Origin of the sequence: Bacillus sp. FSL R7-0646, from assembly GCF_037969865.1 — a bacterium.
Taxonomy (GTDB): Bacteria; Bacillota; Bacilli; order Bacillales; family Bacillaceae; genus Bacillus; species Bacillus licheniformis.
The window spans coordinates 384,512-499,854 of record NZ_CP150217.1 but is presented as its reverse complement, the minus strand read 5'-3'; the positions used below and the strand labels follow the sequence as shown (position 1 = coordinate 499,854).

Sequence of the window (115,343 nt, the reverse complement as noted above, 5' to 3'; positions counted from 1 at the left end):
TTTTTGAACAAATGCAATATTTTTCAATGATTCTCTTAGTCCTTTTTCGTCTATGATACTGGCATGCTTCTTGAGGATGTGAAGAAATTCGTCTGTCAAAAGCTCCCTTTGCTTCACACCGAACATTTCCTGATACACTTCATTGACAAGCCTGCTTTTTTCAGCGGGCGTCATCAGCGGCCTGACCATGTAGTATCGCTTTTTGGTTTTCAGCTCAACGGTGGAAAACACGGCATCATAATGATCAAAGACGTCAGGTGTGAATTCCTGCAAAGACATCGCTTTCTCAACGACAATCTCTGAAAATAGCGATTCAAGCTGGCGCCTGACCATTAAGGATGAGCTGACACCGCTCGGACAGACGACGACTGCCGTCTTTTTGGATGACCCGGACTGCACCGGCTGCTCAAGCAATGCACCAAAATGAATTGTGATAAAGCCGATTTCTTCCTCTGGAACCGGTTTGTTCAACAGCGCTTCAAGGTGCCGCATCAGCTTTTGAACGATGGTAAACAGTTCTTTATGCTCTTTCTTAATTTTGCTGAGCAAGGGATTGTGAATCGGAATGCGGTATTTCATTCTGAAATATGCCGGCTTCAAGTGCCGGTAAAGAGATTCCGCCACCTCGCGCCTCCTGGGAAATGTGATGCATGCTCTTGATTCAAATTCAAATACAAGTTTTTCACACAGCTGATAAAGCGGATCATGTGCCGGCTGCTGTCCGAATGAAAGACCGAGCAGCTGGATCAAAATGTAGCAAAGTTCCGTTTCATGAACGGGAATCCGAAGCTCATTCACAAGCCTTACGGCTGCGTTTTTCAGCGGACTTTGCTTTAAAAGCTCACCCTCCTCCTGGTGAAAACGGACAATTTTTCCTTCGGCCACTCTGATCGAATACATCATCAGAAAGTAGATAAATTCATTAAGCCTTTCTTCGACGAGTTGAAGCCCGTATTCTTTTGAGACAAGTTCAACCGCTCTTTTAAATTCTTGTTGTTTGTGATCGCGCGAGCCGGAAATTTTTAAAATATAATGAAGGATTTCTTTGCCGTAAGGCTTTTGCAGGAAAGAAGAAAGGTGGTGCATGACGGGAACTCTTTTATCAAACTCGCTTCCTATTAAATGATAGCCGCGCTGTCTTGTATATTTGATCGCCACTAAAAACGGAGTCAGCGCCTCATTCGCTTTTTTCACATCATTCATGACCGTATTTTTGCTGACCTGCAATAGCTGTGTCAGATGAGCGGATGAAATCGGCTCCCTGCGGACAAACAGAAACATGTACAAGGCCTTGATCCGCTCTTCCTGCGTAAAAATAAACGAGCGGCCGATGTCTGAACAGGCTTCGGAGAACCGCAATTCAAGCAATGTTTCCGGAACGGCCAGCCTGTTCTTTCTTTTATATTCGATTTCAGGCAGCTGCTTGCCGGTCAGCCAATGATTGATTTTGTCCAGGTCATAGCAGATTTGCCGTTTCGATAATTGAAAATGATCAATCAGCTGATGCATTGTCGCCTCTCTGACACGCAGCAAATATTGGAGCAATTGAGCAGGACGTTTCTCGTTGATCATTTTTGCGACCCCCTTATTGACATCATATAATAAAGCGCTTTCATTTTGTTTGCCGATTGGGCACAATTCATGGGACTTCCGATCTTCAAGATTGGTCTGATATCCTTCTTTTTTATCGTATAAGCATGAAAAAACCTCTCAGAAGGTGTTGAGAGGTTTTTTCTATCAATCAGCTGCATGCCAATATACTTTCATCAAATCTTCCGACCATTTCGGCTGTATGATTTGTCCTTTCGGGAGAAACTCTTTCATCACCGGTTTGATATCGATTACAGGTGTTCCGTCAATCGCATCCAACCCTTTCACTACAAGCTTGCTCCCGGATTTTTCAAGGAGGGTGACAACGGTCGCGCCGAGCCTGTTCGGCCTGTTTTTTCCCCGTTGGGCGAAAATGCCTGTCTCAGGATAGTTTTTATTGTTTCTCGGGCGCCTCACCTTATATTGAATGTGTTCCTCTTTTACTTGATGAAAGTAAAAGATAATGTCCAAATGGGAAAATTCTTCGATCCCTTTTAAAGCGTCCGGATGGATGCCTTCAGCCAACTTAATTTCAGAAATCACATCGCCCCAATGATCATCCTTCGGGAAAGTCCGCAAGTTTTCCACAAACGCGACAGGCTTTATTTCTATCAATCTTCTCCCCCGCTTTCACTTTGCTCCATAAAAATTCCGATCTCTGCTTTCACTGCAGGTTTTCCGTTTACTGAGGCGGTTCCTTTGCCGAATAAAAACCCCCGTTTATAGCGGGAAACTTCAAAGTATAGATCAAGTTTGTCTCCCACAACGGCCTTGCCGGTGCATTCGGCTTTTTTCACCGAAGACAGAAAGCCGATTTCAGCCGGTTCTTTCAACGCAGTAAATGCTGCGGTCTGAGCCAGCGCTTCTATTAAGATGAAAATGGCATTTCCTTTTGATTTTCGGTGATGAACCAGTCGTTTTCCGTTATGAATTTATAGCCTTTCACCCATTTTCCCGGCTCACTCTCTACAACACAATCTATGAATAGAAATGGGTATCGATGCGGCAGTACAGGGTTGTTCATGCTGATCATCTTTTTTTTCAGCAGTTTCATTTTTTTCTCTTTTTAAATGGCTGCTGAACGATCAATTGCAAGCTTCACCATGACCAAAAGCCGGGGCTTAAGCTCCGGCTTCGCTTCATCAATTCGATTTCAGATTGTCGGGGAAGACGGTCAGATCTACTCCCCATAAATGCGGAAGAATGTAGAACACAGCTCCGACGATTAAAATTAGTGTGAAAATATTAATGACAAAGCCGGTTCGAACCATTTCGCTGATCTTCAATTTGCCCGATGCGAAAATAATTGCATTCGGCGGCGTGCCGACCGGCAGCATGAAGGCGCAGTTTGCCGCCATTGCAGCAGGCACCATTAATGCGTACGGATGAACATTCAGCGCTAAAGCGAGCGAGGCCAGTACAGGCAGAATCATGGTCGCCGTAGCCGTATTCGACGTAATCTCCGTCAAAAACAGCACCAATGCCGTTGAGATGATGACAATAACCACAAAGTTAAATCCATCCAATACCGTCAGCCTTCCGCCGATCCACTCCGCCAGACCCGTTTCTTTAAAACCTGTTGCGAGCGCCAAGCCTCCTCCGAATAAAAGGAGAATCCCCCACGGCAAGTCCTTCGATACCGACCAGTCCAATACCCTGCCCCCTTTATTGAGCGAAGGGATCAAGAAGAGCAATGAAGCGGCGAATATCGCAATCATTGTATCGTCAATACCCGGTATTTTGTCATCCCATAAAAACGTTCTCGTCACCCACATAAACGCGGCAAACCCGAAGACGAGCAGAACCATTGTTTCTTCAAAACTCATCTTTCCAAGCTTTCTTTTTTCTTCGAGAATCAATTCTTTTCCGCCCGGAAGCTCCTTCATCTTGATCGGATGCGCCACTTTCGTCAAGTACAGCCATACCGCTACAAGCAAAATGACGACGACCGGAACGGCAAAAGCCATCCATCCGCCGAAAGACACTTCAACTCCGTACAGCTTCTTAATATTGGCCGCCAAAATAATGTTCGGCGGCGTGCCGATCAGCGTACCGAGTCCGCCGATTGTCCCCGCATACCCGATGCTGAAGATCAGCGCTTTTGAAAATTTCGCCTCTTCTGCGGCTAAATCTTTTCTTTCAGACTTTATGACAGCTGATACCTGATGAATGATAGCGGTTCCAATTGGAAGCATCATCATCACCGCGGCCGTATTTGAGACCCACATAGACAAAAATCCTGTGGCCGCCATAAAACCGAGGACGATCCTCGAGGTGCTCGTGCCCACTACAGAAATAATATTGAGCGCAATCCGTTTATGGAGATTCCAACGTTCCATCGCAAGTGCAATCAAGAAGCCCCCTAAGAATAAAAAGACGATCGGATCGCCGTAGCTCGACGTGACAGCTGCCCCTTCCAGCGCCCCCGTCAGCGGAAGCAGCACGATCGGCAGCAATGATGCAGCCGGAATCGGAACAGCCTCCGTAATCCACCAAACCGCAACCCACAAAGTAGTCGCCAATACCATTCTACCTTCATAGCTCAGACCCTCGGGAAAAAAGAACAAAAGGACAGCGAAAAACAATGCAGGACCAAGCAGCAGCCCGATTTTTTGAGGCGTTTTATAGCTCGGCGGCTTCTCTTCCTTCATGGTTTGTTCCGAATTTATCTTTAAACCGGCATCTTTTCCCGCCCTGACAGGCATGGCGAACAAAAGCAGCCTCTTTGCTTCCCGGTGTGATCTCCAAAGCATATCCCATGCTGACACAACGCTTGATTTCATAAAAAACTCCCCCTTCCCCTCTATCTATAAAGCGCTTACAATAATAATCAAAAAGTAATCTGCCGACTGTCGACAGTTATAACTTAATTATAACGGACAGCTAATGGCAGTCAACACTTTTTTTGTCACAAAATACTCAATATTATGGTAATTTTAGATTGATGGTATTTCTCTCTTTTTGCTAGACTATTAGTGATTTCCGCAGTGAAAAATAAACGAGGTGAACAGCGTGAAGTTTTCGATCCAACGTGCAGTCTCTTATCATGATCAAGTCCATCATTATTTAAAAGATATGATTATTAAAGGAGGATATCAGCCCGGCGAACGGATCTATGAATCCAAAATCGCCAAGGAGCTGCAAGTGAGCCGCAGCCCCGTCAGAGAGGCGATTCGGACACTTGAACAAGAAGGCCTGTTATTGATAGATGATAAATCAAAAATTACAGTTTATGAACCGACAATCAAAGATCTTGAAGAAATATACCAATGCCGTCAGGCGCTCGAATCCCTGGCCGTTTCTTTGGCGACTCGCCTTGCCTCTAATGAAACACTGGAGCTCATTTCCGAAACGCTCTCTGAGGCGCATAAGCACCAGAAAAGCCAAGGTCCGGAGTCGGCTAATGCTCTGCTTCGCCTAAATACGCAATTTCATGATGCCATCATCGAAGCGAGCGAAAACGAACGCCTGCAAAAACAGCTGCTTGATTTACGGTCGCTGACCTTTTTCTACCGGAGCAAAAACCTTGAAAAACCGGAGCGCACTCTTGAAATCATCAATCAGCACGAGGAGATTCTGCGTCACATGCAGGACAGAAATGACGCAAAAGCAGCCGAATCAATGAGGAAGCATATAGAGGCAGACCTTTGCTACTTAAAAGAGGTGTTGTTCAGAAGCAGTGCCGCACGCTAAAAAAGCAGGGTTCCCCCTGCTTTTTTCAGCTCTGACAGACAAATTCGGCTGTTCGGTTGATCTCTTTGATGACATCCGGCAGGCGATCGCGATCATTCACTGCATGAACGCGCTGAAACCCTACGGCTGCAGCTCTCTCCCCCGCTTCTTCAGTGAGGCAGAACGCCTGAAGACGGGCAGCCGTTTTTTCCGGATGGAGGCCGACTGTCTCCGCCTCGTTTACGAACAGCTCGACGCATGTTCGATTTGAAAACAACACTATATCAATAGGAAACTCATCAATTTCCCGTTTGATGATCGAGGTAAAGCGGCTGTCGATCACCCTGTCATGTGTAATCAATACCTCGCACCCGGAGTGCGGGTAATTTTGCACGGCTTCCCGGCTGCCGATCAGCAAACAGCTGCCCGAGACCGGCATTTCCGTTTGCAGAAAGGCTTCAAATCCCCGTTCTTCAAGAGCTGCTTTTACATGCTGATCTGAAGCGTAAAGCCTTCCGCGCATTTCCCTGACATCGATCTTCAAAGCAGCAAGCCGGCTGAAAAATCTGCGCAGTGACGCACTTGAGGTGAACAGCAGGCTGTCAAAACAAGCGATTCGACCTAAAAGTGCATCGTCAGGCACCGTTTCGGCCGATTTCCATTTCGGCCATTCCACAACTTCAGCGCCTTGTTCACGAAGCGCCTCCACTGGAATTTGTTCTTCTTCACAGCTTTTGACTGCCATGATGTTCAGCCCGATCAAAGGCTTTTCTTCAAACCAGCTGTTCTGCCTGAATGATACGATGTCGCCGATGACGATAATCGCGGGATTTTTGATCTGATGCTCGGTTATTTTCTCCCTGATATTCTGCAATGTCCCTTTAACACTCCGCTGCCGGCCCCATGTGCCCCATTGGATGGCCATTGCGGGAACAAGGGGGGACTTGCCGTGTTTCATCAGCTGCTCGCATATATAACCAAGGTTTTTGATCCCCATGTAAAAGACGAGGGTTTGGACGCCCTTGGCCAGCCCTTCCCAATTCATCTCCGGTTTGCCCGATTTATCATGGGCGGTGACAACGGCAAAGGATGAAGCGAAATCGCGGTGGGTCACAGGCAGTCCGGCATAAAGAGGAGCGGCGATTCCCGATGTAATGCCTGGCACCATCTCGTACGGGATGCCGTGTTCGCTGACGGCGGCCGCTTCTTCCCCGACTCTGCCAAACACGCTCGGGTCTCCTCCTTTCAGCCGGACCACTTTGAGGCCTTTCAGCCCCTTTTCAATGAGCAGTGCATTGATTTCACTTTGCCTCATATAATGGCGGTCCGGGAGCTTGCCGCAGTAGACAAATTCGCATGATGCTTTTGCATGCTCAAGCAGCCGGGAATTGACGAGCCTGTCATACAATATGACATCCGCCGCCTCGATCAGCGTTCTTCCTTTTAATGTGATCAATCCTGAATCGCCCGGTCCGGCCCCGACAAAATAAACTTTCCCATTCCCCATCAACTGTCATCCTTCCATCTGCCGATTATGTGAACGCGTTTGTTTTTTTAATAAAGAGGGGTCACGTTCTGCGACCCTTAAGGCTTTTGAAATATTGCGTTTCGCTTGTTGCGCCGTTTAATAAACGATATACAAATCTTCGCCTTCAACGACCGTTTCGTATGTCTGCACACACCCCGTGTCAGGCTCTTGGACTTTGCCGTCTTCAAGGCTGATCTTCCAGTCGTGCATCGGACAGAAGACGAATTCGCCGCTTACCATTCCTTCGGCAAGCACGCCCCCTTTGTGGGGGCAGCGGTTTTCAATCGCGCGGACGCTGCCGTTTGAAAGCTTGAATACCGCGATTTCCTTGTCCTTGATGAACACTGTCTTCCCAAGCTGATTCGGCAAATCCCCGATCTTCGAAACAAACACCTTTGTTAAGTTCTTGTTCACCATGTGAATTCCTCCTCAAGTTGGTTTTTCATTTTAGGAAGTGACAACATTTTCGAATAGCTGTCTTGTTGTCTTTCCGTCTTCCAAAAAGTCTTTCCACGGGTCTTTATGGACAGACAGCGCTTGATTAATGCGGTCATTCAGCTCTTTGCGTTTTTCTTTATCATTCAATACGGATTGGACGTGGGACAAGCCGACACGTTCGATCCATGCAGATGTCCGCTCTAAATAGTTGGCTGTTTCACGATAGTATTGGAGATATGCGCCTGTGATTTCGATGACTTCTTCAGCCGTTTTGACTTTCATTAACAGATCGCCTGCACGCAGATGTGTGCCTCCGTTTCCGCCGACGTAAATTTCCCAGCCGCCGTCGATGCCGACAACGCCGATATCTTTAATGCCGGATTCAGCACAGTTTCTCGGACAAGCGGAAACCGCCATTTTAATTTTGTGAGGCGTGTAGAGCCCTTCAAATTTTTTCTCAAGGTCAATTCCGAGAGCCATTGAATCTTGCGTTCCGAAGCGGCAGAACTGTTCGCCTACGCACGTTTTTACGGTTCTGAGCGTTTTTCCGTAAGCAAATCCAGAAGGCATGTCAAGATCAGCCCATACTTTCGGAAGATCCTCTTTTTTGACGCCGATCAGATCGATCCGCTGGCCGCCGGTCATTTTCACTAGAGGAATTTCATATTTGTCGACGACATCGGCGATGCGCCGCAAGTCATTCGAATTGGTGACCCCGCCGTACATCCGCGGTACGACTGAATATGTGCCGTCTTTTTGAATGTTGGCGTGCATCCGTTCATTGACGAAGCGGGATTCTCTTTCATCTTCATATTCCTTCGGATTGATCATGCCGAGGTAGTAGTTAAGCGCAGGGCGGCATTTGGAACAGCCTTCCGCCGTTTTCCAGCCGAGCACGTTCATGACTTCTTTTGTATGGGTCAGCCCTTTTTCTCTGATTTCGGCCACGAGTTCGTCTCTTGAAAGGTCCGTACATCCGCAAATCGCTTCTTTTTGTGCTGAAGCATCAAATTCTGAGCCGAGCGTATGCTGGAGAATCTCTGCGACAAGCGGCTTACATCCTCCGCAAGAGCGCGATGCGCCTGTGCATGCTTTAATTTCATCCGTCGATGTGCATCCCTGCTCTTTGATCGCCTGAATGATCATTCCTTTCGAAACGCCGTTGCAGCCGCACACGATCTCATCGTCGCTCATCGCAGCGGTCAAGCTCATGCCTTCTTCCTGATTCAAAGGCTGCAAGATTGAAATTTTTGAAGTATCAGAAATATCCGCTCCTTTTTGAATCATGGAAAACAGCCTGTTTCCTTCGCTGCTGTCTCCGAACAGTACGGCGCCGATCACCTGATTGCCGCGCAGAACGATTTTTTTGTAGATTCCGTCCTGTTCGTCAAACACTTTGAGCGCTTTTTTGTCTTCTCCGTCATCCTCATTAAAGTCACCGGCAGAAAAGACCTCAACACCGGAAACCTTCAGCTGGGTAGATAAAACAGATCCTTCATACGGAGCCGTTTCAACGCCGCAGATTTTTTTGGCAAGCACTTTTGCCTGTTCATAAAGAGGCGCGACAAGTCCGTAGGCAATGCCCCTATGCTCCGCGCATTCTCCGACAGCGTAAATGTTGGGAACTTCGGTCTCCATGTAATCATTGACGACGATTCCTCTGTTTACCGGAAGGCCGCAGTCTTTGCCGAGCTGAACGTTCGGCTTGATTCCGACCGCCATGACGACCAAATCGGCCTCAAGCGTTGAGCCGTCTTTGAATTTTAAGCCTTCGACACGTGTTTCTCCGTAAATTTCTTCGGTCTGCTTTTCCAGTAAAAATTTCATGCCCTGCTTTTCCAGCTCTTTTTGCAAAAGCCGTCCTGCGGCTGCATCAAGCTGACGCTCCATCAAATATGGCGCGAGGTGGACAACGGTAACATCCATGCCAAGGTTGAGAAGTCCGCGCGCTGCTTCCAGTCCCAGCAGCCCGCCGCCGATAACTGCTGCTTTTTTGTACGTTTTGGAAGCTTCGAGCATGATATCCGTATCCTTGATATCACGGAAAGCTGTTACACCTTCTTTATCCGCTCCGGGCAATGGCAGAATAAAAGGGAGAGAACCTGTCGCCAAAATCAGTTCATCATACGGCTGGACTCTTCCCGTATCCGTGATGACGGTTTTGGACTCCGGATCAACTTTAACGACTTCTTCACCTGTATACAGCTGAATGCCGTTTTCTTCATACCAATCCCAATCATTCAGTGTAATGTCCTTAACATCCGTATCTCCTTGAAGCACTTTGGAAAGAAGAATCCGGTTATAGTTTGGGTGCGGTTCGCTGCCGAAAATCGTGATCTGAAACTCTTCGTTTGAAATTTTAAGAATTTCTTCAATGGCCCTGACCCCGGCCATACCGTTCCCTACAAGGACAAGCTGCTTTTTTTTCACTATGATCCTCCCCTTTTTCAAAACAATTCACTATACGCCCTAAACAAGTATTCTATTTACATCTTTAAAACTATCACAAATTATAGTTAATTTTGTAAACTTTTTATGACTTTTTATGACAATTTATTCACAAAATTGTCAACTGACGGACGAATTTTCACGGAGCAAACCTTAAATCCCGGCATGCTGCAGGACGGATCGAGCGTTTCCGCTATCAAATCGTTCACATTTTGCGAATCCGCCCAATGCATCGGTACAAAAACGGTATCCGGCCTGATGGCTTCCGACCATTTGCTCCTGACGATGATGCTGCCTCTTTTTGATTCCACCCTGACCAGCACCCGGTCGCCAATATTGTACTTTTCCGCCGTTTTCGGATGGATTTCCATAAATGATTCAAAGTGTCTCGCCTTGAGCGCGGCGCTCCTTCTCGTCTGTACCCCGGTTAAATAGTGAGACATCACCCTTCCGGTCGTCAGAATAAGGGGATACTCCTCAGTCGGTACATCTTTTTTGACCTTTGGTTCGTTCGGGACGACGCACATTCTTGCTTTTTTGTCCGGGTGGGAGAAGGATGATTCAAACAGGCGCTGTGTTCCAGGGTGCCCCTCTTCTGGACAGGGCCATAAAATGCCGCCTTCCTTTCTCAGACGTTCATAGGTGATGCCCGAATAGTCGGCAATTCCGCCGCGGCTCGCTTTTCTCAATTCATTAAAAACATCCTCTGCCGATCGATATGAAAAATAGCGGCCTTTTCCAAGCGCTTTAGCGATATCGCAAATAATTTGCCAGTCATGCCTCGCTTCACCGGGACACGGCTTTGAGGCTTCCCTTAATGTCACTCTGCCTTCCAGATTGGTCATCGTTCCTTCGTCCTCGAGATAGGATGATGCTGGGAGAACGACATCCGCGAGTATTGCCGTTTCAGAAAGAAACAAATCAACGGCGGCAAAAAACTTTAATTTACCCAAAGCGGATTTGACAAAGCCGGCGTTCGGGCTGGATACAACAGGGTTTGAACACATTAAAAACATTCCTGTAATTTCGCCTTCATGAACTTTCTTCATCATTTCATAAGCGGATACGCCTTTTCCCGGAAGATCTTCAGCTTTTATGCCCCAAACATCCGCAATATAGGCGCGGTCGGCTTCATTTTCAATCGAACGGTAACCTGGCAGCTGGTCTGCTTTCTGCCCGTGCTCCCGCGCCCCCTGCCCATTTCCTTGCCCGGTGACGGCGCCGTAGCCGCAAGCAAATTTGCCGATTTTCCCCGTTGATATTAGAATATTCAGTAAATTTCTTACAGCAGCCGTTCCGTCAGTCTGCTGTTCAACCCCTCTTGCCGTGAACAGCATTCCCGTCTCCTCGCGGGCGAATTTTACCGCGGCTTTTTTGATCTGCTCGATTTGTATCCCGGTTTTGGCCGAAATGTCTTCAAGCGATAAAGATGCTACATGGCGCTTGACCTCTTCAAACCCTTCAGCTCTATCTCTGATAAACGCTCCGTCTGTCAGCTGTTCTTCAATGATGATTTTCAGCATTCCGTTTGCGAGCGCGGCGTCTGTTCCCGGCTTGATTTTCAAATGCAGGTCGGCGATCTTGGCCGTTGCCGTTTCGCGGGGATCAATGACGATGATGTACGCCCCGTTTTGCTTCGCTTCTTCAAAATACGGCATGATCGTCGGCTGGCACTCGGCGATATTCGTACCTGCGAGGATGATGACCCTTGCATGGGGGATCTCGGAAAGGGCATTTGTCAGTCCCCGGTCCATTCCGAAGGTTTGATTTGCAGCTGTTGCGGCCGCCGACATGCAAAGCCTGCCGTTGTAGTCAATATGCTTCGTCTTCAAGGCGACGCGGGCGAACTTCCCGAGCAGGTACGCTTCCTCGTTTGTAATGGACGCGCTGCCGTATACACTCAAAGCATCGCGGCCGTCTTCATGCTGGATCGCTGTTACTTGTTCTTTGATGTACTGAAGCGCTTCTTCCCATGACACACGGACGAATTCACTGTTTTTTTTGATCAGCGGATGGGTGATCCTCTCTGAATGAAACGCGTGCTGATGGGCGTTCATCCCCTTCATGCACAGCCGCCCCTTTGTCGTCGGATTGTCTTTTCCGACCGCCGTGTACTTTTTTCTTGTCACAATCGTCTGTTCAATGAGCTGCATTTTGCACTGCATGCTGCAAAATGGACATTGGGTGTCATACGTTTTTTCGGATTGCACTTCTTTTTGCTTTGTGCGAAAGTACTTTAGCAATCGTTCTGTCAATTCACATCAGCCCTTTTATCGTTTCTTGCTGAGCCAGCCGCTTTTCTTTTTCAAGCCGTTCGATCAGCTGGCCGCGAAGTCCGTTGTCAAATAAAACTTCCCGGATATGAATGATGCCGGCGCGTTCAATCCAATGCCCGATCTTCTCAAGATAGTTTGCTGTTTCGCGGTAATATTGAAGCAGGCCTTTCATGAGTTCACCCGCTTCCTGTGCCGAGTCGGCTACTGAAAGCAGCTCTCCAGGGGAAGCATGCTGTCCTCCTTGGCCGCCCGCATAAAACTCCCATCCTCCGTTTACTTTGAGAAGTCCGATGTCATGAACTGAAGCGTACACGCAATCGTCCAAACAGCCCGACACCCCAATGGAGACCTTGGCCGGAATGAGGAGGGATTCTGCTGCTTTTTCCAAGTCTGCTGCCAATGTTTGAATCTGCGGTGATCCGCATGGGCACGTTTTAACCGCGGCGATCCGCTGCTGTTGCGGCGGGCAATACGGCATGCCGAGTTCTTCTTTTACACGCTCTATAAGCTCCGGCTTAATGCCGGCAAGCTTTAATCTCTGATGGTGTGTCATGTACACCTCTTGAATTTGATATTTTTCAATCACTCCTGCAATGCGCTTCAGCTCTTCGGCATTCGTCCGGCCTCCGTACATTTGCGGGATGATGGCATCCGTCTCCTCTTCGTGCTCCTCATAGGCGATGTCCGGACGGATCATTTTTAAATAGTAGTGAAGCGCGGGCACGCAAATCCGGCATCCGCTGCTATTTTTCCAGCCGAGCGCCGAGATGACTTCGTGAACGGAAGAAAGATTTCTCATCTGTATTTCGTTCACGACTTCATCTTCCGTGAATGAAGTGCAGGCGCACATCGGTTGTTCCGCCGCAGATATGTGACCATCATGTTCGGCGGTATGGAGGAGCAGTTCCTCGACCAACGGCCTGCAGCCGCCGCATGACCCGGAAGCTTTTGTACAGCGTTTGACCTCCTCGGCCGTCTTTAAACCGTGCGTCTGTATCGCTTCCATGATCATGCCTTTTGAAACCGCGTTGCATTGGCAGATCGTTTCACGAACCGCCATAGAAGCGACTGAACTGTCTTCCTCCGATTGAAACAGCTCTTTTTTGACAACGGTAATATCCCTTTGTTTGATGATGCTTTCCAACAGCCTTTGACTGCCGCTGGTGTCTCCGTATAAAATGACGCCGGCCATTTTATCCCCTTGAAAGACCGCTTTTTTATAGACTCCGGCCGCTTCGTCTAAAAGTTTAATAGCCGTCGTCGAGTCGTCCTCTGTGATTTTCCCTGCCGAAAAGACGTCGATTCCGGACATTTTTAAAGCCGCGGACTGAACGGAGCCCTGATAACCGGAACATTCGAGGCCGCAAATATGTTTGGCCAGCACTTTCCCCTGCTCATACAGTGGCTTGACTAAGCCGTAGACCGTTCCGTTATGCTCCGCGCATTCACCGACGGCGTAGACATTTGGAACATTTGTCTCCATATAGTCGCTGACGATGATCGCCCTGTTGGTTGAAATACCGCTCGCCTTGGCCAGTTCGATATTCGGTCTGACACCGGCAGCCATGACGACGAGATCGGCGCTGATCTTCGTCCCGTCTTTAAACCGCACACCCTCGGCGCGCGATGTTCCTAAAATCGCCTCTGTATCTTTCTCCAAAAGAAAATGGATCCCTTGACGCTCCAGCTCTTTCTGGAGCATGGCAGAAGCCGGCGGATCAAGCTGAGTCTGCATGATTGAGGAAGAGTGGTGAACCACATCAACCTTCATCCCGAGGTTTGCCAATCCCCGCGCCGCCTCAAGGCCCAATATTCCCCCGCCGATGACGGCCGCTTTTTTAAATCGCTTTGATGCGTTTATGAATGCCCGGCAATCGTCTATTGTTCTAAAACCATATACCCCTTCTTTGTCTGCACCATGAACCGGGAGGATAAACGGGGAAGAGCCCGTCGCAATGATCAGTTTGTCATAAGCGATTTCGCGGTTTTGATCTGTCGCCACCGTTTGATTAACCGTATCGATTGCGACAGCCGTTTCCCCTGTATAAAGGGTAATCCCGTTTTCTTCATACCAGCTCCGGCTTTTTGTCATCACATCGTTCCAATCCGTTTCTCCCTGAAGGACAGAAGACAGCAGAATCCGGTTATAGCCCGGGTGTGGTTCGCTGCCGATGATGACGATCTCAAACCGGCTCCCGCCGTGTAGTGAAATCTCTTCGGCCGTGCGAACCCCTGCCATGCCGTTTCCTATTAAAACAAGCCTTTGTTTCCCCATTTTCTCCCCTCCCCTCTGCAGCTTTGCTCCGGATTATTATTTCACATTGCATCGCTAAAGCGTGCAAACCTGTTACATTTCCTGACAAAAAATTTTAGAAACAGGACGGTTTGACCAGTACCCATTGACGACGATTCAACGGCTTTGGCCGCGATGTTAAAGTTCAACATTTCATCACATTTTTTATCACGTTCCGCTTGTTTCTTTTCCTTCAATCTACTAGGCTTATAAGTACAGAACATAAAGAACGGGGGAGGAGAATGCTACCGATTAAAAGAAGGGAGCAGATTTTGGCTTGGATCAAAGAAGAAGAATCTCTGCGCATTTCGGAAATTTCGAAAAGGCTGAACGTCTCTGAAATGACCGTTTACCGCGACATTAAACCGCTCGTTGAAAACGGGCAGGTCATCAAGACCGCAGGCGGAATTACGCTAAACAAGCCGAAGCAGCAGCTTGGGCAGCTTTGCGTCGTTTGCGGAAAAGGGGCAGGTTCGAGGCTTGCCGTGCAAATTGTCAAAAACGACAGCCAAATTGAACAGTTTTGCTGCGTGCATTGCGCAATGCTCCGCTATGAGAAAGTGAAAGATGATGTATCACAGATTATCTGCAGGGATTTTTTGCTGGATACGACGATCAGCGCCAAAGCTGCCGTCTTTTTGCTGGATACAGATCTTCATTTGAACTGCTGCGAGCCGCATGCGCTCCCTTTCGCTTCTGAAGCAGAAGCGCGGAAATTCAAAAAAGGCTTTGGCGGACAGCTGTTATCGTTTGACGATGCCGCGCTTCTGGTCCAGAAAACGATGAAGAACAGCTGCTGCAGCCTGAAGACATGAAATTTTGTTAAGAGATTGGATGAATGTGATGAAAAGAGCAACACTCTGGGCAGTTCTGGCTGTTCTTTGTACCATTCTGCTGCCAAAAGCCGCTTTTGCTCACGCTTATATCGTACAATCAACTCCTGCTGAAAATCAGGAGCTGAAAAAAGCGCCTGAAGAAATTAAGATCGAATTCAATGAAGCGATTCAGAACGGGTTTCATTCGATAACGGTCAGAAATTCGTCGGGTGAACGGGTAGATTCCGGCAAAACGGAAATCGACCCCCAAAACGCAAAGATCATGACCGTCAAGCTGAAACCGAAGTTAAAGGATGATATCTACTCGGCCGAATGGAGAGCCGTATCCGCAGACGGTCATCCTGTATCAGGCACGATCCCTTTTAGTATCGGAAACATTCAAGGCGGGCTGCCGAAAGATCAGCAAAATCAAGCATCAGGCCTGCCGGCAGCCGATATCGTCATTGAACGCGTCCTTTTGTATACCGGTTTCTCCCTGTTCATGGGAGCCGCTCTTTTTCAGCTCGTCTGGCACCGACCTGAAAACGGCTGGCCGGGTGACAAAAAGCGCCGTCTGAAGCGGATCACGAATGTGGCGCTCTTATTGACAGGGGCTGCCATCATCATTCAGCTGCCACTGCAAACAAAAACAAACGCAGGCGTTTCCTGGATCGGGGCTTTTCAGCCTTCGCTTTTAAAAGAAACGCTTCTGAATACGACGGGCGGAACGCTGTGGCTGATCAACATCGCCATCATCGCCTTGCTTGTTTTCTCTTCGAATAGAAAAGGCCTGAAGAGCGCGATCTTGAGCCTGTTCCTTTTTGCCGGACTATTGTTCGTCAAATCGCTCGACGGCCATGCCGCTTCGACGAGCGCAGGCTATATGACAATCGCGATGAACTTCATCCATCTGAATGCCGCTTCCATTTGGACTGGCGGACTCGCGATGTTTGTGCTGTTTTTCGGAAAAGACTGGCTGAAGCCTGACAAAAGTTTGATATGGGAAACCATTCGGCGCTTCTCGCCATGGGCGCTCGCTTCAGCAGGGCTACTCATATTCTCGGGCCTTTTCAACAGCTTTTTCATTGTTCATACACTGGATAACCTGTTCGGGACGGCTTACGGAAAAGCGCTCCTTGTGAAATCGGCGCTCGTCCTTCTCATGATCGGACTCGGGGCATTTCACTATTTTCGTTTTAGAAAAGCGCCGAAACAGCAGGGCGGCCGTTCGATGAAAGCTGAATGGGCGGTCGGGCTTCTCATTCTGCTGACCACGGCGGTTTTCACCAATATTCCAAGTCCGCCCGCGCCGCTGCCGCAGCCTTTCAGTGAGACGAAGCAGCTGACGGAAGGAAATACGCTGTCACTCCGAATCAGCCCAAACATGCCGGGCTCAAATACGTTTGAAGTCACCGTCAGAAACAGAAAAGGAGACGTCGTCAAAGATATCCAAAAAATTGAATTAACCGTTGAGAAAACCGGGCTTTTCGGGGATGACAAAGAAAGCACGTTCAGCCTCAGCAAAAATAAAGACGGTGTTTTCCAAACGAAAAATTTAAATTTAAGCGAAGACGGCATCTGGAAGATCCGCGTTCACGGATTAACGGCGTCATTTGAGGAAATCAGAACAGTTTTCAATGCAAAAATTAATAAAAAGGAGTTTTGATTATGTTGAAAAAGACATTATGGATGGGTGCAATCCTAGCATCATTTTTGCTTTTCTCCGTGCCGGTCAGCGCACATGTCACGGTAAAACCGACCGAATCAGCAGCAGGCTCATGGGAAACATACACTGTCAAAGTACCGGTTGAAAAAGACAACGCCACGATCAAGGTCGTTCTCAGCATGCCGGACGGTGTTGAATTTCAGCAGTATGAACCGGTGCCGGGGTGGAAAACAAGCACTGAAACCGGCAAAAACGAAAAAGTAACAAGGGTGACGTGGGAAGCCGAAAACGGCGGCATTCAGCCTGGTGAATTCCAGCAGTTTACCTTCACCGCCAAAAACCCTGACAAAGAACAAAAGGCCGCCTGGAACGCATACCAATATTATAAGGACGGCACAATTGTCGAGTGGACCGGTGATGATGACGCCGATACCCCGCATGCAATCACAAGCATTGTCGACGCTGCAAAACTCGGACACGAAACGGTTGATGCACACGGCGCTTCAACGAAACAAAACGCTGCCGCAGAAAATGAAGACAGTCAAGGAGGACAAGGGATTCAAACCGCTTCCCTGATCCTGTCGATCCTCGCCGTGCTTCTTGGAGGTGCTGCGCTGCTCTTGACAGTGCGGAAAAAGAAATCGTAAAAAATGAAATGCTGTCGGGAACAACCCGACAGCATTTTTGTTTCATTTCAGTCCGAATCCTGCACGATCTGATAATACATGCCCGTTTTTTGATCGACCACCGGCTCCAAATGAAGCCCGTCATCAGTCTCAAATGTACCATTCAGGCGATCTGCATCCCCTGTATATAACGTGTACTTTCTTCCCTTAGGGGTTGTGAACGGCGCGGAAGCTTCCGCATTCTCCGTTTTCGGGTGGTCCGATTTTACAATTGCGTAATTTAAGTCGCGGTACCATTGATAGTTGCCGTTTTCCCTTTTGATGTGTGCGAGGCCAATCCCCTCTCCCTCCGAATCGCCGAATCGAAAAACGACGACTTGTTCACCGTTTAAATCGATTTTGTCTATAATATCGTCTTTTGTAATGCTTTCATAACGAATGCCGTTCTCAATCGCTTTCTGTTCGCTGTTCACCCATTTGGTTTGTTCCTCAGCCTCTTGGGCGCTCGCACATCCGGCGAGCCAGATCAACAAGAAGAATAAAACTGTTCGTTTTTTCATCCGCTTCCTCCGACTTTAATTGTTTTTTGGCCATTATATGAATTCGGCCAGCGTTGAATATTTCCTCTTTTCAGGGAAATTTCCGAAGCGGCGATTCAAAAATCCGCAAACTTATCTTACAATAGAAAAAGTTCTGAATGATCGAGTAGGGAGAGATCGTTAGTATGAAAGTATCGGTTCTGTTTGTCTTGCTTGCGGCAATTTTATGGGGAACGACGGGAACAACCCAGGCATTTGCGCCGAAAGAGGCGGCACCTCTTGTGTTCGGCGCTGTCAGAATGGCTGTCGGCGGCATCACCCTGCTCTTGTTCGCGGCTTTCCGCGGTCAATTGAAACGAAGCGGCTGGCCCGTTAAAACGCTGATCATCGCAGCATTGAGCATGGCATTTTACCAGCCTTTCTTTTTTTCAGCCGTCAGCCTGTCAGGAATCGCCGTCGGAACGGTCGTCGCCATCGGCAGCGCTCCGATTATTGCCGGCTGCCTCGAATGGCTGGTGTTCAAAAAGGTTCCGCAGACGAAATGGTGGATCGCAACTGCTGCAGCGATAGCAGGCGTAGCCTTATTATTCATTCCCTCCGCCTCATCGGGGGGGAGCTTTCTCGGCATACTGCTCGCACTTGGCGCCGGTCTTTCCTTTGCCGTCTACACGCTGACAAGCAAGAAACTCCTGCAAAAGCAAAAGCCGGAGGCTGTCACAGGCACCGTATTCTTTTTAAGCGCTGTATTGCTTGCCCCGTTGTTGTTTCTGTACGATCTCGGCTGGATCTCATCGGTTCAGGGAATGGCTGTCAGCCTCTATATCGGGGTCATTGCAACCGGAGCCGCGTACCTGTTATTTACGACAGGATTGGCAAAAGTGCCCGCCTCAACGGCGGTGACGCTGTCGCTTGCTGAACCGCTTACAGCGTCGCTGTTGGGAACCGTGCTTGTCAGGGAATCGCTGCCTCTTGTTTCCTGGGCCGGGATCGCCCTGCTTCTTTTAGGCATTTTTTATATTTCCTATCAGCCCAAAAAGGATAAAATAAACGCTGAACAGATGAAAGCGTAAAAAAAACCCGCCCGGGGATATACGGGCGGGTTTTCATGTTGTCTTGTTATTCATCCAAACCGATGGACAAATATTTTGTTTCCAAATACGGCTCGATGCCTTCCAGTCCGCCTTCGCGTCCGATACCGCTTTCCTTCATGCCGCCGAAAGGCGCCTGAACGGTTGACGGTCCGCCGTCATTCCAGCCGAGAATGCCGTAATCAAGGTTTTCGGATAAATAGATGCCGCGGCGGTAGTTTTCCGTAAAGAAGTATGCCGCTAAACCGTAAGGCGTATCATTGGCGAGCTTGACCGCTTCGTCCAGCGTTTTAAAAGACGTAATCGGCGCAACGGGGCCGAATGTTTCCTCATGCATGATCGTCATTGAAGGATCAACATCCGTCAGCACTGTCGGATGGACAAAGTAGCATGATTTCTCATCATCGCTTTCGTATTCGGCGCCGATGAGAACTTTCGCCCCTTTATTCACCGCGTCATTGATTTGATCGACGATTTTTTGGAAGCCGTTTTTATTGATGATCGGCCCGATTGATACACCTTCTTCGAGTCCGTTCCCGACTTTCAGCTTGGCGACTTCCGCGCGGAGTTTTTCTGCAAATTCATCCTTAACCGATTCATGAACGATCAGACGGTTTGCACAGACGCACGTTTGTCCGGCATTCCTGTATTTCGAAAGCATCGTCTGCTTAACGGCGAGGTCAATGTTGGCATCTTCATCAACGATCAGCGGGGCATGGCCGCCGAGCTCCATTGACACATGCTTCACCGTCTCGGCGCTGTTTTTCATTAAATGTTTGCCGACAGGTGTTGACCCGGTGAACGTAATCTTGCGGATCAGCGGATGGCTTGTAAAAATAGAGCCGATCTCTTGTCCGTCGCCGATTACACATTGAAGGACGTCTTTCGGAATGCCCGCTTCGTGCCCGAGACGGACGAGCTCAAGCGCCGTTAAAGGCGTATCAGGCGCCGGCTTGATGATAAAGGTACAGCCCGCCGCCAAAGCCGGCGCCGCTTTTCTCGTGATCATCGCCGCCGGAAAATTCCACGGGGTAATCGCCGCAACAGGTCCGACTCCCTGGCGTGTGACGATGATGCGCTTGTTCGTCACAGAGGCGGGAACCGTTCTTCCGTAGATGCGCTTCGCTTCCTCCGCATACCATTCGATATAGCCTGCGCTATATAAGACTTCGCCCTGCGCTTCAGCGTACGGCTTGCCGTTTTCAAGCGTAATCAATTTTGCCAGCTCGTCCTTCTGCTCCACAATTAAATCAAACCATTTTTTCAGCAAGCCCGCTCGTTCTGCAGCCGATGTTTTCGACCATTTTTGAAATGCCTCATGCGAGCGTACGACAGCTTCTTCGACTTCCTTTGCGGATTGCTGGGGAACCGATTTGATTTTTTCTCCAGTCGCAGGATTATATACTTCTAGCATGCTGGTCATGTTGAATCTCCTCCCCTTTACGTTTTGAACTGCTGTTGTATAAAAGAAAACCGATCAATGTCCATCCCGCCAAGATCAGCCACTCATACGGCCATGTGAGCGCGGCCGGCATGCCTGGCAAATAAAAGGCAAGGAAGATAACACTTAAGAGGATAGCAGATATACCCGTTGTTTTCCACTTATTGATTTTATACGGCCTGTGTAAATCCGGCTCTGTTTTTCTCAGCTTCATGAATGCAATCGAGACGATCAAATATCCGACTATAATACCTGTTCCCCCTGCATTGACGATCCAAACAAGGGCAGGGCGTCCGAGCAGCGGGGCAAAAAACGCCAGCGCACCCAGAAATAAAATTGCATTAGTCGGCGTTTTATACTTCGGATGGATGAAGCCGAACCATTTCGGCACCATGCCCTTTTCCGACATTGCAAACAGAATCCGGCTCGCGCCGATGATAAATGCGTTCCAGCTCGTAATGATTCCGGCGACGCCGCCGAGGACAAGCACCGTGCCGAACAGCTGGTTCCCGAGCAGATTGACCATTGCATCCGCGGTTGCCAAAGAAGTCGTCGCAAGCTCGCTTTCTGACAGACCCATCGTTACGCCGAATACAATCAGCAAATAAAACACGACCGCACTGATAATCGAAATAATCAAAATTTTGCCGATGATTTTTTTCGGGGCATTAATTTCAGCCGCAACCTGAGGGATGACGTCAAATCCGACAAATAGAAACGGAATCATGACAAGGACGGACATCATACCGGAAAACCCGTCTTTAAAAAGGGGCTGTACATGTTCGAAATCACCGTTTACCAAGGCGCCGCCCAAAAGGAGAAAGCCCGTGGCGATAATCGCAATCGTAAAGACAGACTGAAAAATCGCGGCCGGCTTGACGCCGAAGTAATTGAGCGCTGTCAGGACGACCGCACCTCCCGAACCGATCAACACCCAAGTGACATACACGTCCCAGCCGCTTAGCGACCAGAGAAACCCCTGATGTTCGACAGGCAGGACGTAATCGATGACGGTCGGCAATGCGACCGCCTCAAATGTAATCACCGAAACATAGCCGAACAGCACACCCCAAGCGGCGACAAAAGCCGTTTTTCGTCCGAACGCCCTGTAGACGAAAATCAAGCCGCCACCCGTTTCAGGGATGGCAGAAGACAGCTCCGCGTACGTTAACCCGATTAAGATGACGAGTATGCCGCCGATGATAAACGCGATCGTGCTGCCCAAAAAGCCGGCTGTCGAAATCCAGTCGCCGGAAAGGACGACCCAGCCCCAGCCGAGCATAGCTCCGATCGCTAAAAATAGCACATCCGTCTGCGACATCGTTTTTTTCATTTGCTGTTTACCCATCAAAATCCGCTCCTTCTTTTAGAAGATGTCAAACTAGAGCTGTTCCAGCGCTTCTTCAATGATGCCGAACCCTTCCTCAAGTAATTCATCAGTAATGACGAGCGGAGACAGAAAACGGATAATGTTGCCGTTGATCCCTGCCGTCAACAAGAGCAGACCGTGTTCATTGGCGTACTTGGCAATCTTGGCCGCAGCTGCTTTGTCCGGCTCCCGCGTCTTTTCGTCCCGGACAATTTCAATCGCAGCCATTGCGCCAAGTCGGCGGACTTCCCCAATCTGCGGATATTTCATCTTCCATTCAAGCGCCCGCTCTTCGATGGCTTTGCCGATTTCTTCAGAGCGCTTGTTGAGCTGTTCCGATTCGATAATATCGAGCACTGCCAAAGCGGCTACGCATCCAAGCGGACTTCCGGCGTAGGTGCCCCCGAGTTCACCCGGATCCGCCGCATCGAGCATTTCCGCCCGGCCGATGACGCCGCTGAGCGGAACGCCGGCAGCCAGCGATTTTGACACTGTCACAAGATCAGGAACGACATCAAAATGCTCAATCGCAAAATATTTGCCCGTTCTGGCAAAGCCTGTTTGAATCTCATCAGCGACAAAAACGATGCCGTGTTTTTGGCAGAAGGCTGCGACATGCTGCACAAACCGTTTTGAAGGAATGATAAAACCGCCTTCTCCCTGTACCGGCTCCATGACGACGCAAGCAACCGTCTCCGGAGCAACAGACGAGACGAAGAAATCGTCAAACGCCTGAATAACCATGTCATCATAGCTTTCATCAGTCATCCCTTCAGGCTTTCTATAGTAGTAAGGAAACGGCGCCTGATATACCTCGGGTGCAAAAGGACCGAATCCGAATTTGTACGGTTTCACCTTGCTCGTCATGCTCATCGTCATGTTTGTGCGTCCGTGGAATCCGCGGGTAAAAGAAACGACGGCTTGACGCTTCGTATATTTTCTGGCGATTTTCACGGCGTTTTCTACGGCTTCCGCACCCGAGTTCAGGAAAATCGCTTTTTTCTCATGGGCGCCCGGCGCAAGCCGGCAAAGCTTTTCCGCCAATTCCAAATAGGCCGGATACATCATGACGTTAAAACCGGGATGGATGAGCTGTTCGGCCTGCCGCTTGACAGCTTCTACAACTTTCGGATGTGAATGCCCGACATTTAATGTGCCGATCGCCCCGGCAAAATCGATAAAACGGCGTCCGTCAATATCATATAAAACGGCACCTTCCCCTTTAGCGGCCAGATGACGATTTCCGTTGGAGACACCCCTTGCCACGAATTGATCCCGTTTGGCCTGCCAATCTTCCGTTGTGAATGCTTTTGTGTTCCGACTCATAAAAAATCTCTCCCCCACTTTTATTTCTTATAATTCTGAATATTTTTTGGTATGATGAAAAGTACCAATCATTAATTTTTGATGGTACCAGAGGGAGGCGCTATGATCACAATACCGATTGACCGCTCCAAGGGCGCGGAATATATTTATCACCAAATCTATCAACGGATTAAAGAAGAAATTTTCAGCCGCAACCTTTTGCCGGGGAAAAAGCTCCCATCCAAGCGAGAGCTCGCCGAAACATTGAACGTCAGCATCAATTCGGTCAACGCCGCCTACCAGCAGCTTCTGGCAGAAGGTTATCTTTATTCGCGTGAAAGAAAAGGCTTTTTTGTAGAGCAGATCGAAACGTTCCACGCCAGCCGTCACCCCGGTCCCCTTCAATTGGAAAAAGAACTGGTTGAAGAGCCTGAAAGCAAAGACGGCTGGATCTCGTTTTCCCATATGAGCGTCGATACGGCGCATTTTCCGTTTAAAACATGGCTTCGCTGCGAACAGAAAGCGGTTTCTTCACATGTTGACGAACTCGGAGAAATGACGCACCCGCAAGGCGTCTACGAAGTGCGCCAAACGATCGCACGCTTTATCGCTTTAACGAGAGGCGTCAAATGTCTCCCCGAACAAATCGTGATCAGCGCAGGGACGCAGTCCTTAATTCACACGCTCCAGGACCTTCTCCCCGCCTCAGCCGTCTATGCGATGGAGGAGCCGGGATACAGCCGCATTTATCGACTGCTGAAAAATGAAGGAAAAGAAGTCGCCACGATTCAGCTCGACCATAAAGGAATGCGGATCAGCGAGATTCACCGTCTGAATCCGGACGTTTTATTTGTCACGCCTTCACACCAGTTTCCAACAGGAATCATTATGCCGGTATCGAGGAGGATTCAGCTTTTAAACTGGGTTTCCGACGGGGCAAACCGCTATATTGTGGAAGATGATTATGACAGCGAATTTAAATACGGGAGCGATACGATCCCCGCCCTGCAAAGCCTTGACCGCTCTGAAAAAGTCATCTACATCGGCACTTTTTCAAAATCGCTTCTTCCGGGCCTGAGAATCAGCTATATGGTACTGCCGCAAAAGCTGCTGAAGCGATACAGAAAAAGGCACCATTTCTCGATTCAATCGAGCAGCGTCTTAACGCAGCTCGCCCTGCAGGAACTGATCGAATCGGGGGAGTACCAAAAGCACATTAAGAAAATGAACCAGATTTACGAAAAAAAGCGGACAAGGCTGATCGGAAGCCTTGTCAAACACTTTAACGGCCGGGTCAAAATTAAAGGCGAGAGCGCAGGCCTTCACTTTGTGGCCGATTTTGAAACGGATAGAAGTGAAGAAGAGGTTTTATTAAGAGCAAAGGAAAGGCGGGTCGAGGTTTACGGCATGAGTCGGTTTACGTTAAAGAAAGAGCAGACAAAACATGAAGGAACGGTATCGCTCGTGCTCGGATTCGCCAAAATCGCTGCCGATCAGATCGACGAAGGGACTGCCAAGCTTTATGAAGCGGTATGCGGTGATGAGAAGCTTTAAAAATACCGGCAGGTTCTTTCCTGCCGGTATCAGCCTGGCTTTAAAAAGCCGACATCTGGTCCGTTTACCACCGTTCCTTTTCTACCTTGAGAACCGCCTCGATCAGTCCCGGAAACTGCTCCTCCAATTCCCGTTTGCAGAGGGAGTAATAATGATGCTTCCCTTCGATGCGGACTTTGAGCAGACCCGCTTCCCTCAGCACCTTGAAGTGGTGGGACAGCGTAGACTTTGCAATATTGAGATTTGTGCACGTACCGCACGTTTTCTCGGCTGTGTCAGCCAATGCTTTGACAATCTCAAGCCTGTAAGGATCACTCAAGGCTTGGAGAACGGCTGTTAACTTCATTTCATTTGTTTTCATGGGTTAAATGTATCATATTCCTAACTTCAAGACAATTCATCAAGGAGGCAAATGGGTTGCCGGCAATGCAAGGACATGTTACGATTCAATTGTTCGAAGATTTTCGAACAATCAATTCCCTGTGTATACAACGCACACGAAAAGGAATTCTAAATGACATAATGGAGGTTTGATCCAATGATCGTATTGCAAGCCTATATGAAAGTAAAACCAGAAAAACGAGACGCCTTTCTCGAAAGCGTACAACCGCTTCTTAAACATTCAAGAGCTGAAGCCGGCAATGCCCAGTACCAGCTGTTTGAAGATACCGAACATGCCAATACATTTGTCATGCTTGAGCAATGGAAGGATCAAGACGCGCTTGACGCCCATAATCAGACAGAGCATTTTCAAGCTTTCGTTCAAGCCGCGGGCGACCTTTTATCAGAACCCCTGAATGTGGTTAAAACGCACACAACGGATTAAAGAAAGGATGAGTTTCTAATGAATGAAGTATTGAAAACATTGAAAGACCATAGATCAATCCGCAGCTATACAGATGAGCCCGTGAGCCCTGAACAGCTGGACGACATTATTCAAGCCGTTCAAGCCGCGCCGAATTCCATTAACGGCCAGCAGGTCACCGTGATTACGGTTCAGGATGAGGAACGGAAAAAGAAAATTGCCGAACTGGCCGGCGGACAGGTCTGGATCGAGCAGGCCCCTGTTTTCCTTTTGTTCTGCGCGGACTTCAACCGTGCGAAAATCGCCCTTGAGAAAAACGGCGAAACGCTTGCGATCACAGACGGAATGGAATCCGTGCTTGTCGGAGCTGTCGACGCAGGCATCGCCCTCGGGACGGCCACAGCAGCCGCTGAATCGATGGGACTTGGCACTGTGCCGATCGGCGCGGTCCGCGGCCGTGCAGAAGAGTTGATCAAACTGCTCAATATTCCTGAATACGTCTTCCCTGTCGCAGGACTTGTCGTCGGCCATCCGGCGGACCGCTCCGCCAAAAAGCCGCGCCTCCCGGAACAAGCGGTAAGGCACAGCGAAACGTATCAACCGGATTTAAAACCGCTGATCGACGCGTACGATGAAGAAATATCCGAATACATGACAAAACGGACTAACGGACAGGAAACAAGAAACTGGTCTCAGGGCATATCCGCTTATTACAATAAAGTGTACTATCCTCACATCCGTGAAATGCTTGAGAAACAAGGATTTAAACTCGAATAGATGCTTTAGGCTATCGGTGATCGATAGCCTTTTTCCATGCGTTCCATTCCACATTTCGATGAGCATCGAAGGTCTTTACATTTACACTATGTAAAAAAGGAGTGGAATACATGAAATCATTTGCAAAGTATCAAACATTTCTGGATCTCCATCATCAGTCAGACCCATTCGTTCTGCCAAATGCATGGGATGCAGCCAGCGCCAAAGCATTTCAAAACTGCGGTTTTAAAGCAGTCGGGACAACCAGCGCCGGAATTGCCATGTCCCTCGGCTATCCCGACGGCGAACATCTCCCCTTTGAAACATTGCTTTCCGTACTGAAAACCATCACGGATGCCGTCGATATTCCCGTCAGTGCAGATCTTGAAGCGGGTTACGGCCAAACACCGGAAACAGTCGCTGAAAACGCAAAAAAAGCCGCAGCTGCCGGGGTTGTCGGTATTAATATTGAAGACGGAACGAAAGAACCCTGTCGGCCGCTGTGTGATGAAACATTAATGGAAGAAAAAATAACGGCTGTTAAAAAACTGAACCTTCCTGTTTTAATCAATGCCCGTACGGATGTGTACTGGCTCAATGCTGACGCCCCCGGCTCCCGTCTTCAAGCAGCAGTCCGGCGGGCAAATCGGTACAGTCAAGCAGGCGCGGACTGCATTTTTATCCCCGGAGCCGATGATGCAGGCACCATTGCCGGGCTGAGAAAAGGTATATCCGGGCCGATCAACGTGCTGGCCGGCTCACACACCCCCTCTTTACAGATTCTTTCCGAACTGGGGATTGAAAGGATCAGCTGCGGATCCGCCCCTTTCAGAGCTGCACTGTCACTGGTGAAAAAGATCGGTGAAGACATCATCCGCCGCGGCGCCTTCAATCGTATGACGGACGGCGTGCTTTCATACGGAGAAGCGGCTGATTGGATCAGCCTTCATCGTGACCCAAAACAAAATCGTTGACCGAAACTGTTCGGTCTGTTAATATTTCATTTATGAAAACTCATGGGTTTTTTAGTGACCCATGAGTTTTATCATTGCGAAAGAAGGAGCCGGAATGAACGAAAAAAAAGCAGCAGTCTTAAGGGCCGCCAAAAAGCTGTTTGCCCAAAAAGGCTATCACAATGTTGCAATGCAAGCGATCGCTGAAGAATGCAAAATGTCAAAAGCATCTATTTATAAACTGTTTCAATCTAAAGAAGATCTTCTGCTGGCATTGATCAAGTTCAGAAAGCATGAAATGCTGAACAAAAGCGCCGTCATCAATACGGAAACCTCGCTGACGCCGAAAGAAAGATTCGCTAAAAAAATCGCTTTGGAGATTACGGAATTCAGGGAAAACCGCCAATTTATCAATTTCATCTCCAATGAGGGATCATCTCCGGATACCGCAGTATTTAAAAAGCATCTGAAAGAAACAAAATCAATGATTATCAGCTGGCATAAAGACTCTATCATTCAAGCGTACGGCGAAGAGGTCGAGCCGTTTATATGGGATATCGTCATCATTTTCCACGGGCTGATGAGGGAATTCCTGTTTTTAGTCGGCACTGGAAAAGCGCAGCCTGACGTTAAAACGATTCCGCCATTCATTATGTCAGTTCTGGACCTCTTCATAGAGAAAAAGCTGAACGAAGATCAGAAAAGTTCATTAAATGAAGACATTATTGCCTCCTATTCGAATTTCTCATCATGCTGGGCACCGCCCAAAAAAGAGGAATTGCTTGAAGACCTTTTGCAAAAACTGAAAACCAAGATTTCTTCGCTGTCACAAGACGACTTTGCCGTGACAGAACTGCTGTCAGCGGCAGATTTGCTGAGCGAAGAGCTTTTCAGCAAAGAGCCCCGCACGTATTTAATTAAGGCTCTCCTTGATTACCTTGGAAAAATCGAGGCCATCCAATACGATGTTTCACAAATACAAACGATTAGTATAAAAGAATAAGAGGGATTGATATGAGTACAGGAACTGAACAACAGACATACAACAGAAATATCATCGTAGGTTTGCTTATTGCCGGGGCGTTTATCGCGATCTTGAACCAAACGCTCCTGGTTACCGCACTGCCGCATATTATGGCAGACTTGAACATAGACGCTACAAAAGCTCAATGGCTGACAACGGCGTTCATGCTGACAAACGGGATTCTCATTCCGATTACCGCCTTTTTGATCGAAAAATTCTCGAGCCGCGCGCTCGTCATCGCGGCGATGAGCATCTTTGCGGCGGGAACAGTCGTCGGTGCGGTGGCGCCTAACTTTCCGGTTCTTCTGGCGGCGCGGATCATTCAGGCCGCAGGCGCCGGAATTATGATGCCGCTCATGCAGACGATCTTTTTAACGATTTTCCCGGTTGAAAAACGCGGGGCTGCAATGGGCATGGTCGGCTTGGTGATCGCATTTGCACCGGCCATCGGACCGACATTGTCAGGCTGGATCGTCGACAGCTTTACATGGAGATACTTATTTTATATTATTCTGCCAATTGCACTGATTGATCTTGTGCTTGTCATCTTGCTGATGAAAAACGTCACGAAATTGAGAGAAACATCAGTGGACATCATATCTATTATCCTGTCCAGCCTGGGTTTCGGCGGTTTATTGTACGGCTTCAGCAACGCCGGATCAGAAGGCTGGGGGAGCAATACTGTTTTAATTTCCTTTGCAGTCGGTGCGGTCGCCCTGTTCTTCTTTATCTCTAGACAATTGAAAATCAAAAGGCCGATACTCGAGTTTCGCGTTTTCCAATCGTGGACTTTTACGATAACAACGCTACTTGGTATGATCGTTTTTGCATTAATGATCGGTACTGAGACCATTTTGCCGCTGTACACGCAAAACGTCAGAGACGTGACAGCTTTCGATTCGGGTTTGATGCTTCTGCCGGGCGCGATAGCAATGGGCATCATGTCGCCGATCATCGGCCGGATTTTTGACAAGATCGGCGGAAAAGGCCTTGCGATTATCGGGTTTGCCGTCTTGCTGCTGACGTCCATCCCGTTTGCGGACCTGCAAATGGATACTTCGCTGACATTTATTATCGTCATTTATACGCTGCGGATGATGGGAACTTCCATGATTATGATGCCTCTCACAACGGCGGGCATCAATGCCCTTCCGGCGCACCTCATTCCGCACGGAACAGCGATGAACAATACGATGCGCCAGATCGGCGGTTCGATCGGCACGGCTGTTCTGATTTCCGTCATGAGTAATTCAGCCAAAAACGCCGCGACATCTCATCCGTTAAATGCGCTCATTCACGGCATGAATTCCGCCTTTATCGTGGCCGCTGTCTTGGCGCTGATCGGATTTATCCTTTCGTTTACATTGAAAAAGAAGCCGCAGGCCGACAAACAAGGCCAGCCGGCCCGCTGATCATGTCACGCCAGTTCAATCGAACTGGCGTGTTTTTTTATATTCGCTTAACTGAGTCTGGGGCCCTTGCGGCGTTATGAGCATGAAAACCCGCTTTGCATCTCTCTGCCCTCTTCTCCTTGAACAGACAAAAAAGGCTGCCGGATAAGAACCGGCAGCCTCGCTCTTTTATTTCAATCCATTTTCGACTTCTTTCACCATTTCAGATACGGATTCAAGGCCTCCGCCTGACAGGTACCAGTAGCCTGGATCAAGGTATGTGATATGGCCGTTTTTATAGGCCTTTGTTGATTTTACAATTTCATTTTCGATGACTTCTTTTGCTGTTCCTTTTTCGCCGATGGCAGCGCTTCGGTCGATGACAAACAGGTAATCAGGATTCTTTTCAGAGATATATTCTGAAGAGACGCTTTGGCCGTGAAGGGAAACCTCGATGTTTTTATCGACAGGTTCAACGCCGAGCACATCGTGGATCAAGCCGAATCTTGAGCCGCTTCCATACGCGCTGATTTGCTTATCGCTCGTTAAGACGACCAATCCTTTGCCGCCTTTTTCTTTCGCCAGCTTGTTGGCTTTCTCTACTTTTTCATCGATTTTCGCAAGGGCTTCTTTGACAGCATCTTCTTTACCGAAGATTTTTCCAATGTTTTCGGTATTTTCTTTAAAACTGTTCATGTAGTTCTTCTGGTCAAGCTCAATGTCGATCGTCGGAGCGATCTTTTTAAACTCGTCATACTGTTCAGACTGTCTGCCTTCGATGATGATCAAATCAGGCTCAAGCTCAGCAATTTTTTCAAAATCTGGCTCTTTTAGTCCGCCGACGCTTTCAAATTTGCTGTCTTTATATTTTTTCAAGTAAGACGGAAGGGTTTGTTTCGGAAGGCCGACAACGCGGTCGCTTAAGCCAAGCTCATCAAGCGTGTCAAGCATTCCAAAGTTGAAGACAACGACTTTTTTCGGGTTTTTCGGTACATCTGTTGTGTCGCTGTTGTGTTTAATTGTGACGGTTTCTTTTTTAGAGGAAGATTTTGCATCTGTGTCAGCAGCTTTGTTTCCGCAGGCGGCTACGACAAGAACGGTTATCAATGCCATAATCAATAAAGATAGTTTTTTCAATTCAGGTCACCTCATCATTTAAAATATACACAGATTTTTTGATCTCCGATTTGTTGGATCGGAATGTCCATATCATAGATGTCTTTCAGCACCGGCGTTTGGATAATGTCTTCCGCCGGCCCCTCTTTTACAATCCGCCCGTTTTTCAGGGCTGCGATTCTGTCGGAATAAACCGAGGCGAAATTAATGTCATGAATGACAATAACGATCGTTTTTCCGCGATTTTCGACAAGGTCTTTCAAGAGCTTCATAATCTCTACTGAGTGTTTCATATCGAGATTATTCAATGGTTCGTCAAGCAATATATAGTCGGTATCCTGAGCAATGACCATCGCGATGAAAGCGCGCTGGCACTGGCCGCCGCTTAACTGATCAAGGTGTTTATGCTCAATGTCTCTCAGCTTCATGTAATCAATCGCTTCATCGACATATGCCCAGTCCTCTTTCGAGAGCCTTCCCTGTGAATAAGGAAACCTGCCGAAGCTGACGAGCTCCCTGACAGTCAGCCTGATGTTGATCTGGTTGGACTGCTTTAAAATGCTGATTTTTTTTGCTAAATCATTGCTTTTGTAAGCCCCGATTTCTTTGCCGTCAATCAGCACTTTTCCGGCGTCCATGCCGATCAGCCTGCTGATGATGGACAAAAGCGTGCTTTTTCCCGCTCCGTTCGGTCCGATGAAGGACGTGATCATTCCTTTTTGTATCGTTAAAGTCGTGGGATGAACAACGGTCTGCTCTCCGAATTGTTTCATGATATCTCGTACTTCTATCATTATTTACGCTCCTTCAGCAACAGGTAAATAAAATAAATCCCGCCGATAAAATCAATGATCACCACGAGCGTCACCGTTAAACCAAACAGCTTTTCAACAATGAACTGGCCTCCGACAAGCGCAATGATGCTGAACAAAACCGCTCCGGGAATCAGGACGCTGTGCTTATACGTTTTAAATACCTCCCGGGCCACATTGACGACGAGAAGCCCCAAAAATGTGATCGGACCCACGAGGGCAGTAGACACGGAAACGAGAACGGCGACGACGATCAGCATTTTCTTCACCGTCCGGTCGTAATCGATTCCGAGGTTGACGGCTTGATCCCTGCCGAGCGAAATCACGTCAAAGTACGGATTAAACCGCCAAGCGTAAACGAGAATCGCCAGAATGACGAGCGAAGCAAGCACTAAAATGTCCGTATTCAAATTGTTGAAGCTGGCAAACATCTTGTTTTGAACGACTTGGAACTCGTTCGGATCGATCAGCATCTGCATAAAGGATGACAGGCTTCTGAACAATGTGCCGAACACGATTCCAACGAGCAGCAGCAGGAAGATGTGCCTTCCCCCGCGGCGGAACATCAGGAAAAACAGCACAAATGAAAAGCAGACCATCAAACCGGTAGACAATAGAAAATTGCCGTTTTTGCCAAGGTCAGCGAGTTTGGCTGCACCGAAAAAGAAAATAATCCCGGTTTGCAGCAGAACATAGAGAGAATCGAGTCCGAGGATGCTCGGCGTCAAAATTCTGTTGTTTGTGATCGTTTGGAAAATCATCGACGAATACGCAATCGCTGTACCGACAATGATGATCGCAAAAACCTTGGCAAACCTCCGCGGAAGCGCATATTCCCATACAGACGGCAAACCGTAGAACAGAAACAGCCCGATGCAGACTGCTGCTATCACGATGAGTACAAGCATTTTCTGTTTATGACGCATAGGCTTTTCTCCTTAAAAGCAAGTAAAGAAAAACGCCGCTCCCGATGATGCCGACCATCAAACCAACCGAAATTTCGTACGGGTAAATGACGAGACGTCCCGCTATATCGCAAAACAAGACGAAAACGGCTCCGAGAACCGCCGTGTGAGGCAGGCTGTTTTTCAAATGATCTCCCCTGTAAATGGACACGATGTTCGGGATGATCAATCCCAAAAAGGGAAGCGTGCCGATCGTCAGGATGACGACGGACGAAATAATAGATACGATGATCAGCCCGATATTGACCACCCGCTTGTATTTCAAACCAAGATTGATGGAAAATGACTCCCCCATCCCGGCCAACGTGAATTTATTGGCGAACAGATAGGCAATGATAACGAGCGGTATACTCAGAAATAAGAGCTCATACCTCCCCTTCATGACGAGCGAAAAATTCCCTTCAAACCATGCATTGACGTTTTGAATAATATTGTACTGATAAGCCATGAAAGTAGAGATGGCGCTGACAACGCTCCCGAGCATCATTCCGACGAGAGGGATGAAAATCGCATCTTTGAACTTGATTCTGTCCAAAATTTTGACGAACAAAAAGCTGCCAAACAGTGCAAAAACAAAGGCAAACAGTATTTTGACTACTATCCCTGCAGACGAAAAAAGCACGATCGCAATGATCACGCCGAGCCGAGCCCAATCCATCGTTCCAGCGGTGGTTGGTGAAACAAATTTATTGCGCGTCAGCTGCTGCATGATCAGCCCGCAGATGCTCAAGCTCATTCCCGCAAGCACGATGCTGATCAAGCGCGGGATTCTGCTTATGTAAAGCGTTTGAATTTCGTCCTCATTAAAGCGGAAAAGGTCAAGAGGCGAAAGCTCCTTAACGCCGATGAATATCGAGCTGAATGAAAGAATGATGAGCATTAGCAATAAGTATCGTAATTTCATGCTGCAGTAGCCTCCTTGCACAACAAAGCAACCCCTCCGCCGACGTTAATGATTATCATTATCAATAAGGGCCTTTATATATCTTACCATTTTTTCTGACATAGTCAATAAGATTAATAGATACAAAGGTTGAAGTCATGCGATTTCCCTATGATGAGTCCTCCTCAAAAACACATTTGTTCTTTCCTGAAAGAAAAACCTTGATTCTTCTTGTAAAAAGCGCAATAATTAAAATTAAATTTATTTCGAAAATTTAAACTTTAGGAGATGTAACAAATGAAAGTCGTTAAATTTGGAGGCAGCTCGCTCGCATCAGGAGCCCAGCTAGAGAAAGTATTTCAAATCGTCACTTCCGATCCGGAAAGGAGGGCCGTCGTCGTATCGGCACCCGGAAAACGGCATCCCGAGGATACGAAAGTAACTGACCTGTTAATCGAATGCGCCCAACAGTACCTATTATCGAAAGAAGCGACCGGCCTGGTTGAGGCGATTGTCGGACGGTATGCCGATATCGCGCTAGAGCTCGGGCTTGCCGATGACGTGATCAACCGGATCCGGGCAGACCTGCTTCAGCTGCTCGAAGGTGATAAAACAAATCCGGAACGGTTTATTGATGCGATCAAAGCTAGCGGCGAAGATAACAATGCCAAACTGGTAGCGGCCTACTTCAGGCACCGTGGAGTTGAAGCACATTATGTCAGTCCAAAAGACGCCGGGCTGTTCGTGACGAGCGAACCCGGCAACGCACAAGTGCTGCCCGAGTCCTACGACAATCTGTTTCAGCTGAGACAGCAAAAGGGCATCATTATCTTTCCCGGCTTCTTCGGATTCAGCCAGGAAGGAGAAGTGATGACGTTTTCGCGCAGCGGCTCTGACATTACGGGCTCCATTTTAGCGAATGGATTGAAAGCCGAGTTGTATGAAAACTTCACTGACGTTGACGCCGTTTATTCTGTCAACCCGGCGATCGTATCCAACCCGAAAGAAATCCGCGAGCTGACATACCGGGAAATGAGAGAGCTGTCGTATGCCGGCTTTTCCGTCTTTCATGATGAAGCATTGATCCCTGCTTTCCGGGCGCGCATACCGGTTCAGATCAAAAATACAAACAACCCGGACGCAGAAGGGACAAGAGTTGTCGCCACACGCGACAACACGAACGGACCTGTCGTCGGGATCGCCGGCGACAGCGGATTTTGCAGCATTTACATCAGCAAATATTTGATGAACCGAGAAATCGGCTTCGGCCGCCGCGTCCTGCAAATCCTTGAAGATGAAGGGCTGACATATGAACACATTCCGTCCGGCATTGACGATATTACGATCATTTTAAGGCAGAATCAAATGGATCAAGCAGCAGAAAAACGGATGATCAAACGGATCAAGGAAGAGTTGGATGCTGATGAAGTAGCGATTGAACACAATATTGCCCTGATCATGGTCGTCGGCGAAGCCATGCGCCATAACGTCGGAACGACGGCAAGAGCGTCAAAAGCATTGTCTGAAGCCGGCGTCAACATCGAAATGATCAACCAGGGCTCCTCGGAAGTCAGCATGATGTTCGGCGTTAAGGAAGCTCAGGAAAAACAAGCGGTCCGCGCATTATACCAGGAGTTTTTCGCAAAAGTTCTCGTTTAAAAAAGCCCCTTTTTTATGGGGTTTTTTTGTTGTCAGAAAATGTCCCCTTCCCTTAAATTGCCTGCCCTAAATTGATTCACAAAACCGTTTTGAAAGCCGATATGTAAAGTAAATAAATTGATGGGAGAACACCATATGAATCTGTTGAGAAATATAAAAATCAGAAGCAAACTGTTTGTCATCATTATCATTTCGGCGCTGGCTTTGTCAATTGTAGGCATCCAGGGGGTAGGCGGGCTGAGCAAGCTTTCCAAAGGTTCCGAGATGATCTATCAAGATCAATTGATTCCCAACCAGTTGTTTGCAAGATTAAAAGCGAACAACCTCGATCTTGATACGTACAAATTCGAGTTAATGGTGACGAAAGACAGCGATCGAAATGAAACTTTGCAAAAAAACATCAAGGAAAAAAACGAAGAAAACAACACCTTAATGGAAAAGATCGATCAGCTGAAATTAATGGACAACGTCTCTGAAAAATACGAGAGCTTCAAAAGCGAATACAAGAAATTGCAAGATATCAGCAGCCAGATGCTCAGCTTGGCGGTGAAGAACGAAAATGACAAAGCTTATGATGTCTATCTAAAAGAGATGGAGCCTCAAAGAGAAACGGTCAACCAGCTGATTGAAGACATTCAAACGCTAAATGCTGACAACGCCAAAACGATCTATCAGCGGGATTCTAAAGAAGCCGGTTCCATCATCACGCTTCTCATCATTGTGATCGCAGCATCGCTTGTTTTATCCATCTCGATCGGACTCTTAATGACAAGGCTGATCACAAAGCCGATCAAAGACATTCAGGCGCTGTTCGCAGAAACAGAGCAAGGCGATTTTACTGTCAAAGGAACATATCAATCGAAGGATGAATTGGGATTGCTGACCGCATCGTTTAACAAAATGGTAGCAGGCGTCCGTTCGATCATTGAAACGGTCGGCGAAACGTCCCACCAAGTTGCTTCATCATCACAAGAATTGAGCGCCAGCGCTGATGAAAGCACAAAGGCTCAACGACGATCCAGGAGCTTGCGGTAGGCTCTGATCAGCAGGTGGAAAGCGTTGAAAACAGCAGAACCGTTATTAAGGGAATGACCGAGTTTGCCGGAAGAATTTCTTCTAGCGCCGAAAAGGCAGCCGCCACCGCAGACCAGACGGCGCTGATGTCGCTTGAAGGCACGAAAGCCATTGATAAAGTGAGCGCACAAATGCAGTCTATTAATGAAACGGTCGTTTCTCTTTCAGAAGCATTTAAACATTTAACAGAACGTTCAAATGAGATCGGGAATATTACCGAAGTGATTACGAGCATCGCTGAACAAACGAACCTGCTAGCTTTAAACGCGGCCATTGAAGCGGCCAGGGCTGGAGAACAAGGAAAAGGCTTTGCCGTCGTCGCGGATGAAGTCAGAAAATTAGCCGAGCAATCGGCCCAGTCAGCAGAACAGATTACAAGGTTGATTACGATCATTCAAAACGATACAAAGCAGACGATGAACTCGGTCATTTCGGCAACCGGCGAAGTCAAAGAAGGACTTGTCGTCGTTCATGAAGCCGGAGGCGCTTTCCAAAAAATCGAAAACTCGATAACTGAGGTTGTCACACAGATCAATGATGTGACAAACTTGGTGAAAAACCTGACAGCCGGCACAAGCGAAATCGAAACCGCGATTTCCGGCGTCAAAGAAGTAGCCGAGACTGCAGCGGGAAGCACGCAAACGGTTAGTGCGGCAACCCAGGAGCAGCTTGCTTCAATGGAAGAAATCGCCGCCGCATCACAGATCCTCGCGCAAAACGCCGAAGAGCTGCAGCACCTGATTCAGAAATTCAAAAATTAAAGATTAACAAAAACCCGCCAGACGCTGTCTGGCGGGTTTCTATTCATCATCATCTCTCGCCGTCAGCGGCAGGCGGATGATAAATTTTGTTCCTTTGTTTTTCTCGCTTTCAATCTCTACCGTGCCGTTGTGAAGGGAGACGAGCTGTCTGACGATCGACAGCCCCAGCCCGTATTCTCCGTAAGGTGTGTTTGTCCGTGATAAATCCGCTTTATAAAAACGATCCCAAATGTTTTCGATATCATTTTCATCAATGCCGATTCCGGTATCCTCTACTTCGATCACCGTCTCCTTGTAGTCTTCCCGGCCTCTCAGCCAAACGGTTCCGTTCGTTGTGAATTGAATGCTGTTCTTCGTAATATTGACGAGAATCTGGATGAGCCGGTCGTAATCGGCATTGACCATTACATGATCTTCCACATCGAGGATCAGCTGATTCTGTCTCTCCTCCGCCTGAAGCGCCAGCTGCTCTTTAATGATTTCAAACACTTCGATCAGCGGATAATGCAGCTTTTGCAATGTAATCTGGTTGGAGCGGATTTTTTCATAATCAAGGTTTTCGTTGACGAGGCGAATCAGCCTTTTTGTCTCCTCCGTGATCAGCTTCATACATTTATCCTGCTGGTCTTCGGGTATCGTCTGGCTGTTCATCCCTTCCACTAAACCGCTGATCGTCGTCAGCGGCGTCTTCAGCTCATGTGAAACGTCAGTGATAAACTGCCTTCTCCGCTTTTCGAGCCGGTCGATTTCCTCGCTTGAGCTTTTTAGCTTGCGGGCCATAATGTTAAAGTCGTCGCCCAAATCACCGATTTCATCCTTATTGCGGTTTTCGATATGGATGTCATAATCCCCGGCCGCGACTTTTTTCGTGGCGTCGCGGAGCTTCTGAATGCGGGCGACATGGAATTTCGACGTCAGCCAGCTTAAGAGAATAGCGACTAAGATGACACCCGCCGCCGTAAAGAGCATAAAGCGGTTCATGTCGCTGATCATTTCTTCGGTCCCGCTGATCGGAGCGGTCAGCAGAATGCCTCCCTGAAATTCATTGTTGACGATGTTGGGCAGAGCGACGACCGATACTTCCTCATTAAAACGGTTAAAGTCGGTTTTGACGACAACGGCCTTTCCATCTTTAAGCTCTTTCCATTCTTCATCACTGAGCAGCAGTTTTCGCGGCCGCAAATCGGCCGGCGTCATCAAGATCTCTTTCTTTTCATTAAACAGAAAAAAGCTGATCTTCCTGCTTCGCAAAATTTCCTCAAACGGCTTCATAATGGCCGGCGCTCCTTTCGGCCGCATCTCCATTTCGCCCATGATGCGGTAGCCGTAGGAAGACAGCTCATCGACTTTGCTCTCGTATGCAAAGTCTTTGGCAAAGTGTGAAAACAGCGCCCCCGTGATGAGAAAAGCCAAGACTAATATACTGATGTGACTGGCCAGCAGCTGATAGAGATACTTAATCTTCATCGAACTTGTACCCTACTCCCCATACGGTGTAAAGAAACGGCCGCGAGTCGCTGCCAAGCTTTTTTCTCAGCCGTTTAATATGAACATCCACAGTCCGCTCGTCTCCGTAGAATTGGTATCCCCAAACCTGCTCAAGCAGCTGCTCCCTTGAAAAAACCTGTTTCGGGCTTTGCACCAAGTAATACAATAAATCGAACTCCTTAGGCGTCAAATTTTGAATTTGAACGCCGTCCAAAAACACTTCTCTCGTTTTTTTATTGATTTTAAAATGTTCCGTTTCAAGCGTGTCGCTGTCAGCGGAATCCTGCCGGCCGGCGTTTTGATATCTCCGGCTCACCGCTTTGATTCTCGCCACAAGCGCCAAAGGGCTGAACGGCTTGGTCACATAATCATCAGCCCCGAGCTCAAAACCGAGCACCTGGTCTGATTCCGTATCCTTTGCCGTCAGCATAATAATCGGAACCGTGCTCTCTTCTCTGACCTTTTTGCAGATCGTGACCCCATCCATCGACGGCAGCATGATATCGATGATCAGCAAATCCCAATCACCTGATTTAAAACGGTTATATCCTTCGAGTCCGTCATGGACGAACTCTGTTTCAAATCCTTCTTTTGCAAAAAACATCTCTGTCATAGTACATACGCTTAAATTATCTTCAATCATTAATATTTTCATCGTAAAAGTGCCTCCGCTAGACAAACGTTAGATTCATTTTACATAGGGCCCAGCCATTTCTCAATTCCATTCTGAACATTTAAAGGTCTGGCAACAGTTTGGTCATAATTTATTCATAAGTAGCGGCTAAGATGAAATCAAGCATAAGGCAAAAGTCCTGCTGCCGTTAGATTTGGCAGCAATAATAAATGAAATAGATACGGAGGAATCACGCGTTATGAATTTTTTCAAACGAGCCTTTTGGAGCATGAAAGCGAAAAAAGGAAAAACACTTTTACAATTGTTTGTTTTCACGATGATTTGCGTGCTCGTGCTGACAGGAATTACGATCCAGTCGGCAGCCGTGAAATCGAGCGAACTGGCGAGGGAACAGCTCGGAGGCAGCGTCACGCTCAAAGTTGACAGGGAAAAAATGATGAAAGAACAGCAGGACTCAGGAGACCGGAAAAGGTTTGAATCGACCCCCGTTTCTCTCAAATCAGCCGAGAAACTTGCGAGCCTTTACCATGTCAAAAGCTATAACTTCATCTCCTCAACATCTGCTTTAGCGGACAACTTCGATCCGATCGAAAGCGGTGACGAGGATTCAACGGACTCAAACAGCGATCAGCCGGCCGGATCGGGCGGCAATGAACAGGGCGGCCGGCAAATGATGCAGGCTGACGTATCAATCGAAGGTGTGACAAGCACAGCCCTCGTCGACGAATTTGCCGACGGGACGTCCAAGATCACGGAAGGCCGTGCTTTAACAAAGGATGATGTGAATGAAAAAGTCGCCGTGATTGAAGAAACGCTTGCCGAAGAAAACGAGCTGAAGGTCGGCGATACGATCAAAGTCAAAGCGAGCAGCGATGAAGATGCAACGATCAATTTAAAAATCGTCGGAATCTATAAAACGACTTCATCCGGAGACAATCAAGCGCAAAACTTCGCCTTTTTAAACCCTTATAACAAAATCTATACACCATATACGGCGGCATCGGCCTTAAAAGGCGACGATTATCAAAACGCGATAGATGAAGCGGTCTACAATATGGACGACGCCTCCAACATCGACGCTTTCATTGCGGCTGCCAAGAAAACAGGCATTGATTTGGATACATTCACATTGGACGCCAATGACCAGTTGTACCAGCAGATGGTCGGCCCGATTGAAAATGTCGCCTCCTTCTCGAAAAATGTCGTCTATCTTGTCACGGTCGCCGGGGCGGTGATTCTCGGACTGATCGTCATGATGTCAATCAGGGAGAGAAAATACGAAATGGGTGTTCTGATGGCGATCGGCGAAAAACGCCGGAAACTCATCGGACAGTTTTTAACCGAAATCTTAATGATCGCAGTGCTTGCCATCGGGATCTCAGCATTAACCGGCAGCCTGATTGCAAAGCAAATCGGGAACCAGCTCTTGAGCCAGCAAATCGAACAAACGTCAGCTAGCCAGTCTGCAGGCGGAATGATGGGCCCAGGCGGCGGAGGCTTCTTCGGACAAAGTACTGCTCAAGTCTCAGCCATTGATCAGCTCGACATTCAAGTATCCTTCGGGAACTTAATGGCACTTGGCGGAATCGGCCTTTTAATTGCGATGTTCGCGACACTCCTTCCGTCCATATCTGTTTTAAGGCTCCATCCGAAAACGATTTTAACAAAACAAGAATAGAAAGAAGTGAAGATTATGGGCAGTATTTTAGAATTTCAGAATGTCGGCTATTGGTATAAAAATCAGGATCAGCCTCTATTCGAGGATATCAGCATTCAATTCAGCCAAGGACTCTTATATACGATTGTCGGGACTTCCGGTTCCGGCAAAACCACCTTTTTATCGTTGGCGGGCGGACTTGACGCGCCAAAAGAGGGGAACATCCTCTACAAAGGAGAAAACATTTCAAAAATCGGACTGACCAGCTTCCGCAATCAATATGTATCGATCGTTTTTCAGTCCTATAACCTGCTGCCGTATATGACGGCTCTCCAAAATATCACGTCGGCCATGGAAATCACCGGATCTCAGGTCAAAAACAAGGAACAATACGCTTTGGAGATGCTCGAAAAGGTCGGCATCGGCGAAAAGCAGGCCAGACAGAAAGTATTGACATTAAGCGGCGGCCAGCAGCAGCGTGTCTCCATCATCAGAGCGTTCTGCTGTGACACGGATTTAATCGTCGCCGATGAACCGACAGGCAACTTGGATGAAGATACATCAAAAGACATCGTCCGGCTCTTTCAAAACCTTGCCCACCAAGAAAACAAATGCGTCATCATGGTCACCCATGATGAACAGATCGCAAAGGTATCCGATGTCAACATCACGCTTTCAAGGGGCGGCTTTACCGTCAAAAAACGCATATCAGCAGGATAAGGGGAGCGGCATGAGCCGTTCCCCTTCTTTTATTATGAAGCAAATGCTTCTGCAGCAGCAGCCAAATAATACGAGAGGCCTGTTTGCTGATTTTCAAGCATTCCGCGATGAAAATCGTCTTCGATAAAGAAGCGTGTCTGGGACTGAAAATCGTCGGGCGTAATTCCCAAAAACTTGAGGTGCCGTTTAATTGCAGTCTTCACTTGTTCATGGTCGTGTTTGACTCCGTCTCTGAGCGCTTCGGCCATTCCATTCATAAAACGGGCCGCCTCTTCAGCTTTTTCATTCATTTCTTCCGCTATGACTGGTTCTCCTTTCAGCAAATCGACATCATACGCCTCCTTCAAATAGCGGTTTTGTTCAGCGAGCGCATCCTCCCATTCCCTGCTGCTTGAAAACCCTTTGAACATGCTTGATTGATCCATTGCTTCTCCTTTCCCGGCCTGCTGAATCGAGAGATCGATCGTAGAAATAAGCTGTTTAATTCTGTCCAAACGGGCAGTGAAAAGACGTTTCTGCTCAGACAAAATCGTCAGTCGATCAGCTTTGCCGTCCAGTATTTGCTTAATTGCCTTGAGCGGAAATTCGAGCTCCCGATAAAACAAGATGTGCTGCAGCCGTTCCAGCTCTTTTACCCCGTAAAGGCGATAGCCGGCATCCGTCACCTCCGCGGGGCATAAAAGTCCGATTTTATGATAGTGTTACAGCGTTTTGATCGTGATATTCGCCAAGCGAGCCACTTCTTTTACCGTATAGAGCATCAAACCTCACCTCGTCTGTCATGTTAAAGGGTGCCCTAAGGGCGGGGTCAATCCATTACATGGCCTTTTTTTTATTTTTTTTCATTTTCACATAAGTGACTATGCAAATAAAAGCGGGAAGGATCACCTGCATCGGCAAATGGACATATAATGGAACAAACTCGATTCCTTCTTTAACATGCTCTGAAATATTGCTGGCAATGGAGACGGACAAAATCAAAATAATAATGCCGATGACATGAACAACTTTGGAGGGGTTTTTAAGCTTGAATAAAACGGTCACGCCTTCGGTTACGGCATACATGAAAATGCTCATCTTAAAAAAACCGCCTATCACCAGCACGAGCATGAAAAATACATCAAGCCTGTCCAAGAATTCGGCGACTTGAATCGTCTGGATCGTACTCAGCAATGGGAAGCGCGACCGCATATTGAGATCGACGCCAAGCACGCTGATGTTCAATGCGACATTAAAAGCCAGGATGAGGCCGCTGATGGCAATTCCCAACAACCCGGCTTTTTTCGCTAGTTTCTTTTCCTTTAAATACGGCAGGATCAATGTAAAGGCGATAATTTCTCCAAACGGAAAATACAGCGTTTGCGTGAACACGGCATGAAACATCGGACCGGGTCCGTTTCCAAGAATGGGCAAAAGCTCTTTCGGTTTGATCAAGCCTGACGAAACTATCAGGATTAGGCCTGTGACAGCAAGCCAAAACATGATGCCAAACAACAGCTCGCCTGAACGGGCAAGGACCTCGATTCCCTTCCTCACAGTAAAAATACAAACTGCAATCAACAATCCATTAGCGAAGATAATCGGCGTGTTCGGATAAGCCGATGTCAGCAGCATTTCTCCAAAATCGCGCAAAACCCTTGCCGCAATGTAACAATAATAAACAATGTAGATAAATGTCATGCTCCAGCCAACCGGTTTTCCAAAAATATTCATCAGCGTTTCATAGGGAGAGGCGTCGGGATTCACCTGGTAGAAAAAGTGATGCATCATAAACAAAGCCAGCCCTCCGACTGTTCCGAACAAGATCGCGATCCAGGCGTCCTGTTCGGCAGATTGTCCTGGAAAAATCAGCAGAGAGCTGCTGAGTTCAAACAGAACAATAAGCACGAACAGCTGTGCAGCACTGATTTTTGCTTTCTCCATTTAAAGCCCTCCTCTCTCTTTCATTCAAGAACGCCCTTCATGATGATTCAAAATGTTCGGATTGTTTCTTAAACCTGTTCTTCGTACGTATGCATTAACCGTAATGTCGACGTCTGTGTCAGGAAAATACCGATTGCTCCATTCACCCTCCATCTTTTTCCACACTTCGGGGTGGGTGCGATACACAACATCACCGAATTGCAGAACATCCGTCTTGTTCCGCTTAACAATGTCAATCGTATTCTGCAATTCATTTTTCAGTTCCTTTGCCACCTTCCTTTCGATATCGCTCAGCACTTTTGGATCATCCAGGTGAATCGGCACAGTTGTTTCGCCGATGTCCCCTTCCATAGCCACGTCAACCGAAATCGCCGGTTTGTCGTTTTTCAGGTGAGATCCGATTTTTGTTTTTTGGCGGATGACGTCAAATGTGACGGCATCTCTCTCATGATTCATTGGAATTGTCAAATACGTTCTGCTGATTTTATTGCGCAGCCATAAAACGCCTCTCGCCGTTTTGCCTTCAAGCCAATTGACGAGCTTTCCCTCTTTAATGACCGCCAAGCCGTCCGCTTCGACTATTGCCTCAGGAGATGTAGACTGCACGTTTTCCATTTTTTCACCCTTTTCCTTGTTTCCGGTTACTTTAAAGGAAGAAATAATCGGGTGCTTTGCCTTCGATGTTAAGCACTTGATGACATCCTGGACGCTCGTTTTCATATGTTCTCCCAAATGCTCTTCGGTAAATTGCAGCGTTTTGTTTACTTTATTTGACGGGATCTTATCGATCGGCGTCAGCGTCCGGATGAATGTTTTCGCTTTTTGGCCGCGGGAAATAATAATCGTCGCCGTTGTACGAAAATCGGTGTCCCGGTCAAGAACATCCAGAATTTTGATCAAGCCTTCCTCCTTGGCGAGTTTTTCATCGACAACCACGAGGTTGGTGTGGGAGTAATAAATTTCCCGCGACATTTTTGCTGACGCATGTCTGCTCATTTCCGTCAGATTGTTGCCCGTCACAGAATAGCTTGAAATCGGCGGCCTGTCTCCTCCCTGTCCGCCTTGAAGGCCGCCTGTCACATTGATCGGATTGACGATCTGATAGCTTAATTCGTAATCTGTATCTTTACCTTTATCAATACCGATGGCAGTGATCAGCAGCAAATCTGTCAGCTCTCTTTTATCCCAGCACCCTTGAAGAAGGACAATGGCGGCAAGTAGGAGCACAATTTTAACGATTCGTTTCATTTGGATCACCATCTTCTTGTTTTGTCTTCATATCGCCTGAATCCGGGGGCTCGGGTTTCTGGTATTCTCCTTGGCGCACCTTATTGTCGTTGCCGATCAGTTCAGGCCGCTTCTCATGTGTCCACCAAGGCAGACGAACGATGGCGTCGCCCCAGTTTTTCAAAATAAACGGCGCAAAAGGAGTCATATATGGAACACCGAAGGAACGCAGGCTGCATAAATGGACAAACATGATGATCAGTCCAAGAATAATGCCGTAAAAACCCGTCGTCGCCGCGGCTAATATGAAGAAAAACCGGACGAGCCGGGCGGAAATCGCCATGGAGAAAGAAGGTGTAGCAAAACTTGAAATCGCTGTGATCGCTACGATGATGACCATCGCCGGCGACACAATCCCGGCCTGAACCGCCGCCTGCCCAATGACAATGGCTCCCACAATCGAAACGGCTGAACCTATCGCTTTCGGAAGCCGGATGCCCGCCTCCCGCAAAATTTCAAACGAAATTTCCATGATCATGGCTTCGACCACAGCCGGGAACGGCACGATTTCACGCTGCGCGGCAATTACGATTAAAAGCTCCGTCGGGATCATTTCCTTGTGAAAAGTCGTCGCACCGACGTAGACGGCAGGCGCAATCAGCGAAATAAAAAAGATCAATACGCGTAAAAAGCGGATAAACGTCGCAATGTCAAAGCGTGAATAGTAATCTTCAACAGATTGAAAAAATTGAATAAAAACGGCAGGGACAAGCAGAACAAACGGTGTACCGTCAACAAAAATGGCGATTCTTCCTTCAAGCAGGTTTCCTGCGACCATATCCGGCCTTTCAGTATGATATACCGTCGGAAAAGTCGTAAATACGGCGTCTTCAATAAACTGTTCAATGTAGCCCGATTCAAGGATGCTGTCGATCTCAATGCTTTCCATCCTTTTTTTGACTTCTTTCACCGTTTTCGGGTCGCATACCCCATTGATATACATGATCGCTACATCGGTTTTTGTGACGCTTCCCATCGTCGTTTTTTCAACCCATAGATTCGGGTTTTTAATAATTCTGCGCACCAAAGAAATATTCGTGTCGAGCGATTCGATAAATCCTTCACGTGAACCGCGGAATGCCTGCTGATTCTCAGGCTCCTTGATCGAGCGTTTTTCACCGCCTTTCGTGGTCGTAATAACCGCTTTTGCCGTCCCCTCGGCCAAAATGATCGTATTTCCTGCCATCAAAGATTCGAGCACTTTGTCCAATCGCTTTTCTTTTTCGACACCGCCCAGGGCAACGGCATCACTTGCAATCGTCTCAAGAACCTCCCTGCCGTACTCCTTTTTCGCCAATTCTTCGGAGTTCATGATCGATTCCAGCAAAAAATCGTGAATCGCTTTATCATCTGTAATGCCGCCGACATAAACGACGGCTATTTCAATTTTTTCGCCAGCGCCCGTTTTTAACTTGCGGATGACAATATCGGAGCTGTTTCCGGTCATTTCTTTAATCAGGCTCAGGTTTTCGGCAAGCAAGGGACGCACAAACCCAGACAACTTTACGGTTTCCGGGTTCTTATCTCCGCTCATTAGAGATTCTTGTTTGTTATCTTTTTGATGACGACCTTTAAAAAAGAATGGCATGGCTGTCAGAATCCCCTTTTCGTTTTTCATATTTTTCCTTGCGCAAGCACATTTATACTATTCCCGGGTGAATAGTGCTTTATGAAAGGAGAAAAAATAACGGGGAACGGAGAGTGGTGCAAAGTTGAAATTAATCGGAATCGGGCTTTTATTATTAGCTTCCTTAGAGGCTTTTGCCGTCATGCTGGATGTATTTCAAGGCATGACCTTGCAAAGAGCCATTGTAAACTCCCTGACGTTTGCCATCCTGGAAGTGGGCGAGTGGATCATCATCCTTTTATTTTTGTTTATCATTTTTCTCGAAGCCTCGGAAAGCTTTCGCAAAAAGAGAAAAAGGACATAAAAGGCTCCCTGTCCAAAGGGAGCTTAAACTTCGATATTTCCATTGACTGTATCTGTTTGGTGGGAATGGATCATTCCTTTGACAATCGTATTGCCGATGATGAGCGTTTGCCTTGACGTATTGGTTTGAATGGCCGTTACTCTTGCTTCCGTATTGCTTCGAAGCGTGTTGTTGAGGATCGCCGAGTCCGACGATTGGTCAAGATAAATGAGGACAGCCGGCAAGGACGGCCTGCTGAGCGTTATCGTATTGCCGATAACCTCGTGTGTTCCGCGGGTGAGAAACACCGTGACGATCAGCGGTGAATCTTCAATATAGTTTCCGATAATTTTTGTATGCTGATTTGTCGAGCAGTATATTGGAAAGTTTCTGAAGCGTGTGATGGTGTTTTGTTGAATAACTGCCGAAGCTGTGTTTGTGACGGATACAGCATATGACTCCGGCACCGTTTGAAAGCCGTTCGGCGAAATAAAGTTTCCTTCTATTACAGCATTTCCTTGAGATATCCATATGCCTCTGGAAAATTGCTTAATGACGTTATGCTTGATTTGGACGTCGTTCCCTGTGCTCCTGACAGCAAGAACGACATTTGCAATATGATTGCCGGAACATGTTACATTGTCTGATTGCGTGATGCTGAAAGCGGTGCCGGACCTTTGTTCAGGTACGTCGTTTTCAATATAATTTCCTTCAATGAAGACTTGCGACGCTTGATAAGCAAGAATTCCGGCATTTACAAAATCACGGATTTTATTCCCCGTAGCAAAAACGCTTTTTCCGCGGATATCTATGCCTGTCGTAAAACCGGAAATCAAATTTCCCTTTATTACGGCATCGCTTCTTTCTTCCAAAGCCCCTACACCGAGGCCGTTAATTCCAGTGCTCTGCCCGGTGAATTCGGGATTTTTCTTGATGATATTGTTTGCAATCGTCGTCCCCGTTCCATAGCCGTATGAAATGGTACCGTCTGCAACATTGCCTTCGATGATGACAGAAGTACCGTTGAAGTTGGAAACGGCATGATTGACATTGCCTTTTAACACGTTGTTTCTGATGATGACATTGACGGGTTCTTCATAGACGATGCTTCCTTCACTATAGCCTTCTATATCAATGCCAAAGCAAGGAGCGGTTCCGTTTCCTGTTCCCGCATCTGCAATTTCGCATCCTTCTACAAGAACATTGTCGCACCCTGTGATGGACAAGTTATTTCTTCTGGAGCGCCTGATATCGCAATTGGTTACCTGAATACGCTCTGACGGTCTATACCCTTCTCCTCCGTTGCTGATAATGATTCCGTCTCCTGTAAAATCGGCTATTCTCACGTGTTCAATGACGACATTTGACGCCCCTTCGATGCAAATTCCGAATCCCCATTCATGGGTCGGCCTCGGGGCCGGTGTATATGTGTGTTCATCTCTTTCACCAATGATGCTGCCTCCGGATATTTTTATATCGGATGTTCCGCCTATATAAAAAGCAGCGTATCCCCATGAACTGTTCGGCTTTACCTTGATGACAGCCTCCGCGTCCATCAAAATTTCAATATTGCCGGGAACATTGATGCCGGCGCCGCGAAACGGAGCCCGCGGGTCGCCGTTTTTCGTCCCGTCAATCATGTACGTGCCGTTCGGTATCCATACCGTGTTGTATCCCATCGACTTTGTCCATGCCAAACATTCGTTGATCGCATTTGTGGAGTCTGTTTTGCCGTCGCCGACAGCGCCGAACTTTGTCGCGTCAACCACTGTCATTCTCATTTCATCAGGTTGCTGCTGCACGCTGTTTTCAGCCTCCTTTTGTAAAACGGTTTGCGTTATATATATGCCAATCTAGTAAAATCCGCTTGTACATAAATAGATAAAATTTTATTAAAAAATCTTTCAATCCAAATTTTCTCCCAAAATTTTTTTCTATCCGCTTGTAAAGCGCTTCACAACTTGTGGCATCATCGATCAAAAATTCAAATCGATTGAAGGTGTATTGACACGAACATTATATAAGAATATGATTTTTATAATAGACATAGAAAGAGAAGGAGTATTGCGAATGTCAAACCATCAAAAAGAAACTTTTCAAAACATTCCGCAAAAGGGGTTTTTTGGACATCCCCGCGGACTCTTCACCTTATTCTTCACTGAATTTTGGGAGCGCTTTTCATACTACGGCATGAGAGCCATCCTTATCTATTATTTGTATACAGAGGTGACAAAAGGCGGCCTCGGGTTTGATCAAACGACAGCGAACTCGATTATGGCCGTATATGGTTCCCTCGTCTATATGTCCGGCATTATCGGGGGCTGGATAGCGGACAGGCTCCTCGGAACTGCAAACACCGTGTTTTACGGCGGCGTGCTCATTATGTTCGGACACATTCTTTTGTCATTCCCGGGAAGCGTCCCCGCTTTCTTCATCAGCATGTTCTTGATCATCATTGGGACAGGCCTTTTAAAACCTAACGTATCAAGCGTTGTCGGCGATTTGTACAGCCCTGAAGACACCCGCCGCGATTCTGGTTTCAGCATCTTCTATATGGGAATCAACCTTGGCGGATTTCTCGCGCCGATTATCGTCGGCACAGTCGGTCAGACATACAACTACCATCTCGGCTTCAGCCTTGCTGCCATCGGCATGTTGTTCGGACTGCTGACCTATTTAGCGACGCGGAAGAAAAACCTCGGATCTGCCGGAAGAACGGTACCGAATCCGCTCACACCAGCTGAAAGGAAAATGGTGTTCGGACGGATCGGGATCGGTGTTTTGGTGATCGCTGCCATCTTTGGCTATTCCATCTTTATGGGCTGGATGACAATCAAGCTGTTTACGATGATCGTCAGCTGTCTCGGCATTTTGATCCCGCTGATTTATTTCATCGTCATGTTTAAAAGCTCCAAGACGACGAGTGATGAACGTTCCCGTCTCACGGCTTACATTCCGCTGTTTGTCGCATCGATGATGTTTTGGGCGATTCAGGAACAAGGCGCCAATATTTTAGCCACCTATGCAGATAAACGCACTCATTTAGAATTTTTAGGTGTCCAATTGCATTCATCTTGGTTCCAGTCGCTGAATCCGTTGTTCATCGTTGTGCTTGCACCGGTTTTCGCATGGATTTGGATGAGGCTCGGAAACCGTCAGCCGTCAACGCCGACGAAGTTTTCACTCGGGTTGATTTTAGCCGGACTGTCATTTGTCGTTATGATTTTCCCTGCTTACATCAACGGCACTGAATCGCTTGCCAATCCAATGTGGCTTGTGCTCAGCTTCCTGATCGTCGTTCTTGGGGAATTGTGCTTGTCTCCAGTCGGGTTATCCGCAACGTCAAAGCTGGCTCCTGCTGCTTTCTCAGCGCAGACGATGAGTCTATGGTTCCTGTCAAACGCTTCTGCACAGGCCATCAACGCACAGATCGTCAGATTTTACAGCGTTGATACCGAGATCGCCTACTTCGGCATCATCGGCGGTGTATCCATCCTGCTCGGGATCATTTTGATGCTGCTGTCACCGAAAATTCAGAAATTTATGAAGGGTGTTAATTAAAAAGCAATAGGCTGATACTCCTTTTCTTCTGTTTTTTCGCAGGATATATACATTTCGATTTAATGAGAGATAGGGAATACCTGTTAAAGCAAAACCCCCGGAAAGAATTCCGGGGGTTTTCTCTGCGGCTTCGTATGCTAAATCTCACAGCCCCTTTAAACCACCGCTTTTTTAACAAAAGTTTACATTTCCTCAAATGATAGTTTTCATTGATTTGCTAGTATAAGTGTTATCAAAAGGAGGTTAATATATGAACTTTTACAAAACGCTCGCCTTATCAACTCTTGCGGCATCCTTATTGTCTCCCTCATGGAGCATTCTCCCCCGTGCCGAAGCTTCAGCTTATAAGGACTTCTCGGTGACTGCCGATGCAGAGACAGAGCCGGTGGATACCCCTGACGACGCGGCAGATGACCCGGCGATTTGGGTTCATCCGAAGCAGCCTGAAAAAAGCCGGCTGATCACAACAAATAAAAAATCTGGCTTGATCGTTTACGATTTAAACGGAAAACAGCTGGCAGCCTATCCGTTTGGCAAATTAAACAACGTCGATCTCCGCTACAATTTTCCGCTCGATGGCAAAAAAATTGATATTGCCGGGGCCTCAAACCGGTCAGACGGCAAAAACACGGTTGAAATATACGCCTTTGACGGCGAAAAAAACAAGCTGAAAAACATCGTCAATCCTCAAAAACCTATTCAAACCGATATTGAGGAGGTGTATGGTTTCAGCCTGTATCACAGCCAGAAAACCGGCAAGTTCTACGCCATGGTGACCGGAAAGAACGGAGAATTCGAGCAATATGAACTGTTTGACAACGGAAAAGGACAAGTCGAAGGCAAAAAGGTCCGCTCATTCAAAATGAGCTCTCAAACAGAAGGGCTTGCAGCAGATGATGAATACGGCAAAATGTACATCGCTGAAGAAGACGCTGCGATTTGGTCTTTCAGCGCCGAGCCAAACGGCGGAGATAAAGGAAAAATTGTCGATCGCGCAGGCGGAACGCATTTAACCGCTGATATTGAAGGGCTGACGATTTACTACGGAGAAGACGGCGAAGGATATTTGATCGCGTCCAGTCAGGGCGATAACCGTTATGCCATCTATGACCGGCGCGGGAAAAACGACTATGTCACCGATTTTTCAATTGATGACGGTAAAGAAATCGACGGGACAAGCGATACCGATGGAATCGACGTCATCGGCTTCGGCCTCGGCAAAAAATATCCATACGGCATCTTTGTCGCCCAAGACGGCGAAAATACGGAAAATGGACAGCCAGCCAATCAGAACTTCAAAATTGTCTCCTGGGAAAAAATTGCTGACGCGCTGGACGACAAGCCTGATATCGATGATCAGGTCAATCCCCGAAAACTGAAAAAACGAGCCAAATAACGACGGATCCGCGGGAAATGCCCGCGGATTTTTCACATTCCTTTATGTTAAGATAACTATTAATGGAGGGATGGTATTGCGTTTAAATCTCTATGCCGTAGTGTTTATCATGTTGGCGGTTTTATCATGTTTCTCTGCGTTTTTAATCAAGGTGTATTGGCGTACACTTCTGCTGTCATCTTCCTGCTTGCAGCTGCATTTTGCACGAAGCGTCGGCCTGAAAAGTAAGGCTTCCTAGGCCTTATGGCTTCTCCGTAAAATGCTCGTTCCGTAAGGTGGCAGTTTGAGCGCGCCTTTTTTCTGGGTTCCCTTTAAAACGTCCGTGTATGTTTCCTCCGGAAGCGAGACACTTCTGCTTTCCGCTGTAAAATTCATCACGAAAATATAATCGTGGCGGCCGTCTGTGCGGAGCTGGGCGGTGACGCCTTTCGGGAGCTCTGTATCGAGCACTTTGGCAATCCCGCACTCTTCAATGAGCCTGGATATAAACGCCTCTTGGAACGCCGCCTCATTCCTTGAAGCGATATAGTAGGCCTTCCCGTCTCCGAACAAATTGACCGTCAGCGCCGGCCGGCCCGCGTAAAAATCATCCTCGTACGCAGCGAGCGCTTCGGCCCCTTCTAAATGAATCAGATCGCAAAGCTCGCTGGCTTCATAGCTTCCGCTTAATCCGAGCCTGTTTTCTTCATCCATTACAATGGTATTTTTCTGTCCGTCATGAAGAGCATCGATCTCCTCAGACCAAATGCCGAGCGTTTTTCTTAAGCCCCCAGGAAACCCTCCCAGGAACGTAAGATCATTCTCATCAACAATGCCCGACCAATAAGTGGCGACAAATGTCCCTCCGTTTTGAACAAACTGTTCAATCCTTTCAGCGGTGCCTTCCTTCAGCATGTAGAGCATCGGGGCGACCAAAAGCTTATAGCGGGAGAAATCAGCCTCCATGTGAATCACATCAACCGGTACGCCTTCCCGCCAAAACGGTTCATAAAACGATTTGGCGGTCCGTTCATAATGCATTCCGATATTGCGCGGACCTTGGGCATCTTCCAAAGCCCAGCGATTCTCCCAGTCAAATATAATCGCGGCCTCGGGTTCGACTGTCGTCCCTGCGACGTCCTCCAGCTTTTCGAGCTTTTCCCCGAGCTTTTTCACTTCCTGAAAAACGCGCGTATGCTCTGATCCTTCATGATCAACGACTGCTCCGTGAAATTTTTCGCTTGACCCGCGGCTTTTCCGCCATTGAAAATACTGAACGGTGTCCGATCCGTGAGCGACTGCCTGTAATGACGACAATTCATGCATACCGGGGCGCTTCAGCTTGCTGACATCCTGCCAGTTCGTCATGCTCGGCGTGCTTTCCATCAGCATGAACGGCCGGCCGCCTTTAAGAGAGCGATTGATGTCATGAACAAAAGCAATATCGGCTCCAAGCCGGCTGTCTTCCTGCCGGCTGTTGTGCCATGCCGGATAAGAATCCCACGAGATGACATCAAGCAAATCGGCAAACTTCCAATAATTCAATCCGGCATACGTTCCCATAAAATTCGTCGTCACAGGCAGATCAGGGTTAAACGAACGGACGTGGGCGATTTCATGCCGGCAAAAATCAACCGTTTGATCCGTGACAAAACGCTTCCAGTCCAAATTCAGACCGTGAACGGCATCCTCGCCGTGCGGAGCCGGCGACTCGATCTCGTCCCAATCTGTATAGGTATGGCTCCAAAACGATGTCCACCATGCATCATTAAGGCGGTCCAGCGTTTTGTATTTCGCCAGCAGCCACTCTCTGAACTTGTCTTGGCAAAGTTCACAATGGCATTCTCCGCCGTATTCATTAGAAATGTGCCAGCCGATGACGGCCGGGTGATGCGCATAGCGCTCCGCGAGCTTTCCGTTTATGATCGCCGTTTTCCGGCGGTAGACAGGCGACGTATAGCAGTGATTGTGCCGCTTTCCGTGAAGGTTTCTGACCCTGTTGCGCTCCGTTCTCAGCACCTCTGGATACTTTTTGGACATCCAAGCCGGTCTGGCACCGCTCGGTGTAGCCAAAAACGCATAAATTCCGTTTTCCTTGAAAGTATCAAGAACCTGATCGAGCCAGTCAAATGTAAATCTTCCTTCTTCAGGCTCGAGCGAAACCCAGGAGAAAATGCCGACAGACATCACATTGCAGCGGGACAGTTTCATCAGGCGGATATCTTCTTTTAATACGTCCGGATATTTAAGCCATTGATCCGGGTTGTAATCGGCTCCATGCAATAGTCGGGGAACTTTCCGGCTGATCGGGGGATACGGTTTGACCATCCTACAGTTTCATCCTTTCTTCCTCGTTTTCATATGACGCGGAGACGGACATGACACTAAAAACGCTTTCAAAAACAGGTTGTTAGATTATATACTCTGTTTTCTTCCTTCTTTCCTGCCTGGTGGATGAATTTTCCTGTATGATTGAATTTATCTTTCTTTATTTGTAAAATATAATCTATCATTAACATTTTTAACTTTATTTCCATACACTTGACTAAATCAACTATTTTATTATAATTGATTAAAGCAACGATTTACAGGGAGAGAGGTTTTGAGATGGCGGAAATCAATCATTCTACAACATTAAAATTCAGAAAGTTCAATAGATTCTATACAAATGTGCTCGGTTTTCTGAATGAACATATTTATGACAGCCCTTTTTCATTGACGGAAACCCGGATATTATTTGAAATTCACAATACGGCCGATTGTACAGCCAAACTGATTCAAGATACGCTCGGCCTGGACCGGGGCTATGTCAGCCGGATCCTGAAGCGGTTTGAAAAAGAAAATATGGTCTATAAAAAGAGAAGCGAGGAGGACAGCCGCAACCACTATATCTACTTAACCAGCTTCGGTGAATCCATTTATAAAAAGCTGGAGGCCAAAGCCAATCAACAAATCGAAAACATGCTGAAGCATATCGACGGCCGCCATCAGGAAAAGCTGACGGAGGCAATGAATACAATTGAATGCATATTGTCGGAACACCTGCCTCCCGAAAAATCGGCCGTTTCTATAAGAGATTACTATATATCGGACGATATCAAACTGATGATCGAAAAACAGCGTGCCTTCTACGCGGAGACACACGGCTGGGACGATTCATTTTTGGATTACCTTCACGAAACATTCGACGCCGAGATCGAAAAAATCTGGATCGCAGAGAGCGCCGGAAGATTCGCGGGATGTGTCGGGCTCGTCAAACACCCCGGCAGGACCGTGCAGCTCAGATGGTTTCTGGTCGACGCCGCTTTTCGGCACCAGGGAGTCGGCACACGCCTCTTGGAGCATCTCATCGATTATTGCAAAGAAAATCAGTATGAGCGGATTTTTTTATGGACGGTAAGCACGATGGCCGAAGCACGGCCTTTGTATGAAAAATTCGGATTCAGACTGACGGAAGTGAAAGACGAGACTTTATTATGGGGGCAGCGGCTCCGGGAAGAACGCTGGGATGCCGAGTTAGGCTGACGAAATGGAGGATCTATGAAACGGAAAATACACTACGCCTGGATTATCGTTTTTGTGACGTTTTTGACGCTTTTGGCCGTTCAAGGAGTGCGCCTTTCTTTCGGAGCCTTTATTCAGCCTTGGGAAGAGGAATTTTCAATGGACAGGGGCACGATTTCGCTTATTTCCATGCTGAGCTTCATTGTATATGGCGTGTCCCAGCCGGTGATCGGCAGGCTTGTCGACCGCTTCGGACCGCGGATCATTTTATCCCTCAGCACGCTTCTGGTCGGCTTGAGCATCTTTTTTACATATCTCGTGACTTCTCCGTGGCAGCTGTTTATTTTGTATGGCATCATCGTTTCTCTCGGCGTCGGCGGTGCGTCGAATGTCGCGTCGACCGTGATCGTGACCAATTGGTTCAATGAGAAGCGCGGGCTTGCATTCGGCATCATGGAAGCGGGATTCGGTGCGGGACAGATGCTGCTTGTCCCTGGATCGCTCATGATGATCCACTGGTTTAACTGGAAAGTGACCGTCATTGTTCTGGGATTGTTTTTAGCCGTTATTGTATTTCCGATCGTCATCTTGTTATTGCGGAACCATCCTTCGGAAAAGAATGTACAGCCGATCGGCGGCGCTCAGGGCGGCGAGATAAAAGAAGAGCCGGACGCCCAGCCGAAAAAGATTCCATACAAAGCCGTTTTTCTCAAAAGAACGTTTTGGTTCCTCGTCTTGCCGTTTTTCATTTGCGGATTTACAACAACGGGGTTAATGGATACCCATCTTATCCCTTTTTCGCATGACCACGGGTTTTCGACCGAAGTAACAAGCGCCGCTGTCAGCCTGCTGGCCGGGTTTAACATCATCGGCATTTTGATTTCCGGCGTCGTCGCTGACCGCTGGAGCAGCCGGAAAATTTTGTGCTTTTTATATGCCGTAAGGGCGCTGTCGCTTGTCATTCTGTTGTCGAGCCACAACTCGATGCTCCTGCTTTGCTTCGCGGTTTTGTTCGGTTTGGTCGACTTTGCGACCGTCGCCCCGACGCAAATGCTGGCAACCCAGTATTTCAGGCAGTATTCCGTCGGGTTCATTCTCGGCTGGCTATTCCTCAGCCACCAGATCGGTTCGGCGCTCGGGGCTTATTTGCCGGGCGTCTGGTACAGCCAAACAGGCAACTATAACCTGTCTTTCTACCTTTCAATCGTTATTTTGGCGGTAGCAAGCATTTTGAACATCCTGCTGCCGGAACCTAAAAAAATAAATCCAACACTGAATCAGGAAGGGCGTTCCGTCCAGAAATAATGAAAAAACCTGTTTTTGAAGTTCAAAAACAGGTTTTTCTTATGAATTAAGAAGTTTTATTCTTATTGTAAATATCAAATGCAACGGCAATCAGAAGGACGAGGCCTTTTATCGCCTGCTGCCAGTCGATGCCCAGGCCGAGCAGCGACATACCGTTGTTCATGACTCCCATGACAAGACCGCCGATGATGGCCCCGCCGATCGTGCCGATACCGCCGTAAGCCGAAGCCCCGCCGATGAAGCAGGCCGCAATGGCGTCAAGTTCAAACAGGTTTCCTGCTTTCGGAGTGGCCGCGTTTAGACGGGCGGCAAAAATCAAGCCTGAAAGGGCTGCTAAGACGCCCATATTGACGAAGACCATAAAGGTGAGCCGTTTTGTTTTGATTCCTGAAAGCTCGGCTGCTTTTTCATTGCCGCCGATCGCGTAGATTCTCCGCCCGATGACGGTTTTTTTCATAACGAATGTATACCCGGCGATTAAGACGAACAATGTGATCAAAATGAGAGGTATACCTTCATAAGTCGCGAGAATGTAGGTAAAAAGGTTGATAATGGCGATGATAAAAAACACCTTAACTGTAAACAGACCTTTTCCCTGCAAGTCAAATTGGAATTTCTTCTGCATGTTTCTCTGCTGAAGCTGATATACGAGATAAAGAATCGACACACCCGCTCCGGCGACAATCGTCGTCAAATGGAACGTGCCTCCGTTCAGCCAGTCCGGAATAAAACCGGACGCCATTTTTTGGAAGGACACAGGAAACGGAGCGATCGATTTCCCCTCCAGCACGATCATCGTGAGCCCTCTGAACAAAAGCATTCCCGCCAGCGTCACGATGAAGGCCGGAATCTTGACATAAGCGATCCAAAAACCCTGCCAGGCGCCGATTGCCGCTCCCAGAAGCAACGACAGGACGACCGCCGCAAACAGCGGCATATCGTTTTCAATGATCATCATCGCGGAGACGGCGCCGACAAAAGCGGCGACTGAACCGACTGATAGATCAATGTGTCCCGTGATGATGACGAGCATCATCCCAATCGCTAAAATGAGAATGTAGCTGTTTTGCAAAATCAGGTTCGTAATGTTCAGCGGTCTCAGCAAAATTCCGTCTGTCAATATTTGAAACAGCAGCATAATAAACACGAGCGCAATGACCATGCTGTATTTCCGGATATTCTGCTTATACATATCGCGAAACAGCTGAAAGTAGCCGGGCTGAGCGCGGTCTTTATCCGTTTGCACCGGTGTCTGCATACGCTTCTCCCCCTCTCTTCATGCGGATGGTCATATATTTCATCAGCTTCTCCTGATCGGCTTCTTCTTTGGAAAATTCGGCGGTGATTTCCCCCTCACACATCGTATAGATTCTGTCGCACATCCCCAGCAGCTCGGGAAGCTCCGAAGAGATCATGATAACCGCTTTACCCGCTTCGGCAAGCTGATTGATGACGCCGTAGATTTCGTATTTGGCGCCGACATCGATGCCGCGCGTCGGTTCATCCAGGATTAAAACGTCAGGCTCCGCGAAAATCCACTTGCTCAGCATGACCTTCTGCTGGTTGCCTCCGCTTAAATTTCCGGTCCGCTGGCTGATATCGGGCGTCTTGATGTTTAATTTCCGGCGAAAATCCTCCGCTTCATGTTGTTCGCGCCGCTCGTCCATCACCAATCGGCTCGACACCTTATCCAGTTTCGACAGCGTAATGTTTTCTTTAATGCTGTCCTTCAGAATCAAACCGTTTCCTTTCCTGTCCTCCGTCACATAGACGATGCCGTTTTTAATGGCATCTTCAGGGTGGTTGATGTAAAGCTCCCGCCCGTCTTTTTCGATTGTGCCGGAAATGTTTTTCCCATATGATCTTCCAAAAATGCTCATCGCCAGCTCCGTCCTTCCGGAGCCCATCAGTCCGGCAATTCCTGCGATCTCGCCTCTTTTCACGGAAAACGCCGCCATGTTTACCACTTTGCGGTCCTGTTGAAGAGGATGGTGAACTGTCCAATCCTTCACTTCAAAGATGACGTCGCCGATCTCGGCGCTTCTGTCAGGGTAGCGGTTTTGCAGCTCCCTGCCGACCATGCCTCTGATGATCCGGTTTTCAGTCAATTGCCCGCTTTGAACATCAAGCGTTTCGATCGTCTGTCCGTCCCGGAGCACGGTAATCGAATCTGCGACTTTCGTAACTTCATTTAATTTATGGGAAATCATAATCGAAGAGATTCCCTGTTTTTTCAGTTCGAGCAAGAGCTGCAGCAGATTCTCGCTGTCAGCTTCATTTAAAGCCGCCGTCGGTTCATCCAAAATCAAGAGCTGCACTTTTTTTGCCAAAGCTTTGGCGATTTCAACAAGCTGCTGCTTTCCGACGCCGATTTGGGAAACAAGCGTATCCGGAGATTCTTGAAGCCCGACTTTTTTCATTAATTCGAGCGTTTCCAGCTTTGTCTTTCGCCAATTGATGACGCCGCGGCTGGCCTGTTCATTGCCCAAAAAAAGATTTTCCGCAATGGAAAGCTGGGGGACGAGCGCCAGCTCCTGGTGGATGATGACGATCCCCGCTTCCTCGCTTTGCTTAATATTTTTGAATTGGCATACTTCCCCTTTATATAAAATGTCGCCCGTATACGCACCGTACGGATAGACGCCGCTCAGCACCTTCATCAAAGTCGACTTGCCCGCCCCGTTTTCCCCGCAGAGGGCATGGATTTCGCCCGCTTTAACGCGAAGGTGGACATTGTCGAGCGCTTTGACGCCGGGAAACTCCTTCGTGATGCCTCTCATCTCTAAAATGCAATCGGACATCGGATCACTTCCCTAATTCCGATTCTTTATAGTAACCGCCGTCAACGAGCACTTTTTTGTAGTTCTCTTTGTCGACGACGACCGGTTCAAGCAGGTATGATGGAACGACCTTCTCTCCGTTGTCATACGTCTTTGTGTCATTGACTTCCGCTTTTTCGCCTTTTAAGACGGATGACGCCATCTCAACGGCTTTTTTCGCCAGCTCTCTCGTATCTTTGAAAATGGTTGAGGTCTGCTCCCCTTTAATGATCGAATTCACGGAAGCAAGCTCTGCATCCTGTCCCGTAATAACCGGCAGCGGCTTCTTGTCCGAGCCGTAGCCCGCACCTTTTAAGGATGAAATGATTCCGATGCTGATTCCGTCATACGGTGAAAGCACCGCATCAAGCTTCGCCTTTGTATAATGCGCACTCAGCAAATTGTCCATCCGGGATTGTGCGGTTGCGCCGTCCCACCTGAGCGTCGCCCCTTGCTCAAATGAAGTCTGGCCGCTCAACACCTTTAATTTGCCCGAATCGATATAAGGCTTCAAAACAGACATGGCGCCGTCAAAAAAGAAATGCGCGTTGTTGTCGTCGGGCGATCCCGCGAACAATTCGATGTTGAACGGCCCTTTTTTGTCTTTTAAGCCAAGCTTTTCTTCAATATATTTCCCTTGAAGTTCCCCGACTTTATGATTGTCAAATGTCGCATAATAGTCGACATGTTTGCTGTTCATGAGCAGCCGGTCATAAGAAATGACTTTAATATCCTGCTTGTTTGCTTTCTCTAGGACGTCGGTCAGCGCTTCTCCGTCAATCGAAGCAATGACAAGCACATTGACGCCCTTTGTAATCATATTTTCGATTTGTGAAACTTGGTTTTCAACGACATCTTCCGCATACTGCAGATCCGTTTTATAACCGAGCTTTTCAAACTCTTTCACCATGTATTTCCCGTCATACACCCAGCGTTCCGATGACTTTGTCGGCATTGAGATTCCGACGTAGCCTTTGTCTCCCCCTCCGCTTGCCTGATTCCCCGAACAAGCGGTAACGATGAGACAGAAAAGCATTGCAGTGATCAACAGCCAGCATTTTTTCATGCTTGGTATCCCCCTTTTTGATTTCTCCCATCATGAATCATGCCAACTGTACCATGTCTTTCGAATGTCCGTCTTTTGAATTAATTAACTATTTTTATAAAAATCAGACTTTTTTGAAGCGCTTACATTACAATTTTCCTCCTGTTCTTTCAATTCCCGACATGCGGCGGTACTGATTGGGGGATACACCCATCGTCTTTTTAAATACAGTGCTGAAATAGTGCTGTGTATCATAGCCCGTTTGTTCGGCAATGTCATGAATTGAAAGAGGGGTTGTCTCTAACAGGTGAACCGCTTGATCCATGCGCATCTCCGTCAAAAGCTGAACAAATGTCACGCCGAGCTCCTTCTTCATCATTCTGCTCAAATAGACGGACGAGACTTGAAGCGCATCCGCCATCTGTTTTAAAGAAAACTCCCTTTCAGTGAAATGCTTTTGCATATACTCCTTGGCCCTTATGACAACCGGCGAGATATTGAATGCTTTCGACACTTGCTGCCTGCAGTGCTGATAGCATTGCGGGGCTGAGCGGCCGTTTTCAGCAAGCTTCGCAAAACAGACGGCTGCGCTTGCCTGCAATTCGGCTTTGATCATCTCTGCAAGCGCCCGCTGTTCGGCTTCCGTAACAGAACGCCACAGACAGGCGGCGATCAGGCGGTCTCCGTCGAAAAATACGGCTTTATCTCGCTCGTTAATAAAAAAACGTTCTACTTTTTCTTTCAGATTGTCGGCTTCAGACGGTTTGTTCCATACATGTCCAGCCGCGATGACGCCGAGCGTTTCAGGATTGCGCGCCGGCAGACGGAGGCATTCGAGCTGCCGGTAAACGTCTTCTTCGTCTGCCCGGTTTTCGATCCAGCTTCTGAAAACATGCTCCTTCAGAAGGCCGAGGTTTTGTTGAATATGCTGCTCAGCAAGCTTTTGCTCGCTCAGCTTCTTTTTCTCAGCTGCAAGCGACACGCTGATCTTTTTGAGCACTTGTTCCAGATGAGCGGGATCGACCGGCTTTAACAAATAATCATCAACATTCAGCCGGATCGCTTCTTGCGCGTATGCAAACTGATCGTAGCCCGTCACGATGACAAAGCGGCACTGGGGCAAGGCGCCGCGGAGCTTTTTCATCAAGGCAATTCCGTTTACGATCGGCATATTCAAGTCGACAATCAATAAGTCGATACCGTGTTTGAGAGCGAGCTCAAAAGCCTCCTCGCCATTCTCCGCTTCAGCCGACACCGACATTTGATAGCGCTCCCAAGAGACGGCATCCCGTATTCCTTCCCGAATCCACGGTTCATCATCGGCAATCAGTACGCGCCAACATTCACTCAAGGCTTGTTCCCCCTTTTGCTAAAATTGGTAGCCGTATCGTGACGGCGGTTCCGGCTCCTTTCCGACTTTCAACCGTTATACCGTACGGCTCGCCAAATGTAAGAGCGATCCGTTCATGGACGTTGATCATGCCGTAGCCCGCTGTATCGTCCCTGTGTTTGAATTGATCCGTTATTTGCTTTAGCGTCTCTTCATCCATTCCGGCTCCGTCATCCTCGATTTTGATGATTAGCGAGCCATCCTCCTCCATGCCTTTGATCGCAATATGCCCCGGCCCCTTTTTTTCTTTAATTCCGTGATAGATCGCATTTTCGACGATAGGCTGAAGAACGAGCTTCAAAATCAGGCGGTCATCACAAAGCCCGGTCATTTCGATTGAGTAGTTTAATTTATCGCGGTATCTCGCTTTTTGGATTTTCAAATAGTTTTCAACATGTTCAAATTCATCAGACAGCGGGATGATATCTTTCCCTTTGCTCAAGGAAATGCGGAACAGCTTGGATAAAGCCTGCACGAGATCGCTGACCTCTTCCGCTCCTTTTTTCCTTGCCATCCAATTGATTGTATCCAGCGTATTGTAGAGAAAGTGAGGGTTGATCTGCGCCTGCAGCGCTCTTAATTCGGCTTCTCTTTTTTGGCGCTCCTGTCTTTCTGTAACGGACATCAGCTCGCGGATTCTGAACATCAGGCGATTGAAGCTTTTTCCCAAAAGGCCGATTTCATCTTCCCTTTCCTCCTGATACAATGTTGAAAAATTCCCGCTTTCCGCCGTTTTCATGACAGCATTCAGCTTCAAAATCGGCCGCGACATGGAATGGGACAAATAATAGGAAGCTGACATTCCGAGAAACGCCGCCGTCAATAAAAACAAAAGCACATACAAGTGGATTTCCTTCACTTCGAAAACCGGTTCACCCGCTTTAAAAACGCCGACCGTCGTCCAGTTCGTAAAGGAAGACGTCTCATAAATGAACTGATATTCCTCTCCCTTGATCCGCTTCGAAAAATATCCAGAACGTTCTTGACGGAACCACTTTTTCGGCAGAAATAGATTCGAAGTCTCCGGCGAATAAATATTGCCGCCATTTTCATCCATGATCATCAAATAACCCGTTTTCCCCAAGCGGATATTTTTTGTCGCTTCTGCGAGGACGCGCAGCTTCAAATCGATGAGTACAACGCCTTTCACATGCTGTGTTTCAGGATCGATAACAGCTCTGACGGCGGAAACGACCTCATCTTCCCTATAGTGCACATGGCTTCTGATATTCCGGTTGACAGGCTTCCCGATCATCTTGAAAATCCCTTCATTGTCGAGAGCCGCCTGATACCATGGTTCTTTTGTCAAATCTGTCGGCGTGCGTTCATACATCTCATTGCTGATCATCTCACCCTTATCATTGACAACGAGAATACCCGCTGCTTCGGAATATAAAGAAGTCAGGCCCTGCAAAAACGTCCTTCGCTTATAATCCGCCTCTCCATCCTCCTTTTTATGACTAAAAAACGCTTCCATTTCTTCATTCATTGATATTAAATATGTCAGGTTCTGCATGTGGCTGACATACACTTCAGCCGTCTTGTTCACTTCGCCGATCAGCTGCAGTGTTTGGTCGATCACCTGTTTTTCAATAATATTTTCAACGGCCCATCCCGATAAAATGCCCAGGCCGATCGTCGGCAGCATGCTGATTAACAAGAGAAGGCTGATCAGCTTATGACGGATCGGCGCATTATTGATCAAACGTTTAATCATTCGCATAATAGGCTGCCACATTTTCTTTCGTTATGATGGTAATGCCTGTGTCGATTGCGGCCGGAAGCGGGCGTTCATGCTTCAGATGGTGATTTGAGAAAAACAGCATGTGCAGCGACCAATAGCCCATTTGCCATGTGTCCTGGCTCATTGTCGCGGAAATCGATCCGTTTTTGATGCCGTCCAGCGTTTTCTTGTCTTTATCAAAGCCGATGATACATACTTCCCCTTCAAGTCCCGCCTCCTTCACAGCACGGGCCACGCCGCTCGCTCCATTGGCTTCAGTCGTGAAAATTCCTTTGATGGACGGATTTTCCTCCAAAATCTTCGCCGCTTCTTTTTTCGACGTCAGCTCATCCCCTTTTCCGTCCAAAACCGCGGCAACCTTCATGTTCGGGTATTTTTGCTTGATCGTTTGTTCAAAGCCCTTCGTCCTTTCCTGATGATTGTACTGCTGCGGCTGGGTAATGACCGCGGTTTCTCCCTTTCCATTCAAAAATTCGGCCATTCGCCTTGCGGCCACAGCACCCGCTTCCATATTATTTGTGCCGATATATGTAGAAGCTTTGCTGAGCGGGGCGTCTGAATCAAATAAAACGATCGGAATACCCTGCTCGTGCGCCTTGTCGATGACAGGGTTTAAAGCTTTTGGGTTTATTGCCGAAACAGCGATTCCCGCCGGTTTTTTTGCAATCACCTGCTCGAGGACGGTCGTTTGCTCATGGACATCATAATGGGCCGCCCCCCGATACTCGACAGAGACGTTGAAAAGCTGCGCGGCATCCTCAAAGCCTTTCAGACCGCTCTTCCAATATTCGATTCCCGATTGAAACGTGACCATCACGTATTTTTCGGACAGACTGCCTGCGGCCGCAGGCCTCCTGCTTTCTTCTGCAGAACCGGCTTTATCGCCCCGGGAGTAGTCGTAGACATACAGAAAAAACAAACAGAGCATCACGGCATAAACAACTAACAGCTTCTTCATCTTCATCCCCCTGTTGGTCGAGGACAAGACAGCGTTTACAATCTATAAATATATATTTAGCCGCATTTTTTTCTAAGAACCCAGCTGAGCATCCTGACAGAAATTCCGCCCGTCCTCCTTTATTCATCACAAACAGACAATTCCCCCTTGTTCTTATGAAATATCTAATCTATTTGACATTCTGTTCGAAAAACCCTGTTTAGGGTTGGCAAGATCGCCTCTTTCTTAAAATTACCTTAAAGTTTGTGAAACAAAAAATAAACACACCAAAAATCCAAAACTTAAGAACTATGTCTTTTGACCTTGCAGGAAAATGGAGAAATGTGCAAAATCGCAGTCATAATAAGGAATCCCCTGCTCCACCGCTCAACTAGATTCTTTGTTCACGGTACATTTTTCCCATTCAACTCATTTATACCATGTTGTAACATTAATAAGGTCCTTTAATGAACGGAACCCAACAGGTCATTTGAATCAAATTTTCCGGGAGGTGGCAGTAACATGATCTGGGAAAAAACAGTTTTATACGGGCTGCAAGGTACACTTCTCATCAAAAAACAACAGCTCGAACAACTGAAAAATTGCCAAACTGAATTAGAAGCAGATAAAAAGGAATTTGACGATTCAAAAGACAGTATCAAAAAGCCCGAACTGTCGCCGACGACATGGCAGGGCAGCCTGGCTGATTCTTTTAAAAACGTCAGAAGCGACATGAAAACGGCATATAATGATATTTGCGGAAAGCAGCTAAATGAAGTGTTTAAACAATTAAAGGAGAAAATCTCTTCTTTAAATGATGATATTGATTCGCTAGGTAAGGATATCAGCTCATTAAAAACGAAAATCGAAAAACTGGAAAAAGAAGAAAGAGAAGCCCGCCGCTAAAGGAGTGATTACGATGGGTCAAGAAATCAAAGTCAAAACGGGCGAAGTCAAACAGGCGCTCTCAAAACTGAAGCATTCAGCCCAAGCCGTGAAGCCGAACGTGCAGACAGATATCAGCGGCAAAAACAACCTTGACGTCGTCAAAAAAATCGAAAGCATGAACAAAGATTTGAAAAGCCTGACAAAAGCATACGCATCGGCTCTCGCTAAACAAATTGCGCAAACCGAGCAGGCTGTCAACGCCATAAAAGACGCCGACAAAAAGCTGTCGTCATCGATCAAAGCCAAGTAGAAGGAAGGGACTACGCATTGAAAACTCTAGATGTTCAGGCTTTTCAAACCGGCCTAGACAAAACGCTGACCGAATTAAAAAACCAGACTGACGAGATTTCAAAAGTCAAACAAAGCATCAAAGGCCTCACCTCCCTTGACGACGCCTTAAAAGGCGCGGGCGGTGAAGCGATCCGCTCGTTCTACGAAGAATGCCACACCACTTTTCTTCTTTTTTATGAATCTTTTATTTCCGACTATAAAGGACTTTTAGAAAAGACGAAAAGTGCGCTTCATTCCCTTGAACCGAACCAAAACGGCTTTATCTCGCAAAGCTTTCTTGAGAACGAACTCCATGACGGCGTCAGTCAAGCCGAATCGCTGACTGGCAGATTGACGTCAAAAGCCAACCAGACGATGGCCACTGTCAGCCACATCGTCGACCTGCCCGACCTAGACGATTCAGCCGTCAACGAAAACGCAAAAAAAGCGCAAAGACAAATCAGCGAGACGCTCGAAAAGCTCCACACCTTCGACCGCGAACAGACAAATGCGCTGAAAGCGGCGAGAGAAGACCTCGATACGATGAAGCAATACATCCAGCAGCTGGAGAAAATGTATACGGGGCCGAAGATTGAAATATCGGAATATAAAAGCGGTTCAATTTTAAAACCGCAAAATGACTCAACAATCAGTCAAGCTCCCGGCGGCCTGCAAAACGACCTGCAAAACCCCGGCGAAACACCGATGGAAAAGATGCTTGGGCGATTAGAAGAAAAAGCGGCAGAAACGTTAACGAATCCTGATACACAGGATAAAGAAAAAACAAATATAGCACACGAAATTCTTAGTTACTTCGAAACATTCGGAGAACCATTAGATGTCGGTGATAAAGCCTTATTAGGGTATCACGCAGCCAACGCAACAGCATCAATCGCGTGGACGCGAAAATTAAAAATTTATTATCAAGGAGGAAAACCGACGAAGTGGCAGCGATTTAAAGGGGAATATAAATTTCAGGTCATGTCACATCGTTCTTGGACTTCTCAAGGAGATCACAGTTCGAAAGTTGCGAGAACCATTAAAAACATCTCTGACTCGAATCCAAGCAACCCATTACTTAAAAAAGCGCAAAAATTTGTCGCTTCTTATGATAGTCCATCCATGATGTTTAAACATGCTGTGGGGTTCCCTAAAAATCAACATAGTTTTATAGATGGGAAAGAATTTCGCAAGAGAGCTGCCCTGAGGACAAAAGCGGGTGCGGTTGATATAATGGAGTCCACAGCCAAGGCAAAAGGGTTTACTGCATTAGAAAGAGGAGTCCCTATTGTTGGTACCGCAGTTACTTTCGCTTCTAACCTTACAGAATATACCGATCCCGAGAACTCGGACAAAAGTTTTGCAGAAAAAACAGGACGTTTCGCAGCAGGTGTTGGTACAGACATTTTTGCTGTTTCTACAGGTGTTGAAATTGGAGCAACAATAGGAAGCGTCGGCGGTCCTGTGGGAGTGATTGTTGGTGGAGCGATAGGCGGAGTAGCTGGAGCAATTGCTAGCTCTTCATACGGTGATGCAATTAAGGATGCTGGTGAAAAAGTTGCTGGTTCTATTGAAAAAGGAATTAAAAACAGTTTTGAGTCTGTGAAAAGTTGGTTTAAATAGATAGGAGGCATTATGACGCCGAAAGTATTTGTTGAATATGCTGAATATTTGATTGCTGCTATTTTAAGTTCTCAATTTGTATTTGGACTTTGCACTTTATTTCTTGGGTATATAACTATGAATTATTATGAGCAGGGGACTTTCAGACCCCCCTCAAATATATTTAAAAAAACTGTTAATTTCGGTTTTGCATTGATTTTTGGTGCAAGTTATTTTACATATAAACGACTATATAGATATAACTTGTTCCTAAGAAAATTTTATTATGCCCTTTACCTTCTGGGGAGCGGTATTTTAAGTATCATCATTTTCTATATTTTATCATTTATCCTTCACTTCATTTTCAAGGTTTAAGTTTATAATCAAGGATGTGAAAACAATGAAACACCTCATCACATGTACATCAGAAGAACTAGCGCTTTTAGTAGGGTTATGTGACTATCCTGGTGTTGCAAAAGGAATTCTTGAATCATCGTTAGGAAAAAAATCAAAAAAAGAATGGGATGCAATCTTAGAGGCAACTGTCAACCAGCTCATTTTAAAACAATACTGGGACGAAGAAAAAAGTTCAAAAGACGAAAATCCTTTAAGCGAAGAAATGCAGAAATTCATCGTTTCCTATGTGAATTCAGAACAAATGATCCGCTGTTCCAACCTTGACAATAAAAACACTTTAATGCTTCACCATTTTGAAAATGAAACATGGCTTTTCCATATGATTGACCGCGATATCATCCATGAATTTGCGTATGTCGACGAGCAGGAAATTGCCCAGCTGATGAAAGACTATTACCACTTTTCAACTGATGAGGAACATATTCCTTTAAAATTTCGTCTTTCAGATAAATGCTTTGACTGGCTGAGTAATAAAGACATGACAGAAAAGGTTCGGAAGAAAAGTTCTTTTTCACCTGAGGAAGAACATAGCTTTAATCAATTGATAGCCGATCTTGAAGCAAACCAATGGTCGCTAAACAACATCTCACATTTTTACATCCCTAGCTTAAACGATGGACCTTTCTTGCAAAATATCGTCTTTTTTATTCCATCTGCCCGTGGCGTTTGGGTTGCTCAGTATGATGAACACAATGAAAAACCTGTACATATTTCATTAAGGACACTTGAGCAATGGAACGAATTATTAAAAGGGCTTGAGTATACAGTATCTTTTCAAAATACATAATGCCGCAATGCGAGAATAAATACATTTCAAAGCATCTCACATCGGGATGCTTTCTCTTATCTCAGTTTCCCGAATTATTGTTTCAAGAAGATAGACGAGATATGAAAAAACACAAAGCCAAACGTTGCCGATGCAGAAAACACCCATCAAGAAAAGGGGCTCAATATGAAAAACGAAAAAAATTTTCTATATAAAAAAATAAACGAAGCTATGATCATCTTCACGATTTTATTCCCTGTGGTTGGTATCTTTTTTGTCATCATGACGATATGGGGTTTATTGGAACAAGCCCCTTCAGAAATTCCCTTGTTTGTTTCGGTTATCAGCTTGTTCTTTTTCGTTCTTCCGCTCCTATTGCATATCTTCAGAAAAAAGGTCTGGCTGAAAAAACACATGGAGAATTATAAAAATTCAGAGGGATAAGCGGAGGAATATAAGTTTTGCTGAGATTAAAAGAAACGGTTGTATACAAAGATTTACCTTACAATATTCAATCTCATTTGAAGGCTCCCGTCAGCCGGGAAACGAAATGGGGAATGGCCTGTTTTATCGTGTTGGTGCTGGATATTCTCTGCATATTACCTGTGCTGGCGAGCAAAGTCGAATTTTTCACTTTTGCCGTCCTCCCTGTCGCTATTCTGATCAATGTTTGGATGATCCTCATAAATACCAGAAACATGACCGAATATCTTCATCACCTTCAATATGTTCGGTTTATGGGCGTATCTTTCAGCGGTATGTCATATTGCCAGCTGATCACGGCGCAAAAAATGATGTTTTCTGCCATCGGTTTTCATTTACCGTTGATCAGTCTGTCACTATTCATATATGCCGCCTCTATCTTCCTCGTCATTCGGTATTACTTGGCTGTATTCCCTGATCCTAAAAGAGGCAAAAGGGAGACAGCAGCTCCGACAGGGATGCTTTTGGCGGCTGTTCCGGCGGCCGGTTATATGATAAGTCATGCTGTTTTGCGAGTTTCAGAGTCTGCCGTCTATTTGTTGATGAGTATCGTCTATCTGCTTATGGCTTGTTTATTTTCTATAATGGGGGTCAAATTCATCCACAAATACTTCTTCATCAAAGCGAATCAAGATATCATCAGACAGCATAGGATTTAAGGCACAAGGAGATGTCATGTTTGAAAGGCAGAAATAAAATCATTTTCTTAGTTTATTCCCTATATGCAACAATCATCATTTTGGCCGCCCTTGTCAAACCTGCAATCAACTGGAAGGAAAGGCTTGCCGTCATCGGCTTTATGTTCGTTTCAATTTCTTTATTCACATTCATCATTTATGTGTTTATAAATAAGCCGAAGAAAGATCAAAGCGCGCCCCGATGCAACATCGTCGCGAAAATCTTTTGGAAGAAACACAGAAAACCGTTCACGCTCTCTTTCTACTTCGTCGGCATACTGATTGTGGGAATATCCGTGTTTTCCATGTCCGAACTCTCACTCGCTTGGAAATCCGGCATGTTTGCGATTCTGTTTGCCGTGATATCGGGCAATTTTTTTGCGGTTTATCAAACGGCGAATCAAATGCTGAACCGGTCTTGTTTGGAAAGAATGCCTGACGAAGAATGAAAAGCTTTTTATGTCAGTTAAAAAACGCTTGAGACCGCTATTCATAAAGGAGTTATGATGTCACCAGAAACTTTTGTTGAATATACCGAATACTTAATCGCCGGTATGTTGGCCGCTCATTTCGCTTACAGTTTGTGTTTTTTAATCATTGCGAGTCATATGATCATTGAATATGAAAAAATGATCTTTTTAAAACCTGAAAAACGGTCCCATAAAATCACAAATACATTCGTTTTTCTTCTTGTCGGCACCGGCTACTTTGTTTACAAACGGCTATTAAGATACAACTGGTTCCTGAGAAAACTGTATTTCGCCCTTTATCTTGTGGGCAGAGGCATCTTAAGCATCATCATCTTTTATATTTTTTCTTTTCTGGTCCATCTCATTTTCAGCGTTTAAATCATTTACAATTGGAGAGATCCGAATGTCTAATTTTCTACAAAAACCAAGAAACAAAGCCATCTTATCCGTCTACCTGTTTTTCGTATGCGGCTCCGTTCTAAGCGCCGTTCTGAATCCGAAGATGAGCATCGGGGAAAAGCTGTTTATCCTCTGTTTTAATATTTTCTCGGCAACTTTATTCGCATTTCTCATTTATCTACTGCTAAATAAATTGATGAAAGATGAAGACCGCAAACACCCGGCAGATCCCGAAAAAAACGGGATTAATCAAGTGATTTGGAAAAAATACAAAAAGCCTCTGATCCTGTTTGTTTATTTTGGCAGCCTGTTTGCCGTCTGCGCTGCTATTCTTCCCATGCCGATATATACCGTTGCTGAAAAGCTCGTGATCCTTTCGATCGCCATTATTTTTATTACAATTTGCTGTATCCTGGCTTATAAAGTGACGAATAAAATGCTGCAGAAATAATTGAAAGGACCATGGTTCGCCATGGTCCTTTTCTTCATTTCCTCAGCTCCCCCAGCGTCTCTTCCCACCGCCGCAAAACCGCCGCTTCATCCTTCAGCTTAATCTGAACGCCGGAGATGATATCAGCGTATTTTGCGATATCTTCCCGGGCCGCTTCGACCGTACCGGCGAAGCGCGCTCTCGGGTGTTTGGCGTCTCTTAATTCGGGCAGTTTCTTTAAAGACAGCCGCACATAATGTGCTTTGCCTTTCCAGCAAGCGACGAAGAGCGCCCGTCCTGTTCTCGCAATATTCGCGGTCGTCGTTGTGCCTTGCCAGAGAGCCAGGCGGATGTCGGTTTTGTTCAGGGCAAGGATTTCGCCGGCGCTGATCATCGCCGTGTGCGGCCAGCCGTCTTCTGTGACGGTCTGGAGCATCATCGCTTCGTGCCGCTTACCGGCGAGCTTCTCTCCGTTTAAAAGCTGAAATAGTTCGTTTGATAGCTGAGCCATGCCGGATGCCTCCCTTTAGATTTTCCGGTCTGGAATCGCCGGCACTTGTACAGCTGTTTCAACTTCAGCGGGATCGATTTTAAAGGCCGGATTGTATTTTTCAGGATTTGTGATCGTCTCCGGCTCTGATGACCTCCAAGTGAAAAAGCAGTGCTGGCATTGATAGACTTCCCAGGCTCCTTCAACGGGTGATTTGCTGACGGTTTCCGCTTTTTTTAATTCGCAGCGCGGACATGTATGCATGATGAAACACTCTCCTCTTTTATTGATTTAGCAGATTCATTAATTTTGCTTCCCACTCTTTCGTTCCTATAGGGGAATCGAGCGGCTGTGAATAGTGTCCCCTTGTTTCCGGTGCAGCCGGCGTTGTCGCGTCCAATATCATTTTGTGGGTGATTCCCGCCGGTTCAGAACCTGGATCTAGCGCCAAAACGGATAAATCCGGGATGATGACTGCATCGTGTTTCGGATGCATTTTCGTTGAGATTGCCCACATCACTTGCGGGAGGTTAAACGGATCGACGTCTTCGTCAACGAGGATCACCATTTTGCAGTAGCCGAGGCCGTGCGGAGTTGTCAGCGCGCGCATGCCGACGGCTTTGGCGAATCCGCCGTAGCGGCTTTTCGTTGATACAATGGCGATCAAGCCGTGCGTATACATCGCGTTTACCGCGACAATTTCATTCGGATACGCCTCTTTAAGCTGCTGGTAAAGCGGCACACATGTATTAATGCCGACCATATAGTCAACCTCAGTCCAAGGCATGCCTAAATACAGGTGTTCAAAAATCGGATTGTTGCGGTGGCAGACGCGCTTGATTTTGATGATCGGCATGCTTCGTCCGCCTGAATAGTGGCCGGTAAACTCGCCGAACGGACCTTCATACTCGCGTTCGCCCGCAAGGATCTCACCTTCGAGAACCACTTCTGCGCCCCATGGGATATCTAAGTTAGACAGTTTTGATTTGACGATTTTATATGGTTCGCCTTGCAGGGCCCCTGCCATCTCGTATTCTGATTGATCGTATAAGAGCGGTGTGGATGCCGCCGTTGCAATAACCGGTTCGCAGCCGAGCGCAATCGTGACAGGCAGGTTTTCGCCGCGCTCTTCAGCCTGACGCAGGTGGATCGCAATGTCATGCTGCGGGACGGGCTGAATGCCGAGGCGGTCTTTGCCTTTTACCTGCAATCTGTACATGCCGACGTTTTGCTTGCCGAAGTGGTCCGGATCCTCGACATCTCTCGAAATGACGCATGCCTTGTCTAAATAAAAGCCGCCGTCGCCCTGATTGATGCGGAAGAGCGGCAGAATGTCAAACAGGTTGATGTCTTCTGTGATTTCGTTTTCGTGAAACGGCGCTGTCTCCTCTCTTTGCACTTTTACTGGAAACTGATTATAACGGCGCGCGAACTCAAAGAATTGTTCTTTAACCGGCGTGTCTTTTGGAAGGCCGAGCATTAATGCGTGGTTCGGCCAGGAGCCGATTACATTCAGCGCGATTTGGGCATTGTTATAGCCGTAAATGTTGTTGAATAAAAGAGCGGGTGATTTGTCTCCGAGGTTGTTGGCGGCGCGTGCAGCTGCTCCCAAATCGGGTTCCGGCTTCACCTCTTCCTGGACTTCAAGAAGCTGTCCTTCTTTTTTCAGCGTATTTAAAAAATCTCTAAAATCTTGATAAGCCATTCTGTTATCCTCCTTATTTCTCCTGTTTCATACCTTCCCAGCGCTTCGCTTCAGACAGATGGATGCCAAATTGGTCCAGCGTCCGAAATACGATATGATCGACCATTTCGGTCAGATTTTGGGGATGATTATAAAAAGCCGGCATCGGCGGCAGGATCACCGCCCCCATTTTTGTCAGCTCAAGCATGTTTTCAAGATGAATCTGGTTCAGCGGCGTCTCCCTTGTTAACAGAACGAGCTTTTTCCGTTCCTTCAGCATGACGTCCGCCGAACGGGTCAAGAGGTTATCCGCCATACCGGTGCGGATGCCCGCCAACGTCTTCATACTGCACGGTGCGACAATCATTCCGTCCGTTTGAAAGGAACCGCTTGAAATGCGGGCCGCCTGGTCTTTGTGGGAATACGTAAAAGATGCGAGCTTTTCCACGTCTTTCATCGTATATCCCGTTTCGTGCAGGATCGTTGCCGCTGCCCACGGAGAGATGACAAGGTGTGTCTCTGCGTCGGTTTTCTTCAGCCACTCCAGCATCCGCACGCCAAATACCGCGCCGGTCGCGCCCGTGATTCCGACGATGATGTTCATATGCGCCCCCCCTTTCCTTCCTGGTGCTTCAGTTAAAATGATACGCCTCTATTTACCATATTGAAAATATCTGTTAAATCTATATATAATACTCTAAAGGTATAAAAAGGAGTGCCGTGAAAATGGATATTCGCCAGTTAAAATACTTCGTTACAATCGCCCGGGAAGGAAAAATTACAACGGCGGCGAAGCGGCTCCATATTGCACAGCCGCCGCTCTCCAGGCAGTTGAAGCAGATGGAAGAGGAGCTCGGAGTCGTTTTATTTGACCGGAACAAAAAGAAAAACCTGACGTTGACCTACGAAGGAGAAGTTTTTTTGAAAAGAGCAAAAGAAATCCTGCACAAGCTTGAGGATTCCATCTTGGAGGTGCGGGAGCTGCGTGAAGAAGTCAACGGAACCCTTGCCGTCGGCTCGACGATTTACTGCGCGGCCCTGCTGCTCTCAAAAGTCTCGAAGATCAGAGATATGTATCCGAATTTAATGTTTAACATTTGGGAAGGTGAGCCTTCACGGCTAAGCGAGCTCCTGGAAAGCCGGCAGATCGATGCAGCCGTCACGACAACGCCTATCCACAGCAAAAACACCGAATCAAAAAGCCTGCCGGAGGTTCCATGCAAGCTTGTTCTTCCAGGGAATCAGTCGTATGGCTTAAAAGGAGAAGCCGGAATGAAAGAAATTGCCGGCCTGCCGCTGATTCTGCTCAGGCCGTCGCACGGAAAAGGGATTTACGACGAGGTCGTCCATCACTTTCAATCATCTGGCCTCGAACCGAGGGTCGTTTGTGAGTGCCATGATTCTACAACGCTTCTCAGCCTCGTCACTTCGGGATTCGGAGCGACGATTCTGCCGCTGTCCATGCTGCCGGCGCATTTTGCACGGCATGTTCAGACATTGGAAATTCAAAACAATCCGTTCATTCTGCAGCCGTCTGTCGTTTGGAGGGCCGGCAGTTTTCTGCCGAAGCCTGTGAGAGAATTTTTGGCTTTATTTTGATAAGCGCCCGGGAATGCGCCAATAAAAAAAGAGAAGGCATCATGCCGATGCCCTCTCCTTCGCATTGGTTACAGCAGTTTCTTCCCTAACAATGATTCGATCAGTTCGACGGCCGCCTCACCGGTTTTATTTTTATGATCCAGTATCGGGTTGACTTCAACAAACTCGGCGGATGTAATGATATCTGCGTCATAGAGCATTTCCATCGCCAAATGGCTTTCCCTGTAGCTGATGCCTCCGACGACAGGGGTGCCGACTCCCGGAGCGTCACTCGGATCAAGACCGTCCAGATCAAGGCTCAGATGGATGCCGTCGCAATTTGCTGACAAATACTCGATCGTTTCCTCCATTACCTTCGTCATGCCGAGCCTGTCAATTTCATGCATGGTATAGACTTTCATGCCGGTTTCACGGATATATTTGCGCTCTCCTTCATCAAGCGAGCGCGCACCGATGATGACGACGTGCTCCGGTTTGATTTTCGGCGCATAGCCGTGGAGGTTGACCAGCTTTTCGTGGCCGACACCGAGACTTACCGCCAGCGGCATGCCGTGGATGTTGCCTGACGGCGATGTCTCAAGCGTATTTAGGTCTCCGTGTGCGTCATACCAAATCACGCCGAGCTGTTGATAATGCTTGGCTACACCCGCCAATGTCCCGATGGCAATGCTGTGGTCTCCGCCCAGCACGAGCGGGAAGCGGCGCTGCTCGACGACATTGTCGACGATATCGGCCAGCTTGCGGTTTCCTTCCAGTACGGAAACTAAATTTTTCAGCCCTTCGTCTCCTTTTGGCTGATCGCGGTTGATCGGCACATCGCCCAGATCATCGATATCATAGCCCAGCTCGTTTAAGCGCTCCACGATATGAGCGTAGCGAATCGCGCTCGGTCCCATATCCACACCGCGCCGCGCCTGCCCCAAGTCCATCGGCATTCCAATCAAAGAAACTTGTTTATTCATCAATAACCACCTCATCGTTTGTTTTGTTTTGATAGATCATTGCTTCTTGTCGATCAAGAGCCTGGCGTTTTTTCACAAACACGTGATAAACAAAGTAGCAGGCCGACATGAATAAAATCCCGCAGTACAATGCCATCCTCTGCTCTGAATCAAAAGCGAGGCTCACAAGGACGGCGCTGTTTAAAATAAATCCCGTCAGCGGCAAATAAGGATAAAGAGGCGTTTTAAATTTTAAGTCTTCAACCTTTCCGCCTTCTTTGACATATCGTCTGCGAAATAGCAGCTGTGATACCGTAATCGTGATCCAGCCGACTTGCGCGCTTAAACCGGCTAGAGACAAAAGCCAAATGTAGAGCGTTTCTGCTGCGACTACGCTTGAGATGAGGGACAAACCCGCAAAACCGAGCGTGATCCAAAGCGCATTCATCGGAATACCTCTTTTATTGACCCGGCTTAAAGCCTGAGCGGCCATTCCCTCTTTCGCCAGGGAATAAAGCATCCTCGTCGATGCGTACAAGCCCGAATTCGCCACCGATAACAAAGCAATTAAAATAACAAAGTTCATCAGATCGGCGGCATACGGAATGCCGATTTGTTCAAATACCACAACGAACGGACTTTCAACAACCCCCGCTTTTTCCCATGGAATCAATCCCGCCAGTACAAATACGGACAGGCCGAAAAACACCAGTGTCCGCCAGACCGTCTGTTTGATGGAGCGGGGCACCGTTTTTTCCGGATTTTCGCTTTCCCCCGCCGCGATCCCGATCAGCTCCGTCCCCTGAAAGGCAAAGTTGACGGTGATCATCGTGATAAAGATCGCGCCGAATCCGTTTGGAAAAATTCCGTCTCCAATCAGATTGGAAAAGAACGGTGCAGCCTGTCCGTCTTTCAAGTCGATGAGTCCGAACATCGCGCCTCCGCCGAGAATAATAAACAGAAGAATGACGATAATTTTGATGCCGGACAGCCAAAATTCCGATTCCCCGAAAGCCTTTGCCGATAAAGCATTGAGTGAAAAAAGCAGCAGCCCGAAAATCAAGCACCATATCCAGACGCCGACATCGGGAAACCATCTTTTCATCAGCTGCCCCGCTGACAAAAATTCCAAAGCAACAGTAACCGACCAGCCGAGCCAATAGATCCAGCCGACGGCAAACCCTGTAGCAGGCCCGATAAATTTTGTCGCGTACGTCTGAAAAGAGCCTGAAACCGGCATTGCCACAGCGAGCTCCCCAAGGCAGAGCATCGTAAAATACATGATCATTCCGCCCGCTAAATAGGAAAGAATCGCGCCGATCGGTCCGGCTTCATTAATCGTATAACCTGTTCCGAGAAAAAAGCCGGTTCCGATGACGCCGCCAAGCGAGATCATAAACAAATGGCGGGATTTCATCGTTCGTTTCAGTGTATATTGTTCACGGTTTTCATGATTCAAACCGCCTTCACCCCTTCCGTTTCAATTCTCCCTAATGTCAGCTCCCCCTATGACATATAGACTATTTTTTAAATCTTCTGAACATTTTCCTGATATTTCAATTTTTGACAAACTTCGCACAGACAGCGAAAAAACGGGCTGAACAATCCCCTTATTGTTCAGCCGTTCGCTTTACTTCGACAAAACACGGGTAATCTTTTCAATCGCCCAATCCAGATCCTCATGAGAAATGACAAGAGGAGGTGCAAAGCGAATTACCGTCTCATGCGTTTCTTTGCAGAGCAGCCCTTCTTCTTTCAGGCGCTCGCAATACGGACGCGCCGCCTCGGTCAGCTCTACCCCGATGAACAGCCCCCTGCCGCGCACTTCTTTGATTTTAGGATTATCAATTTGCGAGAGCTTTTCTTTAAAGTATTCCCCAAGCTCCAGCGACCGTTCAGCGAGCCGCTCGTCTTCCAGCACTTCAAGAGCTGCGATCGATACGGCGCATGCAAGCGGGTTCCCTCCAAAGGTCGATCCGTGTGAGCCCGGATTAAACACGCCAAGCACATCCCGGTTTGCTGCAATGCACGATATCGGGAACACGCCGCCTCCGAGCGCTTTACCTAAAATGTACATATCCGGTGTGACGTCCTCCCAATCAGAGGCGAACATTTTCCCTGTACGTGCAAGCCCTGACTGTATTTCATCGGCGATAAACAAGACATTGCGCTCTTTGCAGACTTCAGCAGCCTGCTTCAAAAAGCCTTCCGGCGGAATGACAATTCCCGCTTCACCTTGAATCGGCTCAATTAAAAAAGCGGCTGTATTCGGTGTGATCGCCTGTTTCAGCGCTTCCAGATCCCCGTATGGAATCAGCTTGATGCCGGGAAGCATCGGTCCGAAACCGCGTTTATACTCTTCTTCTGAAGATAGCGACACAGCCAGCATCGTCCGGCCGTGAAAATTGCCTTCACATGCGATAATTTCCGCCTGATTGTCCGGAACGCCTTTTACATCATAAGCCCAGCGCCGCGCTGCTTTAACTGCGGACTCAACCGCTTCCGCACCGGTGTTCATCGGCAGAACCATGTCCTTCCCCGTTAATGAAGCGACCTTTTCATAAAAAGGACCAAGCTGGTCATTGTGAAAAGCTCTCGAAGTCAGGGTGATTTTGTCTGCCTGATCTTTTAACGCCTGGATGATTTTCGGGTGCCTGTGCCCTTGATTCACTGCGGAATAAGCGCTCAGCATATCCATGTATCGGTTGCCTTCCGGATCTTTCACCCACGCGCCTTCCGCTTCAGAAATCACGATCGGCAGAGGATGATAGTTATTCGCGCCAAAATGTGCGGTTTGCTTCATAATTTTCTCGGACTTTGATAGAACCGTCATTCTGATTCCTCCTTCTTATTTTTGGACATACATGCCAGATGTCGTATTTTGTTTCACACTATCTTATATGCAAGTATCGTGCCAACTCTTAATACCGCAAATTTTCAGAACATTGCATGTGTAACTCGCAAAAAATTTTGCGGTTTTTATGCAAAGGTGCAAAAATAAATGCATATTTTTTTGCACCCTTATCAAGTCTTCACTTAAAATGGAGACAGATACGAACAAAGGGGGATATCAATTGCTGAAGGATTATGATTTTCTGAAACTTATTTTTCAAGGAATTATAGATGAAATCGATATCGGCTTGCATGTCGTCGATGAAAACGGCACATCTGTTGTCTATAACAAAAAGATGAGCCAGATTGAAGGGATGGATGTCGGCGATGTGCTCGGCAAAAACGTGCTGGACGTGTTTACGTTTGCCAGCCAGCATGACAGCACCCTCCTGCAGGCGCTGCATCACGGGAAAACGAACAAAAACGTCAAACAGACTTACTTTAATAACAAAGGACAGGAAATTACGACCGTCAATCATACATTCCCCATTATGGAAAACGGGAATACGAAAGGAGCGGTCGAGATTGCCAAAGATGTCACAAAGCTTGAACGCCTGATCAGAGAAAATATGAACAAAACAGAAAGCACAAAGTATACGTTTGACAGCCTGATCGGCGTCAGTCCGGCGTTCAAGGAAGTCATTGAACATGCAAAGCGGGCGACCCGGACCTCTTCCTCCATTCTGATCGTTGGCGACACCGGAACCGGAAAAGAACTGTTCGCCCAAAGTATACATAACGGAAGCCAGCGCTCAACGGGCCCATTCATCTCGCAAAACTGTGCAGCCCTCCCGGAAAGCCTTGTCGAAGGCCTATTATTCGGCACGGTCAAAGGCGCATTCACGGGAGCCGTGGATCGTCCGGGTCTTTTCGAACAAGCTGACGGCGGAACACTGCTCCTTGACGAAATCAATTCTTTGGACTTCAGATTGCAGGCAAAGCTTTTGCGCGCGATTCAAGAAAAAACGATCAGGCGGATCGGCGCTTCAAAGGATACTCCGATCGACGTCAGGATCATCGCGACGATGAACGAAGATCCAGTCGACGCTGTCAGCGGCCAGAGGCTGCGAAAAGATTTGTATTACAGGCTGAGCGTCGTCACCTTGTTTATTCCTCCATTAAAAGACCGGAAGGAAGATATTATGCCGCTCACGCAGCATTTTATCGACAAATACAACGCATTGTTCCAAATGGAGGTCAAGGGTTTTGAAGAAGAGGTGCGGCGGTTCCTGCTTTCATACGATTGGCCGGGAAACGTCAGGGAGCTTGAACATTTAATTGAAGGCGCCATGAATTTGATGTCCTACGAAGACAAAATCGAGCTGACGCACCTTCCATTGCAATACAGGACGAAACCAGCGGCAAAAGAGCAGCTGCCGCAGCAGGGCTATGATCTGTTCGCCCCGCTTCCTTCCGCCTCGGCCGCTCCTTTAAAGGAACAAATCGAGAATGCCGAAAAGTATTATATTCAAAAAACCGTTAAAAAATGCAATTACAATGTGTCACAAGCGGCTCGGGTGCTGGGGATCAGCAGGCAAAGCCTGCAATACAGGCTTAAAAAATGGAAGATCCGCTTCGATCAGGAATCAGAATGATCTTCTCTCCCTTTCATCACTAAAAACGTATTTCTTGACTCATACTAAAAAAGGTTTATGCTTTACTTTTGTAAGAGCCTTAAGTAAAATCATATCAACTAAATCCAATCAGTAAAGTGGGGAATAAAATGAAGAAAGCAATATTCGCTGTATTATTGACGCTGTTGATCACCGTGATGGCCGCATGCGGCGCGTCAGGGGACAATTCCAAGGATAAAAACGCAGCCGGCGACAGCCTCTGGTCTTCAATCAAAGATAAAGGCGTATTGACAGTCGGTACTGAAGGAACGTACGAACCTTTTACATTCCACGATAAAAAAACAGATAAATTAACAGGTTATGATGTCGAAGTGATGCAGGAAGTCGCCAAGCGCCTCAACCTGAAAGCTGAATTTAAAGAAACGCAGTGGGACAGCATGTTTGCCGGACTCAACTCAAAGCGTTTTGACGTCGTTGCCAACCAAGTCGGGAAAAAAGACCGTGAAGATCAGTACGATTTTTCTGATTCATATACAACTTCCCAAGCCGTCGTTGTCACAAAAGCGGACAACAACGATGTAAAGTCTGAAGGAGATGTCAAAGGGAAAAAAGCCGCGCAGTCTTTGACAAGCAACTATAATGACCTTGCGAAAAACGCCGGCGCTGAAATCGAAGGCGTAGAAGGAATGGCTCAAGCGTTTCAGCTGATTCAGCAGGGCCGTGTCGACCTCACCTATAACGATAAACTGGCGGTGCTGAACTATTTGAAGACGTCAGGAAACAAAAACCTGAAAATCGCTTTTGAAACAGGCGAGCCGCAAACTACGCATTTTGCTTTCCGCAAAGGAAGCGGCGAACTGGTTGACAAGGTCAACTCCGCGCTGAAGGACATGAAAGAGGATGGCACACTCGCGAAAATAGCGAAGAAATGGTTTGGCGAAGATGTTTCTAAGTAATATACAAGCGGCGGCCATCGGCCAGGCGATCCCGTGGGATCTTGTGCGTGAGTCATTTTGGCCGATCTTTTTAAGGGGAATCTATTACTCGATTCCCCTTGCCATTCTCTCTTTTATATTCGGTATGATCATCGCATTGATCACGGCGCTGGCGAGAATGTCCAAATCCCGCATTTTAAGAGCGGTTTTCGGCATTTATGTCTCAGCGATCCGCGGAACGCCGCTGCTCGTTCAGCTGTTCATTATTTTTTACTTGTTTCCAGCGTTTCAAGTCACGATCGACCCGTTTCCGAGCGCAATCATTGCCTTTTCATTAAATGTCGGCGCTTATGCGTCGGAAATCATCAGGGCTTCCATCCTTTCCGTTCCGAAAGGACAGTGGGAGGCGGCTTATTCGATTGGAATGACTCAAAAAACGGCGCTTACCAGGGTCATCCTGCCGCAGGCTGTGCGCGTGTCAATTCCGCCATTATCCAATACATTCATCAGCTTGGTTAAAGATACATCGCTTGCGTCACAGATTCTTGTTGCTGAATTATTCCGGAAGGCCCAGGAAATCGGGGCCGGCAATCTTGACCAAATTTTAATCATTTATATGGAAGCCGCATTCATCTATTGGATCATCTGCTTTGTTCTCGCGCTTGTTCAGCAGCAGATTGAACGGCGTTTGGACCGGTATGTGGCCAAGTAAGGAGGGAAATAGACCATGCTTGCGATCAAAGGGCTGAATAAATCCTTCGGCGAAAATGAAATCTTAAAAAAAATCGATCTGAACATCGAAAAAGGAAAAGTGATCGCCATTTTAGGGCCTTCCGGTTCCGGCAAAACGACGCTGCTTCGCTGCCTGAACGCTTTGGAAATTCCAAACCGCGGCATTCTTTCTTTTGACGATTTCACCATCGATTTTTCCAAGAAAAATAAACCTGCTGACCTCCTCCGCCTGCGGAGAAAGTCGGGAATGGTATTCCAGGCCTATCACCTGTTCCCGCACCGCACCGTGCTCGAAAATGTGATGGAAGGGCCTGTAAAAGTGCAAAAGCGCAATAAAGAAGAGGTCAAAAAGGAAGCCGTTCAGCTTCTGCAAAAGGTCGGCCTTGAAGACAAAATGGATCTCTATCCATTCCAGCTTTCCGGGGGACAGCAGCAGCGCGTCGGGATCGCCCGCGCCCTGGCCATCAAGCCTGAGCTGATGCTTTTTGACGAGCCCACATCGGCTCTGGACCCCGAGCTGGTCGGCGAAGTGCTGAAAGTCATGAAAGACCTTGCAAATGAGGGCTGGACGATGGTTGTCGTCACCCACGAAATCAAATTCGCGCAGGATGTCGCAGACGAAGTCGTCTTTATCGACGGCGGCGTCATCGTCGAACAGGGCCCGCCTGAACAAATTTTCTCAGCCCCTAAGGAAGAACGAACAAAACAGTTTTTAAACCGGATTTTGAATCCTGTATAAACAAAACAGCCTGATCAAGAGAGATCAGGCTGTTCTTTTTATTCAGCGGCCAGTTTAAACTTGGATGCCGCCTGATTCAATTCTTCCGACAAAGCGGAGAGCTGCTGAATGGCCGATGCGATTTCCTGCATGCCGGCGCTTTGCTGCTCCGCTGCCGCAGCGACTTCTTCAGAGCCTGCCGCCTGCTCTTCGGTAACGGCGGAAATCTGCTCCATCGCAGACGAAATGGTTTGATACGATTTTTCGACTTTTAACAAGGACTGAAGCAATTGATCTGTGCGTTCGGCGAATTGAGAAATTCCTTTAAAAATTCCTGAAAAATTCTCGTATGTGCCATTGATTAAAATCTGCCCTTTGTCAACCGCTTCGTTTCCTTCCTGAATGCGTTCCATGACAAGCCGGCTGCTCTCCTGCGTGCCCGCCACAAGCTGGGAAACGGATAAAGCGGCATCTGCCGAACGTTCAGAAAGCTTTCTGACTTCTCCGGCAACAACCGCAAAGCCCTGGCCTTCCTCACCGACCCGGGCGGCTTCAATGGAAGCATTGAGCGCCAGCAAATTCGTCTGTTCAGCAATAGAGGAAATCATTCCGATGACTTTTTCAATTTCTTCTGTATGGTTTTGCATCTCTGATGCCGCTTGTTTGGACTCTTCCATCACGTTTTTAATCGTCTGGGTCTGCCGCAATGTTTCTTCGACAAGCTCCTGCCCCGTCTTGGAATCCTTGCTGACGCCCTCGGCAACGTTCTTCATCTCGTTCACTTTTTCTGTGACATGTGTAAGCTGCTGATCGATTTCGGCAGCCGATGTATGACAATCCGAAACTGAAGAGACAACCTCGTTGATTCCCTCGCTCATGCTGTTCATCGATTCAGCCACTTGAGCTGCGCTTTCGCTCGATTCAGCCGATACATTTTTCAGCTGCAGGCTCGTCTTGGATACCTCTTCAGAGGAAGCTGAAATATGTCCAATCAATTGTTGTAAATTTTCGCTCATCCGCTTGAACGATTCGGCAAGCTTTCCTGCTTCGTCCCGGCTCTTGACAGAAATGTCGGCCGATAGATCGCCGTCGGCAATTTTTTCTGAAGCCTTCATCAGCTGCCTGATCGGCTTCGCGATGTAAGAACCGAGAAAATAGGCCATGACCATTCCGAGCAGCAAGACAAATGCTGAGATCGCAATTGTATACCATTTCGCTTTTGCCGCTGTCTCCGGAATCACGGAAGCATCAAGGTCGATCCCCAAAATTCCCACCTTTTCTCCTGAGCCGTTCTCAAGCGGCAGAAAAATCGACTGGTGGATGCCGTATTCGTCCTCATACACGTCGCTTACCGTCTCTTTGTTTGTCGTCAAGGCTTCTTTCATTTCAGGAGAAAAGCTGTAATCCGTGCCGAAATCATCGGGCGTATCCGACAGCACGAGAATCCGCTCCTTCCCGCCTTCATTGGAAAGGATATAAATATTCTCAAGTTTGTTTTTCTTTTTCAGGCTGTCCACAGCCATTTTTGTCTGCTTGTAAAGCGGACCGTCTGCGGAATCGATCTCAAGCGGATTCCCGTCCAGACGTTTGATTTGATTTTCAGCAAGATGAATATCGGTATAAAGGCGGTTTTGGAACTGCTGTTTCAGCTGCTCTGACAAGTCTTTGCTGATAAAAGTAAACACGGCTGAAAATGATGCGATCGTGATTAAAAGCACTAAGGCGACGCCAATCATAATTTTGACTGAAATGTGTTCTGTTAGCTTTTTCTTCAACGTTTTCATCGTCTATATCCCCTTTAATTTGTCATGAGAGACCCATGCTCCCGGAAGACTTCCTCAATAGTTTCTTTTAAATAATCGATAATTCCCGGGACATGTTCAGGCATGGTATACGGAGAAATGACGAAAAACTTGCTGACGCAAAGCGGTAATTCAACCCCTTCACAGGACTTCACAAGCAAGTGTTTTTTCGTATCGCCAAAAAACATCTTGTCCCTTTTTGTTCCGAGCTTTTCAAATAATTTTTCAGTAAGCGCATTGTTTCTTTCCAGCTCTTCAATGGTGCATGCTCCCGAAATTTCGTCTTCAAATCTAGGCGCCCCTTCAGGATAAATGCGAAACAGCGTAGACATGCCGCAGTTGTCCGGGTTCACAATATCGGCCTCCGGAATCTGCCGAGACAGCTGTTCCCTAAAATGCAGGTTGACTTCAAGGAACTGGGCAAGCAGCTTTTGATAGCCTTCATAGCCAAATGCCATCAATGCGCTGTACATACTGATCGAACTGGCCATGCGCGAACATTCCAGCGTGTAGCCCGTATGGTAGTCCCCATAGCCGCGGTGGCCGACATACGGCGTCTCATCGGGATCCAGATCGATCCGTTTTAAGTCATTGCGATCCTTCACAAGAAACAGGCTCGTCACATAAGGCGTCTGCCCGAGCTTCTGAAAATCAAAGCAAAGCGAATCGGCAGCATGCAGATGCCTCATTTTTTCCTGAATCGGTTTGATCATGCTGAGGACACCGGGACTGAAGGATAAAGCGTTCTCATTCAGATCGTACTCATTAAAAAAGGCAAAAAATCCTCCCAGGGCGGAATCGGCGTGGATATGCGGAACCGGCAGCCCGAAGCTCTTCGCGGTTTCTTCAGCCGCACGGCGGACAGCGCTCACATCATCGATGCCGATCGCATCTGTCGTTCCCGTCGTGGCTACGATATAGACGGGAATGCCCCCGGCTTCGCATACTTGTCTAAGCTTCTCTCGCAAATCTTCCGTATCCATGGAATGGTCGAGATTTGTTTTGACTTTAATTAAATGATCGCTGCCGAGTCCTGCGGCTTCCATCGACTTATACAAGCTGTAATGAGCCGCTTCAGAACAAAACGCATAGAAATTGCCGGGAACCCCTTCTTTTAGGGATGACGGAGCCATTTTGGCAATCGCGATTCTGAGGCCGCTGTATACCGCCCCTTGTCCTCCCCACGTTGTATATCCTCCGCTTGTTTCGGCATCATACCCAGCAAGCTTTGACATCATCGCTGTAACCTTCACTTCCGCCTCCGCTCCGGCTGGACCGTACACATCCCACAGGTTATTGCCATTGACCATAAACGCCGTAAGCATGCCTAATATCCCCGGGATGCTGGCCATCGGCAGAATGTTCGTGAAAAAGTATTTGGTGTGATACGGATGGCCGTGCAACAGCTTCAACAGCTCTTCGTTAACCTCTTTCATCGGCGCACCTTCATGCGGAATCCGACTCTCTGCAACCAGCTTTTCATAAAAGAAGCCCTCTCGGTTCTTCTCGCCGCCAAGGTTGACCTGATCCGGATTTTTCAGGTTGTCCACTCCCTCGATCAGCTGCTCGATCAATGATAGGAACTCGTTTCGTTTTGCTTCATTTCCGTCCTCGCTCGGAAACCATCTCTGTACATCCGGTGTATTGCGTTGCTGCATGATTTTCTCTCCTGCCTTGTCTTTTATATTTCAGAAAAAGATTTCACTTACCATATCGGTATAATATTCCTATATTTTTAGGCCTTCGCTCAAAAAGTTCATGAAATTGTTTTATCTTTTACATTTTCTCCAAAATAAAAAAACTTCTTAACAATAGATTAAGAAGTTTTTGAATCATCCAAGCGTTGTATTCGTACAATAGAATGATAAATTCATATTGGAAAGGATTTCTTTAAAATGAACCACGAAAAAGAGAAAAAGAGAAAAAGACATTCAGTATGAGAATGGTGCTCAATGTGGTCGGTCTATTCGCCTTTATCGGCATGACAGTCGGCGCATATACCCAGGCTTATTACTTGGATGAACATCTCGAACTCCTCCGCTTCGCATACATGACGGCATTAGAGTGGAAAGAATTTTTTTGTTTGTGTCCGGGACGGCCGTCATCTATTTCGTTTTAGCAAACGTTCTTTTATACAAGAAAAAACGCTGAAGAAAGGATTAGTGCTTTCGTCTTCTCCATTCCTTCATTTCCTCTATAAAGGCAAGATACAGACAGACGATTAAGGCAATGATCAAAGCGATCCAAACGGGCATCGCCAGAAAAGGTGCATAAAACAACAGCGCCAGACAGGCTAAAAAGGCAAGACAGATCAGCCTAACTAAAAAAATCAACGCCATTCCCCCCTTTTTTCATAAAATCTGCTGTTTTTTCGCTGCAAACTGCTGAACCGCAATGACAACAAAGAGCCAGCATACAAGAACAGCCCAAGCGCCCGGTTCGCCCATCGGCTCTGTCAAATAGGGCTGGCCTATGATGCTTCCGTCGACATAAATAAAATGGTGAACCATGAGGGATTGATAAGCAGTCAATGGCAAAAAAGGCAGACTCATCATTTGCTCAGCATACGGGATCGCCAAGCTGATCAGCACACCCGCCAGCCGGCTTTTCGTCAACAGCGTGACAGTCATTCCTAGAACACTGTAAAATGTCAATCCGATCATTAAAAACAAAATTAATACCGGATAGGAGACAGCTGCATTCACTTCAAGAGAAGCGGCTAAGTCTGAATGTGCCGTGGCGAACGTCCAAGCCAGCCAACCGCCTGCCAGTCCAAGCAATAAAGCTGCAATAACCATAACAATAACCAGACTTAACAGTGCGCATAGTTTTCCAGAAACCGCTTTTCTCCATCCGATGTGAGCGGCTTTCATTTTCACAGTCCCCTGATGGTATTCGCTTCCGACAAGGTGAGATCCGATTATAATAAAAACAATTGGCCCAATGTTCGCGAGGATTAATAAAAACAGATTAGGAGTAACACTTGGATGAAGTCCTATGTACATACTACGCGCTATATCATCATTTTTTTCAATCTCCAATCCGCCGTTTTCAAGCTCTTCCTCCGCCCCATTCTTTTTCACTTCATCAATGACGGATTGGTGAATCTTTTCCTGTCTGCGTTCCTCGCCTTCAGCGCTTTGATATAAAGTGAGAAGCCCCCAGATAAAGCAACAAAATAATAACGCGATACAAACCCTCACAAGCATGCTATTCTTCAATTGATTCGTTTCAATTTTGAACGGATTCATACGTTAACCCTCTCTTTTCCGACTGAAATCCATCCTTGTAAATATCTGTCACCATTTTCCCCATTGACGCTTTTTCAGTCGATAGCTCTTGAAAATTCAGGGTGCTTCTCCTCACCTGATCAATCACGGCGCGGGCCTGTTCACCTGATTCGCAAACGATGCGGTATATTCCGGAAGAATCAGGTTCAGCTTCTGGAAACTGCACAGCTATTTCCCGATGGTCATCAGTTACAATTCGAACATATACGGGAAATGCTTGAACAAGTTTTACAATAGGACCGGAGAAGATAATTTTTCCACTTTGCAAAATCGCTATATTGTCAGCGAGATTTTCAATCGCGTCATAATTTTGCCCCGTAATCAAAATTGCACATCCCCTGGCAGTCATCTGTTTTAAAGCGATTTGGACCAGCTGCCATGACGGTGGGTCGAGGCCGATTGACGGCTCATCAAGAAACAAATATTTAGGTTTGCGCAATAACGCGGCCGCTACAGCTAAACGGTGTCTTTGACCCAGTGATAGCGCTTTTGCTTTTTGTTTTAAAAGTCCCTCATCCAATTTGAGCATGGCACAAACCTCCTGACTCCACTTTCGATCAAGGCTGTGTATACCTGATAAAAACTTTAGATTGTCAAGACCACTTTCATTAGGATAAACAGGAGGCTCATCAAACACGCAGCTGATCTTCTCCCGGATTTCCCCGACGCTTTGCCCGTCGAACAGCGCATTTCCTGCCTTCGGACTGATTAAGCCGAGAGCAACCTTTATCAAAGTTGTCTTTCCGGCTCCATTCTCGCCTGCCAAGAACGTGATGGAGGAGGGATCGGCATGGAAACTCACCCCCCTTAGCACATCCTTGGTACGATATTGATGTTGAATGTTTTTAAAGTTTATCCCTATTGTACCCATCGGTATGTCACCTTTCATATATAGCTTTAATTTGTATACCAACTGCCATTTGATTTAAATGAAACCTTTATTCTTGAGCTATAATTAGATCCAACTGGCCCCCATGGTGTTGGAACTCCCCAAGTGTATCTTACTTGTAAATTAGAACGTCCTGTTGCACCTTTCCCTGTATTGTACCAGTCCCAGCTTTTAGAGCTTCCTGATTTAAAATTCGGAGGAAGTGTCCACCAATCATTACTTAAAGCTCTGGGACTCTTATATAACTTACCGCTTCCGTAAGTGAAAGTAGTATCAGAGTAATGTCTGGCAACTACAATGTTTAAAAGACTTTTATAGCTCCTATTAACTGACACGGTTTTGATATATTTTTTCGCTTGTGTTGTTACTTCACCATCCTGTATGCTAATTGGCTGCGTATATGAATACACTGTTTCATCAATGAATTTATTCTCATCCAAAACCCCGTTATTGTTCTGTGGTTCTTGAGCATGTATTTTTGTTCCACCAACAAAAACAAACAATAAACCCAGGACAGCACTAATATAAAGTTTCTTCATGTTTACTCTCCTTTTTTAGAATGATCCCAAATCCATTAAAGTCTATATACCTTTTAAGCAACTATCCCTATAAAGATCACCTACTAGTAAATATTATACATTAATTTTATAAAATGGAAATATCTTTTAGTCAATTGTTATTTTAATAAAGTTTGGTACAAGTATTACACAAAATAAAACATTTTTTGGATATCACCCCACTGAAGAATATGATACAATGACAATTGATTGTTTTTTTGAAAAGAGGGGAATCCATTGAAGCGGGAACTTGTTTTGCGCTGGCTTTTTTATTTTGTCGGATTGATTGTTTTGTCTTTCGGGGTTTCTCTTACGATTGAAGGGAAAGTGCTCGGCATCGGTCCTTGGGATGCGTTTCACTACGGGCTGTATATGCTTTTGGGCCTTACGGTCGGCCAATGGGCGATTATTGTCGGGGCGGTCATCGTAGGTTTAACGTCCTTATTTACAAAAGCATGGCCGAAAATCGGCGCCGTGCTCAATATGCTGTTAATCGGTATTTTTATAGATTTCTTTACTTATATTCTTCCAGACCCGGAAACGTATATTTCAAGCACTGTCGTATTCGTGATCGGCGTTATTTTTATCGGTTACGGAGTCGGCATTTATGTATCGGCCGATCTCGGTGCGGGTCCGCGTGACTCCCTGATGCTTTTGATTTCCGAGAAAACGGGCTGGAACGTTCAGTGGGTCCGAAACGGAATGGAGCTGACGATTTTATTGATCGGCTGGCTGCTCGGCGGGCCGATCGGCATCGGTACTGTTTTAACCGCCATTTTAACCGGCCTGATTTTGCGGTTTTCTTTGCCGCAGTCCAAACAGCTTTTAAAAGCAGCAATGGCAGGAAGGCGCATCAGAGCTGCCAAGCCTGTACATATGTCGCTGAAAAAAAACGGATGAGCGTTTCATCCGTTTTTCTAGTTCAGGATTATTTCTGCTTACCACCGGTATCCAAATTTCGGTGATATGATCTTGCGCCATAATATCCCCGTCCTCAGGATAGGCTTCAAATTGCGGCTCGTTCGCCAGTTCATAGCCAGTCGCCGGAAAACATTCTGAGAAGATCCTTTCCCATGTGGCTTGACCAGCCGGATTGACGGGGCCGATGGCCTCAAAGACGGCCCAAGTTGCGGCGGGAATCGTTTTTTCGACACAGCCGGCAGGCGTGTAAGCGGTATTTTTTTCAAAAATTGAACGTATCGGGTTGATCGTTAAAATCCATGCAGACGCCAAGGAAGCCAAGCGGGCCGATGTGCGGTTTTAAAGAATCGGTAAAGCCGTTGTGATTTAATTCGTTCCAAAAAGCCGGAATATCCTTTTTGTTTTGACCATCCTTGACCGTAACCTCCAACGCTTTGCCGATCACCTGAAACGGTTCTTTTTCAACAATCTTGTAATCCATATCCTCCACTCCCTTTATTTGAATATGAAAGGATAGACGTGGAAATGCCCTGAGCGTCCGCCTTTTTCTCGGGCCTGTGAAGGGCTGATGCCGTGAAGGCGGCTGAAGGCCTCCCGATAATGATTCCGGTGTGCTGTAGCCGTATTTAAAAGCAGCATCAACCACTTGCAGTCAGCTCCTGCGCGGCGGCTGTCAGCCTTCTTTTCCGAATGTAATCGGCAAAGGTGACACCCGTCAGCATGTAGATCATCCGCTGATAATGAAATTTCGAACAATATGCGATTTTGGCGATGTCTTCGTGTTTCAGCGGCTGATCCAGTGCTTTTCAATATAATCGATGTTTTTCAGCCAAACGATTCAGAATGTCCATTGCTTCCGCGCCTCTCGTTTACAACGATACTTCATGCCAATCAGAAACTCCTGCCATTCCGTGCGCTGTTGTGACAGGAGCCAAACAGCCATTTAACGGCTTCCGGAAAACGCTTCGCAAACCGCTCAAGCCGATGTGAGCCACCTTCATCAATGACAAATTTCAGTTCTTTTTCGGAGGCGGCGCTTTCTGTTAACAGGCTGAAGGCTTCCTTTGTCCTCGGTATCATCTCTTTCTGCAGATTATCCCTGTCTGTCCCTTCCGTGCTTCCGACATCCATATAAATGCGCAGATGCTTATTCTCAAAGCGGTTATTCTTCATAAACTCGGTTATTCCTTCAAACCAGAAAGAACCTGACAAAGATCCGATTTTTCCAAAGGTCTCCGATGCTAGAAAAGCTGTGTAAACCGAGATCAACCCTCCGAACGACTTTCCGATGATTCCTGTTTGTTCACGGCTCGGATTTGTTCGGTAGTGCCGGTCGATATGAGGCTTGAGCCGATTGGCCAAAAAAGCGGCATATTCGTTGCCCTTCCCGCCGTACTCCCGTTTATTCGGCAGCAAATGCCGCTTGGGAAAAGGCGTGTATTCGCTTTCCCTGTCTTTTGGAGCCACTCCGACCAGCAGCAATTCCGGCACTTCCTGACTCGAAAACAGCTTTTCGATTGAGCGCAGACTGTTGCTGTATGCCGGATCGAATAAATCTCCCAGGTCATGGACGTATAGAACGGGATAGCGGTTTTCACCGCTCCCGTATGAAGGAGGAAGATAGATCAAAAGCTCCCTCCCGAAGCATGTATCTTTTATCAATGTTCCGTCTATCATGTTCATTACTCCATTCTGCACAAGTATCATGCCTATCTTTCCTGCTGTCTGTTTGCTAAAATGAAAGCAGAAAAATATCATGTGAAGAGGTTGCGTTTGATGAAGATTTACGCCGTTTATATGGATCAGCTGCCGGAAGCCGGTCAATTTAACCGAATGATGGCCATGGTGTCTGAAGAAAAGCGAAAAAAAGTGGGCAGATACAGATATCCCGAAGATGCCAGCCGGACGCTGATCGGAGAAGTGCTGGCGAGGCACATCATCAGCGAAACGTTTCATTTGCCGAATGAGCAGATCCGTTTTACAGAAGGAAGGTACGGCAAACCGGCTGCTGAAGGTCTGAACGACTTTCATTTCAACATTTCCCACTCCGGAAAATGGATCGTGTGCGGAGCCGGCGCGCAGCCGATCGGAGTGGATGTCGAAAAGATCAAGCCGATCAATTTCGACATTGCCAAACGGTTTTTTTCACCTTCCGAGCACGATGATCTCATGGAAAAGGACGAATCAGAACGCCTGTCGTATTTCTATCATTTGTGGACGATGAAAGAAAGCTTTATTAAACAGGCGGGAAAAGGCCTGTCTCTGCCGCTTGATTCCTTCTCCGTCAAACTGAACGAACAGGGGCGAGCTTCGGTGGAAACTCCCCCCGGCTATCCGCCTTGCTATATACAAGCCTATGAAATTGACCCCGGCTATAAAATGGCGGTGTGTTCCGCCGCACCTGAATTTCCCGGCCGGATTGTGATGAAAAGCTGCGCTGAACTGTCAATGCTTTAAAAAGTCCCGCCCTAAAAATAAGCGGTTTCCACCGCTTGCCGCAACCGCTCGATGCCGCTGCGGATGTCCTCTTCCTTCACATTGGACGTATTGATTTTCAATAGATTTCTTTTTGGAAAAGCCGGCATATAATGAGCGTTGACCGGTTCGAGCAGGACGTCCCGTTTTTGTAGGCTTTTAATCAGACGGGATGCCGGGATCGTCCGGTCCAATTCAATATGGGTGTGGATAGCCGGCTGTGCGGGAGGATGAAATTCAAACACATCCCCTAGAGACGCGGAACATTCTTTTAGCAGATCATGCAGAAGGCATGATCTTTTTTGATAGGAAGAACGGATCTTTTGCTTATGCTTTTCAAACATCCCGCTCTTCAAATAGATCTCCAAAGCGGCCTGAGACAGCATGGAACTGTCAATGTCGAGCAGCTGTTTGTACCGGTTGAACACAATTGTCAGAGAATCGGGCAGCACGGCGGCTCCGACCCGCAGACCCGGAAAAATAATCTTTGAGAAACTTTTCAAATAAATAACGTGGGAAGAAATGTCATAGTAATGTAACGGATCCGCCTTTTTATCATTCTCCAAATCTCCTAAAAAATCATCCTCGGCAATATAGACGTCATATTTCTCCGCCAGCTTGACGATGGCCGTTTTTTCCCGTTCCGTGTAGGATGTCCCGAGCGGATTGTGGAATCTCGGCATCGTATAAAAAAATTTGATATCTTCGGTTTGAAAGATGCGCTCCAGCTCGTCCATATCGATGCCTTCGGCGGTTCTCTCGATGCCGACCGCGGGGATGCCGTGAACTTCAAGGTATTTAATCAATAAATGATAGCTCGGCTGTTCGATCAGAACTTTCCGCTTCCGGTTTGGAAAAGGCATTGAAGCGAGCAAGGCGAGGGCCTGCTGGACGCCTGATGTAATAAATATGTGTTCCTCTTTTGCAAACACCTGGCTGTTTGCGAGCTCTTTCTGAACGGCTTGGATTAACGACGGCAGACCTTTCGGCGTCCCATAAATAAACAGATCGTTTTTGTATGTATCGATGGCTTTATTGATGCAATGCTGAAAATCGATGTATGGAAAAACATCCGGATCAGGAGCGGATGCTGCGAAATCGATTACAGCCTTTCCGGAGTTGGGCCGCTGATTCGTTTTTTTCACGACGTAATAGCCGCTTTTCGGCACTGAATAGATGAGGTGCCGTCTTTCCAGCTCGTTCAACGCCCTGATGACCGTGCTTTTGCTTACCTTGAAACGTATGGCCAGCGCGCGGATGGAAGGCAGCCTGTCCCCTTCCTGAAAGGATTTGTCTTCGATCATATCCTCCAATTCGTTCATCAGTGCGACATATTTGTGCATGTTCGTCTCCTTCGCCAATCTGTAACGGTACAGATTCCGTTTTTTTGTATTGTATCAGATTTCGCTTCCGTATAAGATGACAGAAGCCGGTAAAATATCTGTATTGCATGCATACTTTAACGGAGATGATCGACTTTGAACAAATCTGCTTATGCGGCAGCTTTGCTCTATGCTTTTATCATTGGATTTTCCTTTTTCTTTGTCAAATTGGCTCTCACTGCAGCGAGTCCGGTCGACATTCTGGCCCATCGCTTTACGGTCGCTTTTTTGGCTGCGCTTATTCCCCTTCTGCTCGGATGGGTGAAGATCGCCATCAGCATAAAAGACGCACTGAAAGTGCTGCCTTTAGCATTATTTTACCCTGTCATGTTTTTTGCTTTTCAAGTTTTCGGGCTCGTCTACACGTCTTCGTCTGAAGCCGGAATCATTCAAGCGGCGATCCCGATTTTCACCATGATATTCGCCGCTTATTTTTTAAATGAGCGGTTTACGAAACGGCAATTCTTTTTTACCGTCTTGTCAGCGGCGGGGGTGGCCTGCATCTTTATGATGAAAAGTGCAGGCACCGGAAGTTCCGATTTAAGAGGGGCGGCGCTGATTTTGCTTTCGGCGCTTTCATCGGCGGGCTACAGCGTGCTCGCCAGAAAGATGACGCGAACCTTCAGCTCGCTTGAATTAACATATGTCACAACGGGAGCGGGATTTCTTTTTTTCAACGGCATCGCCGGAATCAGCCATATGTCAGACGGCACGCTGAGCGGATTTTTTGCCCCCTTCACTGATCCGGTGTTTGTTCTTTCGGTATTGTATTTAGGCGTGTTGTCATCGTTTGCGACATCATTTTTATCAAATTATGCACTGTCAAAAATAGAAGCTGCGAAAATCAGCATGTTTAATCACTTGGCGACACTGGTGACGATTTTGGCGGGGATTATATGGCTGGGAGAATCACTCGAATGGTTTCACTTCGCCGGAACGGGGATGATCATTGCCGGAATTATTGGGGCGACGATGGTTCGGCGGGAAAATCGGCTGAAAAAAAGCTGAAAAAACGGAAAATCGGCAGCTGCAGCACACCGATTTTCCGCTTTCTTTACATTGTCGGAACAGCCGTACTGCGGCTGGCCGCGGCAATCGTTTTCAACTTGGCGGCTACTTGTTCCGTTTCTGATAAAAGATACATATGTCCGCCTTTGAAATAGTGGAAATCGATCGTATTCGCCCACTTTTTCCAGCCAAGCGCATCCCTCATGCATTTCTCATCGCGGTCTCCGTTCAGAATATGCACAGGCGATCTAAGCGGCGTATGATCGGTATGGCAGAACGTCTCAAGCGCTCTGTAGTCCGCTCTGAACGAAGGCAGGAAAAAGTTCATCATTTCCCTGTGCTCTGCCAGTTCTTTGGGTATTCCGCCAAGCTGAATGAGATGGTCGAGAAATGCGTCATCCTTTTGGTGAGACACCTTTTGCCGCTGAATATGGGGCGGCTGTATCGCTGATATCACAGCGGCTGCCGGAAAGATCCCTTCTTGTTCAAGCTTTTGCGCCAGCCTGTAAACAACCATGCCGCCCATACTGTGGCCGAACAGCACGAATTGAGAGGAAAGCCGCGGCTTAAGCGCCGCTATATACAAATCGGCGAGCTTTTCCAAATTGTCGACAAGCGCCATTCGATTTGTGCCGTGTCCAGGCGGTTCGATCGCCAGCATATCAAAATCTGTTTTTAAATGTTCGTGAAGCGGTCTGAATGATGCCGAATATCCCCCGGCAAACGGGAAACAGATCAACTGCATACCGCTTGCCGGCGCTCCAAACTGCTTAATGATCTCGTTCATGCATCATGCACCTCCGATTACAGCGGCACGTTCGCCCAAAATCTGTCTGATGAGATCTGCGTTGCTTTTAACAAAGCCGTCCGCAAGCATTTCATCATGTCTTCCAGCGCCTTGATATTCATCATATGAAGACTCCGTTCCTTCTTTCCACAACGAAAGCCATGCCGGGAGCGGTTTTGCGTGCTCTGATTTGATCAAATGAATCTCCGAGCTGACCGTTCCTTGATGGACAAGATTGACAAAGTAAGAATAATAGGCTGTCATCTTTTTAGCGATGCCATCGGCAACCGTCTTGATTTTCATATATTCATTGTCCTTGTTGGCTTCCATCAAGGCGGCCGTATCGGCTTCAATTGACCGCCCTTCTAAATCGCTGACATCGTTCTTCATATATGAGTCGATCATCAGCAGCTTTTCGACCTTCCGTCCGTTCTTTTCGAGCGCTTGCGCCACTTCAAAGGCAAGTCCGCAGCCGGCTGAATAGCCGATCAATGTCAGCGGCCCTTCAGGCTGAAGGTCGGAGATGGCTTCTGCATAGCGCACAGCGCGGTCATCGCTTTCTATAAAGTCGAACGCGTGAATCCTGTATTCCGGCATTTGTTCGGCCAGCTTGCCGTACATGATGCCGTATCCGAGGACAGGCGGGAAAGCGAACAAATGGCGGGTGCTTGCCTGATTGAAGACGGTTTTTTTCACTTCATCCACATGGCCGCCTTGGTCGATATAAGCCGCGAGGCCCTCGATTGTGGGCATTTCAAACAACACATTCACCGGAACATCGATTGCGAGATCTTTCAGCATCCGGGAGGCGACGGCCATGGCTTTCAATGAATGTCCCCCGATTTCAAAAAAGTTCTCGTCTATTCCGATCTGCTGTCTGCCGAGAACCTCAGACCAAATCACTGCAAGCTTTTCTTCCGTAGCATTGCGGGGTGCACGGCGCTCTGTTGAATTCGGCCGGCCATCGGCTTCAGGGAGAAGGCGTCGGTTGACTTTTCCGTTAGCGGTAAGCGGCAGCTCTTCAAGCATGATATACGCAGCCGGCACCATGTAAGCCGGTAGCCTCCGCGCCAATTGGCGGCGAACCTCCTCGTTTGCAACCTCAGTTCCCTGCACCGGGACGACATAAGCGGTGAGCGCCGCATCCCCGTTCCCGCTTTTCCTGGCGGTTACAACGGCTTCCTTTACGCCTTGGCAGCGCATCAGCTGCTCTTCGATTTCACCGAGCTCAATCCGGTGTCCGCGGATTTTCACTTGATCATCGATCCGCCCGATGAAGTCGATATTGCCGTCCGGCAGCCAGCGGGCCAGATCTCCCGTCCTGTACATCGTTTCACCGCTGTTAAACGGATGCGGCGCGAATTTTTCCGCAGTCAGTTCCGGCCTGTTCAAATAGCCGCGCGATACTCCTGTACCGCTCAGACACAATTCACCCACCGCTCCAATCGGCTGAAGCCGGTTATTTTCCGTCAGGATGTATGCATTCGTTTCGTTTATCGGCTTGCCGATCGGAATGGAAACCGCGCTGTCTTCCATACGGTTGACCGGATAGAACGTCGCGAAGACGGTCGTTTCCGTCGGCCCGTATACATGGATGATCCTGTCCGGTCCCATGGCAGCAAATGCTTTCTTGACATGGCTGACAGATGAGCGCTCTCCGCCGAACAGGACTTTGCGAATCCCTTTCATCCACCCTGTTCCCGCATCAACCAGCAAGTTGAACAGCGCCGTTGTCACAAACATGACTGTGATGTTTTCCTTCTGAATCGCTTCTGTCAGCTTGCCGATATGGAGAATCGTCGCCTGATCGGCCACCACCAGCTTTGCTCCGTTTAACAGCGCGCCGTACAGATCAAATGTGAAGCCGTCAAACGCATAGTTTGAAAGGGACAGCAAGGTGTCTTTCTCGGAAAGGCTGATGTAGTTTGGCTCTTTTACAACCCTTGTAATATTGGCATGTGTCGTCAGATTGCCTTTCGGTTTTCCCGTTGTGCCAGACGTATACATAATATAAGCAAGGTCGTCCGGCTCGGCGGCGATTTCGAGGTTTCTCCCGCTTTCTGCAGACACAGCAGGATCGTCGATCAGGATCGTATGCTTATGAAAAGAAAGCGACGCCGCCCGGCCGGCAAGCTCTTCCTGTGTCAGCATGCAAACAGCCCCGCTGTCTTCCAGCATATACTGAATCCGTGCTTCAGGATATTCCGGGTCAATCGGCAGATAGGCGCCCCCTGCTTTTAAGACGGCGAGTATCGCGATGACCATTTCCGGCGAACGGCGGAACAAAAGGGCGACGGGCTCGCCGCGGCCGACGTTCTTTTTGCGCAAAAGGTGCGCGACCTTGTTCGCCTTTTCGTTCAATTCCCGATATGTCAGCGTCCGCCCGGCCGCTGATACCGCGGGCTTTTCCGGGAGCGCTTCAGCGTATTGCTCAAACCATTGGGGAATCGTCAGGCCGATTTGCTTCCGTTGGACTTGACCGTTAAATTCATGGAGAAGTCGCTCTTTTTCCTTTTTGGAAACGACACAAATGTCGTCAAGCGGCTGCTCCGGATCTCTGATGACCTCGCGAATGGCTGTCAAAAGCTGTTCTTTTAACCGCAAGATGAAAGATGGTTCGAATATATTCCGGTTGTATGCAAGTTTCAGCATCATTTCTTCACCCGGTGAAGCAAGCAAATTCAGATCATAATTCGATTTTTCAAAAACGCTGATCTCGTCCATTGTGAAGCCGAGATTTTTTTCTTTCTGCTGTTTATTGGCTTCTTGCAGCGGGTAATTTTCAAAAACGATAATATGGTCGATTAAGTTCGGCGCTGCTATATGACTTTGAATTTCATAGAGCGGCACATATTGATGCGGTTCAGCTTCGAGCGCCTGCTTCTGCAAATCAGCGACCAGCTCCGTAAAGGTCGTTTGCGGGCCAAAGGTCGCCCGTTTCGGGACGACATTGATAAACAAACCGACCATGTGCTCGACACCTTGAATGTCAGCGGGGCGGCCTGAAACAACTGTACCGAAGATCAGATCGCGGGATCGCTGATAGCGGCTGAGCAGCACCGACCACACCGCCTGAAGCGCCGTGCTCAACGTGGTATGATGCGCTTTTGCTAGCTGTGTGAACGCTTCTGTATCTTCTTTTGGAAGTGTAAACAGCAGTTCTTCCGGCTGATTGCCGGCTTGCTCCGGGTTTTTCCGCTGTTCGCTGAATGTCGTCTGCCCTTCGAATCCGGCTAAATGATGTTCCCAGTAGACCAGCGATTTTTGTTTGTCCTGGCTTTCGAGCCATTTAATATATTCTTTGTAAGGTCTGACAGGCCCGAGGCTGTATGGCCTGTTTTCACGGAGCGCGTTGTATACTTCGAACAGCTCCTGTACGACAATGCCGAAGCACCATCCGTCAAGCAGAATATGATGATAGCTCCACACCCATTCGTAACGATCCTGCCCCTTCTTAAAAACCGCCGTTCTCATCGGAATGTCTTTTGAGAGGTTAAATCCTTTTTCTTTATCTTTTCGTTTATAATCTTCAATTCTCTCATTTTGTTCTGCTTCAGAAAGTCCTGATAGATCAATTTCTTCTGCCTGAAATGACCTTTCCTTTAAAACGACTTGAACCGGACGTTTCATTTTTTCATGAACGAAAACGGTTCGGAATATATCATACCTGCCGATGATGACATTCATGCTTTTTTCCAATACATCCTTTTGAAAAGAGCCTTTCACCTGCATGCTGATTTGTTCAATATAAAAGCCTTGCCCCGGATGCAGCAGCGTATGAAACAGCATCCCTTCCTGCATCGGTGACAAATAGTATATGTCTTGGACATGTTCTTTTTTAAACTGGCTCAAGATCGTATCCCCCTTTCATAGGCTCGCCCGCTTGACAAGCGGGCAAGTCCTCGGTGGTTATTTCAAGTTTTCTTCAAGAACGTCAAACAGGTCGCCCATTTCTTCCATCTCAAGATCGCCGGCAGAAAAATCACTCGGTGTAAATTCGCGTTCTTCTTTAGCTGTACAATGGTCGATCAATGCTGTCAGGAAAGCTTTGAATCTGTCCATGAGCTCCTGTATGGTCTGCCTGTCATATTCCTCTGTATTGAATGAACATGACAAGATGAATTTTTCCTTGCTGATGATGCCGCTGAAGCTCAGTGCATAGAGTGCTTCAGACCTTTCAGAGACCTGTCTTCCCATATCATAAGGAGAAGGCCCAAAGAAGCCGGTCTGCACCTCCCTGTCGATCTGTCCCAGGTAGTTAAAGCTGATGTCAGGCTTGATCGAGAAAATTGCACCGGCTTTTTTCCGGTCTGTTAAGTAGCGAAGGATGCCGTAGCCGATTCCTTTGTCAGGAATGCGCCGGAGGGTTTCTTTGACGTTTTTAATGGTCTCAGGCAACCCTGCCGCTGCTTGGCTTTTTAAAACAACTGGATATTGTGCGGTAAACCACCCCGTCGTTCTCGAAATGTTCATCCCTGGAATGATTTCCTCCCTGCCGTGGCCTTCCATATTGATGCAAATATTGGAGCCGTTCGTCCATTCCCTGATCGTCAGGCTGAGAGCGGAAAGCAGGATATCGTTGATATCCGTTCCATACGGCTCATGCACTTTCGTCAGCAGCAGACGAGTCTCCGCTTCGCTTAATTCAAACTTAACAGCAGAGGTGTTTTCCGCTTTTCTTTCTGCGGCAGCACGATCTTTCGGCAGCTCACAAATACGCTCTTGTTCAAGTCTGCGCCAATAATCGGCCGTTTTAAGGAAGCGTTCGGTTTGCGCATAAGCCTCAAGCGCTTCGGCCCAGTCTTTAAACGAATTGGTTTTATCAGGGAAAACAACATCATGCTGCTGTGCGGCCTGCGAATAGCCTGATGCAAAGTCTTCCAGCAGAATCCGCCATGACACGCCGTCGATCACCAAATGGTGAATGACGATCAGCAAATGGTCGCCTTCCGCAGTCTGATACTGTTCAGCCTTTACAAGCGGCCCGTTTTCAAGATCAAGGCTTGCCTGAAGGCGGTTTGCTTGAGCGGCTATTTCCGTTTCAATGTCGGTGACATATCGCAGGTCAACCACTCGAAAGGCGAACGAACGGTCATCCGGCCCGCGGTTATATTGAATGAGGCGGCCGTTATTCTTTTGATACACCATGCGAAGTGCATCATGATGCTCTGTCAATGCCGCCAATGTCTGTTCGACGAGCTCCGGGTCAAACCCTGAAGGGGCGTGAAGCATGACCGACTGATTCCAGTGATGCTCGTTCGTAAATTTCCGTTCGAAGAACCAGCGCTGGATCGGCGTCAGTGTGACTTCGCCTTCGACAGGGCCTTGATCGATCGGTTTAGCGTCAGCGGCTTGAACATAAGAACTGAGCTCCCCGATCGTCGGGTGCTGAAACAAGTCCTTCATCTCCAGCTTCCACCCGTGCTGCTGAAGCCGGCTTGCCATTTGAATTCCTTTGATCGAGTCCCCGCCGAGCGCGAAGAAATTGTCCGTGACTCCGATTCGGTCTATGCCGAGAACATCCTGCCAAATGTCTGCCAACAGCTGTTCCGTTTCTGTGCGCGGCGCTTTGTATTCAGCTGTCTGCGCTTCGACGTCAGGCTGAGGCAGCGCCCTTCGGTCGACTTTTCCGTTCGCCGTAACCGGAAGCTCATCAAGCTGCACCCAATACGCCGGTACCATGTAGTCCGGAAGCGTCTGCCCCAGCTTACGGGCGAGGCTTTCTGTATCAAGCTGTTCGTCCGCAACGACATAGCCGCACAGCGCTTTGTTGCCGTAGGCGTCTTCGATGTCGGTGACGACTGCTTCCTGAACTTCAGAGAGCCGCGCGAGCTGGACTTCAATTTCAGAAAGCTCGATCCGGAAGCCGCGGATTTTCACCTGCTGGTCGATCCGGCCGATGTACTCAAGCCGCCCGTCTTCCAGCCATTTGACCGCATCCCCTGTCCGGTACATGCGCTCGCCCGGCACAAACGGGTCTTCCGTAAAACGCTTCGCCGTTTCCTCCGGCTTGTTCAGATAGCCGCGCGCAAGCCCGCGGCCGGCGATGCACAGCTCGCCAGCGACGCCGACAGGCTGAACTTCGTTGTTTTGTCCAAGCACATACGCCCGCGTATTGGCAATCGGCTTTCCGATCGAAAGCATGCCTTCATCAGGATCGATTGCTGTGCTCGTCGCAACGACTGTGTTTTCCGTCGGCCCATAGTTGTTGACGAGCGTGTAGTTCCGTTTTTCGATCCGCTTCAGCTTGTCTCCGCCAGTAAGCAGCACGCGCAGCGACTGGTTGTCGAGCTCCATGAACTGTTCGCACAGCTGTGTCGGCAGGAACGTGATCGTAATCCCGTTCTCTTCGAAATATTCATTCAAACGCGTAATGTCCATCCGGATCGCTTCATCGATGATATGAAGCTCCGCTCCGGCGATCCAGTACGGGAACATCTCCCAGACGGAAGCGTCAAAGCCGAAGCCGGCATATTTCGCGCTTTTGTCCTGTTCGGTGACCGTGAATGCATCGTTATGCCAATAGCACAAGTTCACGAGCGATTGATGTTCGACCATGACGCCTTTCGGCTGGCCTGTCGTGCCCGATGTGTAAATCAAGTATGCCAGGTTGTTTGGCTGTGTACCTGCCTGCGGGTTCACTTCATCATCATTTGTGATTTCTTCGCTCAGCATCGAATCGAGAAGAAGCGTTTCACCGCTGAATTCTTCAGGTACGGCTAAGTTTGTTTGCGTCAGAAGCAGTTCTGCACCGCTGTCTTTCAGTACGTATCCGATCCGCTCGGCCGGATAGCCGGGATCGATCGGTACATAGGCCGCTCCCGCTTTCAAAATCGCAAGTACGCCGGCCGCCATTTCCAGCGAAGGCTTCACCATGATTCCGACCCGCTGCTCAGGACCGGCCCCTTTTTCGATCAGCAGCCGGGCCAGACGGTTGGCGCGCGCATTCAGCTCTTTGTACGTCCACTGCACGCCGTTGTACACCGCTGCCCCGCGGTCAGGCGTGCGGAGGACTTGCGCTTCGAACAGCTCATGGACTGTTTTGTTCTGCGGCACGTCGAGAACTGTTTCGTTCCATTCGTACAAGATCCGCCGTTTATCGGCTTCATCCAGAAGCGAAAGGTCTGAAAGGCTTGCATCCGGGTTTTCGGCAATCGCTTCGAGCAGGTTAAGCAAATATCCGCTCCAGCGTTCAATCGTTTGTTTTTTAAATAAATCTGTTGCATATTCGAACTGAAGACCGATTTCATCATCTTTTTCAAAAGCCCCCAGTGTCAGGTCGAACTTGGCAGCGGCATGTGAAGTCTCATACGGCTTGATTATCAGACCGTCTAAATCGAGCGTTTCTTTATCAGGATCTTCCGTTGTCAGCATGACATTGAACAGCGGATTCCGGCTCATATCGCGCGGCAAATCAAGCTTGGCAATCAGCTCTTCAAACGGATAGTCCTGATGGTCGAGGGCTGCGAGGCTGTTGTTTTTCACCTCTTCCAAAAACCCGCTGAATGATGCTTGATCAGGTACATGGTTTTTCAGCGCCAACGAGTTGACGAACATCCCCGGCACGTCTTTCAAATCAGCATTCGTTCTGCCCGCTGCCGCTGAGCCGACGACAATATCCTTTTGGCCGGCAAGACGGCTTAAAAACAGATTAAAAACGGCGAGCATTACAATATTCAGCGTCGTGTTCGTTTTCGCCATCAAACGGCGGATTTTAAGGGCGGTGCCTTTTGATACTTTAAAGTGAACCCGGTCCCCGGCAAAGCTTTGGACAGGAGGACGCGGAAAGTCGAGCGGAAGGCTGAGTTCCGGAACGGTTTCCTTAAACTGCCGGAGCCAGAAGTCTTCCTGTTTCCGAATGTTTTCTTGCTGGTCAGGTTGTTGCTGCCACACCGCATAATCTTTATAATGCAGCTTCGGTTCAGGGAGCGAAGCGCCTTTATAAAGCTGTGCAATTTCTTTGACGAAAAGGCTTCTGGAAACGCCGTCCGCAATAATATGATGCGTATCAATCAAAAGCAGATGGCGCGCAGAGCTGATGGAGAGCAGCTCGGCTCTGATCAGCGGAGCGGTGCTGAGATCAAATGGTCTGATAAAGCGGTTGATCTGTGCTTCTGCGTCCTCTTCATGAATATGAATAACCTTTAAGTCAATGTCCGCTTTTTCATGCACAATTTGAACGGTGCGGCCATCGATTTCAACGAATGCGGTCCGCAATGATTCATGGCGGTTCACCAAGTCTGCGAATGCCCGTCTTAAGCGATCCGTATCAAGTACGCCTTCCAGCATGAGAACAGACGGCATGTTGTAGCCCGTTCCGTTCTTTTCAATATGATGGAGGGCATACATCCGTTGCTGAGCGGATGAAACGGGATACCAGTCGCGTTTTTCGGCAGGCTGAATCCCGCTTTGTTCTGCCTGTCCATCGGCTTCGATACTGCGGGCGAGCAAGCCGGCTGTCGGACAATCGAACAACGTTTTTAACGGTACTTTTTTTCCGAGCTTGGATTGGATTTCCGCTGTCAGCATCATTCCTTTTAATGAATGTCCGCCAAGATCGAAGAAATTGTCGTCAAGTCCGACCGGCCGAACGCCAAGCACCTCCTCCCAAATGCCGCAGAGGGCTTTTTCAAATTCGGTTGACGGCGCTCTATATGAATCGCTTTGACCACTTAGACCTTGCGGCTCCGGCAGCGCGCTGCGGTCCACTTTTCCGTTCGCCGCAAGCGGCATTTTATCCACCGTTACGAAATATGACGGGATCATGTACGACGGAAGCCGCTCAGAAAGACGCTCTCTCATTTCGGAAACCGGCAGCTGTCGTTTCGCTTGAATATAAGCGCACAGTTCGTCTAGCCCTGAGTCAGCCGTAAATGAAAGAACGACCGCTCTCTCTATATGTTCAAGTCCAATGAAGGCCTCTTCAATTTCTTTCAATTCGATTCTGTAGCCGCGGATTTTCACCTGATCATCCGTCCGCCCTAAAAATTCAATCTCCCCATTCGGAAGACGGCGGACGAGATCCCCCGTCCGGTACATGAATGTGCCCGGTGTGTAAGGATTTTCGATAAACTTCGCAGCCGTAAGTTCCCGGTTGTTCACATATCCTCTTGCAAGCCCGCTTCCCGTAATATACAGCTCGCCTGCCGCTCCCGCGGGAACAAGCCGGCGGGAAGCGTCCAATACCAGTGCTCCGGCGCCCGAAATCGGCCGTCCAATCGTCGGGCGCTCGGCGAATTGCCGGATCATGCCCGGTTCGACCGGTTTAGCGATGGCACCGATCGTCGTTTCCGTCGGCCCGTAATGATTGATGAACCGGGTGTCCGGATAGCGGGAATGGAACCGTTCGACATCTTTCGGATTGATTTTTTCTCCCCCTAGTACAATCAGTCTCAATGACTGAAGCCCCTTTGCCAAAGCGAAGCTTTGCGGCTGAACGACCGTATGGAACAGCGACGGCGTCAGCTTGATATATGTGATCCCTTGTTCACCGATATAATGAATAAATGTCTCCGGTTCTGTATACGTTTCTTTCCGGACGATATGGAGCTCTCCTCCGGCGAGCAGCACCGGGAAAAGGCTCGTGTAGCCGAGATCGAACGCATAGGAAGACAAAAGCATCGTTTTATCCGAAGCTGACAGGCGCGCCTCACTGATAAACCAGGAAACATAGTTTGCCAGATTGCGGTGTTCCAGCTGAACGCCTTTCGGCTGACCCGTCGTTCCGGATGTATAGATGATGTACGCCAGACTCGCCCCGTCATGGATTAGATGCGGTCGTTTTTTGCTTGCCATCAGCGTGTCGTTTCTCACATCTATCAATCTCCCGTTATACCAATCTGCGAGAGCAGCTTGATGGGAATGTTCTGTTAAGAGCCAGCGGGCTTTGCTGTCTTCCAGCATATATTGAATCCTGCTCGTCGGCATTTCCGGATCAATCGGCAAAAAAGCGCCCCCTGATTTCATTACGCCGAGAATTGCCGCGGCGACCTCTGCAGAACGATCCAGCATAATGCCGACAACGTCGTCTTTTCCGATGCCTTCACTTCGCAGCACATTTGCAATTTGATTTGCTCTTTCATCTAGCCCGCGGTATGTGAGGATTGTTTCCCCGCAGACAACAGCCGGCTGATCAGGCATTTCGGCCGCCTTTTCTTCAAACCGTACATGAAACGGCCGCTCCTCTAGGCGTTCTGCCCGGCTGCGCCTCACTTCTTCCAGGAGAAGTCCGCGCTCTTTGTCTGAAAGCAGTTCGATGTCCCGGAGCTTAATGCCGGGATTTTCGCAGATTGTTTTAATCACATTTAAGAAGTGGCCGCTCCAGCGCCTGATCGTTTCTTCTTTAAATAAGGATACGGCATAGTCAAAGCTCAAACCGATTTCCCCATCATGCTCCACGGCCTCAAGCGACAGATCAAACTTCGCTGTGCGATGGCGCACCGAGTAAGACGAAATCTGCAAATCTCCGAGTTTCAGCGTCGGGATTTCCATGTTCTGCATGTTGAAAAAGACGCTGAACAGCGGATTCCGGCTTGTATCCCGCGGCAATGGCAGTTTTTCAATCAGTTCTTCAAGCGGATAGTCCTGCTTGGCAAAGCCCTGAAGACTTGTCTCTTTGACTTCCTGCAAAAATTCCTTAAACGTTTTTTCCCCTTCGGGACGATTCCGGAGCGCCAGCGTATTGACAAACATGCCCGGAATGTTGTGCAGATCCGGATGGGTTCTGCCGGCCACAGGCGATCCGACGATTAAATCTTCCTGAGACGCATACTTGGACAGCAAAATATTAAACGCGGCCAACAGGAACATATAAAGTGTCGCATCGGCTTCAGAAAGCAGCTTTTGAACGTCTGCCGTCAGTTTTCGATTGATTCCAAAGACGACACGGTCGCCTTCAAAGCTGCGTTTTGAAGGCCGCGGAAAATCGTACGGCAGATCGAGAACAGGCAGCTCGCCTTTGAAAATATCGAGCCAATACTGTTCCTGTTCTTTCAATTTCTCCTGATGCTCCGGCCCGTTTTGCCACACAGCGAAATCCTTATAGTGGAGCTTAGGAGCAGGCGCCTCTTCACCGTGGTAGAAGCTGGCCAAGTCGCGAATCAATATGCCGGTGGAGCTTCCGTCCGTAATAATGTGGTGCATATCGATCATCAGCAGATGGCGCTTTTCTTCAAGCTTTACGAGTTCCGCCCGGACGAGCGGCGCCTTATTCAGCTGAAACGGCCGGATAAACCCTCTGATCGCCGCTTCGGCTTCCGCTTCATCCGCCACTGATTCCGTCAGGTGAAAAACTGCGTCTTGATGGATGGTTTGAACGATTTCTCCATCGATTAATTCGAACGATGTCCGCAATGTTTCATGGCGGCTGATCAAGGCCCGAAACGCGTCTTCCAGACGCTCCTTATCCAATTCGCCTTCCAGAAGCAGAACCGCCGGCACATTGTAGCTCGTGCTTGCTTCTTCGAGCTGATTGAGGATGTACATGCGCCGTTGGGCGGATGACACCGGATAATTCGCACGGGACGGCGCCGGCGCAATCGGAGCGGTTTTCTCTTTCGTTTCCCCTTGAAGAAATTCGGCCAGCTCTCTGATCGTCGGTTTTTCAAACAATACTTTGATCGGCACTTCTTTTTGGAGCTGCTCTTGTATTTTGGCTGTCAGCATCATCGCCTTCAGCGAGTGTCCGCCGATGGAAAAGAAGTTGTCATCGATTCCCGGCTGCTTGATGCCGAGAATCTCTTCCCAGATTGCCGCCAGAATTTTCTCCGTTTCATTTTTCGGCGCTTCGAATCTGTCAGTCTCTTCAGCGATAGGAGCCGGCAGCTGCCGTTTGTCAACCTTTCCGTTGGCTGTCAGCGGCATGCTGTCGAGTTCGATCAAATGAGCCGGAATCATATACTCCGGAAGCGACCGGGACAGCTCTGTCCGCAGCTGTGCGGCCGGCCTCGCGCCAACTGCAGTGTAGTAGGCGCAAATCTCGGTTTCTCCGGTATTGTTTTCCCGAATGACAGCAGCCGCTTCTGAAATTCCCTCAAGGCGGGCCAAAGCCGCTTCAACCTCGCCTAATTCGATCCGGAAGCCGCGAACCTTCACTTGATGATCGATCCGCCCGAGAAATTCGATATTCCCGTCGGGAAGCCATTTTGCCAAGTCGCCCGTGCGGTACATCCGCTTCCCTTCGGCAAAAGGATCGCCGACAAACTTTTCATCTGTCAGCTCAGGCTGGTTCAAGTAGCCGCGGGCCACCCCGTCTCCGCCGACACACAGCTCGCCGGGCACGCCGATCGGCTGAAGCGCGCCGTGTTCATCAACGATATAGGCGGTTGAATTTCCGATCGGCTTTCCAATCGGGATCGTTCTCTCATATGCTTGATCGATGAAAAAACACGTCGAAAATGTTGTATTTTCAGTAGGTCCGTATCCATTCCAAAGCGAGAGTTCCGGCGATTCGCGTTTAACTCTGTTGACGATTCCAGGAACAAGGGCATCTCCGCCGATAATCAGATCATTTAGGGTTGCAAACATTCCCGGATCCTGCTGGGCGAGCTGATTAAAAAGAGGCGAAGTCAGCCACATTGTTGTGATTCCGGTCTCTTCCAGGAACACTCTGAACCGCTTTCCATCAAGGAGCGTCTCTTTCGGGACGGGATAAAGGGTTCCCCCGTTTAGCAGTGCGCCGAACACTTCAAATGTACTGGCGTCAAAGCTGACAGCCCCCGTCTGCGCCATCTTCACGTCGCTCTTCAGCGGGATGTAGCCCGCATTTTTGACAAGGCGGACGATATTGCGGTGTTCGACCATCACGCCCTTCGGCTTGCCCGTCGATCCGGATGTATAAATGTAATAGGCAAGATCTCCGGGTTTGTTGGCATGTACAAGGTTGGCGGCATCTTCTTTTTCTGCATCCACCGCATTTGCGGCGAGTACCTCATACCCTTCCAGCGAAATCTGCGGGCTGTCTTTTGTAAGGACGATCTTTGCTCCGCTGTCTTCGAGCAAGAAGCGAATCCGCTCTTCAGGATATCCGGGATCGATCGGTACGTACACGCCTCCTGCTTTCAGTACCGCCAGCATGCTGACGGCTGCTTCAAGCGACCGCTCCATCATAATGGCGGCGGCATTTCCGTGCATCAAGCCTCTTGCTTTCAGCCTTCTCGCGAGCTGATTGGCTTTCTCATTCAGCCTGCGGTAAGTCAGGCTTCTTCCGTCAGCGGCAACAGCCGTTTTGTCAGGAGACGCTTCAACCTGTTCTTCAAACAGCTCCGGAATCGTCTTTTCTCTTGGATAACCGGTTTTCGTTTGATTAAAAGCGAGCAGCGTTTGTTGCTCCTGTTTTGATAACATGTCGGCGCTGCCTGCTTTTGATTCGGGATTTGCAATCGCCTCTTCTGCAAGTCTCGTTAAATGTCCGGCGGCCTGCTCAATGAAAGCCGCGTCAAAAGCCGCGCCGTTGTATTTCAATTTGATCGTCCACTCCGCTCCCGGATAAACGATCAAGTTAAAGTCGTAATTCGTTTGTTCAAAAGCTCCGGCAGCCTTGATGGAAAAGCCGAGCCGCTCATGGATCGTTCCGTTTTCAAGCTCTTTATCAAGCGGATAGTTCTCAAACGCGACAAGGTGGCTGATCAAGCGGCCGGCCAATGCCGATTGCTTCTGAATCTCATATAGCGGGAGATAGTCGTACCGTTCCGCGTCAATTGCATGCTGCTGTGCTTGTTTAAACAGCTCTGCAAACGATGCGTTTTTATCGATCTTTAAACGGACGGGGATCGTGTTGATGAACAGCCCTGCCATATGTTCGATTCCGTCAATTTCCGACGGGCGCCCGGACACCACTGTGCCGAACACCACATCATCTGTTCTGTTATATTTGGCAAGCACTGCTCCCCAAATCGCCTGAAAAAGGTTGGGAGCTGTGACATGATAGCGGTTTGCCGTCTTTAGAAAAGCATCCACCATGTCTTTGTCCCAAACGAACGTGAACTCCTCGTTCCGGTACGATCCTGAATCCGGCTGCGTTTTTCCGCCGGGAATGACGCTTGGGCTTTCTAAACCCGAAAGGCGGTGTTCCCAGTAGGATGCCGCTTCATCCTTATCCTGCCGGCCGAGCCATTTAATATAGTCCGCATAAGGTTTTCCCTGATCAAGCGTAACCGTCCGGTTTGCTCGAAACGCTTCATAGTTTTGAAAAAGGCGTTTCATCAATATCCCCATGCTCCAGCCGTCCATCACGATATGATGGTTGCTCCAGACGAGATGGTGCTTTTTCCGGTCAAGCCGAAAGACCGCCGTTTTAAAAAGCATGTCTTTCGCCAAATTAAACCCGGCCGCCTGTACATCTTGTTTATACTGGTCAATGCGGGTTTTTTGCCTTCCTTCATCCAAGTCCGCAAGATCCTCAAATTCCACTATTGCCTGCCGTTCAGCCAGGACAACCTGGCGCGGTTTTTGCAATTGCTGATGAACAAAAACCGTTCTGAGAATATCGTATGAACGCACGAGCTGATTCACGCTTTTTTCAAAGATCCCCAAATCAAATTCCCCGTCTATGACAAGCTCCAGCTGTGTGAAGTAAGAGGAAGATTCCGGATCAAGCATTGCGTGGTACAGCATTCCTTCCTGCATCGGTGTCAAAGGATACACCTTTTGAATCTTTTCTTTCCCCATAAGGCACCTCGTTTTTTTGTTAGAAAATTTCCATCAGTTTATCTAATTCTTCAAGCGTTAGTTCGTCATCTCCAAGATCGCTCGGGGTGAGTTCGCCTCCATCCCGCTCTAAGCAATGATCGATCAATTGCAGCAAATAAGTTTTAAAGCTTTCCGCGACAGCGGCGACGGTGCTTTCTTTGTATTCGAGTGAATGATAGGCAATTGACATTGTCAAAATGCCGTTTTCGATATAGCCGACGATGTCTAGCGCATTCGGTTTTTCCGTTTCCGGGCTGAGCGGATCGCCGGACGGCAAAGCTGATCTCGTGAACAGACCCGAATCCGCCATCTCTGCAAACTGGCCCAAATAGTTAAAGCTGATATCATGCTTGATCGGCTGCGCCTTTTTGCCTTCTTCGGTCAAATAGCGATAAATGCCATAGCCGATTCCTTTATTCGGAATGTGGCGCAACTCTTCTTTGATCTGTTTGATTTGATAGCCGATATCTTCGGAATGGCGCAGTTGAATCAGCGCCGGGAACTGGCTTGTAAACCAGCCGACCGTCCGGGAAATATTCAAGCCTTCCATGATGTCCTCCCGGCCGTGTCCCTCCAAGCAGATGATAAAGTCTTCCTGCCCGGTCCACTCTTTCAGCGCCAAGCCCAACGCCGTAAGCAAAATGTCGTTCATTTCCGTGTTATATGCTTCATGAACTTTTGTCATCAACTGTTCTGTTTCTTCTTTCGAGAGAGAAAACTCAGCCGTTTTCGTATGGTGCATCCGTTTGTCCTCTGCTTCATCATCTTTAGGGAGCGATGCCGTCTCCGCCTTCTCGACTTCCTGCCAATAGCCGATTTCTTTCGCGAAAGCTTTTGACCTTGCGTATTCTTTCAGGCGAGCCGCATATTCAGCAAAAGAGTGCGTCTTTTCTTGAAGAATGATCGGCTCCCCTTTTTCAGCTTGGGCGTACCCGGCGGCGAAATCCTCAAGGAGGATTCTCCATGAAATTCCGTCCACAACGAGATGATGAATGACGATGAGAAGATGATCGCCTTGATCCGTCTCAAAGATCGCCGCTTTCAAAAGCGGGCCTTCGGTTAAATTGATACTGCTTTGAATCCGGTTTGATTCCTTTAACACGGCAGCTTCAAGTTCAGCACCCGATTCATTGAAGCGGATGACTTCAGGACGAACCGCTGTTTCTTCCAGCCCTCTGTTGTACTGAACAATCCCGTCTCCATTTCGCTGATAAACCATGCGAAGTGCATCATGGTGTTCGATCATCTTGGTTAAAGCCTTGCCTGCCGCTTCCGGGTCAAACCCTGAAGGGGCGTGAAGCATAACTGATTGGTTCCAATGATGCTCGTTCGTAAATTTGCGCTCAAAGAACCAGCGCTGGATCGGCGTCAGTGTGACTTCGCCTTCGACAGGGTTCTGATCGATCGGCTGATCGTCAGCCGCTTGAACATAAGCACTGAGCTCCCCGATCGTCGGGTGCTGAAACAAGTCCTTCATCTCCAGCTTCCAACCGTGCTGCTGAAGGCGGCTTGCCATTTGAATTCCTTTGATCGAGTCCCCGCCGAGCGCGAAGAAATTGTCCGTGACTCCGATTCGGTCTATGCCGAGAACATCCTGCCAAATGTCCGCCAACAGCTGTTCCGTTTCTGTGCGCGGCGCTTTGTATTCGGCTGTCTGCGCTTCGACGTCAGGCTGAGGCAGCGCCCTTCGGTCGACTTTTCCGTTCGCCGTAACCGGAAGCTCATCAAGCTGCACCCAATACGCCGGTACCATGTAGTCCGGAAGCGTCTGCCCCAGCTTACGGGCGAGGCTTTCTGTATCAAGCTGTTCGTCCGCAACGACATAGCCGCACAGCGCTTTGTTGCCGTAGGCGTCTTCGATGTCGGTGACGACTGCTTCCTGAACTTCAGAGAGCCGCGCGAGCTGGACTTCAATTTCAGAAAGCTCGATCCGGAAGCCGCGGATTTTCACCTGCTGGTCGATCCGGCCGATGTACTCAAGCCGCCCGTCTTCCAGCCATTTGACCGCATCCCCTGTCCGGTACATGCGCTCGCCCGGCACAAACGGGTCTTCCGTAAAACGCTTCGCCGTTTCCTCCGGCTTGTTCAGATAGCCGCGCGCAAGCCCGCGGCCGGCGATGCACAGCTCGCCAGCGACGCCGACAGGCTGAACTTCGTTGTTTTGTCCAAGCACATACGCCCGCGTATTGGCAATCGGCTTTCCGATCGAAAGCATGCCTTCATCAGGATCGATTGCTGTGCTCGTCGCAACGACTGTGTTTTCCGTCGGCCCATAGTTGTTGACGAGCGTGTAGTTCCGTTTTTCGATCCGCTTCAGCTTGTCTCCGCCAGTAAGCAGCACGCGCAGCGACTGGTTGTCGAGCTCCATGAACTGTTCGCACAGCTGTGTCGGCAGGAACGTGATCGTAATCCCGTTCTCTTCGAAATATTCATTCAAACGCGTAATGTCCATCCGGATCGCTTCATCGATGATATGAAGCTCCGCTCCGGCGATCCAGAACGGGAACATCTCCCAGACGGAAGCGTCAAAGCCGAAGCCGGCATATTTCGCGCTTTTGTCCTGTTCGGTGACCGTGAATGCATCGTTATGCCAATAGCACAAGTTCACGAGCGATTGATGTTCGACCATGACGCCTTTCGGCTGGCCTGTCGTGCCCGATGTGTAAATCAAGTATGCCAGGTTGTCAGACTGAGCCTCTGCGCTTGGATTGATGTCATCCTCGGGATAAAGCTCGCCGGCCAGAATGGAGGCTTCTCTATTCAAATCGATCACTTCTCCGGTAAATGCGTCCGGCATCGTTAATCCGCTTTGCGTCAGAAGCAGTTCTGCACCGCTGTCTTTCAGTACGTATCCGATCCGCTCGGCCGGATAGCCGGGGTCGATCGGTACATAGGCCGCTCCCGCTTTCAAAATCGCGAGCACGCCGGCCGCCATTTCCAGCGAAGGCTTCACCATGATCCCAACCCGCTGTTCAGGGCCGGCCCCTTTTTCGATCAGCAGCCGGGCCAGACGGTTGGCGCGCGCATTCAGCTCTTTGTACGTCCACTGCACGCCGTTGTACACCGCTGCCCCGCGGTCAGGCGTGCGGAGGACTTGCGCTTCGAACAGCTCATGGACTGTTTTGTTCTGCGGCACGTCGAGAACTGTTTCGTTCCATTCGTACAAGATCCGCCGTTTATCGGCTTCATCCAGAAGCGAAAGGTCTGAAAGGCTTGCATCCGGGTTTTCGGCAATCGCTTCGAGCAGGTTGACCCAGTACCCGCTCCAGCGTTTGATCGATTCGCGCTTAAAGAGAGCTGTATTGTATTCCATTTCAAAAACGAGAAGTCCGTCTTCTTCCGCCGCTGTCAACGTCAGATCAAATTTCGCAGTCTGATGGGCAAAATCATACGGTTTAAGTGTGACTCCTTCCATTGACAAGTCTTTCAAATCGGCATTTTGCATTGAAAAGACGGCATCAAATAACGGGTTTCGGCTCATGTCGCGCTGGATGTTCAGCTTCTCGATCAGTTCTTCAAACGGGTAATCTTGATGCTCAAATGCGCCGAGCGTCGTTTCTTTTACTTCCTCAAGGAATGCAGAAAACGGCTTGTCTCCTTCAGGACGCGTTCTTATCGCAAGCGTATTGACAAACATGCCGATGATACGGCTCAAATCTGCATGCGGCCGCCCGGCAGCCGGAGAGCCGAAAATGACCTCGCTCTGTCCGCTCAGTTTCGATAAAAACGTACTGTATGAGGCAGCGAGCACCATGTATAAAGTGCTTTCCGTTTCCTTGGCCAGTCTTCTGAGCTGCTGGACAAGCTCCGGTTTCAGAGAAAAGCTGATACGGCTTCCTTCAAACGTTTGAACAGAAGGACGCGGATAGTCTGTCGGGAGCGTCAAAACAGGCAGTTCGCCGTCAAGCTCCTTGAGCCAGTATTCCTCCTGCATTTTGTGCCGTTCAGTGAGCAAGTGCTGCTGCCATACAGCATAGTCTTTATACTGAATCCTCAGCGGTTCAAGCGCCTCTCCCGCATAAAGCCTTGTCATCTCATCGATCAGCACGCTGACGGAAGCGCCGTCTGAAATGATATGATGCATATCGACAAGCAAAAGATGTTTTTCTTCCGTGACACGTATGATGCTCATTCTAAATAACGGAGCCTTTGTTAAATCAAACGGCCTGATGAACTCTTTAATCAGCTTTTCCGCTTCTTGTTCATCTGCATCGATGACATCAATGGTCAATTCCGCAGCTTCCCAAATCCGCTGAACAGGTTCGCCGTTCCTGATTTCAAACGTCGTGCAGAACGCTTCATGGCGCTTGATCAGCATTTGCGCGGCAGACTCCAGGCGCTTCAGGTCAAGCTTTCCTTCAAGTTGGAGAACGGCCGGCATGTTATAGCTTTTCTCAGCGCCTTCAATCTGCTGAAGAACGTACAGCCGTTTTTGCGCCGACGAAACGGGGTACGTTTCCCGGTCCGGCGCCGCTTCAATATAAACGGCAGATTTTTTCTCAGATTTTGCCGCCGCCTGGGCCAGGCTTTCGATTGTCGGCGCCTGGAACAAGTCTTTCAGCTGCAGGTCAACATTCATCTCTTGCTGGATGCGGGCGATGAGCGTCATTCCGAGTAAAGAGTGTCCGCCGAGTTCAAAAAAATTGTCATGCACACCGATTTTCGGTACATTGAGCACCTCCTGCCAAAGATCGGCAAGCTGCGCTTCTGTGCCGCTCCTTGGCGCCGTATATTCCTTTTGCGCGGCCTGCGCGATATCCGGTTCAGGCAGCGCCCTTCTGTCGATCTTTCCATTGCCTGTGAGCGGAAGCTCATCAAGCTGCATAAACACAGACGGGATCATATAGCCTGGCAGACCTTCTGCCGCATGTCGGCGAAGCTCTTGGCTCGAAAGCTCCTGATCAGCCGTAAAGTATGCACAGATCATTTGATCTCCCGCCCCGGTGTCAACAGCAAGAACAGCGGCTTCCTGAACCATGTCATGCGTTAGGAGATGATGCTCGATTTCGCCCAGCTCGATTCTCTGTCCGCGAATTTTGACCTGATGATCAATCCGACCGATAAATTCGAGGCATCCGTCGGCAAGCCATCTCGCCATATCACCCGTCCGGTAAATCTTTTCGCCGGTTTTGAACGGATGCGCCGTAAACTTTTCAGCCGTCAGTTCAGGGCGGTTAAAATAGCCGCGGACAAGGCCGTCTCCGCCGACGCATAATTCTCCCGCAACCCCTGCCGGCTGTACATTGCTGAATGAATCAAGAATCAGAACCTCCGTATTGCTGACAGGCTTTCCGATCGGTATAGCCTGCGCATCGTCCGGCACTTCATTGACTGGATGGTAGGTTGTAAAGACCGTGCTCTCAGACGGACC

At 48.0% G+C, this 115,343-nt stretch carries 91 protein-coding genes and 1 pseudogene (2 of these 92 running past the window's edge); 39 read left to right on the top strand and 53 right to left on the bottom strand.

The annotated features are described in order from the left end of the window. From MKY62_RS02475 to MKY62_RS02460, 4 genes and pseudogenes are all read right to left on the bottom strand, one after another. A protein-coding gene (locus tag MKY62_RS02475; RefSeq protein WP_011197553.1) for a BglG family transcription antiterminator crosses the window boundary here: on the bottom strand, nt 1-1,572 show its 5' portion. Its footprint begins 480 nt before the window's first position; the window shows 1,572 of its 2,052 coding nt (coding positions 1-1,572); the start codon lies at nt 1,570-1,572; the stop codon falls past the left edge of the window. Nucleotides 1,573-1,737: 165 nt separating this feature from the next. Further along, nucleotides 1,738-2,205 (bottom strand): tRNA (N6-threonylcarbamoyladenosine(37)-N6)-methyltransferase TrmO, encoded by a 468-nt coding sequence (tsaA, locus tag MKY62_RS02470; protein WP_009330167.1) that lies wholly within the window; start codon nt 2,203-2,205, stop codon nt 1,738-1,740. Further along, nucleotides 2,202-2,614: pseudogene (locus MKY62_RS02465) on the bottom strand (3-hydroxyacyl-ACP dehydratase FabZ family protein). The gene tsaA and the pseudogene MKY62_RS02465 overlap by 4 nt, the downstream one beginning before the upstream one ends. A gap of 118 nt (nt 2,615-2,732) precedes the next feature. Further along, entirely contained in the window at nt 2,733-4,373 is a 1,641-nt protein-coding gene (locus MKY62_RS02460) for a DASS family sodium-coupled anion symporter (protein ID WP_009330168.1), read from the bottom strand. A gap of 229 nt (nt 4,374-4,602) precedes the next feature. Between MKY62_RS02460 and MKY62_RS02455 the strand changes: the two genes are divergently transcribed. Continuing rightward, a complete protein-coding gene (locus MKY62_RS02455; RefSeq protein WP_003178989.1) occupies nt 4,603-5,283 on the top strand; it encodes a GntR family transcriptional regulator in 681 nt (226 codons plus the stop codon). A 25-nt stretch (nt 5,284-5,308) separates the two neighbouring features. On the opposite strand, the gene cobA is transcribed toward MKY62_RS02455, so the two are convergent. The 5 genes from cobA to nirB (MKY62_RS02430) all read right to left on the bottom strand — a co-directional run bounded on the left by cobA (nt 5,309) and on the right by nirB (MKY62_RS02430) (nt 14,227). Continuing rightward, nucleotides 5,309-6,769, bottom strand: coding sequence for a uroporphyrinogen-III C-methyltransferase (cobA, locus tag MKY62_RS02450; RefSeq protein WP_003178986.1), 1,461 nt, complete (start codon nt 6,767-6,769; stop codon nt 5,309-5,311). A 117-nt stretch (nt 6,770-6,886) separates the two neighbouring features. Next, entirely contained in the window at nt 6,887-7,207 is a 321-nt protein-coding gene (gene nirD, locus MKY62_RS02445; RefSeq protein WP_003178983.1) for a nitrite reductase small subunit NirD, read from the bottom strand. A gap of 30 nt (nt 7,208-7,237) precedes the next feature. After that, complete coding sequence (gene nirB / locus MKY62_RS02440; RefSeq protein ID WP_003178981.1) at nt 7,238-9,658, bottom strand: nitrite reductase large subunit NirB; 2,421 nt, start codon at nt 9,656-9,658, stop codon at nt 7,238-7,240. 113 nt (nt 9,659-9,771) lie between these two features. After that, nucleotides 9,772-11,931: a nitrate reductase gene (locus tag MKY62_RS02435; protein ID WP_016885148.1), complete on the bottom strand. Its 2,160-nt coding sequence runs from the start codon at nt 11,929-11,931 to the stop codon at nt 9,772-9,774. Between the two features lies 1 nt (nt 11,932). After that, nucleotides 11,933-14,227, bottom strand: coding sequence for a nitrite reductase large subunit NirB (gene nirB, locus MKY62_RS02430; RefSeq protein ID WP_339613907.1), 2,295 nt, complete (start codon nt 14,225-14,227; stop codon nt 11,933-11,935). A gap of 260 nt (nt 14,228-14,487) precedes the next feature. Between nirB (MKY62_RS02430) and MKY62_RS02425 the strand changes: the two genes are divergently transcribed. The 3 genes from MKY62_RS02425 to MKY62_RS02415 are packed head-to-tail and all read left to right on the top strand — an operon-like array spanning nt 14,488 to nt 17,373. Then, nucleotides 14,488-15,060 carry a DeoR family transcriptional regulator gene (locus MKY62_RS02425; RefSeq protein ID WP_009330174.1) on the top strand — a complete coding sequence of 191 codons (573 nt, stop codon included), beginning with the start codon at nt 14,488-14,490 and terminating at the stop codon, nt 15,058-15,060. Between the two features lie 19 nt (nt 15,061-15,079). Next, entirely contained in the window at nt 15,080-16,726 is a 1,647-nt protein-coding gene (locus tag MKY62_RS02420; protein ID WP_009330175.1) for a copper resistance protein CopC, read from the top strand. A 2-nt stretch (nt 16,727-16,728) separates the two neighbouring features. Then, entirely contained in the window at nt 16,729-17,373 is a 645-nt protein-coding gene (locus MKY62_RS02415; RefSeq protein WP_003178971.1) for a DUF1775 domain-containing protein, read from the top strand. A gap of 47 nt (nt 17,374-17,420) precedes the next feature. Here the strand turns inward: MKY62_RS02415 and MKY62_RS02410 are convergent, their stop codons facing one another. Further along, nucleotides 17,421-17,912, bottom strand: a complete 492-nt coding sequence (locus MKY62_RS02410) for a hypothetical protein (protein WP_003178968.1) — start codon at nt 17,910-17,912, stop codon at nt 17,421-17,423. A 164-nt stretch (nt 17,913-18,076) separates the two neighbouring features. Here MKY62_RS02410 and MKY62_RS02405 point away from each other — a divergent pair, with 164 nt between their 5' ends. Then, on the top strand, nt 18,077-18,961 hold the full coding sequence (locus MKY62_RS02405) for an EamA family transporter (RefSeq protein WP_003178966.1): 885 nt from the start codon (nt 18,077-18,079) through the stop codon (nt 18,959-18,961). A 46-nt stretch (nt 18,962-19,007) separates the two neighbouring features. Here MKY62_RS02405 and gabD read toward each other — a convergent pair whose 3' ends face one another. Genes gabD through gabT form a run of 3 tightly spaced genes read right to left on the bottom strand, consistent with a single transcriptional unit; the run spans nt 19,008 to nt 23,115 of the window. Beyond that, nucleotides 19,008-20,402: a succinate-semialdehyde dehydrogenase gene (gene gabD, locus MKY62_RS02400; protein WP_009330176.1), complete on the bottom strand. Its 1,395-nt coding sequence runs from the start codon at nt 20,400-20,402 to the stop codon at nt 19,008-19,010. Then, a complete protein-coding gene (locus MKY62_RS02395) occupies nt 20,377-21,768 on the bottom strand; it encodes an APC family permease (protein ID WP_003178960.1) in 1,392 nt (463 codons plus the stop codon). Before MKY62_RS02395 ends, gabD begins: the two co-directional genes overlap by 26 nt. A gap of 33 nt (nt 21,769-21,801) precedes the next feature. Further along, a complete protein-coding gene (gene gabT / locus MKY62_RS02390) occupies nt 21,802-23,115 on the bottom strand; it encodes a 4-aminobutyrate--2-oxoglutarate transaminase (RefSeq protein WP_011197548.1) in 1,314 nt (437 codons plus the stop codon). Nucleotides 23,116-23,217: 102 nt separating this feature from the next. On the opposite strand from gabT, the gene MKY62_RS02385 reads away from it, so the two are divergent. After that, the gene (locus MKY62_RS02385) at nt 23,218-24,648 is read left to right on the top strand and encodes a PLP-dependent aminotransferase family protein (RefSeq protein WP_009330178.1); all 1,431 of its coding nucleotides are present in this window, start codon (nt 23,218-23,220) and stop codon (nt 24,646-24,648) included. A gap of 64 nt (nt 24,649-24,712) precedes the next feature. On the opposite strand, the gene MKY62_RS02380 is transcribed toward MKY62_RS02385, so the two are convergent. Further along, nucleotides 24,713-25,009: a metalloregulator ArsR/SmtB family transcription factor gene (locus MKY62_RS02380; RefSeq protein ID WP_003178955.1), complete on the bottom strand. Its 297-nt coding sequence runs from the start codon at nt 25,007-25,009 to the stop codon at nt 24,713-24,715. A 177-nt stretch (nt 25,010-25,186) separates the two neighbouring features. Between MKY62_RS02380 and MKY62_RS02375 the strand changes: the two genes are divergently transcribed. The 5 genes from MKY62_RS02375 to MKY62_RS02355 all read left to right on the top strand — a co-directional run bounded on the left by MKY62_RS02375 (nt 25,187) and on the right by MKY62_RS02355 (nt 29,598). Continuing rightward, a complete protein-coding gene (locus tag MKY62_RS02375; protein WP_003178953.1) occupies nt 25,187-25,474 on the top strand; it encodes a putative quinol monooxygenase in 288 nt (95 codons plus the stop codon). 18 nt (nt 25,475-25,492) lie between these two features. Continuing rightward, a complete protein-coding gene (locus MKY62_RS02370; RefSeq protein ID WP_003178951.1) occupies nt 25,493-26,230 on the top strand; it encodes an NADPH-dependent oxidoreductase in 738 nt (245 codons plus the stop codon). A gap of 110 nt (nt 26,231-26,340) precedes the next feature. Next, nucleotides 26,341-27,183 carry an isocitrate lyase/phosphoenolpyruvate mutase family protein gene (locus tag MKY62_RS02365; RefSeq protein WP_009330179.1) on the top strand — a complete coding sequence of 281 codons (843 nt, stop codon included), beginning with the start codon at nt 26,341-26,343 and terminating at the stop codon, nt 27,181-27,183. Between the two features lie 94 nt (nt 27,184-27,277). Then, entirely contained in the window at nt 27,278-28,165 is an 888-nt protein-coding gene (locus tag MKY62_RS02360) for a TetR/AcrR family transcriptional regulator (protein ID WP_224990981.1), read from the top strand. Between the two features lie 11 nt (nt 28,166-28,176). Beyond that, nucleotides 28,177-29,598 carry an MDR family MFS transporter gene (locus tag MKY62_RS02355; protein ID WP_003178944.1) on the top strand — a complete coding sequence of 474 codons (1,422 nt, stop codon included), beginning with the start codon at nt 28,177-28,179 and terminating at the stop codon, nt 29,596-29,598. A 168-nt stretch (nt 29,599-29,766) separates the two neighbouring features. Here MKY62_RS02355 and MKY62_RS02350 read toward each other — a convergent pair whose 3' ends face one another. From MKY62_RS02350 to MKY62_RS02335, 4 genes are read right to left on the bottom strand one after another with little or no spacing between them, the layout of a single operon-like run. Continuing rightward, nucleotides 29,767-30,714, bottom strand: a complete 948-nt coding sequence (locus MKY62_RS02350) for a siderophore ABC transporter substrate-binding protein (RefSeq protein ID WP_003178942.1) — start codon at nt 30,712-30,714, stop codon at nt 29,767-29,769. Between the two features lie 14 nt (nt 30,715-30,728). Beyond that, nucleotides 30,729-31,487 (bottom strand): ABC transporter ATP-binding protein, encoded by a 759-nt coding sequence (locus tag MKY62_RS02345; RefSeq protein ID WP_003178940.1) that lies wholly within the window; start codon nt 31,485-31,487, stop codon nt 30,729-30,731. Then, nucleotides 31,487-32,431, bottom strand: a complete 945-nt coding sequence (locus MKY62_RS02340; protein WP_003178939.1) for an iron chelate uptake ABC transporter family permease subunit — start codon at nt 32,429-32,431, stop codon at nt 31,487-31,489. Before MKY62_RS02340 ends, MKY62_RS02345 begins: the two co-directional genes overlap by 1 nt. Then, nucleotides 32,421-33,374, bottom strand: a complete 954-nt coding sequence (locus tag MKY62_RS02335; RefSeq protein ID WP_003178937.1) for an ABC transporter permease — start codon at nt 33,372-33,374, stop codon at nt 32,421-32,423. The genes MKY62_RS02340 and MKY62_RS02335 overlap by 11 nt, the downstream gene beginning before the upstream one ends. Before the next feature lie 276 nt (nt 33,375-33,650). Between MKY62_RS02335 and MKY62_RS02330 the strand changes: the two genes are divergently transcribed. The 3 genes from MKY62_RS02330 to MKY62_RS02320 all read left to right on the top strand — a co-directional run bounded on the left by MKY62_RS02330 (nt 33,651) and on the right by MKY62_RS02320 (nt 36,847). Next, a complete protein-coding gene (locus tag MKY62_RS02330; RefSeq protein ID WP_003178935.1) occupies nt 33,651-35,012 on the top strand; it encodes an aspartate kinase in 1,362 nt (453 codons plus the stop codon). A gap of 135 nt (nt 35,013-35,147) precedes the next feature. Continuing rightward, on the top strand, nt 35,148-36,047 hold the full coding sequence (locus MKY62_RS02325) for a methyl-accepting chemotaxis protein (protein WP_237711627.1): 900 nt from the start codon (nt 35,148-35,150) through the stop codon (nt 36,045-36,047). A gap of 14 nt (nt 36,048-36,061) precedes the next feature. After that, a complete protein-coding gene (locus MKY62_RS02320) occupies nt 36,062-36,847 on the top strand; it encodes a methyl-accepting chemotaxis protein (protein WP_237711628.1) in 786 nt (261 codons plus the stop codon). Nucleotides 36,848-36,886: 39 nt separating this feature from the next. On the opposite strand, the gene MKY62_RS02315 is transcribed toward MKY62_RS02320, so the two are convergent. Further along, nucleotides 36,887-38,314, bottom strand: coding sequence for a HAMP domain-containing sensor histidine kinase (locus MKY62_RS02315; RefSeq protein ID WP_009330185.1), 1,428 nt, complete (start codon nt 38,312-38,314; stop codon nt 36,887-36,889). Beyond that, on the bottom strand, nt 38,304-38,990 hold the full coding sequence (locus tag MKY62_RS02310) for a response regulator transcription factor (protein ID WP_003178929.1): 687 nt from the start codon (nt 38,988-38,990) through the stop codon (nt 38,304-38,306). The genes MKY62_RS02315 and MKY62_RS02310 overlap by 11 nt, the downstream gene beginning before the upstream one ends. Before the next feature lie 217 nt (nt 38,991-39,207). Here MKY62_RS02310 and MKY62_RS02305 point away from each other — a divergent pair, with 217 nt between their 5' ends. Beyond that, nucleotides 39,208-40,647, top strand: a complete 1,440-nt coding sequence (locus tag MKY62_RS02305; RefSeq protein WP_003178927.1) for an ABC transporter permease — start codon at nt 39,208-39,210, stop codon at nt 40,645-40,647. A gap of 15 nt (nt 40,648-40,662) precedes the next feature. Beyond that, the gene (locus MKY62_RS02300; protein WP_003178925.1) at nt 40,663-41,346 is read left to right on the top strand and encodes an ABC transporter ATP-binding protein; all 684 of its coding nucleotides are present in this window, start codon (nt 40,663-40,665) and stop codon (nt 41,344-41,346) included. Nucleotides 41,347-41,378: 32 nt separating this feature from the next. On the opposite strand, the gene MKY62_RS02295 is transcribed toward MKY62_RS02300, so the two are convergent. The 4 genes from MKY62_RS02295 to MKY62_RS02280 all read right to left on the bottom strand — a co-directional run bounded on the left by MKY62_RS02295 (nt 41,379) and on the right by MKY62_RS02280 (nt 46,090). After that, entirely contained in the window at nt 41,379-42,035 is a 657-nt protein-coding gene (locus MKY62_RS02295; protein ID WP_231105879.1) for a MerR family transcriptional regulator, read from the bottom strand. A gap of 127 nt (nt 42,036-42,162) precedes the next feature. Beyond that, nucleotides 42,163-43,269 carry a GerAB/ArcD/ProY family transporter gene (locus MKY62_RS02290; RefSeq protein WP_003178920.1) on the bottom strand — a complete coding sequence of 369 codons (1,107 nt, stop codon included), beginning with the start codon at nt 43,267-43,269 and terminating at the stop codon, nt 42,163-42,165. A 24-nt stretch (nt 43,270-43,293) separates the two neighbouring features. Further along, nucleotides 43,294-44,517, bottom strand: a complete 1,224-nt coding sequence (locus MKY62_RS02285) for a Ger(x)C family spore germination protein (RefSeq protein WP_003178918.1) — start codon at nt 44,515-44,517, stop codon at nt 43,294-43,296. Continuing rightward, nucleotides 44,501-46,090: a spore germination protein gene (locus tag MKY62_RS02280; protein WP_338134426.1), complete on the bottom strand. Its 1,590-nt coding sequence runs from the start codon at nt 46,088-46,090 to the stop codon at nt 44,501-44,503. Before MKY62_RS02280 ends, MKY62_RS02285 begins: the two co-directional genes overlap by 17 nt. Before the next feature lie 178 nt (nt 46,091-46,268). Here MKY62_RS02280 and MKY62_RS02275 point away from each other — a divergent pair, with 178 nt between their 5' ends. Continuing rightward, nucleotides 46,269-46,487 (top strand): hypothetical protein, encoded by a 219-nt coding sequence (locus MKY62_RS02275; protein WP_003178914.1) that lies wholly within the window; start codon nt 46,269-46,271, stop codon nt 46,485-46,487. Nucleotides 46,488-46,510: 23 nt separating this feature from the next. On the opposite strand, the gene MKY62_RS02270 is transcribed toward MKY62_RS02275, so the two are convergent. Next, entirely contained in the window at nt 46,511-48,247 is a 1,737-nt protein-coding gene (locus MKY62_RS02270; RefSeq protein ID WP_025805989.1) for a right-handed parallel beta-helix repeat-containing protein, read from the bottom strand. Between the two features lie 289 nt (nt 48,248-48,536). Between MKY62_RS02270 and MKY62_RS02265 the strand changes: the two genes are divergently transcribed. Both MKY62_RS02265 and MKY62_RS02260 read left to right on the top strand, forming a co-directional pair. Further along, on the top strand, nt 48,537-50,027 hold the full coding sequence (locus MKY62_RS02265; RefSeq protein ID WP_003178909.1) for an oligopeptide:H+ symporter: 1,491 nt from the start codon (nt 48,537-48,539) through the stop codon (nt 50,025-50,027). 250 nt (nt 50,028-50,277) lie between these two features. Beyond that, nucleotides 50,278-51,423, top strand: a complete 1,146-nt coding sequence (locus MKY62_RS02260; protein WP_003178907.1) for a phytase — start codon at nt 50,278-50,280, stop codon at nt 51,421-51,423. Nucleotides 51,424-51,657: 234 nt separating this feature from the next. Here the strand turns inward: MKY62_RS02260 and MKY62_RS02255 are convergent, their stop codons facing one another. After that, entirely contained in the window at nt 51,658-53,730 is a 2,073-nt protein-coding gene (locus MKY62_RS02255) for a beta-galactosidase (RefSeq protein WP_003178905.1), read from the bottom strand. A 279-nt stretch (nt 53,731-54,009) separates the two neighbouring features. Here MKY62_RS02255 and MKY62_RS02250 point away from each other — a divergent pair, with 279 nt between their 5' ends. Then, the gene (locus MKY62_RS02250; protein WP_009330195.1) at nt 54,010-54,927 is read left to right on the top strand and encodes a helix-turn-helix domain-containing GNAT family N-acetyltransferase; all 918 of its coding nucleotides are present in this window, start codon (nt 54,010-54,012) and stop codon (nt 54,925-54,927) included. A gap of 15 nt (nt 54,928-54,942) precedes the next feature. Continuing rightward, entirely contained in the window at nt 54,943-56,211 is a 1,269-nt protein-coding gene (locus tag MKY62_RS02245; RefSeq protein ID WP_003178902.1) for an MFS transporter, read from the top strand. A gap of 46 nt (nt 56,212-56,257) precedes the next feature. On the opposite strand, the gene mmsB is transcribed toward MKY62_RS02245, so the two are convergent. The 6 genes from mmsB to MKY62_RS02215 form a co-directional block, all read right to left on the bottom strand. Then, nucleotides 56,258-57,469, bottom strand: coding sequence for a multiple monosaccharide ABC transporter permease (gene mmsB, locus MKY62_RS02240; RefSeq protein WP_003178900.1), 1,212 nt, complete (start codon nt 57,467-57,469; stop codon nt 56,258-56,260). Beyond that, entirely contained in the window at nt 57,444-59,012 is a 1,569-nt protein-coding gene (gene mmsA, locus MKY62_RS02235; protein ID WP_003178898.1) for a multiple monosaccharide ABC transporter ATP-binding protein, read from the bottom strand. Before mmsA ends, mmsB begins: the two co-directional genes overlap by 26 nt. A 4-nt stretch (nt 59,013-59,016) precedes the next feature. Then, on the bottom strand, nt 59,017-60,096 hold the full coding sequence (gene chvE, locus MKY62_RS02230) for a multiple monosaccharide ABC transporter substrate-binding protein (protein ID WP_003178897.1): 1,080 nt from the start codon (nt 60,094-60,096) through the stop codon (nt 59,017-59,019). A 127-nt stretch (nt 60,097-60,223) separates the two neighbouring features. After that, nucleotides 60,224-61,426, bottom strand: coding sequence for a response regulator (locus MKY62_RS02225; protein WP_003178896.1), 1,203 nt, complete (start codon nt 61,424-61,426; stop codon nt 60,224-60,226). Next, nucleotides 61,419-63,188 carry a sensor histidine kinase gene (locus tag MKY62_RS02220; protein WP_011197539.1) on the bottom strand — a complete coding sequence of 590 codons (1,770 nt, stop codon included), beginning with the start codon at nt 63,186-63,188 and terminating at the stop codon, nt 61,419-61,421. The genes MKY62_RS02225 and MKY62_RS02220 overlap by 8 nt, the downstream gene beginning before the upstream one ends. Further along, nucleotides 63,175-64,167, bottom strand: coding sequence for a substrate-binding domain-containing protein (locus tag MKY62_RS02215; protein ID WP_003178894.1), 993 nt, complete (start codon nt 64,165-64,167; stop codon nt 63,175-63,177). The genes MKY62_RS02220 and MKY62_RS02215 overlap by 14 nt, the downstream gene beginning before the upstream one ends. A 501-nt stretch (nt 64,168-64,668) precedes the next feature. Between MKY62_RS02215 and MKY62_RS02210 the strand changes: the two genes are divergently transcribed. From MKY62_RS02210 to MKY62_RS02170, 9 genes are all read left to right on the top strand, one after another. After that, a complete protein-coding gene (locus tag MKY62_RS02210; RefSeq protein ID WP_003178893.1) occupies nt 64,669-65,052 on the top strand; it encodes a DUF5082 family protein in 384 nt (127 codons plus the stop codon). A gap of 13 nt (nt 65,053-65,065) precedes the next feature. Continuing rightward, entirely contained in the window at nt 65,066-65,344 is a 279-nt protein-coding gene (locus tag MKY62_RS02205) for a YwqI/YxiC family protein (RefSeq protein WP_003178892.1), read from the top strand. Nucleotides 65,345-65,361: 17 nt separating this feature from the next. After that, a complete protein-coding gene (locus MKY62_RS02200) occupies nt 65,362-66,987 on the top strand; it encodes an LXG domain-containing protein (RefSeq protein ID WP_003178891.1) in 1,626 nt (541 codons plus the stop codon). A gap of 12 nt (nt 66,988-66,999) precedes the next feature. Beyond that, entirely contained in the window at nt 67,000-67,341 is a 342-nt protein-coding gene (locus MKY62_RS02195; RefSeq protein ID WP_003178890.1) for a hypothetical protein, read from the top strand. A gap of 25 nt (nt 67,342-67,366) precedes the next feature. Further along, on the top strand, nt 67,367-68,170 hold the full coding sequence (locus MKY62_RS02190) for a hypothetical protein (RefSeq protein ID WP_003178889.1): 804 nt from the start codon (nt 67,367-67,369) through the stop codon (nt 68,168-68,170). A gap of 440 nt (nt 68,171-68,610) precedes the next feature. Further along, complete coding sequence (locus MKY62_RS02185; RefSeq protein WP_003178887.1) at nt 68,611-69,291, top strand: hypothetical protein; 681 nt, start codon at nt 68,611-68,613, stop codon at nt 69,289-69,291. A gap of 20 nt (nt 69,292-69,311) precedes the next feature. Further along, on the top strand, nt 69,312-69,758 hold the full coding sequence (locus MKY62_RS02180; RefSeq protein WP_003178886.1) for a hypothetical protein: 447 nt from the start codon (nt 69,312-69,314) through the stop codon (nt 69,756-69,758). Between the two features lie 57 nt (nt 69,759-69,815). Next, nucleotides 69,816-70,157, top strand: a complete 342-nt coding sequence (locus MKY62_RS02175) for a hypothetical protein (RefSeq protein WP_003178885.1) — start codon at nt 69,816-69,818, stop codon at nt 70,155-70,157. 25 nt (nt 70,158-70,182) lie between these two features. Next, entirely contained in the window at nt 70,183-70,629 is a 447-nt protein-coding gene (locus MKY62_RS02170; RefSeq protein WP_003178884.1) for a hypothetical protein, read from the top strand. A 34-nt stretch (nt 70,630-70,663) separates the two neighbouring features. Here the strand turns inward: MKY62_RS02170 and MKY62_RS02165 are convergent, their stop codons facing one another. From MKY62_RS02165 to MKY62_RS02150, 4 genes are read right to left on the bottom strand one after another with little or no spacing between them, the layout of a single operon-like run. Then, a complete protein-coding gene (locus MKY62_RS02165; protein WP_003178883.1) occupies nt 70,664-71,119 on the bottom strand; it encodes a pyridoxamine 5'-phosphate oxidase family protein in 456 nt (151 codons plus the stop codon). Between the two features lie 15 nt (nt 71,120-71,134). Then, nucleotides 71,135-71,362: a non-oxidative hydroxyarylic acid decarboxylases subunit D gene (locus tag MKY62_RS02160; RefSeq protein WP_003178882.1), complete on the bottom strand. Its 228-nt coding sequence runs from the start codon at nt 71,360-71,362 to the stop codon at nt 71,135-71,137. A 19-nt stretch (nt 71,363-71,381) separates the two neighbouring features. Then, nucleotides 71,382-72,803 (bottom strand): non-oxidative hydroxyarylic acid decarboxylases subunit C, encoded by a 1,422-nt coding sequence (locus tag MKY62_RS02155; protein ID WP_009330203.1) that lies wholly within the window; start codon nt 72,801-72,803, stop codon nt 71,382-71,384. 13 nt (nt 72,804-72,816) lie between these two features. Continuing rightward, nucleotides 72,817-73,386 (bottom strand): non-oxidative hydroxyarylic acid decarboxylases subunit B, encoded by a 570-nt coding sequence (locus MKY62_RS02150; protein WP_003178880.1) that lies wholly within the window; start codon nt 73,384-73,386, stop codon nt 72,817-72,819. Nucleotides 73,387-73,508: 122 nt separating this feature from the next. On the opposite strand from MKY62_RS02150, the gene MKY62_RS02145 reads away from it, so the two are divergent. Further along, nucleotides 73,509-74,381 (top strand): LysR family transcriptional regulator, encoded by an 873-nt coding sequence (locus MKY62_RS02145; RefSeq protein ID WP_003178879.1) that lies wholly within the window; start codon nt 73,509-73,511, stop codon nt 74,379-74,381. 68 nt (nt 74,382-74,449) lie between these two features. Here the strand turns inward: MKY62_RS02145 and rocF are convergent, their stop codons facing one another. From rocF to MKY62_RS02130, 3 genes are all read right to left on the bottom strand, one after another. Further along, nucleotides 74,450-75,343 carry an arginase gene (rocF, locus tag MKY62_RS02140; protein ID WP_003178878.1) on the bottom strand — a complete coding sequence of 298 codons (894 nt, stop codon included), beginning with the start codon at nt 75,341-75,343 and terminating at the stop codon, nt 74,450-74,452. Beyond that, nucleotides 75,336-76,739: an amino acid permease gene (locus MKY62_RS02135; RefSeq protein WP_009330205.1), complete on the bottom strand. Its 1,404-nt coding sequence runs from the start codon at nt 76,737-76,739 to the stop codon at nt 75,336-75,338. The genes rocF and MKY62_RS02135 overlap by 8 nt, the downstream gene beginning before the upstream one ends. Before the next feature lie 213 nt (nt 76,740-76,952). After that, complete coding sequence (locus MKY62_RS02130) at nt 76,953-78,155, bottom strand: ornithine--oxo-acid transaminase (RefSeq protein WP_003178876.1); 1,203 nt, start codon at nt 78,153-78,155, stop codon at nt 76,953-76,955. A 241-nt stretch (nt 78,156-78,396) separates the two neighbouring features. Between MKY62_RS02130 and MKY62_RS02125 the strand changes: the two genes are divergently transcribed. The 4 genes from MKY62_RS02125 (at nt 78,397) to MKY62_RS02110 (ending at nt 82,194) form a co-directional block, all read left to right on the top strand. Further along, entirely contained in the window at nt 78,397-79,809 is a 1,413-nt protein-coding gene (locus tag MKY62_RS02125) for a sigma-54-dependent Fis family transcriptional regulator (RefSeq protein ID WP_003178873.1), read from the top strand. Between the two features lie 128 nt (nt 79,810-79,937). Beyond that, nucleotides 79,938-80,744, top strand: a complete 807-nt coding sequence (gene tcyA, locus MKY62_RS02120; RefSeq protein WP_009330207.1) for a cystine ABC transporter substrate-binding lipoprotein TcyA — start codon at nt 79,938-79,940, stop codon at nt 80,742-80,744. Next, nucleotides 80,731-81,435: an amino acid ABC transporter permease gene (locus MKY62_RS02115; RefSeq protein WP_003178869.1), complete on the top strand. Its 705-nt coding sequence runs from the start codon at nt 80,731-80,733 to the stop codon at nt 81,433-81,435. The genes tcyA and MKY62_RS02115 overlap by 14 nt, the downstream gene beginning before the upstream one ends. A gap of 15 nt (nt 81,436-81,450) precedes the next feature. Then, nucleotides 81,451-82,194 carry an amino acid ABC transporter ATP-binding protein gene (locus tag MKY62_RS02110; RefSeq protein ID WP_003178866.1) on the top strand — a complete coding sequence of 248 codons (744 nt, stop codon included), beginning with the start codon at nt 81,451-81,453 and terminating at the stop codon, nt 82,192-82,194. Between the two features lie 38 nt (nt 82,195-82,232). Here MKY62_RS02110 and MKY62_RS02105 read toward each other — a convergent pair whose 3' ends face one another. Together MKY62_RS02105 and MKY62_RS02100 are read right to left on the bottom strand one after the other, a co-directional pair. Beyond that, the gene (locus MKY62_RS02105; protein ID WP_003178861.1) at nt 82,233-83,957 is read right to left on the bottom strand and encodes a methyl-accepting chemotaxis protein; all 1,725 of its coding nucleotides are present in this window, start codon (nt 83,955-83,957) and stop codon (nt 82,233-82,235) included. A 14-nt stretch (nt 83,958-83,971) separates the two neighbouring features. After that, complete coding sequence (locus MKY62_RS02100; RefSeq protein WP_003178859.1) at nt 83,972-85,633, bottom strand: pyridoxal-dependent decarboxylase; 1,662 nt, start codon at nt 85,631-85,633, stop codon at nt 83,972-83,974. Nucleotides 85,634-85,911: 278 nt separating this feature from the next. Between MKY62_RS02100 and MKY62_RS02095 the strand changes: the two genes are divergently transcribed. Further along, on the top strand, nt 85,912-86,094 hold the full coding sequence (locus MKY62_RS02095) for a hypothetical protein (protein WP_003178857.1): 183 nt from the start codon (nt 85,912-85,914) through the stop codon (nt 86,092-86,094). Between the two features lie 40 nt (nt 86,095-86,134). Here the strand turns inward: MKY62_RS02095 and MKY62_RS02090 are convergent, their stop codons facing one another. Genes MKY62_RS02090 through MKY62_RS02075 form a run of 4 tightly spaced genes read right to left on the bottom strand, consistent with a single transcriptional unit; the run spans nt 86,135 to nt 88,693 of the window. Further along, nucleotides 86,135-86,314, bottom strand: coding sequence for a hypothetical protein (locus tag MKY62_RS02090; protein ID WP_009330211.1), 180 nt, complete (start codon nt 86,312-86,314; stop codon nt 86,135-86,137). A gap of 12 nt (nt 86,315-86,326) precedes the next feature. After that, nucleotides 86,327-87,226 carry an ABC transporter permease subunit gene (locus MKY62_RS02085; RefSeq protein WP_003178852.1) on the bottom strand — a complete coding sequence of 300 codons (900 nt, stop codon included), beginning with the start codon at nt 87,224-87,226 and terminating at the stop codon, nt 86,327-86,329. Further along, nucleotides 87,207-88,136: an ABC transporter ATP-binding protein gene (locus tag MKY62_RS02080; protein ID WP_003178850.1), complete on the bottom strand. Its 930-nt coding sequence runs from the start codon at nt 88,134-88,136 to the stop codon at nt 87,207-87,209. Before MKY62_RS02080 ends, MKY62_RS02085 begins: the two co-directional genes overlap by 20 nt. A 26-nt stretch (nt 88,137-88,162) precedes the next feature. After that, nucleotides 88,163-88,693, bottom strand: a complete 531-nt coding sequence (locus MKY62_RS02075) for a hypothetical protein (RefSeq protein ID WP_003178848.1) — start codon at nt 88,691-88,693, stop codon at nt 88,163-88,165. 255 nt (nt 88,694-88,948) lie between these two features. Between MKY62_RS02075 and MKY62_RS02070 the strand changes: the two genes are divergently transcribed. Further along, nucleotides 88,949-89,611 (top strand): YitT family protein, encoded by a 663-nt coding sequence (locus tag MKY62_RS02070; protein WP_003178846.1) that lies wholly within the window; start codon nt 88,949-88,951, stop codon nt 89,609-89,611. On the opposite strand, the gene MKY62_RS02065 is transcribed toward MKY62_RS02070, so the two are convergent. The 3 genes from MKY62_RS02065 to MKY62_RS02055 all read right to left on the bottom strand — a co-directional run bounded on the left by MKY62_RS02065 (nt 89,537) and on the right by MKY62_RS02055 (nt 91,309). Further along, nucleotides 89,537-89,944, bottom strand: a complete 408-nt coding sequence (locus MKY62_RS02065) for a GyrI-like domain-containing protein (protein ID WP_074788389.1) — start codon at nt 89,942-89,944, stop codon at nt 89,537-89,539. The genes MKY62_RS02070 and MKY62_RS02065 overlap by 75 nt on opposite strands. After that, a complete protein-coding gene (locus MKY62_RS02060) occupies nt 89,895-90,113 on the bottom strand; it encodes a GyrI-like domain-containing protein (protein ID WP_254001790.1) in 219 nt (72 codons plus the stop codon). The genes MKY62_RS02065 and MKY62_RS02060 overlap by 50 nt, the downstream gene beginning before the upstream one ends. 410 nt (nt 90,114-90,523) lie before the next feature. Beyond that, nucleotides 90,524-91,309 carry an alpha/beta hydrolase-fold protein gene (locus MKY62_RS02055; protein WP_009330220.1) on the bottom strand — a complete coding sequence of 262 codons (786 nt, stop codon included), beginning with the start codon at nt 91,307-91,309 and terminating at the stop codon, nt 90,524-90,526. A gap of 99 nt (nt 91,310-91,408) precedes the next feature. Between MKY62_RS02055 and MKY62_RS02050 the strand changes: the two genes are divergently transcribed. After that, complete coding sequence (locus MKY62_RS02050) at nt 91,409-92,089, top strand: 4'-phosphopantetheinyl transferase superfamily protein (RefSeq protein WP_003178843.1); 681 nt, start codon at nt 91,409-91,411, stop codon at nt 92,087-92,089. A gap of 11 nt (nt 92,090-92,100) precedes the next feature. Here the strand turns inward: MKY62_RS02050 and MKY62_RS02045 are convergent, their stop codons facing one another. Beyond that, nucleotides 92,101-93,450 (bottom strand): PLP-dependent aminotransferase family protein, encoded by a 1,350-nt coding sequence (locus tag MKY62_RS02045; protein WP_003178841.1) that lies wholly within the window; start codon nt 93,448-93,450, stop codon nt 92,101-92,103. Nucleotides 93,451-93,585: 135 nt separating this feature from the next. Between MKY62_RS02045 and MKY62_RS02040 the strand changes: the two genes are divergently transcribed. Beyond that, complete coding sequence (locus MKY62_RS02040) at nt 93,586-94,497, top strand: DMT family transporter (protein ID WP_003178840.1); 912 nt, start codon at nt 93,586-93,588, stop codon at nt 94,495-94,497. Between the two features lie 46 nt (nt 94,498-94,543). Here the strand turns inward: MKY62_RS02040 and licTE are convergent, their stop codons facing one another. The 4 genes in view from licTE to licA are tightly spaced (at most 57 nt apart) and all read right to left on the bottom strand, a layout consistent with a single transcriptional unit that may run on beyond the window. Then, the gene (gene licTE / locus MKY62_RS02035) at nt 94,544-95,284 is read right to left on the bottom strand and encodes a lichenysin biosynthesis thioesterase LicTE (RefSeq protein WP_003178838.1); all 741 of its coding nucleotides are present in this window, start codon (nt 95,282-95,284) and stop codon (nt 94,544-94,546) included. Nucleotides 95,285-95,287: 3 nt separating this feature from the next. Continuing rightward, nucleotides 95,288-99,136, bottom strand: a complete 3,849-nt coding sequence (gene licC, locus MKY62_RS02030) for a lichenysin non-ribosomal peptide synthetase LicC (protein ID WP_339613902.1) — start codon at nt 99,134-99,136, stop codon at nt 95,288-95,290. 57 nt (nt 99,137-99,193) lie between these two features. After that, a complete protein-coding gene (licB, locus tag MKY62_RS02025) occupies nt 99,194-109,951 on the bottom strand; it encodes a lichenysin non-ribosomal peptide synthetase LicB (protein WP_339613901.1) in 10,758 nt (3,585 codons plus the stop codon). 19 nt (nt 109,952-109,970) lie between these two features. After that, nucleotides 109,971-115,343 carry the 3' portion of a lichenysin non-ribosomal peptide synthetase LicA gene (licA, locus tag MKY62_RS02020; RefSeq protein ID WP_339613900.1) on the bottom strand. Its footprint extends 5,385 nt past the window's final position, so 5,373 of the gene's 10,758 nt are visible here — the last part of the coding sequence; the start codon falls outside the window, past its right edge; its stop codon occupies nt 109,971-109,973.

Coding starts and splice junctions, on each gene's coding strand:
- MKY62_RS02360 (WP_224990981.1), top strand. CDS start 27,278: ATGAACGAAAAAAAAGCAGCAGTCTTAAGGGCCGCCAAAAAGCTGTTT.
- chvE (WP_003178897.1), bottom strand. CDS start 60,096: ATGAAAAAATGCTGGCTGTTGATCACTGCAATGCTTTTCTGTCTCATC.
- MKY62_RS02110 (WP_003178866.1), top strand. CDS start 81,451: ATGCTTGCGATCAAAGGGCTGAATAAATCCTTCGGCGAAAATGAAATC.
- MKY62_RS02290 (WP_003178920.1), bottom strand. CDS start 43,269: ATGGAGAAAGCAAAAATCAGTGCTGCACAGCTGTTCGTGCTTATTGTT.
- MKY62_RS02130 (WP_003178876.1), bottom strand. CDS start 78,155: ATGACGGTTCTATCAAAGTCCGAGAAAATTATGAAGCAAACCGCACAT.
- MKY62_RS02300 (WP_003178925.1), top strand. CDS start 40,663: ATGGGCAGTATTTTAGAATTTCAGAATGTCGGCTATTGGTATAAAAAT.
- MKY62_RS02425 (WP_009330174.1), top strand. CDS start 14,488: ATGCTACCGATTAAAAGAAGGGAGCAGATTTTGGCTTGGATCAAAGAA.
- MKY62_RS02325 (WP_237711627.1), top strand. CDS start 35,148: ATGAATCTGTTGAGAAATATAAAAATCAGAAGCAAACTGTTTGTCATC.
- MKY62_RS02285 (WP_003178918.1), bottom strand. CDS start 44,517: ATGAAACGAATCGTTAAAATTGTGCTCCTACTTGCCGCCATTGTCCTT.
- MKY62_RS02050 (WP_003178843.1), top strand. CDS start 91,409: ATGAAGATTTACGCCGTTTATATGGATCAGCTGCCGGAAGCCGGTCAA.
- MKY62_RS02315 (WP_009330185.1), bottom strand. CDS start 38,314: ATGAAGATTAAGTATCTCTATCAGCTGCTGGCCAGTCACATCAGTATA.
- licB (WP_339613901.1), bottom strand. CDS start 109,951: ATGGGGAAAGAAAAGATTCAAAAGGTGTATCCTTTGACACCGATGCAG.
- MKY62_RS02095 (WP_003178857.1), top strand. CDS start 85,912: ATGAGAATGGTGCTCAATGTGGTCGGTCTATTCGCCTTTATCGGCATG.
- mmsA (WP_003178898.1), bottom strand. CDS start 59,012: ATGTCCGATTGCATTTTAGAGATGAGAGGCATCACGAAGGAGTTTCCC.
- MKY62_RS02415 (WP_003178971.1), top strand. CDS start 16,729: ATGTTGAAAAAGACATTATGGATGGGTGCAATCCTAGCATCATTTTTG.
- tcyA (WP_009330207.1), top strand. CDS start 79,938: ATGAAGAAAGCAATATTCGCTGTATTATTGACGCTGTTGATCACCGTG.
- MKY62_RS02195 (WP_003178890.1), top strand. CDS start 67,000: ATGACGCCGAAAGTATTTGTTGAATATGCTGAATATTTGATTGCTGCT.
- MKY62_RS02410 (WP_003178968.1), bottom strand. CDS start 17,912: ATGAAAAAACGAACAGTTTTATTCTTCTTGTTGATCTGGCTCGCCGGA.
- MKY62_RS02150 (WP_003178880.1), bottom strand. CDS start 73,386: ATGAACATCATCGTCGGAATCACGGGCGCGACCGGCGCGGTATTTGGC.
- MKY62_RS02340 (WP_003178939.1), bottom strand. CDS start 32,431: ATGCGTCATAAACAGAAAATGCTTGTACTCATCGTGATAGCAGCAGTC.
- MKY62_RS02265 (WP_003178909.1), top strand. CDS start 48,537: ATGTCAAACCATCAAAAAGAAACTTTTCAAAACATTCCGCAAAAGGGG.
- MKY62_RS02330 (WP_003178935.1), top strand. CDS start 33,651: ATGAAAGTCGTTAAATTTGGAGGCAGCTCGCTCGCATCAGGAGCCCAG.
- MKY62_RS02135 (WP_009330205.1), bottom strand. CDS start 76,739: ATGAAATCCCGCCATTTGTTTATGATCTCGCTTGGCGGCGTCATCGGA.
- MKY62_RS02215 (WP_003178894.1), bottom strand. CDS start 64,167: ATGAAGAAGCTGTTAGTTGTTTATGCCGTGATGCTCTGTTTGTTTTTT.
- MKY62_RS02220 (WP_011197539.1), bottom strand. CDS start 63,188: ATGCGAATGATTAAACGTTTGATCAATAATGCGCCGATCCGTCATAAG.
- MKY62_RS02080 (WP_003178850.1), bottom strand. CDS start 88,136: ATGGGTACAATAGGGATAAACTTTAAAAACATTCAACATCAATATCGT.
- MKY62_RS02260 (WP_003178907.1), top strand. CDS start 50,278: ATGAACTTTTACAAAACGCTCGCCTTATCAACTCTTGCGGCATCCTTA.
- MKY62_RS02355 (WP_003178944.1), top strand. CDS start 28,177: ATGAGTACAGGAACTGAACAACAGACATACAACAGAAATATCATCGTA.
- MKY62_RS02190 (WP_003178889.1), top strand. CDS start 67,367: ATGAAACACCTCATCACATGTACATCAGAAGAACTAGCGCTTTTAGTA.
- MKY62_RS02055 (WP_009330220.1), bottom strand. CDS start 91,309: ATGATAGACGGAACATTGATAAAAGATACATGCTTCGGGAGGGAGCTT.
- gabD (WP_009330176.1), bottom strand. CDS start 20,402: ATGACCAGCATGCTAGAAGTATATAATCCTGCGACTGGAGAAAAAATC.
- MKY62_RS02105 (WP_003178861.1), bottom strand. CDS start 83,957: ATGAAAACGTTGAAGAAAAAGCTAACAGAACACATTTCAGTCAAAATT.
- MKY62_RS02090 (WP_009330211.1), bottom strand. CDS start 86,314: ATGGCGTTGATTTTTTTAGTTAGGCTGATCTGTCTTGCCTTTTTAGCC.
- MKY62_RS02345 (WP_003178940.1), bottom strand. CDS start 31,487: ATGATAGAAGTACGAGATATCATGAAACAATTCGGAGAGCAGACCGTT.
- MKY62_RS02270 (WP_025805989.1), bottom strand. CDS start 48,247: ATGAGAATGACAGTGGTTGACGCGACAAAGTTCGGCGCTGTCGGCGAC.
- MKY62_RS02155 (WP_009330203.1), bottom strand. CDS start 72,803: ATGGCTTATCAAGATTTTAGAGATTTTTTAAATACGCTGAAAAAAGAA.
- nirD (WP_003178983.1), bottom strand. CDS start 7,207: ATGGTGAACAAGAACTTAACAAAGGTGTTTGTTTCGAAGATCGGGGAT.
- MKY62_RS02255 (WP_003178905.1), bottom strand. CDS start 53,730: ATGGTCAAACCGTATCCCCCGATCAGCCGGAAAGTTCCCCGACTATTG.
- MKY62_RS02405 (WP_003178966.1), top strand. CDS start 18,077: ATGAAAGTATCGGTTCTGTTTGTCTTGCTTGCGGCAATTTTATGGGGA.
- MKY62_RS02375 (WP_003178953.1), top strand. CDS start 25,187: ATGATCGTATTGCAAGCCTATATGAAAGTAAAACCAGAAAAACGAGAC.
- MKY62_RS02060 (WP_254001790.1), bottom strand. CDS start 90,113: ATGGATTACAAGATTGTTGAAAAAGAACCGTTTCAGGTGATCGGCAAA.
- MKY62_RS02380 (WP_003178955.1), bottom strand. CDS start 25,009: ATGAAAACAAATGAAATGAAGTTAACAGCCGTTCTCCAAGCCTTGAGT.
- MKY62_RS02280 (WP_338134426.1), bottom strand. CDS start 46,090: ATGAGCGGAGATAAGAACCCGGAAACCGTAAAGTTGTCTGGGTTTGTG.
- MKY62_RS02145 (WP_003178879.1), top strand. CDS start 73,509: ATGGATATTCGCCAGTTAAAATACTTCGTTACAATCGCCCGGGAAGGA.
- MKY62_RS02395 (WP_003178960.1), bottom strand. CDS start 21,768: ATGGGTAAACAGCAAATGAAAAAAACGATGTCGCAGACGGATGTGCTA.
- MKY62_RS02115 (WP_003178869.1), top strand. CDS start 80,731: ATGTTTCTAAGTAATATACAAGCGGCGGCCATCGGCCAGGCGATCCCG.
- MKY62_RS02385 (WP_009330178.1), top strand. CDS start 23,218: ATGATCACAATACCGATTGACCGCTCCAAGGGCGCGGAATATATTTAT.
- MKY62_RS02335 (WP_003178937.1), bottom strand. CDS start 33,374: ATGAAATTACGATACTTATTGCTAATGCTCATCATTCTTTCATTCAGC.
- MKY62_RS02305 (WP_003178927.1), top strand. CDS start 39,208: ATGAATTTTTTCAAACGAGCCTTTTGGAGCATGAAAGCGAAAAAAGGA.
- MKY62_RS02245 (WP_003178902.1), top strand. CDS start 54,943: ATGAAACGGAAAATACACTACGCCTGGATTATCGTTTTTGTGACGTTT.
- licTE (WP_003178838.1), bottom strand. CDS start 95,284: ATGAACGAGATCATTAAGCAGTTTGGAGCGCCGGCAAGCGGTATGCAG.
- MKY62_RS02310 (WP_003178929.1), bottom strand. CDS start 38,990: ATGAAAATATTAATGATTGAAGATAATTTAAGCGTATGTACTATGACA.
- MKY62_RS02460 (WP_009330168.1), bottom strand. CDS start 4,373: ATGAAATCAAGCGTTGTGTCAGCATGGGATATGCTTTGGAGATCACAC.
- rocF (WP_003178878.1), bottom strand. CDS start 75,343: ATGAATAAACAAGTTTCTTTGATTGGAATGCCGATGGACTTGGGGCAG.
- MKY62_RS02160 (WP_003178882.1), bottom strand. CDS start 71,362: ATGCATACATGTCCGCGCTGCGAATTAAAAAAAGCGGAAACCGTCAGC.
- cobA (WP_003178986.1), bottom strand. CDS start 6,769: ATGGGGAATGGGAAAGTTTATTTTGTCGGGGCCGGACCGGGCGATTCA.
- MKY62_RS02075 (WP_003178848.1), bottom strand. CDS start 88,693: ATGAAGAAACTTTATATTAGTGCTGTCCTGGGTTTATTGTTTGTTTTT.
- MKY62_RS02370 (WP_003178951.1), top strand. CDS start 25,493: ATGAATGAAGTATTGAAAACATTGAAAGACCATAGATCAATCCGCAGC.
- MKY62_RS02170 (WP_003178884.1), top strand. CDS start 70,183: ATGTCTAATTTTCTACAAAAACCAAGAAACAAAGCCATCTTATCCGTC.
- MKY62_RS02045 (WP_003178841.1), bottom strand. CDS start 93,450: ATGCACAAATATGTCGCACTGATGAACGAATTGGAGGATATGATCGAA.
- MKY62_RS02165 (WP_003178883.1), bottom strand. CDS start 71,119: ATGGCTCAGCTATCAAACGAACTATTTCAGCTTTTAAACGGAGAGAAG.
- mmsB (WP_003178900.1), bottom strand. CDS start 57,469: ATGCAGACACCGGTGCAAACGGATAAAGACCGCGCTCAGCCCGGCTAC.
- MKY62_RS02175 (WP_003178885.1), top strand. CDS start 69,816: ATGTCACCAGAAACTTTTGTTGAATATACCGAATACTTAATCGCCGGT.
- MKY62_RS02205 (WP_003178892.1), top strand. CDS start 65,066: ATGGGTCAAGAAATCAAAGTCAAAACGGGCGAAGTCAAACAGGCGCTC.
- MKY62_RS02250 (WP_009330195.1), top strand. CDS start 54,010: ATGGCGGAAATCAATCATTCTACAACATTAAAATTCAGAAAGTTCAAT.
- MKY62_RS02365 (WP_009330179.1), top strand. CDS start 26,341: ATGAAATCATTTGCAAAGTATCAAACATTTCTGGATCTCCATCATCAG.
- MKY62_RS02100 (WP_003178859.1), bottom strand. CDS start 85,633: ATGCAGCAACGCAATACACCGGATGTACAGAGATGGTTTCCGAGCGAG.
- MKY62_RS02420 (WP_009330175.1), top strand. CDS start 15,080: ATGAATGTGATGAAAAGAGCAACACTCTGGGCAGTTCTGGCTGTTCTT.
- MKY62_RS02085 (WP_003178852.1), bottom strand. CDS start 87,226: ATGAATCCGTTCAAAATTGAAACGAATCAATTGAAGAATAGCATGCTT.
- gabT (WP_011197548.1), bottom strand. CDS start 23,115: ATGAGTCGGAACACAAAAGCATTCACAACGGAAGATTGGCAGGCCAAA.
- MKY62_RS02210 (WP_003178893.1), top strand. CDS start 64,669: ATGATCTGGGAAAAAACAGTTTTATACGGGCTGCAAGGTACACTTCTC.
- nirB (WP_339613907.1), bottom strand. CDS start 14,227: ATGGGGAAACAAAGGCTTGTTTTAATAGGAAACGGCATGGCAGGGGTT.